General features: G+C 37.9%; 110 protein-coding genes, 1 tRNA gene, 1 other RNA gene and 3 other annotated features (1 of these 115 only partly in view). Of the genes, 102 read left to right on the top strand and 10 right to left on the bottom strand.

The features are described from left to right. Positions 1–254: 254 nt before the first annotated feature. Positions 255–692, bottom strand: a complete 438-nt coding sequence (locus IQI_RS10270) for a YslB family protein (RefSeq protein WP_064092546.1) — start codon at positions 690–692, stop codon at positions 255–257. Between the two features lie 351 nt (positions 693–1,043). On the opposite strand from IQI_RS10270, the gene IQI_RS10265 reads away from it, so the two are divergent. From IQI_RS10265 to IQI_RS10165, 21 genes are all read left to right on the top strand, one after another. Beyond that, complete coding sequence (locus IQI_RS10265; protein WP_064092545.1) at positions 1,044–1,652, top strand: succinate dehydrogenase cytochrome b558 subunit; 609 nt, start codon at positions 1,044–1,046, stop codon at positions 1,650–1,652. A gap of 72 nt (positions 1,653–1,724) precedes the next feature. Continuing rightward, a complete protein-coding gene (gene sdhA / locus IQI_RS10260) occupies positions 1,725–3,488 on the top strand; it encodes a succinate dehydrogenase flavoprotein subunit (protein ID WP_064092544.1) in 1,764 nt (587 codons plus the stop codon). Beyond that, complete coding sequence (gene sdhB, locus IQI_RS10255) at positions 3,488–4,255, top strand: succinate dehydrogenase iron-sulfur subunit (protein ID WP_064092757.1); 768 nt, start codon at positions 3,488–3,490, stop codon at positions 4,253–4,255. The genes sdhA and sdhB overlap by 1 nt, the downstream gene beginning before the upstream one ends. Positions 4,256–4,515: 260 nt before the next feature. Beyond that, positions 4,516–4,980 carry an acyl-CoA thioesterase gene (locus tag IQI_RS10250; protein ID WP_064092543.1) on the top strand — a complete coding sequence of 155 codons (465 nt, stop codon included), beginning with the start codon at positions 4,516–4,518 and terminating at the stop codon, positions 4,978–4,980. Between the two features lie 149 nt (positions 4,981–5,129). Then, entirely contained in the window at positions 5,130–5,354 is a 225-nt protein-coding gene (locus IQI_RS10245; protein WP_064092542.1) for a helix-turn-helix domain-containing protein, read from the top strand. Positions 5,355–5,623: 269 nt separating this feature from the next. Beyond that, on the top strand, positions 5,624–6,076 hold the full coding sequence (locus tag IQI_RS10240; RefSeq protein ID WP_064092541.1) for a MarR family winged helix-turn-helix transcriptional regulator: 453 nt from the start codon (positions 5,624–5,626) through the stop codon (positions 6,074–6,076). Positions 6,077–6,091: 15 nt separating this feature from the next. Beyond that, on the top strand, positions 6,092–6,886 hold the full coding sequence (racE, locus tag IQI_RS10235; protein ID WP_064092540.1) for a glutamate racemase: 795 nt from the start codon (positions 6,092–6,094) through the stop codon (positions 6,884–6,886). 131 nt (positions 6,887–7,017) lie between these two features. After that, complete coding sequence (locus IQI_RS10230; RefSeq protein ID WP_064092539.1) at positions 7,018–8,094, top strand: GerMN domain-containing protein; 1,077 nt, start codon at positions 7,018–7,020, stop codon at positions 8,092–8,094. Positions 8,095–8,223: 129 nt separating this feature from the next. Further along, positions 8,224–8,964, top strand: a complete 741-nt coding sequence (gene rph, locus IQI_RS10225) for a ribonuclease PH (RefSeq protein ID WP_064092538.1) — start codon at positions 8,224–8,226, stop codon at positions 8,962–8,964. 10 nt (positions 8,965–8,974) lie between these two features. After that, complete coding sequence (locus IQI_RS10220; protein ID WP_064092537.1) at positions 8,975–9,568, top strand: XTP/dITP diphosphatase; 594 nt, start codon at positions 8,975–8,977, stop codon at positions 9,566–9,568. An 11-nt stretch (positions 9,569–9,579) separates the two neighbouring features. Further along, complete coding sequence (locus IQI_RS10215; RefSeq protein ID WP_064092536.1) at positions 9,580–10,089, top strand: metallophosphoesterase; 510 nt, start codon at positions 9,580–9,582, stop codon at positions 10,087–10,089. A gap of 165 nt (positions 10,090–10,254) precedes the next feature. Continuing rightward, positions 10,255–10,331 (top strand) — tRNA-Arg (locus tag IQI_RS10210). Positions 10,332–10,437: 106 nt separating this feature from the next. After that, positions 10,438–11,442 carry a tetratricopeptide repeat protein gene (locus IQI_RS10205; protein WP_064092535.1) on the top strand — a complete coding sequence of 335 codons (1,005 nt, stop codon included), beginning with the start codon at positions 10,438–10,440 and terminating at the stop codon, positions 11,440–11,442. 160 nt (positions 11,443–11,602) lie between these two features. After that, complete coding sequence (gene tig, locus IQI_RS10200) at positions 11,603–12,889, top strand: trigger factor (protein WP_064092534.1); 1,287 nt, start codon at positions 11,603–11,605, stop codon at positions 12,887–12,889. A 449-nt stretch (positions 12,890–13,338) separates the two neighbouring features. Beyond that, positions 13,339–14,613, top strand: a complete 1,275-nt coding sequence (clpX, locus tag IQI_RS10195) for an ATP-dependent protease ATP-binding subunit ClpX (RefSeq protein WP_064092533.1) — start codon at positions 13,339–13,341, stop codon at positions 14,611–14,613. 658 nt (positions 14,614–15,271) lie between these two features. Next, complete coding sequence (gene lonB / locus IQI_RS10190; protein ID WP_064092532.1) at positions 15,272–16,930, top strand: ATP-dependent protease LonB; 1,659 nt, start codon at positions 15,272–15,274, stop codon at positions 16,928–16,930. 158 nt (positions 16,931–17,088) lie between these two features. Further along, positions 17,089–19,413 (top strand): endopeptidase La, encoded by a 2,325-nt coding sequence (gene lon / locus IQI_RS10185; RefSeq protein WP_064092531.1) that lies wholly within the window; start codon positions 17,089–17,091, stop codon positions 19,411–19,413. Then, positions 19,410–19,994, top strand: coding sequence for a ribosome biogenesis GTP-binding protein YihA/YsxC (yihA, locus tag IQI_RS10180; protein WP_064092530.1), 585 nt, complete (start codon positions 19,410–19,412; stop codon positions 19,992–19,994). The genes lon and yihA overlap by 4 nt, the downstream gene beginning before the upstream one ends. Positions 19,995–20,269: 275 nt before the next feature. Then, positions 20,270–21,052 carry a transporter substrate-binding domain-containing protein gene (locus IQI_RS10175; RefSeq protein WP_156509874.1) on the top strand — a complete coding sequence of 261 codons (783 nt, stop codon included), beginning with the start codon at positions 20,270–20,272 and terminating at the stop codon, positions 21,050–21,052. Between the two features lie 107 nt (positions 21,053–21,159). Beyond that, a complete protein-coding gene (locus tag IQI_RS10170) occupies positions 21,160–21,807 on the top strand; it encodes an amino acid ABC transporter permease (protein ID WP_268874486.1) in 648 nt (215 codons plus the stop codon). 74 nt (positions 21,808–21,881) lie between these two features. Beyond that, positions 21,882–22,604 (top strand): amino acid ABC transporter ATP-binding protein, encoded by a 723-nt coding sequence (locus IQI_RS10165; RefSeq protein WP_197489742.1) that lies wholly within the window; start codon positions 21,882–21,884, stop codon positions 22,602–22,604. A gap of 46 nt (positions 22,605–22,650) precedes the next feature. Here the strand turns inward: IQI_RS10165 and IQI_RS10160 are convergent, their stop codons facing one another. Beyond that, positions 22,651–23,136 (bottom strand): LiaI-LiaF-like domain-containing protein, encoded by a 486-nt coding sequence (locus IQI_RS10160; RefSeq protein WP_064092527.1) that lies wholly within the window; start codon positions 23,134–23,136, stop codon positions 22,651–22,653. A gap of 374 nt (positions 23,137–23,510) precedes the next feature. Here IQI_RS10160 and hemA point away from each other — a divergent pair, with 374 nt between their 5' ends. The 8 genes from hemA to ysxE all read left to right on the top strand — a co-directional run bounded on the left by hemA (position 23,511) and on the right by ysxE (position 32,774). Next, the gene (gene hemA, locus IQI_RS10155; RefSeq protein ID WP_064092755.1) at positions 23,511–24,863 is read left to right on the top strand and encodes a glutamyl-tRNA reductase; all 1,353 of its coding nucleotides are present in this window, start codon (positions 23,511–23,513) and stop codon (positions 24,861–24,863) included. 15 nt (positions 24,864–24,878) lie between these two features. Continuing rightward, a complete protein-coding gene (ccsA, locus tag IQI_RS10150; RefSeq protein WP_064092526.1) occupies positions 24,879–25,712 on the top strand; it encodes a cytochrome c biogenesis protein in 834 nt (277 codons plus the stop codon). Positions 25,713–25,729: 17 nt separating this feature from the next. Continuing rightward, positions 25,730–26,662, top strand: coding sequence for a hydroxymethylbilane synthase (gene hemC / locus IQI_RS10145; RefSeq protein WP_064092525.1), 933 nt, complete (start codon positions 25,730–25,732; stop codon positions 26,660–26,662). Continuing rightward, positions 26,662–27,465 (top strand): uroporphyrinogen-III synthase, encoded by an 804-nt coding sequence (locus tag IQI_RS10140; protein ID WP_064092524.1) that lies wholly within the window; start codon positions 26,662–26,664, stop codon positions 27,463–27,465. The genes hemC and IQI_RS10140 overlap by 1 nt, the downstream gene beginning before the upstream one ends. A gap of 32 nt (positions 27,466–27,497) precedes the next feature. Further along, a complete protein-coding gene (gene hemB, locus IQI_RS10135) occupies positions 27,498–28,472 on the top strand; it encodes a porphobilinogen synthase (RefSeq protein WP_064092523.1) in 975 nt (324 codons plus the stop codon). A gap of 39 nt (positions 28,473–28,511) precedes the next feature. Then, positions 28,512–29,807: a glutamate-1-semialdehyde 2,1-aminomutase gene (gene hemL / locus IQI_RS10130; RefSeq protein ID WP_064092522.1), complete on the top strand. Its 1,296-nt coding sequence runs from the start codon at positions 28,512–28,514 to the stop codon at positions 29,805–29,807. A 515-nt stretch (positions 29,808–30,322) separates the two neighbouring features. Next, the gene (gene spoVID, locus IQI_RS10125; protein ID WP_064092521.1) at positions 30,323–31,507 is read left to right on the top strand and encodes a stage VI sporulation protein D; all 1,185 of its coding nucleotides are present in this window, start codon (positions 30,323–30,325) and stop codon (positions 31,505–31,507) included. 235 nt (positions 31,508–31,742) lie between these two features. Continuing rightward, positions 31,743–32,774 (top strand): spore coat protein YsxE, encoded by a 1,032-nt coding sequence (ysxE, locus tag IQI_RS10120; RefSeq protein ID WP_064092520.1) that lies wholly within the window; start codon positions 31,743–31,745, stop codon positions 32,772–32,774. Between the two features lie 52 nt (positions 32,775–32,826). Here the strand turns inward: ysxE and IQI_RS20295 are convergent, their stop codons facing one another. Then, positions 32,827–33,015, bottom strand: a complete 189-nt coding sequence (locus tag IQI_RS20295) for a hypothetical protein (RefSeq protein ID WP_082892661.1) — start codon at positions 33,013–33,015, stop codon at positions 32,827–32,829. 173 nt (positions 33,016–33,188) lie between these two features. Then, positions 33,189–33,418 (top strand) — a binding site (T-box leader). 79 nt (positions 33,419–33,497) lie between these two features. Between IQI_RS20295 and IQI_RS10115 the strand changes: the two genes are divergently transcribed. From IQI_RS10115 to pheA, 32 genes are all read left to right on the top strand, one after another. Next, positions 33,498–36,149 (top strand): valine--tRNA ligase, encoded by a 2,652-nt coding sequence (locus IQI_RS10115; protein WP_064092519.1) that lies wholly within the window; start codon positions 33,498–33,500, stop codon positions 36,147–36,149. Between the two features lie 273 nt (positions 36,150–36,422). Next, complete coding sequence (locus tag IQI_RS10110) at positions 36,423–37,739, top strand: bifunctional folylpolyglutamate synthase/dihydrofolate synthase (RefSeq protein WP_064092518.1); 1,317 nt, start codon at positions 36,423–36,425, stop codon at positions 37,737–37,739. A 98-nt stretch (positions 37,740–37,837) separates the two neighbouring features. Next, positions 37,838–39,550: a sensor domain-containing diguanylate cyclase gene (locus IQI_RS10105; protein ID WP_082892660.1), complete on the top strand. Its 1,713-nt coding sequence runs from the start codon at positions 37,838–37,840 to the stop codon at positions 39,548–39,550. 202 nt (positions 39,551–39,752) lie between these two features. Then, a complete protein-coding gene (locus IQI_RS10100; protein ID WP_064092517.1) occupies positions 39,753–40,370 on the top strand; it encodes a hypothetical protein in 618 nt (205 codons plus the stop codon). Between the two features lie 32 nt (positions 40,371–40,402). After that, positions 40,403–41,779: a VanW family protein gene (locus tag IQI_RS10095; RefSeq protein WP_064092516.1), complete on the top strand. Its 1,377-nt coding sequence runs from the start codon at positions 40,403–40,405 to the stop codon at positions 41,777–41,779. 29 nt (positions 41,780–41,808) lie between these two features. Next, positions 41,809–43,467: a GspE/PulE family protein gene (locus tag IQI_RS10090; RefSeq protein WP_064092515.1), complete on the top strand. Its 1,659-nt coding sequence runs from the start codon at positions 41,809–41,811 to the stop codon at positions 43,465–43,467. Between the two features lie 14 nt (positions 43,468–43,481). Further along, positions 43,482–44,519, top strand: a complete 1,038-nt coding sequence (locus IQI_RS10085; protein ID WP_064092514.1) for a type IV pilus twitching motility protein PilT — start codon at positions 43,482–43,484, stop codon at positions 44,517–44,519. Between the two features lie 2 nt (positions 44,520–44,521). Further along, the gene (locus IQI_RS10080; RefSeq protein ID WP_064092513.1) at positions 44,522–45,733 is read left to right on the top strand and encodes a type II secretion system F family protein; all 1,212 of its coding nucleotides are present in this window, start codon (positions 44,522–44,524) and stop codon (positions 45,731–45,733) included. Between the two features lie 115 nt (positions 45,734–45,848). Further along, a complete protein-coding gene (locus IQI_RS10075) occupies positions 45,849–46,274 on the top strand; it encodes a type II secretion system protein (protein ID WP_064092512.1) in 426 nt (141 codons plus the stop codon). A gap of 1 nt (position 46,275) precedes the next feature. Further along, positions 46,276–47,025, top strand: a complete 750-nt coding sequence (locus IQI_RS10070) for a prepilin peptidase (RefSeq protein ID WP_064092511.1) — start codon at positions 46,276–46,278, stop codon at positions 47,023–47,025. Positions 47,026–47,043: 18 nt separating this feature from the next. Then, positions 47,044–48,015 carry a type IV pilus biogenesis protein PilM gene (gene pilM / locus IQI_RS10065; RefSeq protein WP_064092510.1) on the top strand — a complete coding sequence of 324 codons (972 nt, stop codon included), beginning with the start codon at positions 47,044–47,046 and terminating at the stop codon, positions 48,013–48,015. Then, complete coding sequence (locus tag IQI_RS10060; protein WP_064092509.1) at positions 48,002–48,622, top strand: hypothetical protein; 621 nt, start codon at positions 48,002–48,004, stop codon at positions 48,620–48,622. The genes pilM and IQI_RS10060 overlap by 14 nt, the downstream gene beginning before the upstream one ends. After that, entirely contained in the window at positions 48,619–49,356 is a 738-nt protein-coding gene (locus tag IQI_RS10055; protein WP_064092508.1) for a hypothetical protein, read from the top strand. The genes IQI_RS10060 and IQI_RS10055 overlap by 4 nt, the downstream gene beginning before the upstream one ends. 122 nt (positions 49,357–49,478) lie before the next feature. Further along, positions 49,479–50,456 carry a hypothetical protein gene (locus tag IQI_RS10050; RefSeq protein ID WP_064092507.1) on the top strand — a complete coding sequence of 326 codons (978 nt, stop codon included), beginning with the start codon at positions 49,479–49,481 and terminating at the stop codon, positions 50,454–50,456. 187 nt (positions 50,457–50,643) lie between these two features. Beyond that, complete coding sequence (locus IQI_RS10045; protein WP_064092506.1) at positions 50,644–51,210, top strand: Maf family protein; 567 nt, start codon at positions 50,644–50,646, stop codon at positions 51,208–51,210. A 33-nt stretch (positions 51,211–51,243) separates the two neighbouring features. Further along, positions 51,244–51,954 (top strand): RadC family protein, encoded by a 711-nt coding sequence (gene radC, locus IQI_RS10040; protein WP_328585737.1) that lies wholly within the window; start codon positions 51,244–51,246, stop codon positions 51,952–51,954. Between the two features lie 247 nt (positions 51,955–52,201). Beyond that, positions 52,202–53,209 carry a rod shape-determining protein gene (locus IQI_RS10035; protein WP_064092505.1) on the top strand — a complete coding sequence of 336 codons (1,008 nt, stop codon included), beginning with the start codon at positions 52,202–52,204 and terminating at the stop codon, positions 53,207–53,209. Between the two features lie 176 nt (positions 53,210–53,385). Beyond that, entirely contained in the window at positions 53,386–54,267 is an 882-nt protein-coding gene (gene mreC, locus IQI_RS10030) for a rod shape-determining protein MreC (protein WP_064092504.1), read from the top strand. Further along, positions 54,264–54,785, top strand: coding sequence for a rod shape-determining protein MreD (gene mreD, locus IQI_RS10025; RefSeq protein WP_082892659.1), 522 nt, complete (start codon positions 54,264–54,266; stop codon positions 54,783–54,785). The genes mreC and mreD overlap by 4 nt, the downstream gene beginning before the upstream one ends. 79 nt (positions 54,786–54,864) lie before the next feature. Next, entirely contained in the window at positions 54,865–55,545 is a 681-nt protein-coding gene (gene minC, locus IQI_RS10020; RefSeq protein ID WP_064092503.1) for a septum site-determining protein MinC, read from the top strand. Position 55,546: 1 nt separating this feature from the next. Next, on the top strand, positions 55,547–56,350 hold the full coding sequence (gene minD / locus IQI_RS10015; RefSeq protein ID WP_064092502.1) for a septum site-determining protein MinD: 804 nt from the start codon (positions 55,547–55,549) through the stop codon (positions 56,348–56,350). Positions 56,351–56,573: 223 nt separating this feature from the next. Continuing rightward, entirely contained in the window at positions 56,574–57,353 is a 780-nt protein-coding gene (locus tag IQI_RS10010; RefSeq protein ID WP_064092501.1) for a M23 family metallopeptidase, read from the top strand. Then, on the top strand, positions 57,346–58,212 hold the full coding sequence (locus IQI_RS10005; RefSeq protein ID WP_064092500.1) for a M50 family metallopeptidase: 867 nt from the start codon (positions 57,346–57,348) through the stop codon (positions 58,210–58,212). Before IQI_RS10010 ends, IQI_RS10005 begins: the two co-directional genes overlap by 8 nt. Positions 58,213–58,329: 117 nt before the next feature. Further along, positions 58,330–59,775: an Rne/Rng family ribonuclease gene (locus IQI_RS10000; RefSeq protein WP_197489735.1), complete on the top strand. Its 1,446-nt coding sequence runs from the start codon at positions 58,330–58,332 to the stop codon at positions 59,773–59,775. Positions 59,776–59,842: 67 nt separating this feature from the next. Continuing rightward, positions 59,843–59,921 (top strand) — a sequence feature (ribosomal protein L21 leader region). A 12-nt stretch (positions 59,922–59,933) separates the two neighbouring features. Continuing rightward, complete coding sequence (rplU, locus tag IQI_RS09995) at positions 59,934–60,242, top strand: 50S ribosomal protein L21 (protein WP_064092499.1); 309 nt, start codon at positions 59,934–59,936, stop codon at positions 60,240–60,242. A gap of 12 nt (positions 60,243–60,254) precedes the next feature. Then, complete coding sequence (locus IQI_RS09990; protein WP_064092498.1) at positions 60,255–60,590, top strand: ribosomal-processing cysteine protease Prp; 336 nt, start codon at positions 60,255–60,257, stop codon at positions 60,588–60,590. Positions 60,591–60,603: 13 nt separating this feature from the next. Continuing rightward, positions 60,604–60,894, top strand: coding sequence for a 50S ribosomal protein L27 (gene rpmA, locus IQI_RS09985; RefSeq protein ID WP_044339518.1), 291 nt, complete (start codon positions 60,604–60,606; stop codon positions 60,892–60,894). A gap of 206 nt (positions 60,895–61,100) precedes the next feature. After that, positions 61,101–61,208 (top strand): Spo0B domain-containing protein, encoded by a 108-nt coding sequence (locus IQI_RS20290; RefSeq protein ID WP_082892657.1) that lies wholly within the window; start codon positions 61,101–61,103, stop codon positions 61,206–61,208. Positions 61,209–61,229: 21 nt separating this feature from the next. Continuing rightward, on the top strand, positions 61,230–61,634 hold the full coding sequence (locus IQI_RS09980; RefSeq protein WP_082892656.1) for a Spo0B C-terminal domain-containing protein: 405 nt from the start codon (positions 61,230–61,232) through the stop codon (positions 61,632–61,634). A gap of 61 nt (positions 61,635–61,695) precedes the next feature. Then, positions 61,696–62,982 (top strand): GTPase ObgE, encoded by a 1,287-nt coding sequence (gene obgE / locus IQI_RS09975; protein WP_064092497.1) that lies wholly within the window; start codon positions 61,696–61,698, stop codon positions 62,980–62,982. 27 nt (positions 62,983–63,009) lie between these two features. Continuing rightward, the gene (locus IQI_RS09970) at positions 63,010–63,465 is read left to right on the top strand and encodes an ACT domain-containing protein (protein ID WP_064092496.1); all 456 of its coding nucleotides are present in this window, start codon (positions 63,010–63,012) and stop codon (positions 63,463–63,465) included. A 391-nt stretch (positions 63,466–63,856) separates the two neighbouring features. Beyond that, positions 63,857–64,708, top strand: a complete 852-nt coding sequence (gene pheA / locus IQI_RS09965) for a prephenate dehydratase (protein WP_064092495.1) — start codon at positions 63,857–63,859, stop codon at positions 64,706–64,708. A gap of 44 nt (positions 64,709–64,752) precedes the next feature. Here pheA and IQI_RS09960 read toward each other — a convergent pair whose 3' ends face one another. Then, positions 64,753–65,295, bottom strand: a complete 543-nt coding sequence (locus tag IQI_RS09960) for a transcription repressor NadR (RefSeq protein WP_064092494.1) — start codon at positions 65,293–65,295, stop codon at positions 64,753–64,755. A gap of 53 nt (positions 65,296–65,348) precedes the next feature. Continuing rightward, entirely contained in the window at positions 65,349–66,488 is a 1,140-nt protein-coding gene (locus tag IQI_RS09955; RefSeq protein ID WP_064092493.1) for an IscS subfamily cysteine desulfurase, read from the bottom strand. 123 nt (positions 66,489–66,611) lie between these two features. On the opposite strand from IQI_RS09955, the gene nadB reads away from it, so the two are divergent. The 13 genes from nadB to yajC all read left to right on the top strand — a co-directional run bounded on the left by nadB (position 66,612) and on the right by yajC (position 79,431). Continuing rightward, entirely contained in the window at positions 66,612–68,198 is a 1,587-nt protein-coding gene (gene nadB / locus IQI_RS09950; protein ID WP_064092492.1) for an L-aspartate oxidase, read from the top strand. Continuing rightward, positions 68,167–69,000 (top strand): carboxylating nicotinate-nucleotide diphosphorylase, encoded by an 834-nt coding sequence (gene nadC, locus IQI_RS09945; RefSeq protein WP_064092491.1) that lies wholly within the window; start codon positions 68,167–68,169, stop codon positions 68,998–69,000. The genes nadB and nadC overlap by 32 nt, the downstream gene beginning before the upstream one ends. A gap of 21 nt (positions 69,001–69,021) precedes the next feature. Next, positions 69,022–70,128 carry a quinolinate synthase NadA gene (gene nadA, locus IQI_RS09940; protein ID WP_064092490.1) on the top strand — a complete coding sequence of 369 codons (1,107 nt, stop codon included), beginning with the start codon at positions 69,022–69,024 and terminating at the stop codon, positions 70,126–70,128. Between the two features lie 493 nt (positions 70,129–70,621). Then, positions 70,622–72,148, top strand: coding sequence for a SafA/ExsA family spore coat assembly protein (gene safA, locus IQI_RS09935; protein WP_064092489.1), 1,527 nt, complete (start codon positions 70,622–70,624; stop codon positions 72,146–72,148). Position 72,149: 1 nt separating this feature from the next. Then, positions 72,150–73,124: a phosphotransferase gene (locus IQI_RS09930; RefSeq protein ID WP_064092488.1), complete on the top strand. Its 975-nt coding sequence runs from the start codon at positions 72,150–72,152 to the stop codon at positions 73,122–73,124. Positions 73,125–73,225: 101 nt separating this feature from the next. After that, the gene (locus IQI_RS09925) at positions 73,226–73,963 is read left to right on the top strand and encodes a YhcN/YlaJ family sporulation lipoprotein (protein WP_064092487.1); all 738 of its coding nucleotides are present in this window, start codon (positions 73,226–73,228) and stop codon (positions 73,961–73,963) included. Positions 73,964–74,177: 214 nt separating this feature from the next. Next, positions 74,178–74,726 carry an intercompartmental signaling factor BofC gene (locus tag IQI_RS09920; protein ID WP_231893407.1) on the top strand — a complete coding sequence of 183 codons (549 nt, stop codon included), beginning with the start codon at positions 74,178–74,180 and terminating at the stop codon, positions 74,724–74,726. A gap of 286 nt (positions 74,727–75,012) precedes the next feature. Then, positions 75,013–75,624, top strand: coding sequence for a Holliday junction branch migration protein RuvA (gene ruvA / locus IQI_RS09915; RefSeq protein WP_064092749.1), 612 nt, complete (start codon positions 75,013–75,015; stop codon positions 75,622–75,624). A gap of 28 nt (positions 75,625–75,652) precedes the next feature. Continuing rightward, complete coding sequence (gene ruvB / locus IQI_RS09910) at positions 75,653–76,654, top strand: Holliday junction branch migration DNA helicase RuvB (protein ID WP_064092486.1); 1,002 nt, start codon at positions 75,653–75,655, stop codon at positions 76,652–76,654. Beyond that, positions 76,651–76,857 (top strand): DUF2905 domain-containing protein, encoded by a 207-nt coding sequence (locus tag IQI_RS09905; protein ID WP_064092485.1) that lies wholly within the window; start codon positions 76,651–76,653, stop codon positions 76,855–76,857. The genes ruvB and IQI_RS09905 overlap by 4 nt, the downstream gene beginning before the upstream one ends. Positions 76,858–76,894: 37 nt before the next feature. Continuing rightward, positions 76,895–77,920: a tRNA preQ1(34) S-adenosylmethionine ribosyltransferase-isomerase QueA gene (gene queA, locus IQI_RS09900; RefSeq protein ID WP_064092484.1), complete on the top strand. Its 1,026-nt coding sequence runs from the start codon at positions 76,895–76,897 to the stop codon at positions 77,918–77,920. A 37-nt stretch (positions 77,921–77,957) separates the two neighbouring features. Then, positions 77,958–79,118, top strand: a complete 1,161-nt coding sequence (gene tgt / locus IQI_RS09895) for a tRNA guanosine(34) transglycosylase Tgt (RefSeq protein ID WP_197489734.1) — start codon at positions 77,958–77,960, stop codon at positions 79,116–79,118. Between the two features lie 40 nt (positions 79,119–79,158). Next, on the top strand, positions 79,159–79,431 hold the full coding sequence (gene yajC, locus IQI_RS09890) for a preprotein translocase subunit YajC (RefSeq protein ID WP_064092482.1): 273 nt from the start codon (positions 79,159–79,161) through the stop codon (positions 79,429–79,431). A 200-nt stretch (positions 79,432–79,631) separates the two neighbouring features. Here yajC and IQI_RS09885 read toward each other — a convergent pair whose 3' ends face one another. Next, entirely contained in the window at positions 79,632–80,075 is a 444-nt protein-coding gene (locus tag IQI_RS09885; protein WP_082892672.1) for a TIGR04086 family membrane protein, read from the bottom strand. Positions 80,076–80,164: 89 nt separating this feature from the next. Between IQI_RS09885 and IQI_RS09880 the strand changes: the two genes are divergently transcribed. Next, a complete protein-coding gene (locus IQI_RS09880; protein WP_064092481.1) occupies positions 80,165–81,460 on the top strand; it encodes an ArsB/NhaD family transporter in 1,296 nt (431 codons plus the stop codon). Positions 81,461–81,530: 70 nt separating this feature from the next. Continuing rightward, a complete protein-coding gene (locus IQI_RS09875; protein ID WP_064092480.1) occupies positions 81,531–82,187 on the top strand; it encodes a DUF421 domain-containing protein in 657 nt (218 codons plus the stop codon). Positions 82,188–82,344: 157 nt separating this feature from the next. Here the strand turns inward: IQI_RS09875 and spoVB are convergent, their stop codons facing one another. Next, complete coding sequence (gene spoVB / locus IQI_RS09870; RefSeq protein ID WP_064092479.1) at positions 82,345–83,892, bottom strand: stage V sporulation protein B; 1,548 nt, start codon at positions 83,890–83,892, stop codon at positions 82,345–82,347. A 134-nt stretch (positions 83,893–84,026) separates the two neighbouring features. Here spoVB and IQI_RS09865 point away from each other — a divergent pair, with 134 nt between their 5' ends. From IQI_RS09865 to dtd, 8 genes are all read left to right on the top strand, one after another. Beyond that, a complete protein-coding gene (locus IQI_RS09865) occupies positions 84,027–84,347 on the top strand; it encodes a post-transcriptional regulator (RefSeq protein WP_064092478.1) in 321 nt (106 codons plus the stop codon). 109 nt (positions 84,348–84,456) lie between these two features. After that, on the top strand, positions 84,457–86,724 hold the full coding sequence (gene secDF / locus IQI_RS09860) for a protein translocase subunit SecDF (RefSeq protein WP_064092477.1): 2,268 nt from the start codon (positions 84,457–84,459) through the stop codon (positions 86,722–86,724). 144 nt (positions 86,725–86,868) lie between these two features. After that, complete coding sequence (locus tag IQI_RS09855; RefSeq protein ID WP_197489739.1) at positions 86,869–87,750, top strand: cation diffusion facilitator family transporter; 882 nt, start codon at positions 86,869–86,871, stop codon at positions 87,748–87,750. Positions 87,751–87,760: 10 nt separating this feature from the next. Continuing rightward, a complete protein-coding gene (locus tag IQI_RS09850; protein WP_408007288.1) occupies positions 87,761–88,105 on the top strand; it encodes a LapA family protein in 345 nt (114 codons plus the stop codon). 287 nt (positions 88,106–88,392) lie between these two features. Continuing rightward, the gene (gene recJ / locus IQI_RS09845; protein WP_064092474.1) at positions 88,393–90,756 is read left to right on the top strand and encodes a single-stranded-DNA-specific exonuclease RecJ; all 2,364 of its coding nucleotides are present in this window, start codon (positions 88,393–88,395) and stop codon (positions 90,754–90,756) included. Then, positions 90,747–91,259 (top strand): adenine phosphoribosyltransferase, encoded by a 513-nt coding sequence (locus tag IQI_RS09840; RefSeq protein WP_064092473.1) that lies wholly within the window; start codon positions 90,747–90,749, stop codon positions 91,257–91,259. Before recJ ends, IQI_RS09840 begins: the two co-directional genes overlap by 10 nt. A gap of 269 nt (positions 91,260–91,528) precedes the next feature. Further along, positions 91,529–93,718 (top strand): RelA/SpoT family protein, encoded by a 2,190-nt coding sequence (locus IQI_RS09835; RefSeq protein WP_064092472.1) that lies wholly within the window; start codon positions 91,529–91,531, stop codon positions 93,716–93,718. A 13-nt stretch (positions 93,719–93,731) separates the two neighbouring features. Next, positions 93,732–94,172: a D-aminoacyl-tRNA deacylase gene (gene dtd, locus IQI_RS09830; RefSeq protein WP_064092471.1), complete on the top strand. Its 441-nt coding sequence runs from the start codon at positions 93,732–93,734 to the stop codon at positions 94,170–94,172. A 37-nt stretch (positions 94,173–94,209) separates the two neighbouring features. Here the strand turns inward: dtd and IQI_RS09825 are convergent, their stop codons facing one another. Next, the gene (locus IQI_RS09825) at positions 94,210–95,964 is read right to left on the bottom strand and encodes an SH3 domain-containing protein (protein ID WP_064092470.1); all 1,755 of its coding nucleotides are present in this window, start codon (positions 95,962–95,964) and stop codon (positions 94,210–94,212) included. Positions 95,965–96,181: 217 nt separating this feature from the next. On the opposite strand from IQI_RS09825, the gene IQI_RS09820 reads away from it, so the two are divergent. The 10 genes from IQI_RS09820 (at position 96,182) to IQI_RS09775 (ending at position 105,003) form a co-directional block, all read left to right on the top strand. Next, positions 96,182–96,358: a hypothetical protein gene (locus tag IQI_RS09820; protein ID WP_064092469.1), complete on the top strand. Its 177-nt coding sequence runs from the start codon at positions 96,182–96,184 to the stop codon at positions 96,356–96,358. A 70-nt stretch (positions 96,359–96,428) separates the two neighbouring features. Then, positions 96,429–96,659 (top strand) — a binding site (T-box leader). 67 nt (positions 96,660–96,726) lie between these two features. Beyond that, positions 96,727–98,001, top strand: coding sequence for a histidine--tRNA ligase (gene hisS / locus IQI_RS09815; RefSeq protein WP_064092468.1), 1,275 nt, complete (start codon positions 96,727–96,729; stop codon positions 97,999–98,001). Positions 98,002–98,045: 44 nt separating this feature from the next. Beyond that, positions 98,046–99,812, top strand: a complete 1,767-nt coding sequence (gene aspS, locus IQI_RS09810; RefSeq protein WP_064092467.1) for an aspartate--tRNA ligase — start codon at positions 98,046–98,048, stop codon at positions 99,810–99,812. A 71-nt stretch (positions 99,813–99,883) separates the two neighbouring features. Further along, a non-coding RNA gene (ssrS, locus tag IQI_RS09805) (6S RNA) lies at positions 99,884–100,071 on the top strand. Positions 100,072–100,319: 248 nt separating this feature from the next. Next, positions 100,320–101,084, top strand: a complete 765-nt coding sequence (locus tag IQI_RS09800) for a tRNA threonylcarbamoyladenosine dehydratase (protein ID WP_064092466.1) — start codon at positions 100,320–100,322, stop codon at positions 101,082–101,084. Between the two features lie 178 nt (positions 101,085–101,262). Beyond that, positions 101,263–102,042 (top strand): hypothetical protein, encoded by a 780-nt coding sequence (locus IQI_RS09795; protein WP_064092465.1) that lies wholly within the window; start codon positions 101,263–101,265, stop codon positions 102,040–102,042. 3 nt (positions 102,043–102,045) lie between these two features. Next, positions 102,046–102,429 carry a GntR family transcriptional regulator gene (locus IQI_RS09790; RefSeq protein ID WP_064092464.1) on the top strand — a complete coding sequence of 128 codons (384 nt, stop codon included), beginning with the start codon at positions 102,046–102,048 and terminating at the stop codon, positions 102,427–102,429. Beyond that, positions 102,423–103,115 carry an ABC transporter ATP-binding protein gene (locus tag IQI_RS09785; RefSeq protein ID WP_064092463.1) on the top strand — a complete coding sequence of 231 codons (693 nt, stop codon included), beginning with the start codon at positions 102,423–102,425 and terminating at the stop codon, positions 103,113–103,115. The genes IQI_RS09790 and IQI_RS09785 overlap by 7 nt, the downstream gene beginning before the upstream one ends. Positions 103,116–103,133: 18 nt before the next feature. After that, positions 103,134–104,060, top strand: a complete 927-nt coding sequence (locus IQI_RS09780; protein ID WP_064092462.1) for an ABC transporter ATP-binding protein — start codon at positions 103,134–103,136, stop codon at positions 104,058–104,060. Beyond that, a complete protein-coding gene (locus IQI_RS09775) occupies positions 104,053–105,003 on the top strand; it encodes an ABC transporter permease (RefSeq protein WP_064092461.1) in 951 nt (316 codons plus the stop codon). Before IQI_RS09780 ends, IQI_RS09775 begins: the two co-directional genes overlap by 8 nt. Before the next feature lie 182 nt (positions 105,004–105,185). Here IQI_RS09775 and IQI_RS09770 read toward each other — a convergent pair whose 3' ends face one another. Next, positions 105,186–105,905: a protein-glutamine gamma-glutamyltransferase gene (locus tag IQI_RS09770; protein ID WP_156509871.1), complete on the bottom strand. Its 720-nt coding sequence runs from the start codon at positions 105,903–105,905 to the stop codon at positions 105,186–105,188. A 509-nt stretch (positions 105,906–106,414) separates the two neighbouring features. Next, positions 106,415–107,689 carry a replication-associated recombination protein A gene (locus IQI_RS09765; RefSeq protein WP_064092460.1) on the bottom strand — a complete coding sequence of 425 codons (1,275 nt, stop codon included), beginning with the start codon at positions 107,687–107,689 and terminating at the stop codon, positions 106,415–106,417. Between the two features lie 242 nt (positions 107,690–107,931). Here IQI_RS09765 and cymR point away from each other — a divergent pair, with 242 nt between their 5' ends. From cymR to IQI_RS09730, 8 genes are all read left to right on the top strand, one after another. Beyond that, entirely contained in the window at positions 107,932–108,351 is a 420-nt protein-coding gene (cymR, locus tag IQI_RS09760; RefSeq protein ID WP_044339554.1) for a cysteine metabolism transcriptional regulator CymR, read from the top strand. A 13-nt stretch (positions 108,352–108,364) separates the two neighbouring features. Beyond that, a complete protein-coding gene (locus IQI_RS09755; protein WP_064092459.1) occupies positions 108,365–109,507 on the top strand; it encodes a cysteine desulfurase family protein in 1,143 nt (380 codons plus the stop codon). A gap of 41 nt (positions 109,508–109,548) precedes the next feature. Then, positions 109,549–110,664, top strand: a complete 1,116-nt coding sequence (gene mnmA, locus IQI_RS09750) for a tRNA 2-thiouridine(34) synthase MnmA (protein ID WP_064092458.1) — start codon at positions 109,549–109,551, stop codon at positions 110,662–110,664. Between the two features lie 167 nt (positions 110,665–110,831). Next, positions 110,832–111,503 (top strand): tetratricopeptide repeat protein, encoded by a 672-nt coding sequence (locus tag IQI_RS09745; protein ID WP_064092457.1) that lies wholly within the window; start codon positions 110,832–110,834, stop codon positions 111,501–111,503. Positions 111,504–111,520: 17 nt separating this feature from the next. Then, the gene (gene recD2, locus IQI_RS09740; protein ID WP_064092456.1) at positions 111,521–113,911 is read left to right on the top strand and encodes an SF1B family DNA helicase RecD2; all 2,391 of its coding nucleotides are present in this window, start codon (positions 111,521–111,523) and stop codon (positions 113,909–113,911) included. 227 nt (positions 113,912–114,138) lie between these two features. After that, a complete protein-coding gene (locus IQI_RS09735) occupies positions 114,139–114,327 on the top strand; it encodes a hypothetical protein (protein ID WP_064092455.1) in 189 nt (62 codons plus the stop codon). Between the two features lie 15 nt (positions 114,328–114,342). Then, complete coding sequence (locus IQI_RS20285) at positions 114,343–114,474, top strand: YrzQ family protein (protein WP_082892655.1); 132 nt, start codon at positions 114,343–114,345, stop codon at positions 114,472–114,474. Between the two features lie 109 nt (positions 114,475–114,583). Continuing rightward, positions 114,584–115,343: the 5' portion of an AI-2E family transporter gene (locus IQI_RS09730; RefSeq protein ID WP_064092454.1), read on the top strand. 347 nt of this gene lie beyond the right edge of the window; 760 of the gene's 1,107 nt are visible here — the first part of the coding sequence; the start codon lies at positions 114,584–114,586; the stop codon falls past the right edge of the window.

Below are 115,343 nucleotides of genomic sequence, written 5' to 3'. Positions count from 1 at the left end.
AGTTGATTCACTACATAAATCACAAGACTACAATATATATTTCAGATGCGAAAACGTGTACGAATTTAGATGCGAAAACACACTTAAAAGTAAAAGATATGCCGTAATAGCAATAAAAATAGCATACGAATAATGGTGCGAATTCGTATGCTAAAGACAATGGATTTTACGTTTTGTACCTCTAAAGTAAACTACTTAGTATCTTTACGGTCAACCCTTTTGTTTGGAGTATATTTTATATGATAGGAGCTGGTTTATTCGATTCTGTCTTTATCATCCCATCGGGTGAGGATTCTAACTGATTTACTCCGTTTATGTATTTCATCTGTTGCTTCGGTTACACACTTTTTTTGAAATTGAATTTGCTCAGCAAGAAAGCCGGCTTCGAGTTTGAACGTAACATCTGACTTTAAGGATAAACGTCTTTCTACTAAGGGTCCGTTCATTTCGAATGTCATTTCATTTTTCTTTTGTTCTATTACGTTTAAAGTTCCCCAACCTGCTTCATTGAAAAACGATATGAGTTCTTCTGTTGTTTGAAGGGGGAATCTTCTAGAAAGCTGTTTTCCTCCCCAGTATAAAATATCGGGTGAATGCTTTCCTAAAATGTCTGGTATTAACATATCCCTTAAAAGCTCATATCCGAAAATTGGAACGGACTCCTGATGTATTTCTTCCTTTTTCTGTTCCAAGTAAATCCCCTCTTTCTATAAAACTATTATATACATGACTCATAAAATTATCATCCCAATACATTAAAAAAATGCACATGGGATATTTTGGTGGGATAATTTATTTACACTATTTATTTGAATTTTCCAACAAATAAAGCGAGGAATCACTCGTTTTACTTGTTATCTATTTATTAAAAATATTTTTTCAGTATTGTCGAATTTATGTATACGTTTTCTTGACGCTTCCACTCCTTGAGAGTAAAATGAACATGTCACATTATTGTTACAATATAAAGTATGTATCGTCGTCTAGTGAAAATAAAAGCATTAGAAAACGAATTCATATTTTATGATTAAGGGGGGTAAATCATGGCTGGAAATCGAGAATTTAATTATCGTAGGCTTCATTCATTACTAGGTGTTATTCCAGTTGGATTATTTTTAACGCAACATTTAGTCGTGAATCATTTTGCCACAGGTGGGGAAGAATCATTTAATCAAGCGGCGCATTTTATGGAGAGTTTACCTTTCCGTTATTTCCTTGAAATTTTCATTATCTTCCTTCCATTGTACTTCCATGCAATCTATGGAATTTACATTGCTTTCACTTCAAAGAACAATGCTACTAAATTTGGCTATTTCCGTAACTGGATGTTCTTACTTCAACGTGTAACTGGAGTCATTACGTTTCTTTTCGTTACATGGCATATTTGGGAAACGAGAGTAGCAGCGGCATTTGGAGCTGAAGTGAATTTTCAAATGATGGAAAACATTTTAGCTAATCCATTGATGTTAACATTCTATGTTCTAGGTGTACTTTCAACGATTTTCCACTTTGCAAATGGCCTTTGGTCTTTCTGTGTAAGCTGGGGAATTACAGTTTCACCTCGTTCTCAATTAATTGCTACATACGTTACGATTGGAATTTTTGTTGCGTTATCTTTTGTTGGTATGCGCGCCATTTTCGCTTTCGTATAAGCACAATCAATATACAAGTCTAATAGATAAGAAATAGTATGGGAACTTTGGTAGGAAAAGGAGTGAGTCACGATGAGTAAGGGCAAAATCATCGTAGTCGGTGGTGGATTAGCCGGCTTGATGGCCACAATTAAAGCAGCAGAAGTAGGAGCGGAAGTAGATTTATTTTCATTAGTACCTGTTAAACGTTCTCACTCTGTATGTGCTCAAGGTGGTATTAACGGAGCCGTTAATACAAAAGGAGAAGGAGATTCTCCTTGGGAACATTTTGACGACACAGTGTATGGTGGAGATTTCTTAGCAAATCAACCACCGGTAAAAGCAATGACAGAAGCAGCACCGGGAATCATTCACTTATTAGATCGTATGGGAGTTATGTTTAATCGTACTCCTGAAGGATTGCTTGACTTCCGTCGATTTGGTGGAACACAACATCACCGTACAGCCTTTGCAGGGGCGACCACGGGTCAACAATTATTATACGCTTTAGACGAGCAAGTGCGTCGTCATGAAGTTGCAGGATTAGTAAATAAATTTGAAGGATGGGAATTCCTCGGAGTCGTCATTGATGACGAGGGAGTAGCGAGGGGAATCGTTGCACAAAACCTTCAAACTATGGAGATTAAATCCTTCGCCGCAGATGCAGTCATTATGGCTACAGGTGGACCTGGAATTATCTTTGGTAAATCCACTAACTCTGTAATCAATACTGGATCAGCAGCATCTATCGTTTATCAACAAGGGGCTTATTATTCCAATGGTGAATTTATTCAAATTCATCCAACGGCCATTCCAGGAGATGACAAGCTTCGTCTCATGAGTGAGTCAGCTCGTGGTGAGGGTGGACGTGTTTGGACTTACAAAGATGGTAAGCCTTGGTACTTCCTTGAAGAAAAGTATCCTGCATATGGAAATCTTGTACCTCGTGATATCGCGACACGTGAGATTTTCGATGTATGTGTAAATCAGAAACTGGGTATAAACGGTGAAAACATGGTATACCTAGATTTATCTCATAAAGATTCTAAGGAGCTTGACATTAAGCTTGGTGGAATTATTGAGATTTATGAAAAATTCATGGGTGATGACCCTCGTAAGGTTCCAATGAAAATCTTCCCTGCAGTTCACTATTCAATGGGTGGATTATGGGTTGATTATGATCAAATGACCAATATACCAGGTCTATTTGCGGCTGGTGAGTGTGATTACTCTCAACATGGTGGAAACCGTTTAGGAGCTAACTCATTACTTTCTGCAATCTATGGTGGTATGGTTGCAGGACCAAATGCAATCAAATACATCAACGGATTAGAAAAAACAGTTGAATCTGTTCCTTCTTCTTTATTTGACCGCTATGTGAAGCAGGAAGAAGAAAAATGGAACAATATTATGTCTATGAATGGTACGGAAAATGCGTATGTCATTCATAAAGAGCTTGGGGAATGGATGACTGACAATGTAACGGTTGTTCGCCATAATGACAAGCTTAAGCAAACGGATGAAAAAATTCTTGAGTTGATGGAGCGTTATCAAAACATCAACATTCATGATACAGCTAAATGGAGTAACCAAGGGGCAATGTTTACACGTCAGCTTTGGAACATGCTTCAGCTAGCTCGTGTTATTACTATTGGGGCACTTAATCGTAATGAAAGCCGTGGAGCTCATTACAAGCCTGATTTCCCAAAACGTAATGACGAAGAATTCTTGAAAACAACAATGGCAAAATACAATAGTGCTACAAATACACCTGAATTCCATTATGAAGAAGTTGACACTTCGTTGATTCCACCACGTGAGCGTGACTATTCTAAGAGCAAAGGGGGAAATAAATGATGAGTGAAAACAAAAGAGTGCGTTTTATTATTACTCGTCAAGACAGTCCTGAAACAGCCCCTTTCCAAGAAGAGTTTGAGCTAGATTACCGTCCGAATATGAATGTTATTTCCGCTCTTATGGAAATTCGTCGTAATCCAGTGAATGCTAAAGGGGAAGAAACAACACCTATCAATTGGGACATGAACTGTTTAGAAGAAGTTTGTGGAGCATGTTCTATGGTCATCAACGGTAAGCCGAGACAATCTTGTACAGCTTTAGTTGATCAATTAGAGCAACCAATTCGTTTAGAGCCTATGAAAACATTCCCGGTAGTCCGTGATTTACAAGTGGACCGTAGCCGTATGTTTGACAGCTTAAAGAAAGTGAAAGCATGGATTCCGATCGATGGAACCTATGATCTTGGTCCAGGACCACGTATGCCTGAGAAGAAACGTCAGTGGGCGTATGAACTTTCAAAATGTATGACATGCGGTGTATGTTTAGAAGCGTGTCCAAATGTAAACAGTAATTCAGATTTCATTGGGCCAGCACCACTATCACAAGTTCGTCTCTTTAATGCACATCCAACGGGTGCTATGAACCAAGATGAGCGTTTAGAGTCAATTATGGGAGACGGTGGACTTGCCAACTGTGGTAATTCTCAAAACTGTGTGCAATCTTGTCCTAAAGGAATTCCTTTGACAACTTCTATTGCAGCATTAAACCGTGAAACGACCTTCCAAATGTTTAAAAATTTCTTTGGAAGCGACCATATGGTAGATTAATAATTCCTTCATTTCTAAAAAGCACTTTCTTATATAAGAAAGTGCTTTTTTTGATGTTTATAAAGGCTGTCTTCTTGTAGGTTTGAGCATTTACTAATGCTCGATTAATTATTCCTTTCCTTATCCATCAGGCATACATAGTAAAAAGTTATCGCTTTTTTCTGTCTAATGGTTCCTAAATCCAACTAAAACGTATATAATTATCAAAAAAAGAATGAATCTTCATTCATTTATTACTTTTATTAAAAGGAGGAGCCAAATTGAAACATATTACATACATTAAAGATATAGCTACATGGAAAAAAGAATTTTCTTTTTCCCTTCCAATTAAAGTTCGATTTTCAGAAACGGATATGTTTGGTCATTTAAACAATACAATTCCATTCACATATTTTGAGGAAGCAAGAATTGAATTCTTTAAAAGTAAAGGCTTTATGCAGAATTGGGTAAGGGCAGATCATGAAACCATTCCAGTTGTAGCAGATTTACAGTGTGATTTTGTTAAACAAGTATTTTTTGATCAAAAACTGAAAGTCTATGTTAAGGCAAATAGTGTTGGAAATTCATCTGTGGATTTACATTATATGGGGATGGATGAAAAAGAAGAGATATGCTTTGTAGGTAGAGGGACTATGGTTCAAATTTCAAAGAAGAATGGAAAAGGTGTTTCGTGGACGGAAGAGATGAGATCTAAGCTCGATTGTCGTTCAATTGTCTCTAGCTAAACATGGGTGTGCCATAAATATTGCCTATTTTTAAATTTACCTCCTCCTCTATGTCACTCTAAACCTTACCTTCACATATTATATTCTGACGACCAACAATACCCATCCCCGCGGTTTAAAGCTGGCGAAGGCAAGGAGGGTTACCATAATTGAAGGACAATGATTATACACACAAACCGTTGCTCACCAAAAGAGAAAAAGAAGTATTCGAACTGTTAGTTCAAGACAAAACAACTAAAGAAATTGCTAGTGATTTATTTATTAGTGAAAAAACAGTTCGAAATCACATTTCCAACGCCATGCAAAAGCTTGGAGTGAAGGGGCGATCTCAAGCTGTAGTAGAGCTTCTTCGCATGGGGGAACTCAAGCTTTAAATGTAAGGGACTGATTCTTATTCACACAAACTTTAACTGGTTTCATTCCTCTGATGCCTTTTAGTGTTTGGATGAGAGTCAGTCTCTTTTAGTGAAAAGGGTTATTTACTATCTTGAATTTTTAGTGAAAAAAGGTGAAAATGCTAGTAGGACAAAGTGTGATAGAATGGTATTGCCATGAATGTATTAGAAATGGAAGATAATAGCGAGGTAATTTACGCTATCTTTGATAAAAATAAGTTTCTGTGATTTGAAAAAGGAGAGTAAACATGACGCATTCTAAAACCCCATCTACTAGTGATATACAAGTAGTTGCAGATATTGAAAAAGACTTACGATACATATCCTCAATAATTAAACAAAAGGGTCGAGAAATCCTCAGTCAATATACGATTACCCCCCCTCAATTCATTGCACTTCAGTGGTTATTTGAATATGGAGATATGACAATTGGAGATTTGTCGAATAAAATGTATCTTGCCTGCAGCACCACGACTGATTTGGTGGATAGAATGGAGAAGCATCAGTTAGTTGAACGTGTGAAAGACGAAAACGATCGCCGTGTAGTACGTATCCATATGCTTAAAGAAGGCGAAAGAATCATTGAAGAAGTAATCAATAAAAGACAAGATTATTTACAAAGTGTATTGAAAGACTTCTCAGAGACTGAAGTGTTATTATTGAAAGATAATTTAGCAAAACTTCACCAAGAAATGAAATAAGAATGAGGGAATATTGTGATTCAACCAATTGGCATCATTGATTCAGGAGTTGGGGGCTTAACGGTCGCAAAAGAAGTAATGAGACAATTACCGAAAGAAACGATTTATTACTTAGGAGACACGGCTCGTTGTCCTTATGGTCCTCGAACAGCTGAAGAAGTGAAGAAATTCACATGGGAAATGACGGAGTATCTATTACAATATGATATAAAAATGCTGATTATTGCTTGCAACACTGCTACTGCTGTTGTGTTAGATGAAATACAAACCCATTTGGATCTCCCTGTTATAGGAGTTATTCATCCAGGAGCAAGGGCGGCAATTAAGCATACAGTGAACAAAAAGATTGGTGTTTTAGGAACTGTTGGAACGATTAATAGCGGTGCCTATGTGGAAGCTCTTCATTCTCTACATGGAAGCCTCGAGGTTTCGTCTCTGTCGTGTCCTAAATTTGTCCCTTTAGTAGAAAGTGGCGAGTACAATAGCAGCATGGCAGATTCTATCGTAAAAGAAACCCTGACTCCAATAAAGAATCTTGATTTGGATACATTGATATTAGGTTGTACCCACTATCCACTTTTACAAGGGAAAATTCAAGCATTTATGGGGTCAGAGGTAAGCGTAATTAGCTCTGGTGATGAGACTGCACGAGAGGTTAGTACAATTTTAGATTATTATAATCTACTATATAGAGGAATTCAGCTACCTTCTCATCGTTTTTTTACAACGGGCTCTTCTTACATGTTTTCAGAAATTGCATCTGATTGGTTAGCCATTGGAGATGTCCAAGCAGAAACCATTCGATTATAGACTTTGGTCTATGTCGGATGGTTTTTTTGTGGAAAGAGGAAGGTTTGTCAATTTTTTCTCAAAGTTTCGGTCTATTTTTTTAAAAGGCTCGTATACATATAGTACAAACTGTCTTTTAGGAGGTTACCGGAATGGCAAAGAAAGCGAAAGTGTCAATTGCTGTAACAGTATTAGCATCTTCAGTATATCTTTCAGGTTGCGGGTTACTTAGTTTTGGTGATAAAGAAAAGATTGATCCTCCTCAAGATGTCTCTTACTTAAAAGAAGGGGAAAAAGTTGATACAGCTAAAGAGGGGAACGAAGGGGATGACACAGTAAGCAACCAGGAAGACGCTGCACTTACGGTGATGACAGAGCTTTACTTAATTGATAAAAATGGATATGTCGTATCACAATCGTTACCTCTTCCAAATAATGAAAGTGTAGCGAAACAGGCGCTTGAATATCTTGTTGTAAACGGCCCGGTTGAAAATGTATTACCGAATGGATTTAGAGCTGTCCTGCCTCCAGATACTCAAGTGACAGTGGATATTAAAGATGGTACGGCAGTAGCTGATTTTTCACCGGAATTTAATCATTATCAACCAGAGGATGAACAAAAAATTCTCCAATCTATTACTTGGACGTTAACCCAGTTTGATTCTGTTGAAAAAGTGGAGATACAAGTAAACGGATATCCTTTGAATGAAATGCCTGTTAATGGGACACCAATAGATGAAGAGGGCTTAACAAGAAAAGTAGGGATTAACATTGACACTTCGGGAGTAGTTGATCCAACGAGTACGAAACCTTTAACGGTTTACTATGTGTCACAAACCGATGATAAAACCTATTATGTGCCTGTTACAAAGCGAGTCAGCTCAAACTCTGTTGATGAAGTGAAAGCAGTTGTTCAAGAATTAATTGATGGACCAGGCTACTCTTCTTCACTAGTAAGTGACTTTACGGGTGCCGAGCTATTAGACGATCCTGAACTTAAAGATGGAACGGTTACATTAAATTTTAATGAAGCAGTTTATGGAAGTTTGGAAGAAAAAATGGTATCGGAACATATGTTAAATTCACTTGTCCTATCTTTAACTGAACAAAAGGGAATCAAAGGGGTGTCCATCCTTGTGAATGGGGAAGCAACAATTGTTTCTAAAGATGGTGAAACAATTACGGAGCCGGTAACAAGACCAGAAAAAGTGAACTCAATTAGTTTTTAAATATCAATTTTTTGATATACTATTATAGAATCAATGAAGAGAGGTTGGCATACTGCCGCCTCTTATCTTTTTGATAGGAATCTTTTACATAACAAAATGAAGTGCTTCACTATTATAGGAGGGAAAAGCATGAGAACAGATGGAAGACAAGTAAATCAATTACGATCAGTAGACATACAAACAGAATATGTAAAGCATCCAGAAGGATCTGTTTTAATTACGGTTGGAGATACAAAAGTTATTTGTAATGCAAGTATTGAAGAACGAGTTCCTCCATTTATGAGAAATAGTGGAAAAGGGTGGATCACAGCAGAATATTCTATGCTGCCAAGAGCAACAGATACGAGAAATATCCGTGAATCATCTAAAGGGAAAGTATCAGGAAGAACGATGGAAATTCAACGTTTAATTGGACGAGCTTTGAGAGCGGTTGTTGATTTGGACGCTCTTGGTGAACGAACCATTTGGATTGATTGTGATGTCATCCAAGCTGATGGTGGAACGCGTACGGCTTCCATTACGGGAGCGTTCATTGCCATGAGTATTGCCGTTGCTAAACTACAGGATAATAAAAAGATTTCGTCATTTCCCTTAAAGAGCTTCCTGGCAGCTACAAGTGTTGGAATTGTGGAAGATCACGGAGCGGTTCTCGATTTGAATTATATTGAAGATAGTAGTGCGCAGGTTGATATGAATATCATCATGACTGGTGAAGGTGAATTTGTAGAACTTCAAGGTACTGGAGAAGAAGCTACATTTACCATCGATCAGCTACATGAAATGTTAAAGCTTGGTCAAGATGGAATTCAAGAGTTATTTCAAATACAGAAGGAAGCATTAGGAGAAATAGCAGAAAGAATAAAGGGATGAGGTTAGATTGATGAAAAAAGTAATCATTGCCACGAAAAATAAGGGGAAAGCAAAAGAATTTCAGCAAATGTTTGCTCCATATGGATATGAGGTACAAACATTACTAGACCTGCCTCAAATTGAGGATGTAGAAGAAACAGGTGTAACATTTGAAGAAAATGCCATTCTTAAAGCAGAAACCGTAGCTCAGGAATTAAGAGCTTTAGTTATTGCCGATGATTCGGGTTTATCCATTGATGCTTTAGATGGTCGTCCTGGGGTTTACTCAGCTCGTTATGCAGGGGAAGACAAGAGTGACGAAAGGAATATGGTAAAAGTATTAGATGAATTAGAATCGGTTAAAGATGCTGACCGTACAGCTAGGTTTCACTGTGTATTGGCAATTGCCGGACCTGGAATCAAAACAGAAACCGTAACAGGTACTTGTGAAGGACGCATTTTAAACGAAAAAAGAGGAGACAATGGATTTGGATATGATCCAATCTTTTTTGTTCCTTCCCTTAACAAGACAATGGCGCAATTAACTCCCGAAGAAAAAAGCAGTATTAGTCACCGTGGGAATGCCCTAAAACAATTAAGGGAAAGAATCTCAGACTTTATTTAAGGGTGAGGATAATGAAACTATTAATCGTTAGTGACAGTCATGGCTCAACAGAAGAAATTGAGGAGCTTTCCAACAGGTACTATTCTGAAGTAGATGCAATGATCCATTGTGGTGATTCAGAGCTTAATGCTGATGATGAAGCGATCTCCTCCTATCTATCAGTCCGTGGTAACTGTGATATGGATACACGATTCCCTGAAAATCTAGTTGAGAATGTTAAAGGGAATCCGATTCTCGTCACTCATGGACATCTTTATGGAATAAAAATGTCTTTAATGAAGTTACGTTACAAGGCTGAAGAAGTAGGAGCTAAGTTTGTTTTCTTTGGTCACTCTCACACTTTAGGGGCTGAAATGAGTAATGGTACTCTATTTTTAAATCCTGGAAGTATACGATTACCTCGTGGAAGACAGGAGCGAACGTATGCAATGGTGGAAGTTATGGAAAACAAGATAACCGTTACATTTTTGACACATGAGCATGAAGTGATGGATGATTTGACACAAGTGTTTACTATTTAACATGAATGAAAAGGGCTCATGAATGAGCCCTTTTCATTTTGTTAGTGATTCCATTGTAAGTTAAGTGTTTTTCATATGAATATAGTTTTAAAAAAAGTTCTAAAACCTGTTGACATCTTAATGCTATGTGAATATAATAAGTATTGTCCTTAAAAAACAAATCAAGTCCCAGTAGCTCAGCAGGATAGAGCAACGGCCTTCTAAGCCGTCGGTCGGGAGTTCGAATCTCTCCTGGGACGCCATTAACCTACATACTTTAAGCTTACCTTCCAAAGGTAAGCTTTTTTTGTTATATAAGAAATAAAATGCTAAACTATTATCAACTAAAAAGTATAGGCAGGTACGTATATGACGAAGGAAAACCAAAACAGTAATGGAAAAATCGTTTATTTTCCTGGATTAAAGGACAGGCTTTTGGAAAAGGGTGTTCAAGCATTAGAAAAAGGAGATATCCATGTATCTTCTGAGCTCCTGACACAAGCTTATGAATTAGATCCAGAAAACCCTGACATTAATACAGCCCTAGTCTTATCCCTCTATGAAGGTAAAGAGTATGAGCAAGCAAAAACTATTTGTAAAGAAATGCTCCTTGAAGGAATTGGTGATTATTTTGAAGTTGTTGATATGTATATAATGATTCTGATTCAACTTCATCAACATACTGAGGTAGTCGAGACGATTCATGCATTATTTGACGAAAAGGAAGTTCCTTTCGAAAAAGAAGATCATTTCAAAAAATTACTTCACTTCAGTGAAAAAGTATTAAACGGAAAAGAGCCGTTGCCTTCATCAAAAGAAATCGTGCAACAGACTTCTATATTAAAAGGTAAAAGTCTTGAAGAGCAAACTATACTTGTTGCAGAACTTGTTCACCGGAACATTCGACCGTTTTTATTGGAATTAGAATTGATTTTAAAGGATTCTGACGCACATCCGTTCCTGCAAACGATGATATTAAATGTATTCAGAGAACATGGGATTGAAAAAGAAGTGGTGGTTTCAAAGTTAAAGAAACAGGAAGTTGTTCGTCCTTCAACACTTCAGGATATGTTTGAATCAGAAATTTTCACAGAAACAGTAAGTGAAATAGAGGACTTACTACAGCAGAGAAATCCTACATTGCTTCAGCACGTTTTAGAACTATATAAGCGTCATTCGTTTCTCATGTATCCATTTCCTTTACAAGGAAAGCAAGAAGATTTGGCTATTGTGTATGGGTTTTATACTGCAAGTATGTTTTCAGATACCGTTCTTGAAGATGAATTAAGGGAACATATCGAGGGAAATCCTGATTGTGAGCCGATTCTTCATAAATTAAAGGAGCTAGAGGAAATTTCCTCTCCTACTATTTAAGTGCTCTCTGTTGAAAGAAAGCCGCTGTATGTTATAATATAATGGTTGCAATGTAAAAGTTTTTTATATATTTACGATGATAGTGCTAGATTTCATACGGGACTATCTACTACTATGCGTAAAAAAAATCGATCAAATATAGATTGTTGGAGGGAATAGTATGTCAGCAAAATGGGAAAAGCAAGAAGGAAATCAAGGAGTTCTTACAATTGAAGTAGAAGCTGCAAAAGTAAACGAAGGTTTAGACGCTGCTTTTAAAAAGGTTGTAAAACAAGTAAATGTACCAGGATTCCGTAAAGGGAAAATGCCTCGTGGAATGTTTGAAAAACGTTTTGGTGTTGAATCATTATACCAAGATGCTTTAGACTTCATTTTGCCAGAAGCTTATGCTAAAGCGATTGAAGAAACAGGAATCGATCCTATCGATCGTCCAGAAATCGATGTTGAGCAAATGGAGCAAGGAAAAGATTTAATCTTCACTGCTAAAGTACAAGTGAAACCAGAAGTTAAACTTGGTGAGTACAAAGGCTTAGAAGTTGAAAAAGTAGAAACAGAAGTAACTGCTGAAGATGTTCAAGCAGAACTTACAGCACTTCAAGAAAAACAAGCTGAGCTTGTAGTGAAAGAAGAAGGCAAAGCTGAAGAAGGCGATACAGTAACAATGGATTTCGAAGGATTCGTTGACGGTGAAGCATTCGAAGGCGGCCAAGCAGAGAACTACTCTCTTGAACTTGGTTCTGGTCAATTCATTCCAGGTTTTGAAGAGCAACTAGTTGGTGTTGAAACGGGCGAAGAGAAAGAAGTAGAAGTATCTTTCCCAGAAGAATACCATGCAGCTGAGCTTGCTGGTAAACCAGCAACGTTTAAAGTGAAAATTCACGAAATCAAAACTAAAGAACTTCCAGCTTTAGATGACGAATTTGCAAAAGATGCTGATGAAGAAGTAGAAACATTAGCAGCACTTAAAGAAAAAATCGAAAATCGTCTTAAAGAGTCTAAAAAGACTGAAGCAGAAACAGCAGTTCGTGAAACACTAGTAGAAAAAGCATCTGAAAATGCAGAAGTTGAAATTCCTGAAGTAATGGTTAACAGCGAAGTTGATCGTATGATGCAAGAATTTGAACAACGTCTTCAAATGCAAGGTATGAACTTAGAGCTTTACTTCCAATTCTCTGGTCAAACAGAAGAAGATCTTCGTGGTCAAATGAAAGAAGATGCTGGAAAACGCGTTCGTACGAACCTAACATTAGAAGCTATTTCTATTGCTGAAAATCTTGAAGTAACAGATGAAGAAGCTGAAGAAGAAGTAAGCAAAATGGCTGAACAATACAATATGTCTGTAGACAACATCAAACAAGCATTAGGTGGACTTGATACTCTTAAAGCGGACCTTAAAGTTCGTAAAGCAGTAGAATTCCTTGTTGAAAACAGCAAAACTGTAGCATAATTAAAATAGAAACAAGGCGCGATTTATTTCGTGCCTTGTTTTTAAAAAATTCAAATGAAAATTCATCTTACTTTATAAAAAGTAAATAGGTCTATATCGTAGACTCTACATTTAGTGAATATAGTTTCGTTTTATAAGAAGAATAAGAACCATCTTTTTTGGATAAACCTTAGTAAACAGGGTTTGTTTTTTATATTATTCAATACATAAGTTTCCTTACATCTACTTACGTAAAATGGATACCATAAAAATAGTAGCGAATTAAAATATTTGCTAAAAAACGTGTTACATAATAAGATAATTCTTATAGAATCGTATCAATTTCATTGCCAACATATATTATGATAAAATGCAGTACATAACTTGATGGTAAGTATATTGTAAGGAAACGTTCGTTTTTAGGAAATAGTACACAATTTAATGAAGTTTTAACTAAGGGGTGAAAATCATTGTTTAAATTTAATGATGAAAAAGGACAGTTAAAGTGTTCTTTTTGTGGTAAAACACAAGATCAAGTACGTAAATTAGTCGCAGGTCCAGGTGTATATATATGTGATGAATGTATTGAGCTATGTACTGAGATTGTAGAAGAAGAGCTGGGTACAGAAGAAGAAGTTGAATTTAAGGATGTACCGAAACCTCGTGAAATCAGAGAGATTTTGGATGAGTATGTCATTGGCCAAGACCAGGCAAAAAAATCCCTGGCTGTGGCTGTTTATAACCACTACAAACGTATCAACTCCAGTAGCAAAGTAGATGACGTTGAACTATCTAAAAGTAATATCGCTATGATCGGACCAACTGGTAGTGGTAAAACATTACTTGCACAAACTTTAGCACGTATACTAAACGTTCCATTTGCTATTGCAGATGCTACTTCTTTAACAGAGGCAGGATACGTTGGTGAAGATGTGGAAAACATTTTACTAAAATTAATTCAAGCTGCTGATTACGATGTAGAAAAAGCAGAAAAAGGAATCATTTACATCGATGAAATCGATAAGGTAGCAAGAAAATCTGAGAATCCTTCTATTACTAGAGATGTTTCTGGTGAAGGTGTTCAGCAAGCGCTTCTAAAAATTCTTGAAGGTACAGTAGCAAGTGTTCCTCCTCAAGGTGGACGTAAGCACCCTCATCAAGAATTTATTCAAATCGATACATCAAATGTTCTATTCATCTGTGGTGGTGCCTTTGATGGTATTGAACAAATTATTAAGCGTCGTTTAGGACAAAAAGTAATCGGGTTTGGATCTGATCCAAAAAAAGCCGATGTGAAGGAAGAAAAATCTCTACTTACTAAAGTAGTTCCAGAAGATTTATTAAGATTTGGTTTAATTCCTGAATTCATCGGTCGTTTACCTGTTATTTCTAGTCTTGAACCACTTGATGAAGAAGCATTAGTAGAAATTCTAACGAAACCTAAAAATGCACTAGTAAAGCAATATCAAAAAATGCTTGAACTAGACGACGTAGAATTAGAATTTACAGATGATGCATTAATCGAAATTTCGAAGAAAGCAATTGAGCGTAAAACAGGAGCTCGTGGTCTTCGATCAATTATCGAAACGATGATGCTTGATGTAATGTTTGACCTGCCTTCTCGTGATGACATTAAAAAATGTATCATCACAAAAGAGACAATTCTGAATGATGCCGCACCTCATTTAATGTTAGAGGATGGCACAATCATTGATCCGAATGAAGAAACAAAAACGTCTGCATAATTAATGCCAAAAATCCTAGAATGAATTTTCATTCTAGGATTTTTTTATTAGGTTTTTTCAATGTCAAACAGTGTGTGCAAGATGGTGAGAGGAACCGCTTCGCTTGCAGCCAGCGTACGGTCGTTTTTCCTCAGAAGTCTAGCAGTTCCCCTCACCATATACAAGGAATTACGTGACAGAGCTTAAAAGTCGAAAAAATCTTTTAGTATACAGATTTTCTAAGATAGAAACTTAAATCGACCACTTTTTTCTTTTGGAAAACTGCTTTTAAATGTTTATTGTATTTAATAAAAAACTCATGCTTCGAAAGTTGGTTGGAGCGGAAGGTACTCGACTCCTGCGGGAATAGCGGTACAGGTGAGACCCCACAGGCGAAGCTGAGGAAGCTAACCGCCCGCCCCGCGGAAAGCGAGTATCCTGCAGCGGAAATCAACTATTATTTTCTTCGATAAAATAGCAACAAACCCTAAGAAACAAACCTTACGGTAAAGTTTTAAATGATGACAAGTTCTATCAATTATGACTTAACCAATGTACTCTTTTTACGCATATTGCCTCTGATCAAGGTACCTTCCGCTTTTCGAATTTCCTTGTTTATTCCCACATGGTGAGGGAGATACTAACCGTTAACAACATGTATCTACTTGGAGGGAGAAGAATGAGCTTTACTAGTATCGCTTTATTTATTCAGTTATTCTTCGGGATCATCATTGGGTTGTATTTTTGGAACTTATTAAAAAACCAACGAACGCAAAAAGTATCCATTGACCGTGAATCAAAAAAGGAAATGGAAGAGCTAAGAAAGATGAGATCCATATCCTTAACGGAACCTCTGGCTGAAAAGGTTCGACCATCTAGTTTTGATGATATCATTGGTCAAGAGGATGGAATTAAATCACTAAAGGCGGCTTTGTGTAGCCCCAATCCACAACACGTTATTATTTACGGTCCACCAGGTGTAGGGAAAACAGCAGCAGCTCGGCTGGTTTTAGAAGAAGCCAAAAAAATGATGAAATCCCCTTTTCGTCAGTCAGCCGTATTTGTTGAGCTGGATGCTACAACCGCCCGATTTGATGAAAGAGGAATTGCCGACCCGTTGATTGGATCAGTACATGACCCTATTTATCAAGGGGCAGGTGCAATGGGACAGGCTGGGATTCCACAGCCAAAGCAAGGAGCTGTTACAAACGCTCATGGCGGAGTTTTGTTTATTGATGAAATTGGTGAATTACATCCTATTCAAATGAATAAACTGTTAAAGGTCCTGGAAGATCGAAGAGTCTTTTTGGAAAGTGCTTATTATAATGAAGAAAATCATCAAATCCCCAATCATATACATGATATTTTCAAAAATGGCCTTCCGGCAGATTTCCGCCTAATTGGGGCAACTACACGTACTCCAAACGAAATTCCACCAGCTATTCGATCAAGATGCATGGAAGTTTTCTTTAGAGAGCTAGAACAGGATGAAGTGAAACAGGTGGCAGCTAGAGCGGCAGATAAGGTGAATATGCAACTGAGTGAAAAGGGTCTTGAAATCCTTTCAACATACTCACGAAATGGTCGAGAAGCAGTAAATATGGTACAAATCGCCGCTGGAGTAGCCATAACAGAAAATCGTAATGAAATCCTGGACCATGAATTAGAGTGGATCATACAATCAAGCCAACTGAGTCCGAGGTATCAAAAGAAAATTAATGAAAAAGCTTCTATTGGTCTTGTAAATGGATTAGCCGTAGTCGGTCCTAATACAGGTTCCCTATTAGAAATTGAAGTGACAGTGATTCCGGCTTCTGAAAAGGGCTTAATTAATGTAACAGGTATTGTGGAAGAAGAAAGCATTGGAGATCGAAGTAAATCCATTAGAAGAAAGAGTATGGCTAAAGGATCAATCGAAAATGTCATAACCGTTCTTCGTTCTATGGGCGTTCCGGCAGATCAATACGATATTCATGTGAATTTTCCAGGAGGTATTCCTGTTGACGGTCCTTCTGCCGGTATTGCTATGGCCCTTGGGATATACTCAGCCATCTATCGAATTCCCATAAAACACAATCTTGCTTTAACAGGAGAAATCAGTATACATGGAATGGTAAAACCGGTAGGAGGAGTTTATCCTAAAGTGAAAGCGGCAAAAATAGCCGGTGCAACCGTAGCGATCATTCCATATGAGAACCAGCAAGGGATTTTAAAGACTATTGAAGGCATAGATGTAATACCGGTGGAAACGTTTAAGGATGTATTAGACTTAGCTTTACTTAAAGAGCCAATAGCTCAAAAAGACACAATATTAACCGAAAATAAGAAAAGTGTTTAGTATATGACCGGTTCGGGTCTATCCGAATCGGTTTGCTTTTGAAGCAGAGGAGACACACAAGTGTAAGCTAAAGTTGTATATACCTATTTAATAGACACTACCTAGTAAATAAGTTAGAATTGTACAAAGGCTTAGAGCAAATTTTGGAGGTGTTAGATGTGGCAAAAAAGAATAAATTAACGGTTCCCCTCCTTCCATTAAGAGGCTTGCTTGTTTATCCAACTATGGTCTTACATTTAGATGTTGGACGTGAGCGCTCCGTGCAAGCTTTAGAAAAAGCCATGATGGATGATCATTTAATTTTCTTAACTACTCAAAAAGATATGAATATAGATGAGCCGACACAAGAAGATTTTTATGAAATGGGAACATTGACAAAGGTAAAGCAAATGCTGAAATTACCAAATGGCACTATAAGAGTTCTTGTAGAAGGCTTGAATCGAGCTTCCATTTCTTCATTTACAGATGAAGACGAATACTATGAGGTAGAGGTTGAAGACTTTAAAGATTCTGAGAAAAAAGAATCAGAAACAGATGCTCTTATGAGAACCTTATTAAATTATTTCGAGCAATACATAAAATTATCAAAAAAAGTATCTGCAGAAACATATTCTACTGTTTCTGATATAGATGAACCAGGGAGACTAGCCGATATTGTGGCTTCACACCTTCCGTTGAAAATGAAGGAAAAGCAGGCGGTACTAGAAACTCTAGACATTAAAAAGCGCCTTCAAATGGTGATTGAAACCATTAACAATGAAAAAGAAGTATTAAGCTTAGAAAAGAAAATTGGTCAGCGAGTAAAGCGTTCCATGGAAAGAACTCAGAAAGAGTACTACCTAAGAGAACAAATGAAAGCCATTCAAAAAGAGCTTGGAGATAAAGAAGGAAAAACGGGTGAGGTTGAAGATTTAACATCTAAAATCGAACAAGCCAATATGCCTGAAGAAGTAGAACTGACAGCGTTAAAGGAATTAGCCCGTTATGAAAAGGTTCCTTCAAGTTCTGCTGAAAGCTCTGTGATTCGTAATTATATAGAGTGGCTTGTATCTTTACCTTGGTCAACCGAAACTGAAGATCAATTAGATATCAAACGTTCTGAAATGATTTTAAATCGTGATCACTATGGACTTGAAAAAGTAAAAGAAAGAGTTTTAGAGTATCTTGCTGTTCAACAATTAACAAAGTCTCTTAAAGGACCTATCCTTTGTCTTGCTGGACCGCCAGGAGTAGGGAAAACAAGCTTGGCTCGTTCCGTAGCTGAATCCTTAGGACGAAACTTCGTTCGGGTATCATTAGGTGGAGTTCGAGATGAATCAGAGGTTAGAGGACATCGCCGTACGTATGTAGGGGCCATGCCGGGAAGAATCATTCGTGGAATGAAGAAGGCAGGAACCATTAACCCAGTTTTCTTATTGGATGAAATAGACAAGATGTCAAGTGATTTCAGAGGAGACCCTTCTTCTGCAATGCTTGAAGTACTGGACCCTGAACAAAATTCTACTTTTAGTGATCACTATATTGAAGAAACCTATGATTTATCGAAAGTGATGTTTATTGCAACGGCCAATGACTTGTCTACGATTCCTGGACCATTAAGAGATCGGATGGAAATCATTACGATTGCCGGATACACTGAACTAGAAAAAGTGAACATTGCAAAACAACACTTATTGCCTAAACAGATAGAGGAACACGGATTAACGAAATCCAAGCTTCAAGTAAGAGACGAAGCGATTATTGACATCGTACGTTATTATTCACGTGAAGCCGGAGTTCGTAGCTTGGAACGTCAGTTAGCGGCTCTTTGTAGGAAAACAGCAAAAATTATCGTTTCTGGCGATAAAAAACGTGTAATAGTCACCAGCTCTAACATAGATGAATTTTTAGGGAAAAAACGATTCCGATACGGTCAAGCAGAAACGGAAAATCAAATCGGGGTTGCCACTGGTCTTGCTTATACAACGGTTGGTGGGGATACTCTGCAAATAGAGGTTTCATTAGCTCCTGGTTCTGGTAAGCTTGTATTAACGGGTAAACTAGGAGACGTTATGAAGGAATCAGCTCAAACTGCTTTTAGTTATGTTCGTTCAAAAGCAAAGGACCTTGGTATAGATGAAGGGTTTTATGAGAAACAAGACATTCATATCCACGTACCTGAAGGGGCTGTTCCTAAGGATGGACCATCAGCGGGTATAACGATTACGACGGCTATTGTTTCAGCATTAACAGGGAAATATGTTAGTCGTGAGGTAGGAATGACTGGGGAAATGACACTTCGAGGGAGAGTACTTCCAATAGGTGGAGTAAAAGAAAAAACATTAAGTGCTCATCGTGCTGGAATTAAAACCATTATTCTTCCAAAGGATAATGAAAAGGATATTGATGATATTCCTGAAAGTGTAAGGGAAGATTTAACTTTCATCCTTGCTTCCCATATTGATGAAGTCTTAGAGAAAGCATTAGTAGGTGAAAAGAAGTGAAAGTAAATCAAGTTGAATTAGTTATAAGTGCAGTGAGGCCTGAGCAATATCCCGAGGATCATCTTCCGGAGTTTGCCTTAGCTGGCCGATCAAATGTAGGGAAATCATCTTTTATCAATAAGATGATTGGTCGTAAGAGCATGGCAAGGATTTCGTCTAAGCCTGGTAAAACCCAAACCTTGAATTTTTATAAAATAGAAGAAACGTTATATTATGTGGATGTACCTGGTTATGGATTTGCGAAAGTCTCAAAGACTGAACGAGAGGCATGGGGGAAAATGATTGAAACATACATCACATCCCGTGAACAATTAAAAGCTGTATTGTTAATTGTTGATCTTCGTCATCCACCTTCAAAAGACGACGTGATGATGTATGATTTTCTAAAGCATTATGGGTTGTCCTGTATTGTCATTGCTACGAAAGCAGATAAAATTCCAAAAGGGAAATGGGAAAAACATTTGAAAGCAACAAGAGAAACGTTGAATATGGATAGCGACGATCATCTTATAAAATTTTCATCTGAAACCGGACTTGGAAAAGATAAAGCATGGGATGCCATTAAATCATATTATAAATAACAAATGGACGCTCTAATCGTATTAAACGATTGGAGCGTTTTTAGTTTGTGAAAATGGAAAACAGGGCTTATAGAACTATGCTATCTATGGATATTGGAGGAAATGGAAGGATGTAGAGGCATGTCTATCTAAATGGAAGCTCAATGAGCTTCAGTAACAAAAATGGGAAATTACATCCAATTATCGAGAGATATGAATTTTGAGAATTTTCTCTATTGTTGATACAATTGTGAAAGATTAAAGATATTACAAGCTATACAAGGGGGACATTGATCGTGAAAAAGTGGTTAGGTATAAGTATACTCGTTCTTTCCGTACTGCTTCTTGCAGCATGTGGAGACAAAGCAACAACGGAAAGTGGCGCTAAATTAGTAGATGAAGGTAAATTTGTATATGCAGCTTCAGGAGAGTTTAAACCTTTTAGTGTGACGAACAATGATGGAACCATGTCAGGCTTTGATATTGAGGTTGCGGAAGCAGTAGCGAAAGAATTAGGACTTGAACCGGAACAAAAAAAGTTTAAATTTGCCGGAATTGTAGAAGGAGTAAAATCCGGTCGTTTTGATGCCGCTGTTGCGAGTCATACGATTACGGAGGATCGTTTGAAAGAAGTGAAATTCTCTACACCTTACTATTATTCTGGTCCACAAATTTTTGTTCGCCCAGATAGTAAAGTAGAAACATTAGATGATCTTAATGGTATGGAAATTGCTGTATCAAAAGGATCTACTTACGCTGAAACAGCTCAAGGAGTAACGGATAACATTCAGCAATATGACAGTGATGTTGTCGCTCTTGAAGCTCTGAATAACGGGAAACATGACGCCGTAATTACTGATTTTATAACAGGTAAGGAAGCAATCGCGTCAGGATTAAATCTTGAAGCACGTGAACTCATTGGACGAAGTGAACAAGCCATTGCTGTTAGTAAAGAGAATGAAGCTTTACTAGAGGAAATTAATAACGCTTTGGAAAAATTAAGAGAAGACGGAACATTAAAGAAAATCAGTGAAAAATATTTTAATACAGATATTACAAGCGACCCGGAAAAAGAGTAATGGCAGCATGAGACAAAGCGAATGTGCTTCGAATGCGCATTCGCTTTTTTTCATCAAACCTTGATTAAGTCAGTAAGACTTGTAAGTAGTTGATTGGAGGGAAGTACGTGCATTTTCTTGAAACTTTTGTTGGAACATATGATGTATTTCTAAAAGGGATGTTATTAACATTCCAATTAACCTTTGTATCTATTTTAATTGCCATTGTCATTGGTCTATTCTTTGCCTTTCTTAAAATTTCAAGAATAAAGCCGTTAGAAATCCTGGCAGATTTATATATTTTTGTTGTTCGTGGTACACCATTGATTGTTCAAATCTTTATCTTTTATTTCGGATTAACTGCCCTAAATATTTCCGATTTCTGGTCAGTAGTATTAGGGCTTGCCTTTCACAATGGAGCCTATATCGCTGAGATTTTTCGTGGGGCCATTCAATCCATCGACCGTGGTCAAATGGAAGCAGGTCGTTCTCTAGGAATGTCCCAAGGTCTTTCAATGAGAAGAATTATCTTGCCACAGGCATTTAGAAGAGCACTTCCACCACTTGGAAATCAATTTATTATCGCCCTAAAGGATTCATCACTTGCTTCCTTTATCGGCATGTTTGAATTGTTCAGTGTCGCTACTACATTAGGCTCAAATAACTTTGATTATATGACGTATTTACTTGTGGTTGCGATTTACTACTTAGTACTTGTTCTTGTCTTTTCTACCATTGTCAATATTATTGAAAAACGTATGTCTGTTAGTGACTAACCGAGGAAGACAGGCACATACAGTTGTTATGAAAGCTACTTTCGTTACGGGAGGGATCGTGCTTGAGTCAAGAAATGATTAAAGTAGAAAAACTAAATAAATCCTTTGGTGATCTGCATGTCCTGAAGGATATCGATGTTAGTGTAAAAGAAAGTGATGTTGTTTGTTTAATTGGAGCAAGTGGATCAGGTAAAAGTACTTTGCTTCGTTGCTTGAACTTTTTAGAATTGAAGGATGATGGAAAGGTTATTTTTGAGGGGGAAGAAATAAACCAGGACACTCATGACCTCAATAAAATTCGTCAAAAAGTAGGCATGGTGTTTCAGCACTTCTATCTATTCCCTCATAAGACTGTATTAGAAAATGTGATGGAAGCACCTATTTACGTAAAAGGTGTCTCTAAGAAAGATGCGAAAAAAGACGCCCAGTCTTTATTAAAAAAAGTCGGGCTTGCTGAAAAAGAAAATGTCTATCCTTCTAAGTTGTCAGGAGGTCAAAAGCAGCGTGTCGCGATTGCGCGTGCGCTGGCTATGAAGCCTGACATTATGTTATTTGATGAACCTACTTCAGCCCTTGACCCTGAATTAGTAGGAGAGGTGTTAGCTACCATGAAGGAGCTTGCTGAAGAGGGAATGACAATGATTGTCGTAACCCATGAAATGGGGTTTGCCCGTGAAGTAGCGGATTGGGTTGTGTACATGCACGACGGGAAAGTTGTGGAGGTAGGACCTCCTAAAGAAATGTTCACAAATCCAAAAGAACAGCGTACAAAAGAATTTTTGGATTCTGTTTTATAACTCTAACGCAAAAAAGCACCTCATAAATTGAGGTGCTTTTTACTGCTTATTTTTTCTTAATAAAGAGCAAGTAAATACCGATTACAATAATCACGATTGGCCAGATTTCCCAAGGAGAACCTACACTGCCTTCGAGTAGTCCAAACCATCGAATCACTTTGTCATAGAAAAGTAGAATGATAGATAGAGTTAAAAAGAGAATGGCTTGAAATAATCCTGTTCGTGTCTTTTGGTAACGTAAGAGGAAACCTAACGAAATGATTAATATAAATGTGCCTATGTGATCCGGCCAAATGGCAAGCTTGTTGACTACATGGAAGTGAAGCCCGAAACCGACTAATATGGTTCCTGGTAATATAGCCTCGTAGTCTCTCCCGCCGTAACCTTGACCTAAAAATGCTACTCCAACAATGATGAGTAAAGTCGGCCAGGTGAAGAACTCTTGGAACAGGACGATATTTGCTTGCTGCAAATAAAAATAAATGCCAAATCCTATCAAAATGATTCCAGGGAAAATTCTTTGCTGTTTCATTTTCATCCTCCGCATCTTTTTTTTCTCGAGGTGTTATTTTTCCTGTTTTTAGGGGAAATGATAGAAAAGTAAATGAGTTGTTTGTTTACTACTATTCGACGCTTTTCTCTTCAACCCTTCTCTTAACTTGATTCTTCCCTTATGATTTGTTACCCTACTTAAGTAGGCTATGTCGAAATAAAGTGATGGTTATAGTGTTGAAAGTGCTTTCAGAGAATAGGTTTAATGGAAACCTATCTTTGATGAAATGTTTCTTTCACGTTTAATGTAACATAAAATAGGTTTCAATTTCTGTTCACATTTACAAGCTTTCAGTTGTAATGGACATGTTATAATAGTAGTAATGATATTATGTTGGGGGTGTAATGCACAGCATGTATACGATAGTCGTTGGTTTAAATTTTAAAACGGCCCCTGTTGAGATTCGTGAAAGATTGTCATTCAATGAAACTGATCTTCCCTTTGCCATGAAGGCATTAAAGGATAAGAAAAGCATTTTAGAAAATGTGATTGTCTCTACTTGTAATCGCACAGAGGTTTATGCAGTAGTAGATCAGCTTCACACAGGTCGTTATTATATTAAAGATTTTTTATCTCAATGGTTTGATATAGATAAAGAGGAGTTCACACCTTATTTGTTCATTTATGAACAAGAAGGAGCCGTTGAACACCTTTTTAAAGTTGCGTGTGGATTGAATTCTATGGTGTTAGGGGAAACCCAAATTCTTGGTCAAATTAAAAACAGCTTTTTAACCTCTCAGGAAGCCGGAGCAACAGGAACGGTATTTAACCATCTTTTTAAGCAGGCTGTGACTGTGGCTAAAAAAGGACATTCAGAAACAGAGATAGGTTCAAATGCTGTCTCTGTCAGCTATGCAGCTGTTGAATTAGCTAAGAAAGTATTTGGTAGCTTAGACCATAAACATGTTCTGATTCTTGGTGCTGGAAAAATGGGAGAGTTGGCCATTCAAAACTTACATGGAAGCGGTGCTACGAAAGTAACCGTTATTAATCGAACGTTTGAAAAGGCCCAAAGCTTAGCTGAACGATTCAGCGGAAAAGCGAAAACCCTCCAAGAGCTACAGTGTGCTTTGGTGGAAGCAGATATCCTCATTAGCTCTACTGGAGCAAAGGATTTTGTCATTTCTAAAGAAACGATGTCTCATGTGGAAGAAATGAGAAAAGGCCGTCCCCTGTTCATGGTAGATATTGCAGTTCCTAGAGATTTAGATCCTTCAATTGGAGATTTAGAAAGTGTCTTCCTATATGACATTGATGATCTGGAAGGAATTGTCCAAGCGAATCTAGCAGAGCGCAAACGGGCAGCGGAGCAAATTGAATTAATGATAGAGGCTGAAATTGTTTCCTTTAAAGAATGGTTGAATATGCTTGGCGTTGTTCCAGTGATATCTGCTTTAAGACAGAAAGCTCTATCTATTCAAGCTGACACAATGGAGAGCATTGAACGAAAGATGCCAAACTTAACAGATCGTGAACGTAAGGTGTTAAGTAAGCATACAAAGAGTATTATTAATCAATTGTTGAAAGATCCTATTTTACAAGCAAAAGAATTTGCAGCTCTTCCAGATGCGGAGGATAAATTGGATTTATTTATTAATATTTTTAACATTGAACAACAAGTGTTAGAGCAGAAACAAGTGAAAGCAGCCAACGAAAAGACTGAGAGCTCAACCAGCTTTACACCACAACCTTCTTTTCAAGCATAAGTGAGGTTATTGTCGATGTTTGAACAAACGATGACTAGGCTGCATGAACTTATGATTGTTCTGTATGCTATTAGTATTTTGTTTTACTTTATAGATTTCTTGAACAAAAACCGGAAGGCGAACCTGTTTGCCTTCTGGTTACTTGCGATTGTTTGGATTCTTCAAACAATCTTTTTGTTTCTTTACATGATGAATACTGGTAGATTTCCAGTCCTCACTATTTTCGAGGGGCTTTATTTTTATGCATGGGTATTAATTACGCTGTCACTCGTCATCAACCGTTTACTGAGGGTTGATTTCACCGTGTTCTTTACGAATATACTCGGCTTTATCATTATGGCCATACATACCTTTGCCCCTGTTCAAGTAGAATCTCAAGCAATGGCAGAACAACTCGTTTCAGAGCTATTGCTCATTCATATTACAATGGCTATCCTATCATATGGAGCTTTTTCTTTATCTTTTGTATTTTCACTTTTATATCTCCTGCAATTTAAGCTGTTAAAGGAGAAAAAATGGGGGCAAAGGTTATGGAGAATCAGTGATTTGTCTAAGCTTGAGAAGATTACCTATATTTTAAACTCTATTGGAGTGGCTATGCTTCTACTTAGTTTAATATTAGGTTTACAATGGGCGTTTATTAAGTTACCGAATTTCATTTGGTATGACCCGAAAATTATAGGATCATTCGTTCTATTAATTTTATATAGTACTTTTTTATATCTTCGTTTGAAAAAGAATGTATTTGGTAAATCACTAGCATTATTGAATTCTGCAGCCTTTTTAATAATATTGATTAACTTTTTCTTAGGAAGTCGCTTGTCATCATTTCATTTTTGGTATTCATAAGTCTTCAGGAGGTTATTATGAGAAAAATTATCGTAGGATCTAGACGAAGTAAATTAGCACTTACACAAACAAATTGGGTGATCAATCAGTTAAAGGCTATTGATTCTTCTTTCGAATTTGAAGTGAAGGAGATCGTCACCAAAGGTGACCAAATATTAGATGTTACCCTTTCCAAAGTTGGAGGAAAAGGCTTATTTGTTAAAGAAATTGAACAAGCTATGCTGGATAAAGAAATTGATATGGCTGTTCATAGCATGAAGGATATGCCGGCTGTTTTGCCAGAAGGTCTAACAATTGGCTGTATTCCTGAGAGAGAAGATCATCGTGATGCCTTCATTAGTAAAAACCATGTGGCGCTGAAGGATCTACCATCAGGTGCGATAATTGGGACAAGCAGCTTACGTCGAGGAGCTCAAATACTTGCTGTACGACCGGACCTGGAAATTAAGTGGATAAGAGGGAATATTGATACACGGTTATCTAAGCTTCAAAATGAAGATTACGATGCTATTATTTTAGCGGCTGCCGGTTTATCTCGAATGGGATGGACGAGTGATGTAGTAACGGAATTTTTAGATCCCGATCTTTGTTTACCTGCAGTTGGTCAAGGAGCGTTGTCCATCGAGTGTAGAGAAGATGATCGTGAGCTACTTGAACTTCTTGGAGAGTTTGCATGCGACGAAACAACGAAAACGGTTACGGCTGAAAGAGCTTTCCTTCATAAAATGGAAGGTGGTTGTCAGGTTCCTATCGCCGGTTACGCTGAGCTTAAAGATAATGGTGACATCGCCTTAATGGGACTTGTCGCTTCTCCTGACGGTAAGGATATTTATAAAGAATACGAAGTTGGCCAAGACCCTTATGAAGTAGGAGTAATAGTTGCTGAAAGAATGACAGAGCAAGGTGCTAAAGTATTAATCGATCAAGTAAAAGAAGAGCTTGATCAATAATGATGAGTGAGCAGCCTTTAGAAAATGTAAAGGTACTGATTACTCGTGGCAGTGAGGGAGCAAGAGAAATGAGTTCCCTTGTTGAAAGCTATGGGGGGGTTCCAGTTGTGGTACCGCTCCTTCGTTTTCAATCATATATGGATTCACATGAATCAACTATATTATCATCACTACATAATTTTGAATGGATTATCTTCACTAGCAAAAATGGAGTGAAATATTTCCTTGAAGCATTAGAGAGAATACAGCTGGATGTGGATTCTTTTACAAGTAAATTTGCCGCAGTTGGAAGCAAAACAAAACAGTACTGCGAACAACATAGAATTCCCGTCTCATTCGTCCCTGATCACTTTACAGCAAATGATTTTGCAGCTCAATTTATCTCAAAAGTAAAACCTTCGGGAGAGATATTAATCCCTAAAGGCAATTTGGCAAGAGATATTATTTCTGCGGAGTTATCAATGTCGGGTGTTCAATGTACTGAATGGATCGTGTATGAAACGGTTCTACCGAAAGATAGTATGAAAGAATTAAAGAGGATTGTAGAAGAAAATCTAGTAGACGTTCTAACGTTTACGAGCTCATCAACGGTTCATCACTTTATGGAAATAATCCATCATTACTCCTTACAGGAAAAGATTAAAGATACTCCTATCGGTTGTATTGGTCCAATTACGAAAAGTACCATTGAAGAGTACGGATTACATGTAAAAATATGCCCCAACATTTATACTGTAAATGAAATGGTCAAAGACATCATAACGTATATGTCACTTTACAAGCATGCTCAATTAGATGAATAATCAATCTTAATCTATCATTGGAGGTTTTATCATTGAAAGATTTATCATTTTCTCGTCATCGTCGTTTGCGCCAGTCAGAGAACATGCGCTCATTAGTTAGAGAAACACACCTAAGAAAAGAAGACCTAATCTATCCTTTATTTGTGGTAGAAGGAGAAAATATCAAAAATGTTGTACCTTCTATGCCTGGGGTATTCCATATTTCCCTTGATAATCTGAAAGCCGAAATGGATGAAATTGTTTCATTAGGCATTAAATCCATTATTCTATTTGGGGTACCTGCTGAAAAGGATGAGTATGGAAAACAAGCTTATCATGAGCATGGTATTGTTCAAGAAGCTACACGATTTGTTAAAGAGCACTATCCTGAAATGGTTGTAATTGCAGACACATGTCTTTGTCAGTATACTAGTCACGGTCATTGTGGAATTGTAAAAGAAGGAAAAATTCTTAATGATCCAACCCTTGATCTATTGGCTAAAACAGCTGTAAGCCAAGCAGAAGCAGGTGCGGATATTATTGCACCGTCTAATATGATGGATGGATTTGTTGCAGCCATTCGCCATGGATTAGATGAAGCAGGCTACACAGATGTGCCAATCATGAGTTACGCAGTAAAATATTCTTCAAGCTTCTATGGACCTTTCCGTGATGCAGCCCACTCTACACCACAATTTGGTGATAGAAGAACCTATCAAATGGATCCGGCAAATCGTCTAGAGGCATTAAGAGAAGCGAAGTCAGATATGGAAGAAGGAGCCGATTTCCTAATAGTAAAACCAGCTCTTTCTTATTTAGATATTATGAGAGAAGTAAAAGACCGTTTTAATGCTCCCGTCGTTGCTTATAATGTTAGTGGAGAATACAGCATGATCAAAGCAGCTGCTCAAAATGGATGGGTGAATGAACAGGAAATTGTCATGGAAAAGCTTACGAGCATGAAACGGGCAGGTGCAGACCTTATCATTACGTATTATGCGAAAGACGTTGCCGATTGGTTATCTTAGTACGATCATTGTGAAACGATAAAAAAGGAGGAAATCAGATTGCGTTCATTTGAAAAATCCAAAGAAGCTTTTATTGAAGCAAAGAAACTGATGCCAGGTGGAGTTAATAGTCCAGTTCGTGCGTTTAAATCAGTGAAAATGGACCCTATTTTTATGGAAAGAGGAAAAGGGTCAAAGATTTATGATATTGATGGGAACGAGTATATTGATTATGTCCTTTCCTGGGGGCCACTAATTCTTGGTCATAGCAATGATCGAGTAGTCGAGTCCATAAAGAAAGTAGCTGAAAGCGGGACAAGCTTTGGTGCTCCCACTGAAATTGAAAATAAATTAGCTCAATTGGTTATTGAGAGAGTTCCAAGTATTGAAATTGTTCGTATGGTTTCATCGGGAACGGAAGCGACCATGAGTGCCTTACGCCTTGCTCGTGGATACACAGGTCGTAACAAAATCATCAAGTTTGAAGGCTGTTATCACGGACATGGTGATTCGTTATTAATTAAAGCAGGTTCAGGAGTCGCCACTCTTGGATTACCTGATAGCCCTGGTGTTCCTGAAGGTGTTGCTAAAAATACAATTACTGTTCCTTACAATGACTTAGATAGCATGGCTGTTGCCTTTGAGCAATATGGAGATGATATTGCGGGTGTCATTGTAGAACCAGTTGCAGGAAACATGGGTGTTGTGCCACCTCAACCCGGATTCTTAGAAGGGTTACGTGAAATAACTGAAAAACATGGTTCCCTGTTAATTTTTGATGAAGTTATGACCGGATTCCGTGTTGGCTATGGTTGTGCTCAAGGGTATTATAACGTAACACCTGATTTAACCTGTTTAGGCAAAGTTATTGGTGGAGGTCTGCCGGTAGGTGCTTATGGTGGTAAAGCTGAAATTATGGAAAGAATCGCCCCTAGTGGCCCTATCTACCAAGCAGGTACCCTTTCAGGAAATCCATTAGCTATGACAGCAGGTTATGAAACGTTAAGTCAATTAACTCCTGAAACATATGAAGAGTTTGCACGTAAAGCTGACCTTCTGGAAAATGGTTTAAAAGAAGCAGCAGAAAAATACAATATTCCTCACACGATCAATCGTGCAGGATCTATGATTGGTATTTTCTTTACAAATGAAGATGTCGTAAACTATGAAGGCGCAAAATCATCAGATCTTGATTTGTTTGCCGATTATTACCGTGAAATGGCTCATGAAGGTGTATTCCTTCCCCCTTCTCAATTTGAAGGATTATTCTTATCCACAGCTCATACAGATGAAGATATAGAAAAAACCCTTCAAGCTGCTGAAAAAGCGTTTGAGAAAATGAGTACTAAAGAATAGAAAATGACTGGTCCTTTTATAAAGGGCCAGTTTTTTATTGGTTCTTTTTTAATAGATGTTTTCGTAACCTTTGTTGCAATTGAAAAAAAGACTAGTGATGAATTTAATTTAAATTGTAGAAAGACAGCTTCTTTCAATTGCTATTTGTCACAATGAAGCTCTGTCACATAAATTCTTTTGATGGTGAGGGGAACTGCGTAGACTCCTGCGGGAAAACGGCCGTGCCGAGACCCCCGAAGCAGAGATGAGGGGGCTCGACCGTTCGTCTGCGGAAAGCGGAGTAGTTCCCCTCACCACCAGCACACACTGATTGACAGAAAAGAGCCTTTTTAAAAAAATTGTTGCTTTAGTTTTTTGAAGTGAATCTTTGCAAAATCATGGAGAATACCTATAAAAAATCCTAATATCTTTCATAACTTTTCTGATTCCTATCATAATCCTTCTTTTCTACTCATAAAGTGATAATGACATTGTCATATATTTCTTTGGTTTGGAACTTGAAAGGAGGAATTTCTTTGTCACAAGAACAACAATCGTGTTTGCGATTTTCTTTGGAGGAATCAATTTGGTTTAAAAAAGGACAGGAAGTTGAAGAATTACTATCTATCTCCTTAGATCCTCATATAACAATACAAGAGCAGGAGCAGTATGTTCTAATCAGAGGTAGCTTAGATTTGTCAGGTGAATACTTACCAACTTCTCCAAGAGATGAAGATGAAGAGGACTTTGAGGCAAGTGGTAAATTTGTTCAAACGGTGGAAAAGAGAGAAAAAGGGGAGTATGAGTTTGTTCATTGTTTTCCAGTGGATGTAACAATCCCCAAAAATCGTATCGCTAATTTAAGCGAAATTGATGTATACGTAGAGTCATTTGATTACGTAGTTCCTGAGAATGCTTGTATAAAACTGAATGCAGATTTAACCATAACAGGTATATACGGGGAACAGCAGACGCAACTCCCAGTAGAGGCTGAGTATAGTGGAGAAGAAATTTACGAGCCCCTTCATCGTTCTGTCAGTCCGGTATTGGAAGCAGCAGAAGAGGATGTTGAGACTGAGGACGAAAATGAAGAAGTATATGAATATGAAGAATATGAGGAAGAAGATAGAGATGAAATAGAAGAAAATCCTCAAGCAGAAAATGACGAGTATGAGGCATTTTCCTTACAAGGTAGAACACAGTCAACTAGTCAGGATGAGGAGATACCAGTTGAGATTCAATATGATTTACTCGGTCATTCACAACTTGAAGATAATCAATATAGGAAAGAAAATGTATTCCAATTGCCTGAGCATGAATTAAGTGAATCATCTGAAGAACAAGAACAAACACCTTCTTCCTATTCGCCACCACCTAAGGTTCAAGAAGTAGAAATGGAAGAAGAATCTTCTTCTAGTATGGAGGAAGAGGTGGAAGAGGAAAGCTCAGAAGAACAAACTGAAAAGAAAAAGAAGGTAAAAGGGAAAAAGAAAAACGAAGCCATATCATTGACAGATTTCTTTGCCAGAAAAGAAGAGGAAAGAGCAGCGAAACTAAGAGTGTGTATTGTGCAGGAAGGGGAAACGCTTGATGCTATTGCAGATAAGTATGATCTGACCATTCCACAAATATTAAGAGTAAATCATCTGGAAGCGAATCAGGATGTTTATGGAGGGCAGGTTCTCTATATACCTAATGATGAACCAATATTAAAAGGTTGAATAAAAAAAGTCGTTCCTATCTTTTGAAATGAATTGAAAAGGGTACGAATGAGAAGATACGTTAGGGGACTGACACCAATAGTATGTTGGGGCCAGTCCGTTCTCTTTTTATAAGCTCTGTACCCGTTTCCAATTGGAATTAATTGGAGACAAGGGGATTTCCTCGGTTCTCTTACAATTCACAGAGCTTTTTTATAAAGGACGTGATACCACAATTCCTTAGAAGGTGAGAAAAATGGCACTAACGATTGAAGACCTAAGACCAGTTTTACAGCCGTATGGGGTGGAGCCGTATTTTGTTGAAAATATTCATAAAGTGGTAAAAGTGTACTCAAACAAAGGTACATTAGCAGTGAAACATATCCCTACACAGCATGGAGTGGATTTTGTCCGCCACGTGCAGGTGTTATTTCAAAAGGGATATAATCGCATAGTCCCTATCTATCCAACATTAGATGGACGGTACGCGGTATGGAATAATGAAGAGTTATTTTACGTAATGCCTTGGTTAATGAATGAAGAAAAGGAAGATCGGTTTGAAAAGCACCAGAAACTATTCCGAGAGCTTGCTCGGCTACACACCATTTCGTCACAGGAAGTAAAAATTAATAAAGAAGATCGAGAGTCTCATTACGAACAATTAACTTCACGGTGGGAAAAAGAACAGCAGTTCCTAGAAGAATATGTTGAAAGCTGTGAGAAGACAACCTACATGTCCCCTTTTCAACTTCATTTTTGCATGTATTATAAAGACACATCTCAAGCCCTTAAATTCTCTAGGAAAATGATAGATGAATGGTATGAAAGCACAAAAGATTTAGAAAAGGTAAGGACAGTTATCACTCATGGGAAGGTCTCAATAGAGCATTTTTTGTTTGATGATAGAGGTTTAGGCTATTTTCATAATTTTGAGGAATCAAAAATTGCTTCTCCATTTCATGATCTGCTCCCGTTCTTATCAAGAACCTTGAAAACCTATCCAAAGTATTACGAGGAATGTGTAGAATGGCTAACTACCTACTTTCAGCACTTTACCGTACGCAATGAAGAGCGCTTACTGTTTATGAGTTATTTAGCTTATCCAAGCTCAGTTATTGCCATTGTAGAGAAGTATTTTCACACTCCTAAAGGAAAGAGAAATGAACGCAAATCGTTAAAAAAGCTTCAACGCCATTACTGGCTTCTGAAGAACACAGAATATATCGTAATGCGACTAGATGAGATAGAAAAACAAAAGAAGGAACAACAACAGGAAGCAGAGTCATGATGACTAAAAATAAAGAGGACTGACGATGCACGTAGTCCACATTCGTCAGTCCTTAAATCCAATCAAAATAAATCGCAAGGGCTAAACCGATAAAAAGAGTCAGAAGTAGAACGTCAAAGGTAGTTGGCAATAAAATGGTTCGAATACCTTGAAAAACAGAAAATGGAATAATAAATTGTTTACATATTAATCGTGCATTCCGTAACCATGGGGGAAGGGTATAGGGGTTGTATTTTTTCATTCTAATTTCCTCACTTTTCTAGGTGGATTCACTACTATATCTTATGAAAATTAGGCTAAATTGTGCCTATACTATAAAATCCGAATAGATTACGAATATTTTTTTAAAAAAATGCCGATAATGATTGACGAAAGTTGATCTTTTCCGATACTATAATGAATAAATAAATAAAATAAAAAGCAATGAACAGGAAGAGTACGTTGACCCTTACTTTAAGAGAGGAAAATCGTTTGCTGAGAGATTTTCTAAGTATAGACAATGGAAGGTCGCCTGAAGAGCTGTTTCTATGAAGAGTAGTAGTAGAAGCCGGTTAAAAGCCGTTATGGTTGTCGAGAGTTCAGGAGCAGGTGTATTTCTCCTGAGAAAAAAGGTGGTACCGCGAATAGAATCCTTCGTCCTTTTCATAGGACGGGGGATTTTTTGTTTTTTTTTAAACCAGTACCAATTGAATGAAACATACAAAACATATAGGAGGAAATGATATGGAAACCCAAGATCAGCAAATTTCAATGCCAACAAAATATGATCCAAATACCATTGAACAGGGAAGATACAAATGGTGGTTAGAAGGGAAATACTTTGAAGCGAAATCCGATAAAGAGAAGGAACCTTATACAATCGTGATTCCTCCTCCAAACGTTACGGGGAAACTTCATTTAGGTCATGCTTGGGACACTACCTTACAGGATATCCTGACAAGAATGAAGCGTATGCAAGGTTATGATGTTCTATGGCTACCAGGAATGGACCATGCTGGAATTGCGACACAAGCAAAGGTAGATGAAAAACTTCGCAATCAAGGCATTTCACGTTATGACCTTGGTCGTGAAAAGTTCGTGGAAGAAACATGGAAATGGAAAGAGGAATATGCAGAACATATTCGTCAGCAATGGTCTAAGGTTGGATTAGGTTTAGATTACAGCCGCGAACGTTTCACTTTAGACGAAGGTTTATCTGACGCTGTTCAAAAGGTATTTATTGATCTTTATAATAAAGGTTTAATCTACCGCGGAGAATACATTATCAACTGGGACCCTGCGACAAAAACAGCATTATCTGATATTGAGGTAATTCATCAGGACGTACAAGGGGCATTTTATCATATGAGATATCCTTTGGCAGATGGAAGTGGCCACATTGAAATCGCTACAACGCGTCCTGAAACAATGCTTGGGGATACTGCAGTTGCTGTTCACCCTGAAGATGATCGGTACAAACATTTAATTGGTAAAAAAGTTACGTTACCTATCGTTGGGCGAGAGATTCCGATTGTAGGGGATGACTACGTTGACATGGAATTTGGTTCTGGAGCTGTAAAGATCACACCTGCCCACGACCCAAATGACTTTGAAATTGGTAACCGCCACAATTTAGAACGAGTTCTTGTTATGAACGAAGACGGTACAATGAATGAAAAAGCAGGAAAATATAATGGAATGGACCGCTTTGACTGTCGTAAACAAATCGTAAAAGATCTTCAAGAGTCAGGCGTTCTGTTCAAGATTGAAGAGCATATGCATTCGGTTGGACATTCAGAGAGAAGTGGGGCTGTAGTAGAACCGTATCTTTCTACTCAATGGTTCGTTAAAATGGATCCATTAGCAGAAGAAGCGGTAAAACTTCAACAGGATGAAAATAAAGTTAATTTTGTACCTGAACGTTTTGAAACATCGTACTTACGTTGGATGGAAAATACTCGTGATTGGTGTATTTCCCGTCAGCTTTGGTGGGGACATCGTATACCTGCCTGGTACCATAAAGAAACTGGAGAAATATACGTAAATCAACAAGCACCAGAAGATATTGAAAACTGGACACAAGAAGAGGATGTACTTGATACTTGGTTTAGTTCAGCTCTATGGCCGTTCTCAACAATGGGCTGGCCTGATGTGAATGCTGAAGATTTAAAACGTTACTACCCGACTAATACACTAGTTACAGGCTATGACATCATTGGTTTCTGGGTTTCTCGTATGATTTTCCAAGGGATAGAATTTACAGGTGAAAAGCCATTCAAAGATGTTCTTATTCATGGACTGGTTCGAGATGCTGATGGACGTAAAATGAGTAAGTCCTTAGGTAACGGCGTTGATCCTATGGAAGTAATCGAAAAATACGGTGCTGATTCTCTCCGTTACTTCTTATCTACGGGTAGTTCACCTGGGCAGGATTTACGATTCTCCTTTGAGAAAGTAGAATCTGTATGGAATTTTGCTAATAAAATTTGGAATGCCTCTCGCTTTGCTCTTATGAACATGGATGGGATGACTTATGATGAGATTGATTTATCTGGTGAAAAATCAGTTGCTGATAAATGGATTTTGACTCGATTAAATGAAACAATCGAAACGGTTACTCGATTAGCCGATCGTTACGAATTCGGTGAAGTAGGTCGTGCTTTATACAACTTCATTTGGGATGATTTCTGTGATTGGTATATCGAAATGGCAAAATTACCTCTATACGGTGAGGATGAGGCAGCTAAGAAAACAACTCGATCCATTTTAGCTTACGTACTCGACAACACCATGAGACTTTTACATCCATTTATGCCGTTTATTACCGAGGAAATATGGCAGAACTTGCCGCATCAAGGCGAATCCATTACAGTTGCGTCGTGGCCAAGTGTGAATGAAGACCTAAGTGATCAAGCTGCAGCTGAGGAAATGAAGCTACTTGTTGACATCATTCGTGCTGTGCGTAATGTTCGTGCAGAAGTAAATACTCCAATGAGTAAACAAATCAAGTTAATGCTAAAAGCGAAAGATGAAAAGATTTTATCTATACTTGAAAAAAATCAAGGCTATATTGAGCGTTTCTGTAACCCGGAAAAACTTGAAATGGGTATTGATTTAAAAACCCCAGAAAAAGCCATGACGGCGGTTGTAACTGGAGTTGATTTATTCCTACCACTTGCAGGATTAATCAATATCGAAGAAGAAATTGCTCGTTTAGAAAAAGAACTGGAGAAATGGACGAAGGAAGTTTCCCGTGTTCAAGGTAAGCTAAACAATGAAAAATTTGTAAGCAAAGCCCCTCAGAAAGTTGTAGATGAGGAAAAAGCCAAGGAAAAAGATTATTTAGAAAAACAAGCTACTGTTAAAGAGAGAATACAGGAATTAAAAACTGTTTAACACTAGAATGAGTGAATGAAGAGGGCATTTGAATAGAGGTCTAATAGTTAAGAAATGAAGGCATTAATGATACGTTCTCAACACGCAATGAAATCCATTTCTTCTATTAGTCCTCATATTCCAGCCCTTTTTCTATTTATCACCATTAGTGTTAAGGGATCGGGTCTATCCAGGGCAATTATCGATTACTAGAGCCAGCTGTTTTTAGAATGAACAATTTGGTATAAACAATATGTTCTCATTTTTTGAGTGTAATGGAGGAAGGTGACAAGTATGTTAACGTATGAGGGGGCAGTTGAGTGGATCCATTCAAGACTAAGGCTTGGGATAAAGCCAGGCCTACAACGGATGGAACACTTACTAAAAGAGCTGGGACAACCACATAAAACCCTAAAAACGATTCATATAGGCGGTACAAATGGAAAGGGATCGACCGTTACGTACATAAGAAATGTTTTAGAAGAATGTGGCTATACAGTAGGAACGTTTACTTCCCCATATTTTGAAGTCTTTAACGAAAGAATCAGTACCAACGGTCAGCCAATATCAGATGAAAAACTGACTTTACTTGTAGAAAGAATTAAGCCTATTGCAGAAAAAATGGAAAGCTCTGAATGGGGAGCTCCATCTGAATTTGAAATCATCACAGCAATGAGCTTCGTTTATTTTGCTGAAATAGATAAGGTGGACTTTGTACTCTATGAGGTAGGGTTAGGGGGAAGACTTGATTCTACGAATATCATAACCCCTTTATTATCAATCATTACAAGCATTGGCATGGATCATATGTCATTTCTAGGGAATACCTTAGCTGAAATTGCTTCTGAAAAAGCAGGAATCATTAAAGAGAGAGTGCCGGTAGTATCAGGTGTCCTCCAAAAGGGAGCATGTGCCGTCATTAAACAGAAAGCAGAGGAAATGGAAAGCGAAGTTTATCAATTAGGAGAAGCTTTTTTTGCTGATCGTCAATCTCTTCTAAAAACGGGCGAACATTTCTTTTATGAGTCTTCCTCTCAAGCAACAACGTTTGAAATTTCTATGATAGGAACTCATCAAATTTATAACGCCGCAGTAGCTATTAAAGCACTTGAAATACTTCAAGAGATAGGACAAATAAACTGCAGTCAAAAAGAAATAAAAGCAGGATTGATGAGAGCGTATTGGCCTGGGAGAATGGAAAAGGTGTCAGAAAATCCTGAAGTTTACATGGATGGTGCACATAATCCTGAAGGTGTAAAAGCGCTAGTTCAAACCTTGAAAGAACGTTTTCAACATAAGAAAATAACTGTGTTATTTTCAGCTCTAAAAGATAAGCAATTAAAGCCCATGATTGAAGAACTAGAAGAAGCAGTGGACTGTATTGGATTTACTTCATTTCAATTTCCTAGAGTCGCTTCTTCAGAAGAACTTTATCATTTATCCACTCACAAGAAAAAGATAAACATTCTTGAATGGGAGAGTTTTATAGAAGATAAGCTGTTATTAATGGATGAAAATGAAGTGTTATTTATTACGGGATCTCTTTACTTTCTTTCGGAGGTAAAACCTGTCCTTATGAAAAAATTAGAAAATTCTAGAAAAAACAAGTGACTTTAATCGACAGATTTGATAAAATATTCTTAAACTTGTGACTATTTGACTAGTTCTAAATTTCTAGTTGGAAAGATTAACGAATATGGAGGATAGATATGCAGTTGTCAGTGAAGAAAAAGTTAATTATCTTGTTTACATGGCTCGCCATCGTCCCTACTGGCTTATATTATGCTTATCAATACTATCCTCCAGAAAATTTGGACGGAAATGGATTGGAACTTATAACATTAGTCCTTTTCGCAACGTTTATTCCACTTATGCCAATTGTTATTAATGGAACGACTATTTTCTTTATTCAATGGGTTACCCTTGTTGGTTTCTTAAAATATGGTTTGTTTGTTGAAATCATTCTTATGCAATTTTCCATGATTCCATTATTAATACGCGTACGAATTAGATCCAACGACTGGCATAGGATTCCTTTAAACTCGGGAATGTTTTTTGTTGTTTCCTTTCTAAGTGGTTTGATCTATTTTCAACTGGGTGGAGAAGTGGGGATGAGAGACATTTCCAGTCTTCTCCCTCCTGTTATTAGCTATGAAGTTATGGCGATTATGATTAATACGATGATTCTTTTCTTCTATCAACGTTATTTTGCAAAGCTGGATGTACGATTTAATAGTAAAGATTTTCAATGGGACTTTCTTTCCAATATGATTATGCTGCCTCTTTCGCTTTCTCTCTATTATTTAACCTTTGAATTAGGTGCTTTTGCTTCACTGTTGATTGGAGTACCCTTTGTCAGCTTATCCATTATATTGAAAATGTACAATTCTTCCGAAAAAATCAATGAATACCTTCAAAAAGCCGGTGAAATTGGGCATCAGTTAACAGAAAGCCTCAAGGTTAAAGAAGTCTTGGACATTTTTATTGAAAAAATCATTGAAACCCTGCCTGTTGAATATGCCTATATACTTGATTGTCACGACGAGGAGTTAGTTCTTTTAAGAAGAGTAGAAAATGGTGAAAAGAAACCAAATGACCTCAAGCCATTAAGAAAAAATGAAGGAATTAGTGGTGCCGTTTGGATGTCTGGTCAGTCTGTTCTTTATAGCTCCCGCTCAGAGTGGTCTCATGTGGCCAAGGGCTATATGCCTGAAGGAGTCGAAAGTGTATTATGTGTTCCCATTGTGAGAAGTCAGAAGGTAAGAGGAATACTTCTTTTAGCTTCTTCAAAAAAACGGGCATATGAAAAGTTCCAATTAATGATTGTAGACATTTTATGCTCTTATTTTGGAATAGCGATTGAAAATGCAAGACATCATGAAACGACGAAAAAGAATAGTGAAAGATGTGCCCTTACGAACCTATATAATTATCGTTATTTTGAAGATTTACTCACTCTTGAGTTTAATCACCTCGATGTTGGGCAAAGAAAGTATTTATCTCTTATCATGCTGGATTTAGATCACTTTAAAGTGATTAACGATAACTATGGTCACCAAAGTGGAAATGAAATTTTAATAGAGTTAGCCGACCGTCTATGCATGCTAATAGGTAAAAAGGGTACCGTTGCAAGGTATGGCGGGGAAGAGTTTGTTATACTACTACCTGATGTAGAGCGTGATGAAGCTGTACGATTAGCTGAGCTTGTTAGGTCAACCATTGCTAATCGTCCTTTTACCCTACATGATAGTTTAGATGATTCAAATAAACAATTGATGGTTAGAATTACAGCCAGCATAGGCGTTGCAACAGCACCAGAAGATGCTGATGATACGTTAGCATTAATCCGTCATGCCGATAGAGCTTTATATACTGGAGCCAAACAAGCTGGAAGAAATCGAGTGGCTCAATATGTGAAATAAAACACCTTCTTTGAAGGTGTTTTATTCATATATGGCAAAGAATTTTTAAAACTTGTTAGGTCCAGTATGCTCACCATTCAGAATATTTTACTAGATTAACAATTTACAATCTTTCATTTTTAGTACTGATGTACTAGAATGGAAGTAGTCGAATCTTGTAATTTATACTCGAAATGGACATCTTATTGTTGGGAGGTATGAAATGAAGATTATTGTGTTTGCCCTTATAGGATTTATTCTTTTATTGCCTCCGCTTGCCCTTATCCCTATTAAATTATCATATAAAAATAAATTAATCATTTCTTCTATATCCCTACTAATTCTTATGATCAATGGTCTAGTTAGTATCGTTATTCCTCTTTTTCAATCCATCTTAATGACCTGCATACTTATCGTCCTAATGATTTACATACTGGAAACAAGGTTTGGTTCGAAATTTGCTCAAAAGGACACTTACATATTTAACAAACAAGGACAATCCGCCCATAATCAAATTGCTAGTTCAGCCGAAGAAGAGGAGAAACCGGAAGAGTACATAGAAGAGTTGTTTGTATCTGGAGAAAGTCATTCCTCTCAAGATTTAGAAACTCCCCAAGAAGAAGGTTATATTGTCCCCATTCAAGAGGAGTCTCTTGATGTATTACAAAAAATAAAAACAACTCCAGAACCACACATCATAGACTTGCAAGAGTGGACAGAAGATGAAGCTGATATCATCGAACCAATCATGGAAAAGAACATAAAAGAGAAAGAATCATCAGCCATTTCTTTAGAAGAGGAAGAAGAGTATCGTCGTTTATTTTCTGACGAGAAAAACTGAAGTGAATAAGAATTTTGAAGGAGGCATCGAAAATGAGTAAGACACCCATATCAAAGGTTACCTTTTTCTTTATTCTTTGCAGTGTTTATTTAGTTAGTTTTGCTCATATAGGTGCATTTTCATATGACCAATTCTTTTCAAAGAATGAACGTTTCTCAGAAGGCGCAAAAATTGCAGGAGTAAGTGTTGCAAATGCCAGTAAAGAAGATGCAGTGGAAAAATTAGAAGAAGAAATTAAGAAATGGAAGGTCAATCAAAAACTGACCTTTTCATACCTTAATCAAACATTTCCCGTAGCCTCCCGTTTATTTTCCTTTGATGTTTCAGCCTCAATCGAGAAAGAGGGCGAAACTCTTCTTTTAAACGTGAAGGTAGATGAAGGAGAACTGAGTGAGTTCCTTTCTGAAAGTGGGGTAGATACCTCATTAATAAATATGGAAGCACTGTCCGAAGTTTTAAAAGATAAGGCATCAGAGTTAATAACCGAAGAAGAGTTCATTAAGGTAAATCAATACTTAATCACCTCTGATTCCATTTTGACAGTTGCACAAGCGGAAGTGAACTCTCTGACGACTACACCTGGCATAACAAATTTCATAGCAGTATTTCCTGAGATTCAAATTAAAGGAAACTCTGATTTCTCATTAATACAGTGGATGGATCAAAATGGTTTTACAGGGGCAACTGATAGTGACTTGAGTATCATTGCTTCATCAATCTACAAGACCATTCTTCAAACTAATTTCCTAGTAATCGAGCGAAATTACAGCAGAGAACTTCCTGAAGGGATAGAACTTGGCTTCGAAGCAAACATCAATCGGAATTCTAAAAGAGATTTTGCTTTTAAAAACCCCAATGATACTACATATTCTATTCATTTAGATTTGCTTCAATCGAAGCTTTCAACCTCCTTAAATGGATTGGAATTACCATATGAAATTGAAATTGAATTGAGAAACGAGCAAACTTTTTCACCACGAATCATTAAACAATACAGTCCTTATTTGAATTCAGGTGAGGTTAAGGTAGTAGAAGTAGGGAATGAAGGCGTGTTAGTTGAGGTTTGGAAAAGGAAGGTGACTTCAAAGGGAAATCTATTGGAGGAAACAAAGGTGTCAGAGGACTTCTATCCACCTCGTCATAAAGAAGAGATTCATAGAATGAAAGATTATGTTATTAATACCTCTAACGATTCAGGTGCACCAACGACGGATGGAAATGGTGTTCCCACCTATTCCATTCCGAATGAAGACCCTTTAGATCCTGATGAGGATCAAAATGAATCGGTTCCCACACAATGGTCACAACCAAACGATAATAATCAGTCGAATGATCAAACGTCCCAACAACCAGATTCCAGTGATAATTTACACCCTTTGGATGTAAAACCAGAAGAAAATATGAAGTAAGGTCAATATATAAAGGGAGGTGGGATAGGATGGCCCAAGTGCGAAAACGTTTAGGGGATTTATTAGTAGATTCCGGTTTACTTTCAGAGGAAAATCTGCAAACGGCTCTAAAAGAAAAGAGCAAAGATCAGAAGCTTGGAGACGTTATCTTACAAAAGGGGTATATAACGGAACAGCAATTGATTGAAGTATTGGAGTTTCAATTAGGAATTCCTCACGTAAGTTTATTCCGCTACCCGTTTGATTCAAAATTGTTTCAATTAATCCCCAAAAAAACAGCTAAGCGAAACTTAATCATTCCTTTGAAAAAGGAAGGGGACAAGCTTTTTGTGGCCATGGCGGATCCAATGGATTTTTATACGATTGAAGATCTTCGTTTATCCACAGGTTTTTATATAGAAACGGCTATTGCGACAAAAGATGATATTCTACGCTCTATAAATAAGTATTATGAGATGGATGATAGCTTTGATGACCTTAAAGGTATTGAAAATGACCAGCCTGAGAAAGAAGCAGAAATAGTACCTGATCAAGAATCTCCAGTAGCAAAACTTGTTAATCAGATTATATCTAATGCCATGACACAAAAAGCAAGTGATATTCACATTGACCCTCAAGAGACGAAGGTTCTCATTCGATACCGGATAGATGGAATTCTTAGAACGGAAAAAGCATTGCCAAAACATATACAAAGCAAGCTAACGGCTCGAATGAAAATTATGTCCCAACTGGATATTACTGAATATCGAGTTCCCCAAGATGGAAGAATTAAAACCAATATTGATTTTAGACCGATTGATATTCGAGTATCTACGCTTCCAACAGTTTATGGAGAGAAAATGGTTCTCCGGATTCTAGATTTAAGCTCTTCGCTGAATGACCTGGGACAATTAGGTTTTAATTCCCTGAACCTTAAACGTTTCCAAGACTTGATTGAAAGACCAACAGGAATTGTATTAATTACTGGACCAACTGGTTCTGGAAAAACTTCCACTTTATACGCTGGATTAAATAAATTAAATAGTGAAGAAGTGAATATTATTACAGTTGAAGATCCTGTTGAATATCAAATAGAAGGGATAAATCAAATTCAAGTAAGCCCTAATGTAGGACTTACATTTGCGAAAGGTTTACGCTCCATTTTGAGACAAGATCCCAATATTATAATGGTTGGGGAAATTCGGGATAAAGAAACCGTCGAAGTGGCGATTCGAGCTTCATTGACAGGGCATTTAGTTCTGAGTACCATTCATACAAATGATTCAATAGGAACTATAACTCGACTTATCGATATGGGAGTCGAACCATTTTTAGTAGCAACATCAGTAAGTGGAATTGTTTCTCAGCGGTTAGTGCGTAAAGTATGTAGAGACTGTTCCAAAGAAGAAAAGCCTACATCAAGTGAAGTGGATATTTTCAAACGTAGAGGATTGACCATAGAAAAAGTAACACGTGGACAAGGTTGTTCTTCGTGCCATATGACAGGATATAAAGGAAGAATGGCCATTCATGAAGTCCTGGTGGTCAACGAGAAAATGAAGAGAATAATTATGAATAATGAGCCTCTATCCAATTTAAAAGAAGCAGCGGTGGAGAGCAAAACTATTTTTCTTTTAGACGATGGTTTGTTTAAAGTGAAACAAGGTCAGACTACAACAGAAGAAATTCTTCGAGTAGCTATTGAGTAGAGAAGGTGATTAGATTGACTGAACGAATTGATAATCTATTGCGAGCAGCATTTGAATTGAACGCGTCTGATATTCATTTAACCATTGGGTCTGCTCCTATTTTTCGTATACATGGTGAACTAAAACGCTATGGAAAAGAAGTCTTAAAGCCTGAGGATACAGAAACCATGGCAAAGGGCATTATTCCAGAGAGTTTATGGGATGATTTTCGAGATAGAGGGGAGCTGGACTTTTCATATGGAATTTCTGGTCTTTCTCGATTTAGAGTGAATGCATATTTTCAAAGGTCATGTATTTCTATTGCTCTTCGTGTCGTACCAACAAAAATTCCAACGATTGAAGAGCTCATGCTTCCTCCCGCTTTAATGAAAATGACTGAAAAACAGCAAGGGTTAATTCTGGTTACAGGGCCTACTGGAAGCGGTAAATCTACTACCTTGGCTTCGATGATTCAATATATGAATCAATCTATGCGAAAGCATATTATCACATTAGAAGATCCTATTGAGTATTTACATAAACATGGTTCCTCTATTATTGATCAACGTGAAGTTGGCTTTGATACGAAGTCCTTTGCTGATGGTTTGCGCAGTGCATTAAGGCAGGACCCAGACGTAATTTTGGTTGGGGAAATGAGGGATTTAGAAACGATTCATACTGCTATTACTGCAGCCGAAACAGGACATTTAGTCTTAGGTACTTTACACACATCCAGTGCTGTTTCAACCATCGAGAGAATCATTGATGTATTCCCGCCAGAGCAACAGGCTCAAATTCGTGTCCAGCTTGCATCTGTACTACAAGGAATCGTTGCTCAAAGACTTTTGCCAACTGTTGATAAGAAGGGGAGACTGGCAGTAACGGAAATTCTTTTAAATAACTCAGCCGTAGCAAATCTCATACGCTCTGAAAAAATTCATCAAATTCCAAGCGTTATGCAAACCTCTAAATCTCAAGGCATGGAGCTCTTTCATTCAAATGTAAATAGACTGCTTCAAGCTGGCATCATTACTAGAGAAGTTGCACAACCATTTTTACAGGAGAACGAGTAGAGATGGCCCGGTTTACATACGAGGGTAGAGATAAAAGTGGAAAAAAAAGAGGGAGAATCACAGCCCCTTCCAAAAAAGAAGCCATGCTTCTTTTAAAGAAACAAGGTGTTAGAGTCACCATTATGGAAGAATTACCTGAGACCTTTTTGACAAAGGAAATCATATTAGGGAACTCAGTAAAGCTTCAGCATTTGGTTATTTTTTTACGACAGTATTCAACCTTATTAAAAGCAGGGGTCACTGTAGTAGATGCTACAAGAATATTAAAAACTCAAACTGAAAGTAAAGCCCTTTCTAAAATATTAGGTGATGTTGAGCTGGAATTGAAAGAAGGGAACCCGCTATCGGATGCGTTTGCTAAGCATAAAAAAGTATTCGAACCACTGTTTATTAATATGTTAAAAGCAGGAGAGGCTACTGGAAGCTTGGATGAAACGTTAGAACGTTTAGGGGATCACTATGAAAAGCAGCATAGAACCCGTCAAAAGGTATTGGCAGCTCTCTCATATCCTGCGGTAGTAGGTGTGGTTGCGATAGGAGTAGTGATCTTTCTTTTAGTGGCTGTTGTACCAACATTTGTCGACATGTTTGAAGATTTCGGTGGAGAATTGCCGCTGATTACCCGGTTTGTACTCGGTGCAAGTGAGGCCGTTCAAAGTTTATGGTATATCATTTTATTACTCTTCTTACTTTGTCCTTTAGGAATCATGATGGCTAGAAAAAATAATAAAGCCAAATACTACTTGGATTTTATGGTTTTGCGAATTCCTATTTTCGGAAGTCTGATTCAAAAAGCAGTCATTGCACGGTTAACTCGAACGTTGAGTTCATTATTTTCAAGTTCGGTTCCTATCCTACAGTCTTTAGGTATCGTTGAAAGAGTAGTGGATAATTCTGTTATTTCATTGGTTCTCAAAGAATCAAGAGAGTCCCTTGAAAAAGGGGGGAGCATTACAGACCCTATGAAAAATCACTGGGCTTTTCCACCACTCGTATCACATATGATTTCCATTGGAGAGGAAACGGGAGCACTTGATAGTATGTTATCCAAGGTAGCAGACTTCTATGAGAATGAAGTAGAGAGTGCTACGGATCAGCTCAAAGCGTTAATAGAACCATTAATGATTGTCCTTTTAGCCGGAATAGTAGGAACCATTGTAACAGCAATTATGATTCCTATGTTTGAAATTTTTAACAACGTTCAAAATTTCTAGCAATTCTGATAATATTTTACACATTTAGACTTAAATTCCACAATAAGTATTGTATAATAAAAATAGAATAAAAGAGTACTAAAGTACTATACGACGATTTTAGGAGGAATATGGAATGGTAATGAAACTCAGAAAAATGTTGAAAAATGAAAGAGGTTTGACACTTGTTGAGCTATTAGCAGTTATTGTCATTTTGGGGATTATTGCGGCGATTGCGGTACCTAGTATTGGTGGGATAATTGATAAAACTAAAGAAGATGCGAAAGTGGCTGAAGCCATTCAGATTATCAATGCTGCAAAGTTAGCACATGCTTCAGACTCTGAAATTACTCAATGGAAACATGATGCAGATAATAGTGTTACTCCTGCTTACGGTGGTTTAAAAGAATATTTATCTAATGTAGATGATGTTGATTATATAGTTAAATATAGTAATGGAATTTATACTATATCAGGACATGATTCTGCAAAAGTTGTGAACGCAAGCTACAAGAATAAAAAGGCGGTACCTGAATCTGAATTATTAGAAGTCGCAAAATAACATGGTGCTTTTCATCATCACCACCTACGCACTCCTCCTAGGCTCCTTCTACAACGTTGTTGGATTGCGAGTTCCGTTAAAGAAATCCATTGTTAAACCAAGGTCAAGCTGCCCGTATTGTCGCCATCAGTTGACGGCATTCGAATTGCTGCCAGTGTTCTCTTATGTCATTCAAAAGGGGAAATGTCGCCGGTGTCAAGGGCGCATTTCTCCTTTATATCCTTTTATGGAAGCTTTAAATGCAAGCCTTTTTGCCCTTGCCTATGTGCAGATTGGACTGGAATGGGAGCTTCTGGTTGCTTGGACCCTTATCTCCATGTTTATCATTATTACGGTTTCGGATTTAAAGTATATGGTGATTCCGGATAAGGTTCTCCTATTTTTTACTGGATTATTTGTATTGGAACGAATCTTCCTACCCTTATCCCCCTGGTGGGATAGTTTGGTTGGAGCAGGAGTAGGTTTCATTTTACTACTCACTATAGCTGTCGTAAGTAAGGGAGGCATGGGAGGAGGAGACATTAAACTCTATGGTGTCATTGGGTTGGCCGTTGGTTTAAAGGTCACCCTCTTATCCTTTATGTTAGCTACCTTTTTTGGAGCTATCATTGGACTTCTTGCTTTAGCATGTAAAGTGATTGAAAAAGGAAAGCCTATTCCCTTTGGTCCATTCATTGCTGCAGGAACCGTCGTTGCTTTTCTGTATGGTGAAGCTATTATGTCTATTTATCTTTCAATTTTTCAAATGTAAGAAGAAAGGGTTTGTGTTATGGGTATTCTCCAGTTTCTCTCTAGTAGCCAAAAAACGGCAAATCTCGTTTTTACTGATCAGTCTATCCGCTTTCTAGAGTTGAAGCAAACTTCGCCTCTAGTCGTTCAAACTATTGGAGAACGTTCTCTTCCATATGGTGTTATTAAAGGTGGAAGGATTATTGATGAACAAACGCTTCAATACATCTTAGAAGAGTGTGTGGAGGATTGGAAAATCAAAAGGAAGTCTGTCCGATTTGTGGTTCCGGACCCCTTTGTCGTATTACGAAAAGTAACGATTCCCCTGGATCTTCAAGAGGATGAAATAGAAGGGTATTTATTTTTAGAAATTGGAACAAGTATTCATTTGCCTTTTGAGGATCCTGTTTTTGATTATGCTCTTTTAGGTGAAACAGATCATAAAAGGGAAGTCCTGTTAATTTCCTCTTACCAGGAAGTTGTAGACAGCTATAAAGATGTATTGGTGTCTGTGAAGCTAAAACCTGTCGTTGCAGATATTTCACTTCTTGCTCTTTACCGGTTAGGAGTGGAACAACAGCTGGTGAATTCAAATGAGCATACGATGTTCCTCCATTTCGATGAACACCTATTAACCATTTCGATTTTTCACAATAACGAACCGATTTTTACAAGACCTCTTGTTTTAGAGGAGGAAAACGAGAAAGTATTAAATGAGGGACCTCTCAGTTGGCGAAATTATGAAGATGCTTTTAATGAAATAGAAAAAGTGATGAATTTTTACCGATTTTCATTAAATCAAGGTGAAAATGCCGTTGATAGGGCTCTTATAAGTGGAGATCATCCAAACCTTAAGGAAATGAGAGAACATTTGAATGAGAGGCTGAATGTTAAGGTGGACTTTCTTCATTTAAATGGAATTTACACTACCAATGATGAGGAAGTATCGAGACGTTTTGCAACAGTATTAGGTCTGGGGTTAAAAGAGGTGCAATACAATGAATCTCATTGACATTAACTTACTTTCAGAAAAAAAGAAGAGAACTCCTCTTTTTCTATATAGTGCTGGCATCCTTCTTTTACTCTTTTTCATTACGCTCCTCTTTCTTATGATTTCCTTACATAGTATACGAAATGAAACAGAAAGAACCCAAGTGAGTCTATCCCAAACGAAACAATTAGTCCAACTGCAACAAGAAAAAATAATAGATTCACAATCTTCCAATGGAATCAGAGATTTACAAGAAACCGTTAAAAGAATGGAAACATACCCTATTGAAACGATTCCTCTCCTTAACGAGCTCATTTCTCTTCTCCCTCAAAGAGGGTTTATTCAAACCTTTGAATACAGAGATAGACAGGTGATCAACTTTACGGTTCAATTTGATGCCAGTCGAGAAGCAGCCTATTACTTAGAGAGAATGAAAGGGATGAATTGGATAACAGAAGCCGAAATTCAAGAAATCACAACAGAGGAAATCATAAGTGAGGAAGCCGCGCTTGAAGAAGCGATTCTCCCGAGATATGTTGTACAGTATGAGTTAACTCTTAACTCGATAAAGCTTCAGGAGTTAAAGGAAGAATCATCCTTGTCCTTAGAAGAGGAGGGTGAAGAATGAACTTTCATTTATCAAAAAGAGAATGGACTCTATTTATTGGTTTGATCCTTATTTGTGTTATGAGTTTGTCTCTTCTATATTTCTTTGTTTATTCTCCTCAAAATACTAGGCTTCAGCGTATTCAAAATGAACTACAAACAGAAAAAGCAATTTTACAAGCAATGGAAGCAAAAACGAATGTTGAAAGCAGAGCCTTTACTGACTTAAGTTTGCAAAAGAAAATTCCGGTTGAACCATTGACAGAGCAATTGCTTCTTGACTTTGAAATGGCTGAGGTTGTTTCGGAAAGTTTTATTCAGAGTATGAGCTTTGAAAAAAATGATTTCTCACAGACTCTTTCAGAAATAGAAGGAGGAAACGAAGAGGATGGTACCGCGAGCACTGATGTGGGCAATTCTTTGATAAAGAGATTGCAGATCACTATGACGGTGGAGTCGCCGACTTACTTTGAGATGGAAAGGTTTTTAACAGAAGTCGAGAATCTTGAGCGGATTGTTGAAGTGAATCAACTCATATTTACAGGCACAGAGGAATTTAACGAGGGAGTTGTAGAGGGAAGTGACCAATCTATTATTTATCAGATTGTGGCTTCAGCCTTTTATCTGCCAACTTTAACTGAGTTAAAGGAGAGTTTGCCGTCGATTGATAGCCCTCCTCCCTCATTGAAAAAAAATCCGTTTAATCAGTTTACTGATCCTGCAGGTGAAGAGATACAAAACGATACTGAGGATTGATGAATGCTCTTGCATGCAAAAAATTTGACGAAAACCTATTAGGACAAGACGACAAAAGTCTTGTTCTTTTTTTTATGGGATGTGATAGCATGGAAAAAACTAGATGAAGGAGGGTGGCGATAGTGGAAAAGAATAATGGAAAAGAAAAGAATATTTCCTTGAAGATTAATGGGAAGAAAACAGACTTTGAAGAGGATCTTCTTGTCTATGATTGGAGACTGGGGAAGTCGGAAACAGCAGCAAGTGATGAAAAAATGGAAGAGGACGGGTTTAATTGGATGCTTCCTGATCAAGAACCCCAGCCTCCAAAGGAATACAAAAAAATAAACTACGTGACAGGTAGTAAAAAGAATCGAAAGAAATTCAGAAACCCTTTTCATAATTCTGTGAATTTATTAATGTCCATTATAGGTGCAATTGTGGTAGGGGCCGTTCTTGGGTTTGGAACCTTAAAGGTAATCAATACAACGGACAACCCTTCCGTTCCGGCAGCAGCATTAAAGGACAATACGGTGGAAGAGGCACCGGGTGGGAACACAGAGATGTCTTCGGTGAAAGTAGGAGAGTTTCATGCACCGGTAATCCAGGGAGGGGTATACTCCAAGGAAGAAACATTAATTGCTATGCAAGATAGTATCTCAGTAAAAGGAGTTAATGGTGCCAGTATCGAAAAAGATGGTCAATGGTTCCTACTTCTCGGTGTATCAGGAGATGTGGCCACTGCTAAATTGGTTGGAGAAGGGATGACAAAACAAGGGGTGGAGGTTTATGCGAAAGATTTTGTCATAGGCGAAAAAGAAATTAATGCCTCTCTTGAAGAAAAGTCATTCCTGGAAATGGGAAATACTTTGTTTGGAATCCTTGCTCAAGAAAGCAGCAATGGACTATTAATGGGGAAAACAAATCAATCCGTAATGGATTCGATTTCTTCTACATTAAAGGAACTGGAGTCCACTAAAGTTGAACAAGAAATCCTTGTAAAAATGAAGGAAACACTTGTAAATGCAGGGAATTTGACGATGAAAATAAAATCCCCTGAAGATGCCAGAAAAGCCCAGAATGAATTACTACGATACATTGAACTTTATGGCAGCTTATAATCTCGACAAATATTGACTATTTTCTAGGAAATAATTATTCGAAATAAAGGGAACTCTATAAAAGGTTGAGCTGGTTAGGGCATAATCTTTTGATTTGAGGCTCCCTTTTTTCACTTGTTTACAAGGATTGAATTTGGTACGATAAGCTTGTATCTCCTAATCTATACACCGAAAGGAATGGTATGGTGTGTCCAACCTCATACTCGCTTCACAATCTCCTCGAAGAAAACAACTTCTTCAACAAATTCAACTTTCTTTTTCCGTTAAAAGTAGTTCAGTAGAAGAAACTTTTTCTCCACAATTACAACCTCATGAAGTTGTAATGGAACTTGCACAAAAGAAAGCGAAACAAATTTCATTAGAACACCCTAATCACTATGTCATTGGCTCTGATACGGTTGTGACAAAAGATGAACATATTCTTGGAAAGCCACGTTCAAAAGAAGAAGCAAAAGAGATGTTGACCATGTTGTCTGGCAAGACACATTCTGTCTACACAGGTGTTGCCATTTTAAGAGGCGAAACAGAAGATGTATTTTACGAAAAAACAGACGTTACGTTTTGGGAGTTAACATCTAAGGAGATAGAAGATTACATCGCTTCAGAAGAACCCTTTGATAAAGCTGGCTCTTACGGAATTCAGGGCTTAGGAGCAAAGTTTGTAAAAGAAATAAAAGGTGATTATTTCTCCGTTGTGGGCTTACCGATTTCAAGAGTATATCGAGCCTTGCATAAAATGGGCTACCTTCATTAAGAATAACTCCTTTCGTAGCATAAGGAGGATACTATGGTAAAAATGATGTCGAAACATCAGGAAAACAGGCTGATGATTCGAGATTTCCCTCAGGATGAAAGACCAAGAGAGCGTCTTATTCAAAGTGGGGCATCGAGTCTTTCAAATCAAGAGTTATTAGCGATCTTAATTAGAACGGGCACAAAATCGGAATCTGTTCTTCAGCTCTCCAATCGACTTTTAAATTCTTTTGATGGACTAAACCTATTAAAGGATGCTTCCCTCGAGGAAATTACGAAAACCAAGGGGATTGGATTAGCAAAAGCAGTTCAAATTATGGCAGCAGTGGAATTTGGACGAAGAATTAGTAACCTGGCCTTTGATGACAGATATAGCATTCGCTCCCCTGAAGATGGAGCGAAATATGTCATGAACGATATGAGGTTTCTTGCCCAAGAACACTTCGTATGTCTTTACCTCAACACTAAAAATCAAGTTCTCCATAAGCAAACCATCTTTATTGGAAGCCTCAATGCCTCTATCGTTCATCCAAGAGAAGTGTTTAAAGAAGCGTTTCGGCGATCGGCAGCATCAATTATTTGTATCCATAATCATCCTTCAGGTGATCCAACCCCTAGCAGAGAAGATATTGAAGTAACAAAACGGTTAGTTGAATGTGGTCGGATTATTGGTATAGATATTCTTGATCACCTTATCATAGGGGAAAAGAAATTTATCAGTTTAAAGGAAAAAGGGTATTTATGACACTATGATTTTTACGATTGTTACGATATAATTAACCTTATGATTTTTGCAAACAATATGGTGATTCTATATTGCGTAGCTTAGGTAGAAAAGGGAGTCATTCTAATCAGGAATGAGTCTTTTCGTTATGTCATGAAACCATCAATTATTGTGAACAAAATTACGAGGATGAAGAGTTTTTGGACAACTCTCCTGTTTAGTCACATATAAAACCAGCCAATTTGTATCAGAAAGGGAGATACCATTAATGTTTGGAACGAAAGATTTAGGGATTGATTTAGGAACAGCAAATACATTGGTCTACGTAAAAGGAAAAGGAATTATTGTTCGAGAACCTTCCGTAGTAGCACTTCAAACAGATAATAAACAGATTGTAGCGGTAGGAAACGATGCGAAAAATATGATCGGGAGAACTCCAGGGAACGTTGTAGCCCTTCGTCCAATGAAGGATGGAGTCATTGCCGATTACGAAACAACAGCTACCATGATGAAGTATTACATAAAACAGGCAACTCGTAGTACAGGGGCATTCTCCAGAAAACCTTATGTCATGATTTGTGTCCCTTCAGGTATTACAGGTGTTGAAGAAAGAGCTGTTATAGATGCAACAAGGCAAGCCGGGGCTAGAGATGCTTATACAATCGAAGAGCCATTTGCAGCAGCCATTGGAGCGAATTTACCAGTTTGGGAACCAACAGGAAGTATGGTTGTGGATATTGGTGGAGGAACAACAGAAGTAGCGATTATTTCTTTAGGTGGAATTGTGACAAGTCAATCCATTCGAGTAGCTGGAGATGAAATGGATGATGCGATTATTAATTATATACGTAAAACGTATAACCTTATGATCGGGGATCGTACAGCAGAAACCATTAAAATGGAGGTTGGATCTGCCGGAGATTCAGAAGGCATTCAATCGATGGAAATTCGTGGACGTGATTTATTAACCGGTCTACCAAAAACCATCGAAGTAACAGCAACCGAAATTGCTACTGCTCTACGTGACACAGTATATACCATTGTAGATGCTGTAAAGAGCACTCTTGAAAAGACACCACCGGAACTGGCGGCAGATATTATGGATCGTGGAATTGTCTTAACTGGCGGAGGGGCACTGCTTCGAAACCTTGATAAGGTAATCAGTGATGAAACAAAAATGCCGGTTCTTATCGCAGAAGAACCACTGGATTGTGTAGCGATTGGAACAGGTAAAGCTTTAGATCATATCCATTTATTTAAGAATCGCAGTAAATAGAATCATATAGAATTTTAAGGGGACTGTTCCATGAGGTGTACTCATTTTTAAGAGTACCCTTAAGGTCGGCCCCATCTTTTTTAAAACAATTTCTGAATAACATGTTGAATAATATCAATATTTATCGTTATTTGATATAGTATTGTATAGAATTAGAAAAGGTTGAGGTGTACAGCATGCCACAATTCTTCCTTAATAAGCGTTTGATTATTCTGCTCGTAAGTGTCATCGTGCTTGTTGCATTAATTGGTTTTTCCCTACGTGAACGTGACAGTATCACCTGGCCAGAGCAGTTTGTCAAAGATATGGTAGGATTCGGACAATCATTGGTTTCAAAGCCTGTTAATTATGTAAGTGGAGTTGTTGATAATGTTCAAGATCTTCAAAATACATATACAGAAAATGAAAAATTAAAAACTCGATTAGATGAGCTTGTAAAGCTTGAAACAAAGGTTAGAGACCTTAAACAAGATAATAGTGAATTACGAGGAATACTTGAGAAAAAGGAAGATTTGAGAAGCTATAATACGATTCAAGGGACAGTCATTGCACGAAATCCAGATCGTTGGCAAGAGCTTCTGACCATTGATAAAGGAGAGGTTAATGGCATTAAGTCTGATATGGCTGTTATATCCTCTGCTGGATTAATTGGTAAAGTGAAAAGTGTAAATGAATTTTCTTCCACAATTGAATTAATTTCTACTAATAATACAAAAAATCGTATTTCTACTGTCATCCAAAGTAAGCAGGATATAAACGGTTGGATTGAAGGATACGATACAGATAAAAAGGAAATTTTAGTTAAGCGTATCCCAAATGATATGAAGGTGGAAAAAGGCTCGAAAGTTATCACTTCTGGTTTAGGTGGAGTATTCCCTAAAGGTCTAGTCATCGGAGAAGTTAATGAAGTGAAGCCGGATCAATATGGCTTAACTCAAACAGCATATGTTAAACCAGCAGCTGATTTCTATCATTTAGAGCATGTCATGGTAGTTGAGCGTGAACTGAAGGGTGTTAAAACGGATGAAGAAAGTGATAAAGAGGGGGAAGAGCAATGATAAACAGGCTCCTCCTTCCTTTATTGACTTTACTTTTCTTTTATAGTGAAAGTCTGTTTGTTCATCTTTTTCCAGGTGAAGAATACTTTGATCATCGAATCATTGTTCCTCATTTTCTCATCATTTTTTTGTTTTTTATTTGTGCCTATTTTCAGTATCGGACTGCGTTAGTATACGCATTTATTTTTGGATTTCTTTTTGATATCTATTACACTGAAATCAATGGAATTTACTTAGTATTCTTTCCGTTTGTTGTGTTTCTCACCCATCAAATGATTAAGGTGCTGCATAATAACCTATTTGTTCTTGGATTGATTACGATTGTAAATGTATCAGTGTTAGAGCTACTGGTGTATGAAATTAACTTGATTATACAGAGAACTGATTTGATGTTTATGGAATTTGTCGATTGGCGCTTGTGGCCTACATTGGTATTAAACGTTATTTTCTATATCGTGGTGTCATTTCCAATCAGAAATTTCCTTCTTCGTAGACAAAAAGAGTGGTTAGAAGAATAATTTGTGATTTTTTCCATTAAAAGAGGAAATGACATTCCATATGTCGAATTTATAGACGACTGAGGTGAAAAATTGCGCCATGAATAAAAAAGCCAATGTAATGATAAAAGGAACAAAGGATGGACTTACTCTTCATCTAAATGATCAATGTTCTTTTGCAGATTTAAAAAAAGAGTTAGATGATAAGCTTTCTGCCCATTCTCGTAAAACAGAAGGGACACCACTTTTAACCGTCAACATTCAAACTGGTAATCGATACTTAACAGATCATCAGGTGGAGGAGTTAAAAGAAATCGTTCGACAAAAGCGTAATTTAGTAGTAAATGAAGTTCGAAGTAACGTAATGACAAAAAATGAAGCAGAGACATTAATAAATGAAAGAAATATAGAAACCCTCACAGGGGTTGTTCGTTCAGGGCAAGTTGTAGAAGTTACTGGTGATATTCTGATAGTAGGGGATGTTAATCCAGGTGGAAGAGTTCTAGCAGGAGGAAATATTTACATATTAGGTTCCTTGAAAGGAATCGCTCATGCAGGGCATTCTGGGAACAGAGAAGCCGTTGTTGTTGCTTCAAAGATGACTCCCTCTCAGCTACGTATTGCAAGCTGCTTAAATCGTGCACCTGACCGGGTAGACGATGTGGACGAGCACCAAATGGAATGTGCATATGTTGATGATGAAGATCAAATTGTCGTCGATCGATTACAAGTATTAAAACATCTTAGACCAAATATTACTAGTCTTAAAGGAGGAAGCTAATGTGGGTGAAGCCATAGTTGTTACTTCAGGTAAAGGTGGAGTAGGTAAGACGACTACATCTGCCAATGTTGGTACAGCATTAGCTCTACAAGGGAAAAAAGTTTGTTTAATTGACACGGATATAGGTCTTCGAAACCTAGATGTTGTCATGGGATTAGAAAACAGAATCATTTACGACTTAGTAGATGTAGTAGAGGGACGCTGTAAAGTTCATCAGGCTCTAGTGAAAGACAAACGCTTTGAAGAGAAATTATTCCTATTGCCTGCCGCTCAAACAAGTGATAAATCAGCTGTTCAGCCAGAACAAATGAAAAAGCTGGTACTGGATTTAAAGCAAGACTATGATTATATTATTATTGATTGTCCTGCTGGAATTGAGCAAGGGTATAAGAATGCAGTTGCAGGGGCTGACCGGGCAATTGTTGTAACTACCCCGGAAATTTCAGCTGTCCGTGATGCTGATCGAATTATTGGATTACTAGAAAAAGAAGATATCGAACCTCCAAAACTAGTCATTAATCGAATTCGTAATCATATGATGAAAAATGGGGAAATGCTTGACGTAGATGAGATTACCACTCATCTTTCCATTGACTTACTTGGAATTGTTGCTGATGATGAAAACGTCATTAAATCATCCAATAAAGGAGAGCCAATTGCTCTGGATTCCACAAGTAAAGCATCTATTTCTTATCGAAACATTGCCAGAAGGATTCTTGGAGAATCTGTACCATTGCAATCTCTTGAAGATGAAAAATCGGGAGTATTTACGAAAATTAAAAAGCTATTCGGTGTCAAAGCATAAATAATGAACGACGGCCTGGTTAGGTGCAAATGTGCATCCAGCCAGGCCTTTTTTTGTTGTCTTTATGAATATTTCTCTCGGACAAGTCATACATTGTAGCAAATCCTCTTTGTAATGAAAGAAGTGTGGAAAAAGGACAATGGCTCTCGAATTCCAACAAAATGAATGCGTGTAGCTAATCAAAGGAATGAAGACAATACCTTAATAAAAAGGAATGATGTGAATGGGGAATCGAGCGGATGAAATAAGAAAACGGATAGCCAAAAGGAAAAATATGAGTAACATGAACTCTCAACGTGGAAATACCTCAACTCCCTATTTTCTTCCTAGTGATGAAGAGCGCTATGGAGCGGAACGCTATTCAAGCTTTGAGGGAGGTCCTCCACCTGAAGGGATTCACCCATTATTTAAGAAAGAAACGTTTATTCTAAAGATTTTAGGAGCAGGCATAATGGTATTAGTGACAGCCATAATGTTTAAAAGTCCTTCTCCAGTTTTTAATGATGCAAAAATAGTAGTGCAAAAAACAATGGATACGGAATTTCAATTCGCTGCTATTTCCTCCTGGTATGAAGATCAATTCGGAAAGCCTTTAGCTTTGTTACCTTCAACAAAAACAGAAGAACCATCACCATCCAATACAGAGTATGCACAGCCTGTATCAGGAAAAGTAGTCGAGAACTTTAAGACAAACGGACAAGGGATCATGCTTCAAACTCGATTTGGGGAAGAAGTGTCCGCCATGAAAGGGGGATTAATTATCTTTGCTGGAAAAAAAGAAGAGCTCGGAAATACTGTTGTTATTCAACATAAGGATCAGTCTGAATCCTGGTACGGTCATCTTGATTCCATCGAAGTAAATCAATATGAATATGTAGAAAAAGGATTACCTGTCGGAACCGTATCCACGAGTAGTGAGAATGATGTTTCAGGTGAATTTTATTTTGCCATTAAAATGGGTGATAACTTTATTGACCCAATACAGGTGATATCATTTGACTAATCTCATTTCTTTAGCAAAGAAATTTTATATTCATCCCCTTCTATGGCTTGTTATTGGCATTGCTATACTGACAGCCCACTTCCTTGAATTGATCTTACTACTTGTTATTATAACAGTGCACGAGATGGGTCATGGGATGATGGCGCAGAGTTTTTCATGGAGAGTAAAACGTATTGCTCTTTTACCCTTTGGTGGAGTAGCAGAGATGGATGAGCACGGTAACCGTTCTTTAAAGGAAGAGTTCTTGGTCATCGCAGCTGGTCCATTTCAACATGTGTGGCTGGTACTAGGTGGTTGGATACTTTTTCAATTAACCATCCTTGAAGGAGATGTATTCTTTCTTTTTCTTCACTTGAATCTGATGGTTTTTCTGTTTAATCTTTTGCCTATTTGGCCACTGGATGGTGGAAAATTTTTATCTTTACTGTTTGCTTTAAAATTCAATTACTTAAAGGCTTATGAATATACCTTGCTTTTTTCGTTTGTAACTTTAATCCTTCTTCATTTTCTTGTGTTTCTCACAGCGCCCTTACATCTGAACCTTTGGATTGTTGCTTCGTTTCTGTATTTTTCCCTCTATACAGATTGGAAGCAGCGGCGTTATACCTTTATCAAATTTTTGTTAGAACGATATTATGGAAAGAGTCATCAGTTTGTTCAGCTAAAACCCCTTCCTATTCAAGGGGAGGATTCTATTTTGCAAGTCGTGGAGCGATTTCAGCGCGGAGTTAAGCATCCCCTTGTTGTATGGGAAAAAGGTTTGGAAGTAGGCAAATTAGATGAAAACGAATTATTACATGCGTTTTTTGTAGAAAAGAAGACTACAGCGAAAACAAAGGAACTTCTCTACCTTTATTGACGAAAAGGGCTGGACTGTTTAAAGTGAAGATATGAAAATGAGGAAAAGGGTTTGACTGTAAAGGTCAATCCTTTTTTCTATGGTAGAAAAATGAAGGTGTGGAAAAGAGGGTCCTCATTGGAAGAAATTTTCGTTAGTGCAAAAGGAAGAGAAAAACGGTGGCTCCTCCGTACGAATGGGGAAACCACTGGCTTATATACATATCAGCCTCAGGATGATTCTTTAACAGGTAATATTTATTGGGGAAAGGTCGTAAAGGTGCAAAGTGGCCTTGGAGCAGCCTTTGTGGATATAGGTCATATAAAAAATGGATTTTTACATGAAAAAGATTTCCCTCAAAATGTCGAGGCCTATCATTCAGGATCCATAAGCATACCGATTGGCAAATGTGTTCATGAAGGGCAAAAAATAATGGTTCAAGTCGTTAAAGATGCCATTGGAACAAAGGGCCCCCGGTTATCTGCTGTGATTGAGTTTAGGGGTGAACATCTGGTTTATATGCCTCTGGGGCATTATGTTGCCGTTTCTAAAAAGATTGATGAAGATATTAGGAAGGTTCTTAGAGGTTTAGGGCATGAGTGGAAGGAATCTAAAGAGGGGCTGGTCATTCGAACCAATGCAGCCTCTGTTAATAGAGATGTTTTATTCGAAGAACTGAACGCATTAAGAAATTTATATGAAGGGTTACAACGGTTGAGTAATCGACTGAAGCCACCTGCGCTTTTATCTGAAGAACAAACATTCTATGAAGAGCTTCTTGATCACTTAAAAAAAGGTGAGGGTGGGAGAGTGTATGTAGACCACCAAAGTACACTTCAGCACCTTGAAGAAATGGTGGGGAAATTGACGAAGGATCATTGGAATTTCCACCTCTATCAAGGGAATGAAAATATTTTTCATCATTATGAGGTTTCTGCTGTATGGGAAAATGTTATGAAAAAAGTAGTTTGGCTGGATAAAGGAGCATTTTTAGTCATTGAATCCACGGAAGCCATGACCGTTGTAGATGTCAATTCAGGTAAATTCACAGGGAAAAATGATGTAGAGCAAACGATATTACAAACGAATATTCTGGCAGCAAAGGAAATGGCGAAACAGCTAACTCTTCGTAACTTAAGCGGAATCATTATGATTGATTTCATTGATATGAAAAAAGAAGCTCACAGAATAGAAGTCATCAATGCTCTTAGCGATGCATTAGTCGAAGATCGCCAACGAACTTCTATCCTGGGATTTACAGCTCTTGGCATTCTTGAACTTACCCGAAAGAGAACACGCCTGCCGTTAACTACTTATTTGACCCAGCCTTGTACAACCTGTAATGGTTCTGGAAGAGTGGTAAGTGCAGAAAGTAAGGCTTTTCAATTAGAAAGAGATCTTTGGGAGTTAGAGGGAGTAGATGCATCTCAAGTTGTCATTGATGGAACTAAAGACGTGTTGCAGATATTTGCAGGAGAACAGTCTCAACATTTAAAGAAGCTAGAGAAAATCCTACATAAACAAATCACCCTGCATGAAGAAAATCATCCACATCCATATTATAAAATAAGAAAGATTGAATGATTTTCAGGAATTAGATTGACATTTTCTCTAATTATATGATAGGATTCTAATGTTATTGATTGTAGCACCCGTGCTACAACCGCTCATTACAGGTAGAAAAGTGTGGAGCATTCCAACACCTGTCATTGGCGAGTCTGAGTTTATAAGGAGGTGCGATTATGTACGCAATTATCGAAACAGGTGGTAAGCAAATCCGTGTAGAAGCTGGTCAAGAAATCTACATCGAAAAGCTAAACGCTGGAGAAGGCGATACGGTAACATTTGACAAAGTTCTATTCGTTGGTGGCGACGATGTGAAAGTAGGAAGTCCATTAGTTGGAGGAGCTACTGTAACAGCGAAAGTTGAAAAGCAAGGCCGCGCGAAAAAGCTTGTAGTATTCAAGTACAAGCCTAAAAAGAACTACCGTCGTAAGCAAGGTCACCGTCAACCTTACACTAAAGTTGTCATTGACAAAATCAACGCGTAAGGCGTGATTTAATTGATTAACGTTTACGTTCAAAGGGCCTCCAATGAAAGAATTGATTCTTTCTCGATGGACGGTCATGCCGATTTTGCCGAACATGGGCAAGACATTGTTTGTGCAGGAGCTTCTGCTGTTTCATTTGGTAGTATTAATGCCATTATGGCCTTAACAGAGGTAGAGCCAATCATTGAGCAATCAAGTGATGGTGGATTTCTACGCTGTATCATCCCAGATGATATACCTCAGGAAGCAGACAGCAAGGTTCAGCTGCTTTTAAATAGTATGGTGATAAGCCTGCAAACAATTGAAAGAGACTATAGTGACTTTATTAAAATAACCTTCAAAAAGTAGGAGGTGGAACAAAATGTTAAGATTAGACCTTCAGTTTTTTGCGTCTAAAAAAGGAGTAGGTTCGACTAAGAATGGTCGTGACTCTATCTCAAAGCGTCTTGGTGCTAAGCGTGCAGACGGTCAAATGGTTACTGGTGGATCAATTCTTTACCGTCAACGCGGTACAAAAATTTATCCAGGACTAAACGTCGGCCGTGGTGGCGACGATACACTTTTCGCTAAGACCGACGGTGTTGTTCGTTTCGAACGCATGGGTCGTGACAAGAAAAAAGTGAGCGTATACCCAGTTGCGAATGAAGCTTAATCGCATATCTTTAACGAAAACTCTAACCGACTTTCGGTTAGAGTTTTATTTTTTGTCATAACAAAAATAGAGATATGTTACGAATTTCCAGTAAAATATGAAGGATTTTTCCCTTTTATCGTAATGAGTTTTACAGAAACGATATACGCAGAAGACTCATTTTTGATATACTTACAAATAAGCAATTAAAGTATAGGAGTTAAACTATGAGGGAAAATTGGGGTGTAGTCGAGGCACTTAGACATGCTCGTCACGACTGGATGAATGATCTTCAGTTAATAAAAGGGAACTTGGACTTAAATCGTTTAGATTGAGCGAAAAAGGTTATAGAAGAAATGGTTCTTGTGGCTCAAAATGAATCAAAATTATCGAACTTAAAGCTTCCATTATTTGCAGAGTGGGTTTTAACATATAATTGGTCCAGACGTTTGATTAAATTGGAGTTTGAAGTTCTTCAATTCGAGTCTTCCCATTCTCTAGATGATCAAATGTTGTTAAATTGGAGCAAGACTTTTCTTGATATTCTTGAAATCAATGTAATGAACAATGTAGAAAATCAGCTTTCGTTAATAATTAATGTATCGGACGAACAATCCCGTTTTATATTTGATTTCACTGGTATACTAAAGAATAAAAGAGAAGTGGAAGAGTGGCTTGAAGATCAAAAAATGAATGGGCAAAATATAGAAATAGAACAACTAGACGAAGAAGTTCTTGTTATCCACGTAATTGTCGATTAACCGTGTAAAGTTGCTCACTACTTAATCAACAAGTAAGCATGGACAAGTTAGGAGTGAAAGTATGTTTATAGATCAGGTCAAGGTTTATACAAAGGGCGGTGACGGCGGAAACGGTATGGTTGCCTTCCGTCGAGAAAAATATGTACCTAAAGGTGGTCCTGCCGGTGGAGATGGCGGGAATGGCGCTGACGTAATATTTGAAGTGGACGAAGGGTTAAGAACCTTAATGGATTTCCGATATCAACGCCACTTTAAAGCTCCCCGCGGGGAACATGGAATGAGTAAAAATCAGCATGGTCGTAATGCTGAAGATATGGTCGTAAAGGTTCCACCTGGAACGGTTGTAAAGGATGATGATACAGGTGAAACCATTGCCGATCTAGTCGAACACGGTCAACGTGCGGTTATTACAAAAGGTGGACGAGGTGGACGAGGAAATACTCGTTTCGCGACTCCTGCCAATCCTGCTCCTGAACTTTCAGAAAAAGGTGAACCGGCTCAGGAACGTTACATCATCATGGAGCTAAAGCTTCTTGCAGATGTAGGATTAGTAGGTTTTCCCAGCGTAGGGAAGTCTACTCTACTCTCCGTCGTTTCAGCGGCTAAGCCTAAAATCGCTTCATATCATTTCACTACAATTGTTCCAAATTTAGGAATGGTTGAAACAGGAGATGGAAGAAGCTTTGTCATGGCAGATTTACCTGGATTAATTGAAGGTGCTCATGAAGGTGTTGGGCTAGGTCATCAATTCTTACGCCATATTGAGAGAACGCGTGTCATTGTACATGTTATTGATATGAGTGGAATGGAAGGAAGAGATCCTTACGAGGATTATCTAACCATCAATGAAGAGCTCAAACAATATAATCTGCGTTTAACTGAACGTCCTCAAATTATTGTAGCCAATAAAATGGATATGCCTGGAGCAGAAGAGAATTTAGAGGCTTTCAAAGAAAAACTAACGGAAGATTATCCTGTATTCCCTATCTCAGCTGTGACTCGACAAGGGTTAAGCGAGTTGCTTTATGCAGTAGCGGATAAAGTAGAAACGACTTCTGAATTCCCTATTCATGAAGAAGAAGAAACTGGTATCCATCGCGTGATGTATAAGCATGAAGAAGAAGAAAAAGAATACGAAATTACACGTGACCCAGATGGTACGTTTGTTGTGGGTGGAGCGAAGATAGAACGATTATTCAAGATGACAGACTTCACTCGTGAAGACTCAACAAGACGTTTCGCGAGACAGCTTCGTTCTTATGGAGTTGATGAAGCACTTCGTGAGCGTGGAGCTAAAAATGGCGACACAATACGCTTATTAAAATATGAATTTGAATTCGTGGATTGATCATAGTCGTATTGGAGGATTAGTCGTTTGAAGAAAAAATTTCAAGAAGGTAAATTTTATTTAGTACGAGAAGACGTATTACCTGAAGCTATGAAAAAGACCCTAGATGCAAAAGAATTGATTGAAAGAGGAAAAGCTGACTCTGTATGGGAGGCGGTACACAAGGTCGATTTAAGTCGAAGTGCCTTCTACAAATATCGTGATACAGTCTTTCCCTTTCATACTGTTGTAAAAGAAAGAATCATTACTCTTTTCTTTCATTTAGAAGATCGTTCAGGGACTTTGTCACATCTATTAAGTGAAGCTGCTAATCATGGATGTAATATTCTAACGATTCACCAAACGATTCCATTACAAGGAAGAGCAAACGTGACATTATCACTAAATGTAACGGATCTTACAATAGGTTTAGAAGAATTATTGTCTAAACTAAGACGATTAGAATTCGTTGAGAAAGTAGAGGTGTTAGGCTCAGGAGCCTAACACTTCTTTTTTGTTTTATTCGCAAAGATTGCTGTTGTCACTGGCTTTGTGAATTAGTAAGTGTTAGATAGATCGGGAAATGGAGAGGGACTTTGATCAGGGCTTCAAGTATAAGGCGCATTTTGCCTTTTTAGCAGAATTGACTTATACCCTCGAGTCCCTAAGCCCCATAGCCCCATAGCCCCATAGCTAGACAGTGAGACCACGCAGGGCAAAACCAGAGGATGCTCATCTCACGCCCCGCGGAAACGAGCATCCTGAAGCGGAAATCAACAACTTTCTCACCTCAAATAACAACATTCTTTATAAAACAGATTTAAAATAAATTTGTGTACAGGTATTATGCATTCATGATAGAATATTCTTTAAATTTCTTGAAAGGAAGAGTAGAGTGAAAATTGCTTATTTAGGACCCGAGGCTTCCTTTACAGATTTAGCTGTTAAGAAGGCATTTCCTCATCATCAATCTGTTCCATATGTTACGATACCCGATTGTATAGAAGCTGTGATTGAGAATGAAGTGGATTATGCAGTCGTCCCTTTAGAAAATGCATTAGAAGGGTCTGTACATATTACCGTTGATTATTTATTTCATGAAGTCAATTTATCGATTGTTGCTGAATTAACATCAGCTATCCAACAACATATGATGGTACACCCTGAGTGGAGTAAAGGGGGATCTTCCATTGAAAAAATTCTTTCTCATTCCCATGCACTAGCTCAGTGTCATAAGTTTTTACACGGGAAGTATCGAGGGGTTTCTTTAGAACAAACGACTTCTACAGCAGCAGCAGCCAAGTATGTCAGTGAAAATCCTGAAAAAAAATTAGCTGCCATAGGAAATGAATTGTCAGCAGCAAAATATGGGCTAACGATAGTAGAAGAAAATATCCATGACTTTGCCTATAATCATACTCGCTTTATCGTATTGCACAAAAATGGTGGGCAGGTCTCTCTATCTCATAAAAAAAACACTGAGAAAACGACTCTTATGGTCACCCTTCCAAAGGATCGTTCAGGAGCACTTCATCAAGTTTTATCAACTTTTGCATGGAGACAACTAAACTTAAGTAAAATAGAATCCAGACCTTTAAAGACGGGGCTTGGTGAATACTTTTTCTTAATAGATGTTGCTCATGGAATGGATGAAATATTATTGCCTGGGGCTATTAATGAAATGGAAGCCTTAGGGTGTAAAGTAAAGATGGTAGGAACTTATCCGTCCTTTCTCTTAGATGAATAAATAAAAACCAGAACCCAAGAGAGTTGGATTCTGGTTTTTATTCTTTATTGATAAGATTCAATAAGGAATCCTGCTTTTTTTAGTGCTTGTTCAGCGGTCATCAAGGTCTTTTCATCCTGAGCCATAATGGTGTGAAGGTGGATACCATCTGTTAGTTCGGATAAAAATGAAGCCTTTGTATCTTTGATTTTCTTCATGAATTGCTCGACTTCTTTACGATTAGAAACCATGATGGACGCAGTCAAATCACCATAGACTCCATGTTCAATCTTTACATCCTTGACGGTGACTCCATAATCTACAAGTAATAATAACTCTTCTTCAGATTTTTCAGGAGCATGCTGACACGCTATGACACGTTCGATTAATGTATCTTGATGAGTATTTGGCATATATAAATACCCTTGACTCGTAGCGATGATGGGTTCACCCTTTGCTTTAAGTAAGGTAATATCACTAACAATCACTTGACGACTTACATTTGTCAGCCTAGCCAGATCTCCTCCAGTAATAGGAGCCTTCTCAGTGATCAGCTTGTCGAGAATTAATTGTCTTCTTTCTTCCCCAAGTATCTTTTTTCCTGTCAAAAAAATCTCCTCCGTACCGAAATGATATAGCAAATCATACCACAACTCTATCTTTAAGTTAAGGAAGATAGTGTATTCGTGTGGATGGTAGACAATGTAATGACAAGGTCTTCCACTTGTTTTTCTGTTGTTTCTTTTCCAAAAGAAATACGAATAAATTCTTTGCTTTCACGACTGCTCACGCCCATGCTGGTTAGGGTCCTGGACAAGCCCTGCTTCCCCACCTGACATGCACTTCCAGTTGAAATACTGAATCCACTTCGATTGCATTCAAGCATGAGCCATTGTCCTTCCAATCCATGTATGCTTAGACCGATGAGGTGAGGAAGCTGAGCATCTTCGGGAGCTTCGTAACAGGTATATTTTCCAGGCAAGTGCTCATCTAAACAACTGAAAAAGTGTTGGCGAAGACCTTTGTAATGATCAAAGGTATGAGCATTGAACTTGCTTGCTGCTGTTACAAAGCCTGCAATTCCTGGAACATTAACGGTGCCCCCTCTATATCCTCCTTCATGGGTTTGTTCAGGGAGATAAGGATAAACATCCAAGGAAGGATTGATGTAGACTGCTCCAACCCCTTTTGGTCCATAAATTTTATGAGAGGATACCGTAAAGCTATCTACAATAGAGGTCACATCTTCCAAGGGAAGCTTACCGAAGGATTGGACCATATCACTGTGTAAAAGAATGCAGGAACCATCAAGTAATGCTTTTATTTGCTTTAAAGGTTGAATACTTCCAATTTCACCGTTGATATGCCCGATGGAAACAATCGTCGTTTCATTTGTAATCGCTTCTTTCAGTTTGGGGACATCAACTAACCCCTGTGAGGTGAGAGGGATTCTCGTAATGGTAAACCCAAGCTTCTCTAAAAAAAGAGCTGAGGAGTGGAGTGAAGAGTGTTCACCACTACTGAGTATGATATGCTTTCCTTTATCTTGTCTACTCAACCCTAAGGTTAACAGGGCCAAATGATTTCCTTCCGTTCCTCCTGATGTAAAATAAATTCCTTTAGAAGGAACATGGAGAATGTCCGCAAGTGTTTCTCTACATCTTTGAAGCAGCCCCTCTGATTTTCCGCCAATTTCGTGAAGACTGCTTGGGTTCCCCCAGAATTCCTTGCTGACCTTTGTAAAAACTTCTAAACTATCATGATCAATAGGCGTAGTAGCAGCATAATCAAAATAACTCATCCCATTACCTTCCTTCAAAAGAAAATTCTGAAAACATCTCATAAGTAAAAAACTCTTGTCATTAGTTTAAATATGTGTAAATATATGTGTCAAGACACCTGTAAATAAACAGGAGGATTTTTTATGAAAAAACCCAATATTTTAATTATAGGAAGTGGCATTGCAGCGTTACAGCTTGCAAGACAGATTCAAGATCAATTTTATGTGAGGATTATCACAAAGAATAAAATAACGAGTAGCAATTCCTATTTAGCTCAAGGAGGAATTGCAGCACCCATCGGAAAAAATGATCGTATTGAAGACCATTATCTCGATACATTAGCAGCAGGACGGTATCATCAAGCTGAAGACCTTGTGAATCGATTAATTAACGATGGAAAGAGAGTCATTGAAGCATTAGTTAAAGAAGGCGCTCCTTTTGATAAAGATGGTGATGGAAATCTCTCCCTCGGCATGGAAGGTGCACATAGTGCTAATCGGATTTTGCATAGTGGAGGAGACCAAACAGGAAAATTTTTAGTGAATTATTTATTAGGGACCCTTACAAATGAAGTTGATTTTATAGAAGAAGAAATGGTATGTGAACTAATGAAAGACAATAAAGGAACATGTTGCGGAGTGAAAACAAAGAATGAAGAAGGAACAATAAGAACGTATTATGCTTCCCATGTTGTCCTTGCTACGGAAGGGATTGGCGGACTTTATTCTTCTACTTCCAATCATCCTTCTGTGTCGGGGGATGGTATGGCACTTGCCTTTCTCGCTGGTGCAAAGCTGGCTGATATGGAATTCATACAATTCCATCCTACTCTTCTTTGGATGAACGGAAAAACTCACGGTCTCATATCAGAAGCTGTTCGTGGGGAAGGGGCTACACTTATAAATGACAGGGGAGAAAGGATTATGGAAAACGTTGATCCTTTACTTGAGTTAGCCCCCCGTCATATTGTGGCTGAAAGAATCTATCAACAGCGATTAGCTGGTAGAGAAGTATTTTTAGATATTAGTAAGATAAAAAACTTCCAAGTAAAATTCCCTTCCATTAGTACTCTTTTCTCAGAGCAAAAGATTTCGATTGAAAAAGGAAAAATCCCTGTATCACCAGGGTGTCATTTTATGATGGGTGGTATATTAACCGACGACGTAGGAAGAACCAATGTACCTGGACTGTATGCAATCGGAGAGGTAGCATGCAGCGGAGTTCACGGAGCTAATCGCCTGGCGAGTAACTCTCTATTAGAGGGCTTAGTGTATGGTGTGCGCCTAGGAAACTATTTAATTGAACAAGGTGAGAATTGTTCAAATCACCATCTAATGCATGTAGAACAAAAGAATCGAAAACCCATAACGCATATGGGTTTTCAACCTCATGAATTAAAGGAACGTATGATGAAAAGTGTAGGAATCATTCGATTCGAGGATGAATTAAATACTCACTTGAATTGGCTAAAAAGCCATCCCTTCACTTTGAATGAAAATATAGATTCTGCTTCACCAGAACAGATTAAAATCTATTTCATGTGGATCGTTAGCATGCTCATTACTCAATCAGCTCTTTTACGAACTGAAAGCAGGGGTGGACATATTCGATCTGATTTTCCTGAAGAGAATAATGAAATATGGTTAAAAAGAAAAATAATTCTTCAGAAACAAGAAAACCAATTGAGGGTGAAATTTCATGAACAAAATGAAACTAAAGTCTATGCTTGAACAATTTTATAACGAAGACCTTGGAGACGGAGATCTTTCTTCAGAGGTTCTCTTTTCTTCAAAAGACAAAGGTATTTTTTATTTGATGGTAAAAGAGAAAGGGATATTTTGTGGGAAAGATGTGATTGAAATAGCCTTCCCTTTACTTAACCAATCCGTTGAGGTTGAAGTATTAGTAGAGGATGGAGAAAAAGTAGAAGAAGGACAATTACTTGCAAAAGTAGTCGGACCCGTTCGAGATCTTTTGCAAGCTGAAAGGGTTGTATTAAATCTTATTCAACGGATGAGCGGGATTGCGACAGAAACAAATAAAGCCGTATCAGAAGTGTCAGAAACAGGAGTGAGGATTTGTGATACAAGGAAAACGACTCCTGGCTTAAGGATGCTTGAAAAATATGCAGTAAGGACTGGTGGGGGATACAATCACAGAAATGGTTTATATGATGCTGTGATGTTAAAAGATAATCATATTTCCTTTGCAGGCTCCATCCTAAATGCTGTCCATCAGGTGAAGGGCTCCGTTGGACATACGGTAAAAGTGGAAGTTGAAATAGAATCAAAGAAACAATTAGAAGATGCTATTGAAAGTGGAGCAGATATCATTATGTTCGATAATTGTTCTCCTGGAGATATAAATGAGTGGATTAAGTTAGTGCCACCCCATATCGTAACAGAGGCATCAGGAGGGATTACAAAGGAAAGCCTTCTTGATTATGCCAATACGGGTGTTCAATACATTTCTTTAGGCTATTTAACACATTCAGTTAAAGCTCTCGATATAAGCGCAAGAGTACTAATGTAGGTTTGAAAGGGGTAAGAAAGAATGGGGTTACTTGAAGAATTAACAAAGGATACGGGAATGATACCGGAATCCATTACATCTCTATCAGTGGTTGAAATGGAAAATAGAGTAAAAGAAATAAAGAATCAATTAGGGAAAAAACTTTTTATTCCTGGACATCATTATCAAAAAGATGAAGTTATTCAATTCGCAGATGCCGTTGGAGATTCCCTCCAACTTGCACAAATTTCTGCTCAGAACAAAGAGGCCGAACACATTGTATTTTGCGGAGTTCACTTTATGGCGGAGACTGCTGATATCTTAACCGATGATAATCAAGTCGTCATTTTACCTGATATGAGAGCAGGATGCTCCATGGCGGACATGGCCGATATTTATCAAACAGAAAATGCATGGGATAAGTTAATGGAGTTGTTTGGAGATAGTATCATTCCTCTAACGTATGTCAATTCAACTGCAGCCATTAAAAGCTTTGTAGGAAAAAATGGTGGAGCGACGGTCACGTCTTCCAACGCACATAAAATGGTGAAATGGGCACTTGGAGAGAAAGAAAGAATATTATTCTTACCGGATCAACATTTAGGGAGAAATACCGCAGCGGATCTTGGTATTCCTTTAAATGAAATGGCCATATGGGACCCAATAAGAAATGAGCTTGTCTTTGATGGGGATATCCAAAAGATAAAAGTCATTCTTTGGAAGGGCCACTGTTCAGTTCACGAAAATTTCACCGTAGAAAATGTAAAACAAGTAAGAAACGAACATCCTGATATGAAGATCATCGTCCATCCAGAATGTCGTCGTGAAGTGGTGGAGAAATCTGATTTGAACGGAAGCACCAAATTCATCATTGAAACCATCGAAAATGCTCCGAGTGGTTCATCGTGGGCAATCGGAACAGAAATGAATCTGGTGAAAAGACTTATCCAGCAGCATCCTGATAAGAAAATCATTTCATTGAATCCATATATGTGTCCGTGTTTAACCATGAATCGTATCGACCTGCCTCACTTACTGTGGTCATTAGAAAATATCGTTAACGGAAAAGTGGAAAATATTATTAAAGTGAATGACGAAGTCTCAACCAATGCTATTTTCGCATTAGAACGGATGTTAGAACGAGTGTAGATGAACTTCGATTCATGATAAGCATAGCTTCTCATGAATCGAAGTTATTTTTTGTTGAAAAAAGTCCGGTTTCACACATTTTAAGCAGTTTTTAGAGGGAGTTTTTATAGAATAGAGAATGCGAGATGTAAATATCCATTGAAAAGAGGAGATTTTGACTACAAATCGGTCTGTGTAAACGTTTATTTTCAATTTTCTTGAATTTATTTTTAACTTTTCGAAGTTTATTTTCAACTTTCGCGATTATATTTTCAACTTAATAAATCATCGCAAATTTATGATCAACTACATTATTTTATCATCAACAATCACCGTTTATTTTCACTTTTCCAATTTACTCAATTCCTAAGAAACAAAATAGCTTGTCTCCTCCCTGCCGCTTTTCTTTTCGGTATATTTTATTTAACCTTTTCATAAGTTTTTATGTAGATGATTAGCAATTTGCCTATCTTGTCATAGGATATATAGACTTATGCCTGAGGAGGGAAAAATAGTGAAAATCCATATTGTTCAAAAAGGGGACACTCTTTGGAAAATCGCCAAAAAATATGGTGTGAATTTCGAAGAGTTAAAACAGATGAATGCCCAGCTTTCAAACCCTGATATGATCATGCCGGGTATGAAAATTAAAGTACCAACAACGGGAGGATCCGTAAAAAAAGAGACACAAATCAATTATGGATCAAAGGAGATGCCAAAGAAAGAGATGCCAAAAGCAGAGCATCCTTTTAAAGAGCAAAAGCCCGTTACCATGCCAGTGGCTGAAAAGCCGAAGCAAGAAAAGCCGAAAGAAGTCCAAAAACCATTTACTCCCAAAATGCCGCAGCCAGTTGTACCAGAAATCGATATTAATAATTACTACATGATGAACATGGCGAATATGCAAGTTCAACAGCCTAAACAACAAATGAAGCCAAAGCCTAAACCACAACCACAAATGCCGCCTAAACCTACTAATGTTCTCCCAAAAGCAAAAGAACAAAAGAAAGAAAAACCAAAACAAGATGTTGTTAAAGGTGTTCAAGATGAGGAAGAAAGCTTACAAATGCCAACACAACCACAAGGAGGATACAATCAGCCTATGTATTTAAACCCAAATAACTGCGTACCTGTTTCACCAGTAATGCCAGGACCAGGCTATGGAGCTCCATATGGAGGCGGAATGCAACCAGGAGGCTACGGAATGCCAATGGGTCAAGGAATGCCAATGGGGCCTCAAGGCCAAGTTCAAGGAGCATCTACAATGCCAGGAATGCAACAAATGCCTATGATGCCACAGATGGGGTATGAGGAAGAGTCTTCATCCGTAATGCCATATATGCCTCAAATGCAAGGGCAAATGCCAATGCAAATGCCAATGCAACAACCAATGGGGCAACCGACAGGAGTCATGGGTGTCTCAGATGAAAACGATTATCCTTCGGTGCAAATGCCAGGACAAATGCCAGGACAAATGCCAGGACAAATGCCGGGACAAATGCCATTCAACCAATACTGTTACCCTGTGTCCCCGGTTATGCCAGGTCCAGGATTTGGAGGTGGGATGCCTGGTGGATATGGAATGGGTCCACAAGGTCAAGTCCAAGGTGCAATGACTGAAGAGTCACCTTCATCCTTTATGCCGGGGTATCAAATGCCAATGGGGCAGCCGTCAGGAGTCATGGGAGCACAGATGCCAATGGGGCAACAACCGACAGGAGTCATGGGTGCACAAATGCCTATGGGTCAGCCTTCAGGAGTAATGGGTGCGAGTGATCAAGGAGATTGTGGATGTGGGGGACCACAAGGATACGGTCCGATGATGCAACATCATATGATGCCACAACAAATGCCTCAAGGAATGCAGCAACCTTATGGCTACGGAGGACCAGGAATGATGGGCCAAGGAATGCCAATGGGACCTCAAGGTTATGGAATGCAGATGGGTCAAGGAATGCCGATGGGACCACAAGGTCAAGGCATGTATGGACCAAGAGCATTTTCAATGCCGAACATCCATGATGATGACTTTGAGGGATAATATGCAGGAACGAGGGGACGATTATTCATATCGTCTCCTTTCTTTTTTAATAAACAGATTACATGATCCCACTGCCACACTGAAAATGTTAAAAGAAGGAAAATGGGTGTTAAAAAGCAACGGGAAGAAGTGGTTTGTAAAAAGGTATACAAGTCAACTCCGCTTTATGCAACAAGAAAGACTTACTCAATCGTTATTACATGATAACTTCCTGCATGTTCTGCCACTTCACCCTATTCATCAAAGAGAACTTCTACTTTTTGAAGGATCTCCCATAGGAATTACCACCTGGTTAGATACCTCAGATCCCATTAGTTATGAAAACTCTAAAGATCGAGAAGATGCTTTGCATGTTCTAAAAAAATTTCATTTCATAACTAGTAAAATAAAAGGGAAGTGGATAGAGGAAATCCCTTCTCATCATTGGATGAAAAAATGGAAAAAACGACTTCAACAGTTTGAATTTAATATTCCCTACCTTCAAGCATTCATTCAGCCATATTACTTATATTCGTATCTAGAGTGGGGAAGGTGGTCCTTAAAGGAATTAAAATCAATTGAAAGCAATCATAGTACGGAGTGTATAACCCATGGAGATGTTGCTCACCATAATTTTTTAAGAGGAAAAAATGGAAGGGTGTATATTATTGATTTTGATTTAATGTCCCGTTCCTCACCCTTAACGGATGATTTGCAATATTGTAACCGGATATTGCCTTATCTTGATTGGTCCTTAAGTGATATAAAAAAAATCGAGGCATTTCGTCCATATCAAGACAACCTCTTATTTTTCTTAGGATTAATGTATCCAACGGATATCTTTAGGGAATGGAATCGATTTATGCGTGAAGATGAATTGTATAAACAGCGAGTATTTCCGTATTTAGTAAATTTAACCCTACATCAATTTCCTCAACGAATGCAGTTTATTCAAGAATTGCACCAGCAAGTAAAACGGATTCATAGCCAATTGTAGGAGATGTCTCCAACTATTGAATGAATGAATAATATACCTCTTTCACAACCTAATGGTGAGCAGAATTTCTGCTCAATCGTGGGTTTAAGGAGGAATCACCATTGAATAACCGATTATTCATGGTCCCATTAACAGCCATCATGACTCTAGGACTTGCGGCGTGTAACACTGGAGAAGAAAAAGCTCAAGATCGTTACAGCAATACCTACGAGCCACTAGGGTATTACTCCAACGAAGGCCACGGTGGAGATAAGAGGGATGAGAGGGACGGACCTCTAACCGAAATGTATGATCATTCCGTAGGTAAGGAAGGTCGAGATATTCGCCAGAAGAAACGTGAATTCTTACAAGTGAGGGATGAAGATGGAAACCCTCAAAACCCTTCAAGTCCACTGGCTAAAAACGATAAAAGCTTTTTAGAACAAGATCCACGTGCAAGTCACGGGGACGCCAATTATCATGGTCACTTAGATGATAACACTCGTAAAGCTAAAAGATCCTACTATACAGCGTATGAAGGTGATTTAGCGGAAAAAATAGGTGATGTGACCGGGAATGTCAAGAACGTAAGTGACGTACGTGCTGTTGCATACGGTACAGATGTACTCATTGCTGTTGAGCTTGAAGATCATAGTAAGCTGGAGGAAACAAAGAAAAGAATTGAGAAGGCTGTGAAACCTTATTTGCACGGGAGAACGGTATCCGTCGTTGCAGATGAAGGAACGTTTAGTCGTGTAAGAAATATAGACAATGACTTACGTGATGGTGGTCCAAGAGAAGGAATTAATGCAGACATTCACGATATGTTTAAATCCATTAAGTATCGTTTAGGTCAATAACATCATGATAATGGAAAAGCGCCGAAATGGCGCTTTTCTTTTTTGGGAAAGTATATTTCCTTTCCTCTACATCAAGCATTTGCTTATTATTTTCTTACTACAATCTTATTCCGAAGGTCCGTCCCTCAAAATTTTCGATTTGATTGGATATTCTTTACAGGTTTTGGTCAGACTATTGGATAGAGGTTACATAAATTTATTTGAGGTGATCACGATGACGATGAAGATTCGAGTCGTGTTTATGGTGATGTTATTATTAGGTGCTTTTTATTTCACTTTTTTTTATAGTGATGAAAAGCAGGCGGCGGATCGAGACGCTTTGGCAACAGAGGAGAACAATCTTGTTGAGGAAACAGCTGCCCATACTGTCAGGGTAAAGCTGGAAAGGGTCTACTTGGACGGCGAAGTTAGTGAAGAGGTTGTTCAGGAAACCATTTGGAGTATGGAGGATTTTTGGGCTGCGTATGATGAATGGCAACTGATCGACATGACAGAAGAAGAAATTATTTTCCAAAAAAGGGTCGATGATATTTCACCATTGTTAAAGGCTAATGGATATTTTGGCATTTCTGAAAATGGGGTTCTCTCCATTTTTAATGGAAAACCGGGACAGGCTGAAATCATTCAGTCCTTTTTTCAGATTGATGTAGAGAGGCTGGAAAGTAAACGACATGATGATTTAGTAAAAGGAATCCCGATCAAGTCTAAACAAGAATATGAAGAGGTGCTGGAAAGCTTCAAACCATTTTCTGTGCCAAAATAAAGAGTATGTTTTCACTAAAGGCAAAACAAGTAAACGTAAATATGAATAGTAAGAAACAACTAGTGAGAACATGATCCTAGTTGTTTTTTTGTTTCCTCCTAATTTCTATTCACAAAGGAAAAAAAATTGATAAAATAAGAACAGGTGTTTCGTTCAAAGTGTCCCTTTCCCATCTCTATAAATAGTGATATGATACAATGGGTTTAGGTGACTCTATGAAATGTTTAACCATTATTTTAAGAGGTTAACAGGGGCGCACCTTAATGGAAAACAGGGAGAGAAATCAATGTATGAATATATAAAAGGGACAATTAGTCAAGTTAGTCCTGAATATGTAGTAGTAGAGAATAACGGTATTGGTTATCAACTGTATACTGCCAATCCATTCGTTTATTCCAAATATCATAATCAAGAGATTCAAATTTTTACATATCAGCATGTGCGAGAAGATATCATTGCCCTTTATGGCTTTTTATCATTAGAAGAGAAACTTCTGTTTATGAAACTATTAAATGTATCGGGAATTGGTCCTAAAGGGGCATTGGCTATTTTAGCATCAGGGGCTCCTCAGCAGGTCATTACAGCCATTGAAGAAGAAAATGAAAGCTTCTTAACCAAATTTCCAGGTGTAGGGAAGAAGACCGCTAGACAAATGATTTTAGATTTGAAAGGGAAATTACAGGATGTCGTGCCTGATTACTTTCCAAGCCTATTCAATCATAACGATGAAACAGAAGCCCTTAGTGACAAGGATGAAGCATTTGATGAAGCCATTCTTGCCCTTAAAGCACTTGGTTACTCAGACCGTGAGATTAAAAAGATTACTCCTAAATTAAAAGGAGAAGGTCATTCAGCGGACGAAATTATTCGGAAAGCGTTGCAGCTCCTGTTGAAATAATCGTATTCAAAGAAAGGAGGAGGTCTAAATGGAAGAAAGAATTGTATCAGGTGAATCAGAAATTAATGAAGACTCTTTTGAATATTCCCTGCGTCCACAGACGATAAAACAATATATTGGGCAAGATAAAGTAAAGAATAATTTAGAGGTCTTTATTGAAGCAGCTAAAATGAGAGAAGAGACTTTAGATCATGTTCTTCTATATGGTCCACCAGGATTGGGGAAAACCACATTAGCAGCAGTTATTGCAAATGAAATGGGAGTTAACCTTCGTACTACATCCGGACCGGCTATCGAAAGGCCAGGTGATTTAGCCGCTGTTTTAACAGCTTTAGAGCCTGGTGATGTTTTATTTATTGATGAAATTCACCGTTTACCAAGGGCAATTGAAGAAGTTCTTTATCCTGCAATGGAAGACTTTTGCTTAGATATTGTGATAGGGAATGGTCCCAGTGCTCGATCTGTTCGTTTAGACCTTCCACCTTTCACCCTTGTAGGAGCAACAACCCGAGCAGGTGCCTTATCAGCTCCATTACGCGACCGGTTTGGTGTTTTATGCCGTTTGGAATATTATAGTGAAGAGCAGTTAAATGAAATTGTTCAGCGTACCGCCGTTATTTTAGGTACAGGAATTGAAGAAACGGCTTCAGAAGAGCTTGCTAGAAGATCAAGAGGGACACCTCGAATAGCTAACCGTTTATTACGTCGAGTAAGAGATTTTGCTCAAGTAAAAGGAAACGGTGATATTACGACTGGTCTCTCAAGGGAAGCATTCGATCTTCTTCAAGTAGATAAACTGGGTCTTGACCATATTGATCACAAGCTCCTAAAAGCGATAATCGAACGTTTTAGAGGTGGACCGGTTGGACTTGATACGATTGCAGCAAGCATAGGGGAGGAATCCCATACGATTGAGGACGTATATGAACCATATCTTCTTCAAATCGGATTTCTTCAACGAACTCCGAGAGGAAGAATTGTGACCCATCTCGTATATGAACATTTTCAGTTGGAGGTGCCAACGAAGTGACAGGAATCCCTAAGCTCTTAATGATCGTTGGTGGTGTTATTTTGGTTGTTGGATTTCTCATGCAATTCATTAAGATTGGAAAGCTCCCTGGAGATATCGTAATAAAAAAAGAAAACACAACATTTTATTTTCCACTTATGACTTCTATTTTGTTAAGTGTTATACTTTCCGTTGTCTTTTATATTATAGGACGATTTAAATAGAATGTATTTGTGAGATTAAAAAGCTAGGTGACCAACTTTGAAAGTAGAAGATTTTGATTTTCATTTACCAGAAGAACTGATTGCACAAACTCCACTTGAGAATCGTTCTGAAAGTAAACTGATGGTGTTGAATAAAGAAAATGGATCCATTGACCATCTTCGGTTTAAAAATATTGTGGACTACCTCGATGAAGGAGACTGCCTTGTATTAAACGATACACGAGTATTACCTGCTCGTTTATTTGGACAAAAGGAAGAGACAGGGGCAAATATCGAGGTCCTTTTATTAAAACAAGAGGATGGAGATCAATGGGAAACCCTTGTTAAACCTGCCAAAAGAGTTCGTCTTGGTACAGAAATTATCTTTGGTGACGGAAAGCTAAAAGCAATTTGTACAGGTTTAAAAGACCATGGGGGAAGAATCCTGGAATTTCATTATGAAGGTATTTTCTATGAAGTTCTTGATGAGCTTGGAGAGATGCCGTTACCTCCATATATTCGCGAACGTTTAGATGAGCAAGACCGCTATCAGACGGTTTTCGCAAGAGAAAGAGGTTCTGCTGCTGCACCAACTGCTGGCCTTCATTTTACCGAAGAATTATTAGAGGAATTGAAGGCGAGAGGCGTACATATTGCATTTATAACTCTTCATGTGGGACTTGGAACCTTTAGGCCCGTTTCTGTTGATACGATTGAAGAACATGATATGCACGCTGAGTTCTATCAAGTTTCTGAAGGAACGGCACGTCTTCTAAATGATGTAAAAGAACGAGGCGGCCGAATCATTACTGTAGGAACAACCTCAACCCGAACGCTTGAAACGATTGCATCGAAGCATGGAAACTATGTAGAGGAAAACGGTTGGACAAATATCTTTATTTATCCAGGATACGAATTCAAAGGTATTGATGGGTTAATCACAAACTTTCATCTTCCTAAATCGACACTGATTATGCTAGTCAGTGCATTTGCCAGTCGTAAACATGTATTAAATGCGTATGAAACAGCTGTACAAGAAAAGTATCGTTTCTTTAGTTTCGGAGATGCCATGCTGATTATGTAAATAAGTATCACAACAATCTATGGAATAACAACCAAGTATGTGGAAGGAGATTCACACGTTGACTGCAATCAAATATGAATTGATTAAAACTTGTAAACAGACCGGAGCGAGGTTAGGGCGTGTTCATACACCACACGGTTCATTTGAAACACCTGCTTTTATGCCAGTTGGGACTATGGCAACGGTTAAAACCATGTCTCCAGAGGATTTAAAATCCATGGATGCAGGCATTATCTTAAGTAATACGTACCATTTATGGTTACGTCCAGGGCATGAAATTATTAGAGAGGCAGGCGGCCTTCATAAATTTATGAACTGGGATCGCCCCATTCTAACAGACTCAGGAGGATTCCAGGTCTTCAGTTTAAGTAAGCTCCGTCAAATTGAAGAAGAAGGAGTTCACTTCCGTCATCATTTAAATGGTGACAAGCTATTCTTAAGTCCTGAGAAAGCAATGGATATTCAAAATGCGTTAGGCTCTGATATTATGATGGCCTTTGATGAATGCCCACCATATCCAGCAGAATACGACTACATGAAAAGTTCCGTTGAACGTACTTCAAGATGGGCAGAACGCTGTTTAGCGTCTCATCAACGACCTCAGGACCAAGGTCTCTTTGGTATCGTTCAAGGTGGAGAGTACGAAGAACTTCGTAAGCAAAGCGCTCGAGATCTAGTCTCTTTAGATTTCCCTGGATATGCTGTTGGAGGACTTTCCGTTGGGGAGCCTAAAGACGTCATGAACCGCGTTCTTGATTTCACAACACCTCATTTACCGTCGGATAAGCCTCGTTATTTAATGGGGGTTGGTTCACCAGATTCACTTATTGATGGATCTATTCGAGGCATTGATATGTTTGATTGTGTTTTACCTACACGAATTGCCCGTAATGGTACCCTCATGACAAGTGAAGGACGTCTCGTAGTGAAAAACGCTAAATTCGCCCGTGATTTTAGACCGATTGATGAAAATTGTGATTGCTACACGTGTAAAAATTATAGTCGTGCATACATTCGTCATCTGATAAAATGTGATGAAACCTTTGGAATACGTCTTACGACTTATCATAATCTTCATTTTCTGTTAAAATTAATGGAGCAAGTCAGACAAGCGATTCGTGAAGATCGTCTAGGTGACTTTAGAGAAGAATTTTTTGAACAGTATGGGTTTAACCGTCCAGACGCGAAAAACTTCTAAAGCAAAGCTATAAATATTAATTTGAAAGGAGGGGAAAAGAATGGGAGGAAGTTTAGGAACAATTTTACCATTGATTCTAATGTTCGTGCTTTTTTATTTTTTACTTATTCGTCCACAGCAAAAACGTCAAAAAGCCATTTCTAAAATGCAAAATGAACTTGCTAAGGGTGATAAGGTTATCACAATCGGCGGATTACACGGAATCATTGATGCGATTGAAGAAGGTAAAGTAGTCATCCTATGTGGTGACGGTAGTCGTCTTACATATGATCGTAACGCAATTAGAGAAGTGATTAGTGCTGAGGTTGTGTAAGAGAAATGAAAAGGTTGCTCCGAGTGTATGACACTTATGGAGCAACCTTTTTATTTTTCTCTATTCTTTTCGATACATAAGAGCAAAGGTTGAATAAAGAACAAGTATTTTTAGTTTAAAAAATTGATTGGAAGGTGCCAGGTAAGTGAGCATCATGGAATGGGAATCCACTCTACTAGTGAATAACGAATGAATTAAACCTATTCTCTTGCTCCACCACTCATATTCACTCCAAGTATTCCACCCATCATTGCCGTAAGAATATAGCAAGAGTGATAGACAAGTTGTTCCATAGAAAATAAGCTATTATGTCCTAAGTATTGAAATAAGAAAACGATAAGGGTATAAATCAGACCGGTTGCCCCTCCTACAATCCAACCTTTTGCCTTTCCTTTCCCACCTGACATAAATCCACCAATAAACAACGATAGGAAGGAAATAATCGTGACAAATAAGGATATTGAGCTTTCAGTAAGCTCAGTAAATCGAAGCAACAAAGAAAATACTAAACTCGCCCCAATGGCTATAACAAAAATGGTTAATGTCCCGTAAAGTACGGCACCTCCGATTTTTTTCGCTTCGATGACGGTTCGCTCCCTTCTAATAATACGAATATTTTTTAATGCATGTATTAGTACAAGCATATTCAGAGCTTTCCGAAAAAAGACTAGAAATTTTTTGTGGTCAAGCCTCATAGACTAGTATGAAACTTCCTAACTAAAGGAGCTTGACTATGTCACCGATAATGATACTCATCGTGTTTATCGTCGTTTATTTATTGTTAATAACTGAAAAATGGAATCGAGTATTAGCTGCCATGGCCGGAGGGGCAGCAATGCTTGTCATTGGGGCTTTTCCTATAGAAAAGGCTTTATTTACGTATATAGATTGGAAAACGATTACCTTATTGTTCTCCATGATGTTAATCGTGACGGTGACGAGCAAAACAGGCTTCTTTGAATATATCGCCATTCGACTGGCTCAGTGGGTAAATGGGAACGGACTATCCCTTTTAATCATATTTTCATTGTTAGCTTCTATCGGTTCTGCCTTTTTAGCGAATGTAACGATTGCCATGTTATTAGTACCGATCCTTTTTAAACTGACGAAGCTTCTGGATTTACCTCCCATTCCATTCTTAATCATGACTATATTAGCATGTAATATCGGTGGGACTGCTACGTTGATCGGTGACCCTCCAAATATGATGATCGGGCAAGCTGTGAAGCATTTTACGTTTAATGCCTTTATTGAAAATCTATTACCGGTTGTAATTATTATTTATTTTGTTACCTTGCTCCTTATGTGTTTTCTTTATAAAGATGTATTGTACGTTAAAGAGGATAGAAAGCTATTGTTAAAGGGGATTATTGCGAAGGACTACCTGGGAAAAAACAAGGGGTTGGTTCAATCACTGTTCGTACTGGGTTTAGTACTAGTAGGGTTTTCTTTGTATCCCATGTTCCACCTCGATGTTACCACTGTTTCACTTGCAGGGGCTGTTCTGTTAATGCTGCTCCTTGAAAAAGTGTACCCCCCTGAAATGATATTAAAAGAGGTAGAGTGGGGGACTTTATTTTTCTTCATGGGGTTGTTTCTCCTGGTAGGCGGAATAGAAGAAGCGGGGTTTATTGATGAAATAGCTCGGGAAATTTTGCGTATGACAGAAGGAGATATGAAAAAGACTGCCTTTGTCATTTTATGGGGTACAGGACTTTTATCTGCCGTAGTTGACAATATCCCATTCGTTGCGGCCATGATACCAGTTATTCAGGAATTTGGAGAATTCGGGATGGTGAATATGGATCCATTATGGTGGTCACTCGCTTTAGGTGCCTGTTTAGGGGGGAACGGAACCCTATTAGGCTCCTCCTCTAATTTAGTCATTGCAGGACTTGCATCAAAGGAAAATGTACATATTAAGTTTTATCAATATTTGTTCATCGGGGTACCGATTACACTCATTTCCTTAGCTGTTTCTACTGTTTATGTCTATTTTAAATACATTCAACCTTTTTTAGGTGGTTAATTATTCCTCCTATGAAAAACACTCTGCTGAGCATAATAAAAGATGAAATGCTTTCTTAGGGGTGGAAGTAGTGGAAGAATATATAATCATCATCATTCGAACACTTTTTCTTTATTTTTTAATCATATTAATTTTTAGAATCATGGGGAAGAGGGAAATCGGTGAACTAAGTATATTGGATTTGGTCGTATTTATTATGATAGCAGAGATGGCTGTAATGGCTATTGAACAGCCTAAGGACCCTATCATTCACACCGTTCTTCCCATGGGGGTCATTCTAGCTGTTCAACTCCTATTTGCTTGGTTTTCATTACGCTCTAAATCCTTTCGAGAGCTCATAGATGGGAAGCCTTCAGTAATTATTCATAACGGCAAAATTGACGATGTCGCTATGAAGAAACAACGATACAATTATGATGATTTATTACTTCAATTAAGAGAAAAAGATATATTCAATATGGCAGATGTTGAGTTTGCCATTTTGGAGCCATCTGGAAAGTTATCTGTATTAAAAAAAGATCGATCGAAAAAATCAACTCAATCCTTGACCCTGCCACTTGTTTTAGATGGACAAATCCAAACCACTCATCTGGATATGATTGGAAAAACTGCTTTTTGGTTAAGGAAGGAGCTAAGGGAAAGAGGCTACAAGAATATAAAAGAAATAGCCTTTTGCAGCTTTCAAAACGGAAAATTTTATGTGGATTTAATTGACTCAGAACAGTGAACTTTTGTCGATTTGAATGAGGAAATCGTTAGCTCGCAAATAAAATTGGAATTTCACTCGATATACTCAAAATATCGCAAATATATTCAAGATTTCGCAAATATCCATTCGCAAAATGAAAAACGCCTCATTCAATATGAGGCGTTTTACTAATTTTCTACACAATGAATTTACGGATAAATGGAATTCTTGCTAAATCGCTTTTAACGATTAGTTTTAACATGATGGAAAGGCATATATACATTAGAGACGTAGAAACTACTCCAAATAATAACCGGAATAGTAACCCTTCGTGAAGCACCATATGAATGTAGGAATAGTGTCCCCAAGCCCCTGAAATGCCAATTACAATAACAATCTTAAGGTAGTCTCTTACATATATCGTTAAGGGAATGTATTTTATAATCGTCACAAAATGGAGCATCGTCACTAACATGAATCCTGTTACAATTCCTAAAGCAGCTCCGTTAATTCCGAAAGAAGGCTGTGAGGCTAGTACAAAAATGACGCCTGTTTTAATCACGGCCCCAATCAAACTGTTAATCATGGCAGCTCTTGCTAAATTAAGTGCTTGAAGCACTGCCTGCAATGGACCCTGGTAATAATAAAATAAGAAAAAAGGAGCCATAATCATAATAAAGGTAGCCCCATTTTCATTTCCGTACAATATTTGCATTAAGGGCTTAGCATAAATGTAAAGAATAACAACCGATATTCCACCTGTAATTAAACAAAAACGTAAGGCTTGTTGCAATCGGTGTTCAATGAGTGAAAAGTTCTTTTGAGAGTTCGCTTCACTTATAGCAGGAACCAGGGATTGAGATAGTGACAAGGTGACAAAGGATGGGAGAAATAATAAAGGAAGAGCATACCCTGTAAGGGACCCATACTGCTTAGTAGCCATGGTTGCTGCAACTCCTGCAAGAGCTAAGCTATGAGCAACAACAATCGGTTCGAAAAACCATGCAATGGAACCAATCATTCTACTACCCGTTGTTGGCAGGGCTACGCTCATGAGTTCATTAAACGTTTCTTTTCCATTCTTCATTGACGAAAAGAAGTGCTTTCTCATCTTGAATTTTTTCTTTATTTTAAAGCTTGTAAATAAGTAAAGGAGTGAAGCCAGCTCTCCCAGTACGGAGGCTACCATGGCAGCAGCTGCAGCATACTCAATGCCGTATGGAAGGAACGTTTTGGTTAATACGGCAATTAATGTGATACGAACGATTTGCTCAATGACTTGTGAGTAGGCAGAAGGCTTCATGTTTTGTCTTCCTTGAAAATAGCCTCTAATGACAGACGAAATGGCTACAATGGGAATGATGGGTGCAATCGCTACCAAGGGATAGTATATTCGTTCGTCCGTAAATAACGTCTCTGTAAGATACGGGGCGAGGAGGATGAGAGCTGGTGTAAAAATAATAGAAAGTCCTAAAGTAGTTGCTAGTGAAACAACTAAGATCTTCTTTACTTTTCGAATGTCACCTTTGATTTCTGCTTCTGCAACATTTTTCGAGATGGCGACGGGAAGTCCTAATTGGGTGATGGTAATCACAAGTACTAGGGTAGGAAATGCCATCATGAACAGTCCTACACCCTCTTCTCCGATAAAGCGGGCGACGACTATCCGATTAACAAACCCTAATATTCTTGTTATAAAGGCTGCAATCATTAAGATCATAGTCCCTTTAAGAAATTTTGACATAATATTCCCTGCCTTCTCAAAATTGGTATTATCGTATACAATGATGTATATGCAATAAGGTGGACAAAGCATGACAAGTTGTGAACAATTCTGGCTAAGTGAAACCCATTTAGTCAAATAGGCGGTGACGGGGAATGACGAACAATCAACATCCTTATGATCGTTTTTATGCATCTTTGGAACCAGCGCTTCATAGCAAAGTGGAAGAATTTGAAGTTCTGGGTTATGGGAAGGCGAATGTAGAACGTCTTTGGACTTATTTAACGAAGAAAAAATGGAAAAAGCCTGAAGTAGATATAAAGCTTTTTCAATTGGTAAGCGATGTATTAACAGTGAAGCCTGGGGAATATATGAGCTTTGAAACTGTAGAGGCTTACCGATCTCCAAACTGGTTTGCAGATATAAATGAAGATGAGTTAAACGAACTTCTTCACCCTAAAAAGAACGGAAAATAACTGGAAAAGAAATTGACACCTTTTTCTTTCTCGTAGATAATGAGAATGTTGATTTAAAGAGTAAAACAGCATAGTGTGGTTGAATAATGGCAAGGAGGATTTATACATAATGGTAAAGCGCGGCAGAATCATTGCCTTCTTTATACTTGTGGTTTTATTAGCGGGTACAATGGGAGGAACAACAAAGAGTATTGTGGACAATATCAAATTAGGGTTAGACCTCCAAGGTGGCTTTGAAGTTTTATATGAAGTACAGCCTTTAAAAAAAGGTCAAGAGATTACCAAAGAAACAGTAGCTAACACAGCTGATGCTTTGGATAAGCGAATTAACGTATTAGGGGTAAGTGAACCGAATATTCAGATTGAAGATGGAAACCGTATTCGTGTTCAATTAGCAGGCGTTGAGGATCAAAACGAGGCAAGGGAAATCCTCTCCACTCAAGCAAATCTATCTTTCCGTGACGTAAATGATAAACTGCGTCTAGATGGTTCGGATCTTGTATCAGGTTCAGCGAAGCAAACTTTTGATAGTACTAGCAACAACCCAATTGTTTCGTTAAAACTAAAAGACCACACAAAATTTTATCAATTAACAAAAGAAATTTTGGCTATGGCTCCAGAAAATAAACTGGTTATTTGGTTAGATTTTGAAGAAGGAAAAGATTCTTATAAAGAGGAAGTCGGAAAAGCGAATCCTAAATTTCTTTCTGACCCGAGTGTGAGAGAGCCTATAAATTCAGATAGTGTTATCATCGAAGGAGATTTTACAGTTGAACGTGCTCAAAACTTAGCATCACTATTAAATGCAGGAGCACTTCCAGTAAAATTAGATGAAATTTATTCCACATCAGTTGGAGCGAAATTTGGTCAGCAAGCCCTTGATAAAACAGTATTTGCTGGTATGATCGGCATTGCCATCGTATTCTTATTCATGATTGCTTATTATCGTTTTCCGGGTCTTATTGCAACCATTACACTTTCATTTTATATTTACTTAATTCTATTGATATTCGATCTCATGAATGGTGTATTAACTCTTCCTGGTATCGCAGCCCTTATTCTTGGGGTTGGTATGGCAGTTGATGCGAATATCATTACCTATGAAAGAATCAAAGAAGAAATGCGGGTAGGAAAGCCGATTCGCTCTGCTTTCCAATCAGGTAACAAATCTTCATTCTTAACCATTTTAGATGCCAACGTAACTACAATTTTGGCTGCTACTGTGTTATTTATTTTTGGAACAAGCTCTGTAAAAGGGTTCGCGACGATGTTAATTGTCAGTATCCTGACAAGCTTTATAACAGCTGTATGGGGCTCACGTCTTTTACTTGGATTATGGGTGAACAGTCGCTTCTTTAATAAAAAGCCAGGCTGGTTTGGTGTGAATAAGAATGAGATAAAAGATTTGGCGGAAAATTATGATACATTGGATTTGCCGACTAAATTTGATCGCTTTGACTTTGCGAAGCAACGAAAGAAATTCTTTGCTCTATCAGGCATTCTAATTACCACTGGAATCATCATTCTAGCCATTTTTAAGCTGAATTTAGGAATAGATTTTGTTAGTGGATCTCGAATGGAAATCTTAGCTGATGAAAGCTTAAAAACAGAAGAAATTCAAAAAGAGCTAGACGATATTAATTTGTCCTCTGATGATGTCGTCATATCCGGTAATGACGAAAACATTGCTGTCGTTCGATATACTGAAGACTTAGGACAGAAAGAAATTGCCACTTTAAAAGATCACTTTAAGGATCTTTATGGTGCAGAACCAAGTGTTAGCACTGTTTCTCCGGTGATAGGGAAGGAATTAGCTAAAAATGCTATGCTTGCTGTGGCCATCGCTTCCATCGGAATTATCATTTATGTTACATTCCGATTCGAGTGGAGAATGGCGATTGCATCGATTCTTGCGTTACTGCATGATGCGTTCTTTATCATTGCATTCTTTAGTTTAACAAGGCTTGAGGTTGATATTACCTTTATAGCAGCTGTCCTTACCATCGTAGGGTATTCCATTAATGATACGATTGTAACCTTTGACCGCCTGAGGGAAAATCTTCACAAAAAACGTCGCCTTAAGACGGATCAAGACATTGAAGATGTAGTCAATCAAAGTATTCGCCAAACAATGGGCCGTTCTGTAAATACTGTATTAACCGTTGTTTTCACAGTTCTTGCCCTCATGATCTTTGGCAGTGAATCCATACGTAACTTCTCGATTGCTTTATTAGTTGGACTGATTTCAGGTACGTATTCTTCCGTCTTCATTGCTTCTCAAGTGTGGCTGGTTATGAAGAAGAAAGAATTAAAGAAAAAAGGTACAATTAAGACTGTTAAAGAGAAAAAGACATGGTCTGATGAACCGCAGGTTTAAGGAATAATTGGTAGGTTCAGGGAGGGTTTTCCCTGAACCTATTTTTTTGTTTTTTTAAAATGGTAGGTTACAATAAATAGGAATGGAAAGGAGGCTACCCGGGTGAAACCAGAAGATCGATTTAAAAAAGCTGAATTTGCCGCAATGGTTGGGGTTATTGGGAATATTGTCTTAGCAATCATAAAGTGGGGAGCGGGAATATTAGGTAATAGTAGGGCATTAATTGCCGATGCTGTCCATTCTGCTTCAGATGTAGCAGGTTCGTTGGCTGTTTTTATCGGTTTGCGTGCTGCAAAACAGCCCCCTGACCGAGATCATCCGTATGGCCATGGTAAAGCGGAATCCATTGCAGCGATTATCGTTGCAGTTTTGTTATTTTTAGTCGGTGTTGAAATTGGAAAATCTTCAATAGAATCCTTTTTCCACCCTTTATCCCCTCCAACGGCCATTGCTATTTATGCTGTCATTTTTTCGATCATTGTCAAAGAAGCAATGTTTCGATACAAATATCGTTTGGGTAAAAGAATTAATAGTGATGCCCTCATTGTGAATGCTTATGAACACCGGTCAGATGTTTTTTCTTCCATAGCTGCCCTCATTGGTGTCTCTGCCTCTATCATAGGGGGAAAATATGATGTTGGCTGGCTTATTTATGCAGATCCAGTTGCAGGAATCTTCGTCGCTTTACTTGTACTCAGGATGGCTTGGAAGCTTGGTGCTGAGTCAATACATAATACACTGGATCACGTTATGCATGAGGAAGACATTTTACCATTTCGGAAGGTTGTTGAATCTGTTCCAGAGGTGAAAGCCATAAATGAGTTGCACGCCAGGGAGCATGGACACTATGTCATCATTGATTTGAAAATCAGCGTTGATCCGTATATGACCGTAGAAGATGGACATCGAGTTGGAAAAATCGTCAAAGAAAAGCTACTGGAAGAATCAAATGTGAATGATGTATTTATTCATATTAATCCGTACAACTCTACTAATGAAGAGGATGAGGGAATAGACTTATCCTAAGGGAGGGAAAATGATGAAATTTCAATGGACTTTACTGCTAGGAATCTTCTTTGCCCTAATAGTATCCGTTTTTGCAGTGATCAATGTTGATCCTGTTACCGTAAACTATTTCTTTGGAACAGCTGATTGGCCTCTTATACTTGTTATTTTAGGATCTGTTTTTATGGGAGGAGTCATCATTGGCTCCGTAGGATTGTTTCGCTTATTTGTAGTACAAAGAAAAGTAAAAGCTTTGGAGAAAGAAAATCTTCAACTAAAGGAACAAGCTCATATTGCCTTACAGGAAAAGAATAAAGTTAAAGATGAACCGTTAAAGAAGAGAGCAACAGACTCTGTTGGGGAAACGGGAGAATAATAATAGCAAGGGACACTTTCTAAGTGTCTCTTGTTTTTTTTTGCTCTTTTTAGAAAGTAGTAGTTGATTATTATTATTATTTCAGGATGCTCTCTCTTTTCGGCACACACTGGTTGCCAGAGCTTTGACAGATCATGTATTTCAAAATAAAAAACTTTGCGGAAACAGCCTGAAAAATAACAACTGGGTTTACGAATAGTAAATTTCCTCCCTAGCCAGTCCTATTCGATTAAGATTGAAACAGTCTCTTCCTTTTTGTATAATGAGTAAGGCTGAGGGGTGAACGTATGTTAAACTCAAAAACGCGTTGGAAGATGACAGAATCAGACCAACAAAAAATCAATGAATTAGTAAATGAATTACAAATACCTTCGCTTGTGGCGAAGTTATTAATAAACCGAGACTTAGAAAATGTTGAAGAAGCTCGGAATTTTTTATTTGATACAGGCGAATCATTTCACGATCCATTTCTATTTGAAGATATGAAGAAAGCGACAGAACGAATTCATAAAGCAATTGAGAACGGAGAAAGAATTCTTGTTTATGGAGACTATGACGCTGATGGAGTAAGTAGTACATCCGTCATGATGACGGTGTTAAAGGATTTAGGGGCTGATGTTGAGTTCTATATTCCGAACCGCTTTAGTGAGGGATATGGACCGAATGAGAATGCTTTCCGTTGGGCTAAGGATGAAGAGTTCAGTTTAATTATAACAGTGGATACAGGTATTTCGGCTGTGAATGAGGCTATTCTTGCGAAAGAATTAGGGATTGATTTAATCATTACAGATCACCATGAACCAGGACCGACCTTACCACCTGCCTTTGCAATGATTCACCCAAAAGTTGGTACAAGTTACCCTTTTGAGGATTTAGCAGGAGTTGGTGTAGCTTTTAAATTTGCACACGCCCTTTACGGGAAATTGCCTACACATTTAATAGATTTGGCAGCTATTGGTACGATTGCCGATTTAGTCCCTTTAAAGGGAGAGAATCGTATACTAGCAAAACGAGGCCTTTCTGAGCTTCGGGTGACAAACCGGTTAGGTATAAAAGCTTTATGTAAAATAGGGAATACCCATCAACAGGAAATGACGGAGGAATCCATTGGATTCATGATTGCTCCTCGTTTAAACGCAGTTGGCCGATTAGGTGATGCGGATCCGGCAGTAGATTTATTACTAACGGAAGACCCAGAAGAGGCAAAGGCTTTAGCTGAAGAAATTGATCGTTTAAACAAAGAAAGGCAAGCCATTGTAAGTGAAATGACGGATGAAGCCATCAACATGGTAGAAAATCAATTTCCATTAGAGGATCATTCTGTCTTAGTTATCGGGAAAGAAGGCTGGAATTCTGGAGTGGTTGGAATTGTGGCTTCCAGGCTGGTTGATAAATATTACCGCCCAACCATAGTCTTAAGCTTTGATTCTGAAAAGGGAACAGCAAAAGGATCCGCTCGAAGTATTGTAGGTTTTGATTTGTTTAAAAATTTATCTACCTGCCGAGACATTCTTCCCCATTTCGGAGGACACCCAATGGCAGCGGGAATGACACTTAAACTTAATGATGTAGAAGAGTTTCGAGAGAGGCTGAATGAACTTGCTCTTTCTGAACTAACTGAAGAAGACTTTATTCCAGTTACTTTACTGGATGCTTCCGTGCACCTAGAAGAGGTCTCCGTTGAAACGATTGAAAAGCTTCAGCTGTTGGCACCTTTTGGAATGAAAAATCCAAAACCAAAGTGGATGATTGAGAATGTTTCCGTTGAACATTACAAAAAAATCGGATCATCTCAAAATCACTTAAAGGTCGTACTCGAGGGGAATGGAAGTCAATTAGACGGTGTTGGCTTTGGATTAGGGGAGCTGGCTGATCATATTACTCCATTTTCAAATGCCTCAGTGATCGGCGAGCTATCAATCAATGAGTGGAATAACCGTAAAAAGGCGCAGATTTTTTTACAAGATATAAAAATAGAACAATGGCAATTATTTGATGTTCGTGGAATTAAGCAAGTTCACAAATGGGAAGAACTTATTCCACATGAAAAGAAAAAATTAGTATGCTTTAATGCTTCTACCCTAGAGAAAATCAATCTAACTAGTAAGAGTGATGTTCTTCTACTAGAAAATGATGAGTCCCTAGAAGGAGTTAGCATAGATCAGGCAAGTCTTGTCCTTCTAGATTTACCTGTATCGAAATCGTTGTTAGAGAATCTACTTAAAAAAGGTCGTCCTCACAGAATTTATGCTCATTTCTTCCAAGACGAAGATCATTTTTTTAGTACAATGCCTACCAGAGATCATTTTAAATGGTATTTTGGATTTTTAACAAAGCGAGGATCATTTGATTTAAATAAGCATGGAGATGACCTTGCGAAGTACAAGGGATGGTCTAAGGAAACAATCGATTTCATGTCGCAGGTGTTTTTTGATTTGAAGTTTGTTACAATAGTGAATGGATTTATTTCTCTTAATCCTACAAAAACCAAGAAAGACTTATCTGAATCTACTACGTATAAGAAGAAGCAGCAACAATACGAGCTTGAAAACGAATTGCTTTACTCTTCTTATCATGAATTAAAGACTTGGTTTGATGAAAGGATAAAAGAGTCCGTTATATTTGAGGAGGAAGCAGAAGCATGGACTTAAAACAGTATGTTACAATCGTAGAAAATTGGCCTAAAGAAGGTATTAAATTTAAAGACATCACAACATTAATGGATAATGGTGATGCTTATAGATATGCTACAGACCAAATTGTAGAATATGCAAAAGAAAAACAAATCGACCTTGTTGTTGGACCAGAAGCAAGAGGATTTATTATTGGATGCCCGGTAGCCTATGTCCTAGGTGTTGGATTTGCACCAGTTCGTAAGCCTGGAAAATTACCTCGTGAAACGATTCAAAAAGAATACGGTTTAGAATATGGAAAAGACTCACTTACGATTCATAAAGATGCCATTAAGCCTGGTCAAAGAGTTTTAATTACCGATGACCTCCTTGCAACAGGTGGAACGATTGAAGCAACAATCAAGCTTGTAGAAGAATTAGGTGGAATTGTAGCTGGTACGGCTTTCTTAATTGAACTGACGTACTTAGACGGACGTGACAAGCTTGACGGGTATGATATCCTAACATTAATGCAATATTAATAGTAAAATGGTTTACAATTGTTCATAGAAGTATATACTTTGTGATATAATCAATAAATAAGGGACTGACATCTAGTATAAGAGTGTCAGCCCTTATTTTTATTTTGAAACAAAACCTTTAAAGAATCGACAAAATTCGACGAAAATTGAGGGTTTCTGAGAATTTTCTCCTAAACCCTTTACATAATACAATTTTTTTTTGATAATAGTAACAATCATTACTATCGTACATTAGTGAAATAAATTAAATTATAAAGGTGATTTTGATCATGTCTAAAGATCAAGTACTAACCCCTGAACAGGTTATAGATAAAACAAGAGAATATTTAAACGATGAAAATGTGGAATTGGTGCAGAAAGCCTATGAGTATGCAAGAGACGCTCATAGTGAACAGTATCGTAAATCTGGTGAACCCTACATCATTCATCCTATTCAAGTTGCAGGCATTTTAGCTGACTTAGAGATGGACCCAGCCACTGTAGCAGCAGGGTTTCTTCATGATGTGGTGGAAGACACAGGTATTTCTCTTGGGGAAATTGCAGAGGCATTCAATGCAGAAGTAGCAATGCTCGTAGATGGGGTCACAAAGCTTGGTAAGATTAAGTACAAGTCCCATGAAGAACAACAAGCAGAAAATCACCGAAAAATGTTTGTGGCAATGGCTCAGGATATACGTGTCATTTTAATTAAATTAGCAGACCGACTGCATAATATGAGAACTTTGAAGCATTTGCCCCAAGAAAAGCAGAGAAGGATTTCAAATGAAACCCTTGAAATTTTTGCTCCATTAGCCCATCGATTAGGTATTTCTAAAATCAAATGGGAATTAGAAGACACGTCTTTACGTTATTTAAATCCCCAGCAATATTACCGTATCGTAAACTTAATGAAGAAAAAACGTGCGGAACGAGAAGAATACCTTGATGATGTCGTGACAGAGGTTAAAGATAAATTAGGAGACGTCAAGATTAAATCAGATATTTCAGGACGACCTAAGCATATTTATAGTATTTATCGTAAAATGGCTCTTCAAAATAAGCAGTTTAACGAAATATATGACTTGTTGGCCGTGCGTGTAGTCGTGGATAGCATTAAAGATTGCTATGCGGTTTTAGGAATTGTTCATACTTGCTGGAAGCCAATGCCTGGACGCTTCAAGGATTATATTGCTATGCCTAAACCAAATATGTATCAATCTCTTCATACAACCGTAATAGGTCCTAAAGGAGATCCTTTAGAAGTTCAGATTAGAACGTTGGAAATGCATCAAATTGCTGAATATGGTGTAGCGGCACACTGGGCATACAAAGAAGGAAAAGCAGATCATGAAAACGTATCCTTCGAGAAAAAGCTTTCCTGGTTTAGAGAAATATTGGAATTTCAAAATGAGTCGGCAAATGCTGAAGAATTTATGGAATCTTTAAAGATCGATCTGTTTTCAGATATGGTATTTGTATTTACACCAAAAGGGGATGTTATTGAATTACCTTCTGGCTCTGTACCAATCGATTTTTCCTATCGCATTCATTCAGAGATTGGAAACAAAACCATCGGTGCGAAAGTGAATGGGAAAATGGTGACACTGGATTATAAGTTGAAAACAGGAGATATTATTGAGATTTTAACTTCTAAGCATTCATATGGCCCAAGTCAAGACTGGTTAAAGCTTGCTCAAACATCTCAAGCCAAAAATAAAATCAAACAATTTTTCAAGAAACAAAGAAGAGAAGAAAATATTGAAAAGGGTCGGGAGTTAGTAGAGAAAGAAATCAAAAACCTTGATTTTGATGTAAAAGAAATTTTAACTGCTGAAAACATTAAGCGTGTTTCAGAGAAGTTTAATTTCTCTAACGAAGAAGATATGTATGCGGCTGTTGGTTATAATGGGATCACTGCAGCACAAATTGCAAACCGACTTACTGAAAAAGATCGACGCAAGCGTGAACAGGAAGATATTTTTGAAGAAACGATAAAAGAATTAAATGCTCAACCAGTTAAACGAAAAAAGGATGCTGGAGTCCAAGTAGAAGGTATTGATAATCTTCTGATTCGTTTATCCCGTTGCTGTAGTCCAGTTCCGGGAGATGAGATAGTCGGCTTTATTACAAAGGGACGAGGCGTTTCAGTTCACCGAGCTGATTGTACAAATGTGAAAGCCGACGAAGTAGAACAACGCTTAATCCCTGTTTCCTGGGAAAGTGATGGAAACAATCGAAAAGAATACAATGTGGATATTGAGATATCAGGGTATGATCGCAGAGGCTTGTTAAATGAAGTACTTCAGGCTGTAAATGAAACGAAAACAAATATATCAGCAGTAAGTGGAAGGTCAGATCGAAATAAAGTAGCTACGATTAATATGTCCATTTCGATTCATAACATCTCCCATTTACACAAAGTTGTAGAGAGAATCAAACAAATTTCTGATATATATGCAGTAAGACGTATTTTGAACTAAAGGAGATTTCTTTATGAAGGTTGTTTTACAAAGAAGTAAAGAAGCCTCCGTCACTGTTGATGGAGAAATAAAAGGTCATATAGAATCTGGACTCGTGTTGCTTGTTGGTATAACACATGATGATACGGAAGAAGAAGCAAACTATGTAGCAGACAAGATTGTGAATTTACGCATTTTTGAAGATGCCGATGGAAAGATGAATCATTCTCTATTAGATGTAAAGGGTGAGATTCTTTCGGTCTCTCAATTTACACTCTATGGTGATTGTAAAAAAGGCAGGAGACCCAACTTTATGAATGCAGCTAAGCCTGATCAAGCTAAGTCTATTTACGATTATTTTAATAATCTATTGATCGAAAAAGGAATTAAAGTAGAAACGGGAGTTTTTGGAGCCATGATGGATGTAAGCTTAACCAATGATGGCCCAGTGACTCTAATAGTTGAGAGTAAATAATAAAGAGCTGACCCATTTGCAAGTGGGTCAGCTCTTTTTAGTTAGAAAAATAATTACTTAATCCCTGATAAATAGCTGTTGCAGCCAAATCTTGAAAATAAAGAGAGTTAACATTGGCTTCTTCTGTTGGGTTACTAAGGAAGCCTAACTCCAATAATACTGCTTTCTGCTTATTTTCCCGAATAACATGATAATTCCCGACTTTCACTCCACGATCCCTTGTAGGTAATCGGTTAGCTAAGCTTTCATTCACATCAACGGCAAGGTCCCTTTGGTAGTTTTGATAATAATAGGTTGTATGACCCGCTACGGAGGAGTCGTATATACTGTCATAATGGAGACTGACAAATGCGTCTGCATTATAGTAATGGGATAAAGATACTCTTGAATTCAGAGAAACATATTCGTCATTTTTCCTTGTCAAAATGACTGTAGCACCCGCACTTTTCAGTTTGTCGGCTATAAGTTCACCTGTTCTCATCGTAAGAATCTTTTCTAAAGTACCCCTTGCCCCAGTAGTACCGCCATCTCTACCGCCGTGGCCAGGGTCAATGACAATGACCTTATTCCTGATTCCACTTTTTGAAGTGGGAGAAGGGTTTGTGGTTGAACCGGTGTTCGATTGAATAGATACTATCCACCCAGCAACAAAAGCAAGGCTTCCGTTCTCTAGTTTGATTTCATACCAATCTCCACTTTTACCCATAACCTGAAACGTTTCCCCGCTATTCGCCCGTTTTACAACCCTTGATTGCACATTAGACTCGCTTCGAATATTTGTTCCGTTGTAAAGAATGGTCACTCTTTCATTTGAATGTGATTGAGATGAGTTTTCCTGAGGGGGTGCTTCAACTGTTTTTTGAACAAACCATCCCGCTACCCATCCGGAATTCCCATTAGAAAATGAAATTTGATACCAATTATTCTCTTCTTTGAGTATGGTATATTTTTCACCTTTTGACACCTTACCTACGACATTTCCATTCAATGATGCTTTGTCTCGAACATTTAAAGAGTAAACGGTTATCGTCCCTACTAAGCTTTGTTGAACAGAAGCAGAAGACTCACTTCCAGAACTCGAACTGCTGTCTTCGACGTATTTATCGCTAATCCAAGCCTTTTTGGTTCCAAATTTTATTTCATACCATCCGGAAATACTTCCTGTCAGGTCTACTCGAGTTCCCTTGTGAACGACTCCTAATACAGTACTACTAAGTGAAGGGGATTCCCTGACATTAAGTGAACTGACAGTTATGATTCCTTGCTTGCTCTCCGTGTTCTTAACAGGAGCAGAGGGAGAGTTGGAAAGTGTTTGACTGACATAATCTTGATGAACCCATCCTTTTATATTTCCCGCTTCAATAGATAACCAGCTGCCCTTTTGATTCGTAATGGTAACCTTATCTCCCTTATATAGAACAGATACGATTCCGTCAGAAGTACTGGGACCTTGCCTAACTCTCAATCCATTTGCTGAAACAGTTCCTGATTTTTCAGAAGATTGAGGGGAAGCCGAGGATACTCTTGTAACAAGCCAGTTTGCAACCCAGCCATCCACACTGCCTGTTTGGATCTTATACCACTCATTTTTCGAGTCAACAACGTTGAACTGTTCTCCACTATGTACTTTTGTTACGACCGGGTAACTCAACCCTGGACCCTTTCGAACATTAAGTGTTGAAACACTAATGGTTACCTTGCCTGATTCAGCATGTGCCAAATCCACCATGTTTGGTAGAGATGGAAGGATTAAGAACAAAGTCAGTATGGTAGCAATTAGTTTCTTAATCATTTTCACCCCCTTTTTTATCGCCTTATGTAATATCGGATCTTTTTACTGTTATTAAAGAAAATTGTCCAAAAATCGTCAATTAACTCAATTCAATCTTTAGGTTATTTAAGAACCATATGTTTTTAATACGATAAAAAAAAATAAATTCCTCTATTACGAAAAAAAAATAGGTAATTGGAAATGATAGAGTTAAGCAGTCTTTGAAAGGGATGGTTTGATGAGATCTAGTGAAAAGGGATTTATGAGTACAAAGGGTGATAATCAGTTATTCGGCATCGATTTTCACAACTTTTTAGAACGTGAGAAGGACGCTTTGAACGTAGAGCTTGCCTCAGAATTTGGTTTATCATTAAGGGAAGTAAAGCTGTTAAAAAAGAAAATGGAGAGATCGTAATGAAATTTTTCTCCAACCTCTTGACATGGACTTGTGGCATACGTATCATTAGATAAACAAAATAACTTTAATAAAACCGTTGATCGAGCATAGTAGCTAAACCTTACTGGTAAAGAGAGGAAATGCCTTGGCTGAAAGCATTTCTACTTTGTAACTTAGTGAATGAACACTCGGGGAGGTTTCGCTCTGAAAGAGATATTCTAGTAGGAGATGAACGTACCAGGCGTTAACTGGCTAAGTGGAGGTCTTTATAGACTTCAATTAGGGTGGCACCACGGGAATAATAGCTCTCGTCCCTTGTTTTACAAGGGATTGAGGGCTTTTTTTATTTACATAAAAATACGGTAAAGTGTAAAGGAGGAATCATCTTGACGATTCAAATACCAAGAGGTACACAGGATATCTTACCAGGTGAGGTAGAGAAATGGCAGTATGTAGAGGAAGTGGCAAAAGATCTTTGTCATGCCTATCAATATAAAGAAATTCGCACTCCTATATTCGAAGCGAGTGAATTGTTTACTCGAGGTGTAGGAGATACAACTGATATTGTACAAAAGGAAATGTATATGTTTGAGGATAGAGGTGGAAGGAGCTTAGCTCTTCGACCAGAAGGAACAGCATCTGTTGTTCGATCCTTTGTAGGCAATAAAATGTTCGGAACCCCGAGCCAACCCACAAAACTTTTTTATACAGGACCAATGTTTCGATATGAAAGACCGCAAGCAGGACGTTATCGTCAATTCGTTCAGTTTGGGGTAGAGGCACTCGGAAGCGAAGATCCTGCCATTGATGCAGAAGTCATTTCTTTAGCAATGGGTATTTATCAGAAATTAGGCTTAAATCAACTAAAGTTAGTGATCAACAGCCTTGGGGACGCAGGAAGTCGAAATGCTCACAGAGAGGCTCTTATCAATCACTTTAAACCAAGAATTGATGAGTTTTGTGGAGATTGTCAAAATCGGTTAGAGAAAAACCCATTGAGAATCCTTGATTGTAAAAAAGATCGAGATCATGAATTAATGTCGACAGCTCCATCTATTCTAGACTATTTAAATGATGAATCTAAGGCTTATTTTGAAAAGGTTCAAGCCTATTTATCAGCCATGAATGTAAAATTCGAAGTGGACCCGACCTTGGTCCGTGGCCTGGATTATTATAATCACACAGCTTTTGAAATCATGAGTGATGCTGAAGGATTTGGTGCTATTACAACCCTTTGTGGTGGAGGGCGTTACAATGGATTAGTAGAAATGATTGGTGGTCCACAAACACCTGGAATCGGCTTTGCATTTAGCATTGAAAGACTTCTTTCAGCTCTTGAAGCAGAAAAGGTAGAACTTCCAATTGAACAAGGGGTAGATTGCTTTATTGTTTCACTTGGTGATGAGGCCAAAGATTATGCTGTAAAGCTTCTTCACAATCTGAGAGTAGAAGGTATATCTTCTGAAAAAGATTATTTAGATCGAAAGGTTAAAGGGCAATTTAAAGCAGCTGACCGATATGAAGCGAAGTATGTGGCCGTTATTGGAGAAAATGAGTTGAAGGAAAATAAAATCAACCTAAAAGATATGGCTACGGGGGAACAAGAAGAAATAAGTCTTGATTCATTCGTTTCAAATGTAAAAGATAAATTAGGTAAATAAAACAGTATTTATACAGTGGTGCATTTGACAAGGAGGAGAACATGATGGCAAAAAGGACAGCTTATTGCGGAGAAATTACAGAATCATTAATCGGTGAGAAAGTGACAATCAAAGGTTGGGTACAAAAAAGAAGAGATTTAGGTGGCTTAATATTCATCGATCTTCGTGACAGAGAAGGTATCGTTCAGGTTGTCTTCAATCCAGATTTATCAAAGGAAGCTCTCGGCCTTGCTGAGAAAATTCGAAACGAGTACGTGTTAAGTGTAACCGGAACCGTTGTAGTAAGGGGAGAAGGTACAGTTAATGCTAACTTAAAGACTGGTAAAGTGGAGATTCAAGCAGATCACGTACAAATTATCAATGAATCCAAAACTCCTCCATTTATGACTGACGATCAAATGGGAGTTTCAGAGGATATTCGTTTAAAGTATCGTTACATCGACCTTCGTCGTCAAGCAATGCAAGAAACATTAAAGATGCGTCATAACGTAACAACTTCTTTCCGTACTTTCTTAAATGAAAATGGTTTTCTAGATATAGAAACCCCGATTCTAACGAAGAGTACTCCTGAAGGGGCTCGTGACTACTTAGTGCCTAGTCGAGTTCACCCAAGTGAATTTTATGCATTGCCACAGTCGCCACAAATTTTTAAGCAATTGTTAATGGTTTCTGGGTTTGATCGATACTATCAAATTGCACGCTGCTTCCGTGATGAAGATCTTCGAGCAGATCGTCAACCAGAATTCACTCAAATTGATATGGAAATGAGCTTTATGGAAAAAGAGGAAATCATGTCTCTAGTGGAGGATATGATGAAAAAGCTTATGGTTGATGCGAAAGGGGTAAGTGTTCAAACGCCTTTCCCAACTATGACCTATGACGATGCAATGAATCGCTTTGGTTCAGATAAACCTGATACGCGCTTTGGAATGGAGCTTATTGATGTTTCTGAAATCGTGAAGGATTCAGGCTTTAAAGTATTTTCAGGAGCTGTCCAAAGTGGAGGACAGGTGAAATTAATCAACGTTAAAGGTGGAGCTTCTCAATATTCTCGTAAGGACATTGATGCCTTAACAGAATTCGTAGCTGTTTACGGAGCAAAAGGACTCGCTTGGCTTAAAGTAGAAGAGGAAGGTTTGAAGGGTCCCATTGCTAAATTTGTAACGGAAGAGGATGCCTCTCAAATTTCAACAACTGCTGATGCCGAAGCAGGAGATCTATTATTATTTGTAGCTGATAAAACATCAGTGGTAGCAGATGCATTAGGTGCGCTACGTCTTAAATTAGGAAAAGAATTAAAGCTAATTGACGAAAGCAAATTCAATTTCCTTTGGGTAACAGATTGGCCATTACTTGAATATGATGAAGGTGAAAATCGCTATTATGCAGCTCACCATCCGTTTACCATGCCAGTAAGAGAAGACCTTGAACTTTTTGAAACTGCTCCTGAAAAGGTTCGTGCTGAAGCCTATGATCTGGTTCTGAATGGTTATGAACTTGGAGGAGGATCTCTTCGTATCTATGAGCGCGATATTCAAGAAAAAATGTTCAATGTATTAGGGTTTTCGAAGGAAGAAGCTGAAGCACAATTTGGTTTCTTATTAGAAGCATTCGAATATGGTACTCCTCCACATGGTGGAATCGCACTGGGATTAGACCGTGTCGTAATGCTATTGGCAGGACGTACAAATCTTCGTGATACCATTGCATTCCCTAAAACAGCCAGTGCAAGTTGTTTACTTACAGAAGCGCCTGGTGGGGTAAGTGAAGGACAATTAAAAGAATTATCATTGTCACTTGATGTAGAATAATGTAAAAATATTCCGTAGGGCCCTTCGTTGAAATTCACAGGTCCTTATGGTATTATTTAAACAATAACAAACGAGTCCTGATGTGTACGACGTTTTACCTAACAGTTTTGACCGAACACTTATACCTTCGGGAGCTTGACGTTTCTGGTTTGCGTTCATGCCTCACGCTGAGGACTAACAAAGACTGGAACAGAGCACCCACCTGCCGAGAGCGGGTTCAAAACGAAGGAAATGTAGCGACGGCACAATTGGGACTCGACTAAGTGATTTACATGATGTATCCTTAAATTAATAGGAAGTCAGGCTTTTAAAAGCCTGGCTTTTTTGTGTTTTTGAAGGGATTAGGCTATCCCTCTACAATTATCCCCTCATAAATAATTAGACTAAACCTCAATTGAATGGGGTAAACGATAAACAGGACAGGATTTCATGTTGATTTTCCCACTGTAATCCTTTATTCTAATTCAGTATAAACCTAGTTGAATACTTATAATGGAGTTGATTATTTTGCTACACCAGTTTTCACGAAATGAACTAGCGATCGGAAAAGAAGGACTTCAAACCCTTAAAAATAGTACTGTAGCCGTTTTAGGTATTGGGGGAGTAGGCTCCTTTGCCGCTGAAGCTTTGGCTCGATCAGGTGTAGGCCGTCTTGTATTAGTGGATAAAGATGATGTGGATATTACCAATGTAAATCGTCAAGTCCATGCATTGCTCTCAACTGTTGGTCAACCAAAAGTTGATTTAATGAGAGATCGTATTAAGGATATTAATCCTGAATGTGAAGTCATTGCACTTAAGATGTTCTATACAGAAGAAACCTATGAAGAATTTTTTAATCAAGGCTTAGATTACGTCATTGATGCGTCTGATACCATTTCATATAAGATTCATTTGATGAAAGAATGCTTAAAACGAGAAATTCCACTAATCGCCAGCATGGGAGCAGCGAACAAAAATGATCCAACCCGCTTCCAAATTGCCGATATTAGTAAAACACACACTGACCCCATCGCAAAGGTGATTCGGACTCGTCTGAAAAAAGAAGGAATTAAAAAAGGTGTAACAGTCGTGTTCTCTGATGAAAGCCCAATCGTGATACGAGAAGAGATTCGAAAAGAAGTAGGAAAGGATGATGCGAAAATTAGAAAAGCGCAGCTTCCTCCGTCTTCAAATGCCTTTGTTCCATCAGTAGCAGGATTGATTGCAGCAAGTCACGTTATTAACGAGCTTTTAAAGGATATAGAAATTAAAAGAGTGAAGGATAAATAAATATGTAATTCACAGACTGACTCACCATCTGGTGAGTCAGTCTTTTTAATGGGATTACCTTTTCACTCCAGATTTTAACAATAAACCTCCTATTTTTTGTTAAAATTTCATTGACGAAATAAAATGTAATAGTGTACTATTTAACTAGAACACTAAAACACGTATAAGGAGTGAGTGTATGAATGCTTTCAAAGGCCTTCTTTGGAAGGACTATCAAACGTCGAAAATTTGGTTTGTAGGGTGGTTGGCCATTATTTTTCTAATTTATGTAATTGGAATAGTAATTGGTAACGTTGTGAACAATCCCAGTGTTGTCATTTTCTTTCTCATAATGATAGGCGTATTTCACATTGCCGTCCTTCCAACGATTGTTGTCTCAATGCTTAAATTAGAAGGAAATACACAATTATGGTTGCATACCCCACAAAATGGATTTACTCTAATCATTTCTAAAATAATGATAGCTTTCCTTTACTCAACACTTTCCTTATTCGTTGTGGATGGATTAGGAATGATCAGTTTGGCACTTTTCCCTGAAAATGGACTCTTTTCATATTGGCCATTTAAAGAGGGAGTTTCCTTTAATTTAGTTGTTACTACAGTAGCCCTTTACTTTTCTGTTTGGACCATCTTCTTTTGGACGCTTTATCATGCGTTAAATAAATATCCTTTAATAAAAAATATTAGATGGATGGTGATTATTGGATTTATCATTGTTTATCAAAGTATTATTTCATTTTTTATGAGTTTAAAATGGGTGCAAAAACTTTTCTTTGAACGCTTTACAATCAATGTGAATTCAGGTTTGTTTTTTACAATAGGGCCAGGAGAAGCGGAATTTGGAATGAATGCAGAAATTATTCCAATGCCCATGCTTCCTTTTATTTTTGAAGGCTTTGTCATGATCACCCTATTTATTATTTCGTGCTGGTTATTAGATCGTAAGGTTGAGGTGTAATAAATGACAGATGAATATTCAGCTTCCAAGCCCATATACCTACAAATTGCTGATCGAATTATTCGAGAAATTGTAAGGAAGGAACTAACTCCAGGAGGGAAATTACCTTCAGTAAGAGAGATGGCGGTTCAATCAGGAGTAAACCCAAATACCATTCAACGTACTTATAGCGAGTTAGAAAGGATGGGCGTTGTGGAAACAAAGAGAGGGCAGGGTACCTTTGTAACGGAAAAAGAAGATATTCTTATAGAACTGAATGCAAAAATACAACGAGAAGTAGTTGAAGACTTTATTCAAAACATGAAGGAACTTGGGTTAACTAAGAAAGAAATGATATCAAGTATAGAGAAGTATCATAGTGAACGAGAGGAGACAAAAAAATGGTGATACATTTTGAAAATGTTACAAAGAAGTACGGAAATGAAAAAGCTCTAAGTAACACTAGTTTCCTCTTTGAAAAAGGAAAAATTTATGGTTTGCTCGGTCCTAATGGTAGTGGGAAATCTACGACGCTAAAAATGATTGCAGGACTGGTACTACCTAACTCAGGAAATGTAACCATGAACAATGAAAGGATAACAAGAAAAATTGCCAGTAAGGTTTCTTACCTCACGGAGTTGGATATGTTTTATGAAGCATTTACTGTGGAAGGAATGATCCGCTTCTATGCTTCTCAGTTTATAGATTTTGACAGGGAGAGAGCGAAGGAACTAATTGCCTTTATGAAGCTTGATACTAGTAAGAAAATTAAGCATTTATCCAAAGGGAATCGCGGACGACTTAAGCTGGTGCTTGCTCTTTCGCGAAATACAGAAGTACTTCTATTGGATGAACCATTTTCCGGATTAGACCCTATGGTGAGGGATTCCATCGTAAGGGGCCTACTTTCTTATATTGATTTTGGAAATCAGACCGTAATTATTGCTACACATGAAATTGATGAAATTGAAGCTATTCTTGATGAGGCTTATATCATTCACGATGGGGAAATCAAGGGTCATTGCCGGGTGGAGGAGCTTAGAGAAGAAGAGGGATTATCTGTTTTGCAATGGTTAAAGAAAACAGCAATATAAAAAGGGGGAAAGCAAAGGATGAAACCAGTTGTTCAATTAGAGAATGTGTCAAAAACAATTAAAGGAAAGACGATTATTGATTCACTTTCATTTGATGTGTATGAAGGAGAAGTATTTGGTTTTTTAGGACCTAATGGTGCGGGGAAAACGACAACCATTCGTATGATTGTTGGCTTAATGAGTATTTCAAAAGGTGATGTGGTCATTGCTGGGAAAAGCATAAAGAAAGATTTTGCTGGTGCAATAAAAGAAGTCGGGGCGATTGTTGAAAATCCAGAGCTTTATAAATTTATGACAGGTCATCAAAATCTGAAGCACTTTGCTAGAATGCATAAAGGAGTTTCAGATGATCGAATAAAAGAAGTGGTTGAACTAGTTGGATTAACGGATCGAATTCATGACAAAGTTAAAACATATTCACTTGGAATGAGACAGCGATTAGGCTTAGCTCAATGCTTACTTCATAAGCCGAAGCTATTAATATTAGATGAACCAACCAATGGATTAGATCCTGCCGGAATTCGAGAAATCAGAGCGTATATCCGCAAACTGGCTAGAGAAGAAGGGATGTCTGTCATTGTTTCCAGCCATCTCTTATCTGAAATGGAAATGATGTGTGATCGAATTGGCATTATTCAAAAAGGGAGGCTTATAGACGTTCAAACTGTTCATGACTTTGTTCAAGGGTCTGAGCAGGTTTATCAGTTTGAGGTGGATAATGCAGTCCTTGTACATGAAGTATTCAATAAGTTTGACCCTACTTTGAAGTTTGATATTAAGGATTCACAAGTTCAAGTAGGATTAACGAAAGAGCAGGTTCCTCATATCATTAGGTTGTTAGTAGAAAATGGAGTGGAAATGTTCAGTGTCATGCCGATTGCAAAATCGTTAGAAGACCGATTCTTAGAAATTACGAATGATAAAGGAGAGTTCTTGCATGCTTAGTCTCATAAGAAATGAATGGGGAAAGATTTTTAAGCGGGTCGGCACATATGTCATGCTTGGAATATTAATCTTAGTAATTGGCATTACAGGGGCAGCCATTAAATACAATGACACGAAATCAGAAGCTGCTTCCAATTGGAAGCAAGAGCTTTCTGCACAAGTTGAAGGGGATAAACAAGCTCTATCCCAAAGCTCAGATACGAATCGAATAAATAAAGGAATGATAGAACAAAACATAGCCATTAATGAATACCGGATCGATAATAATATTGAACCGAACTGGAATACAACGGTTTGGACGTTTGTTGAGACCAATGGTTTTACCGTAACCCTGGTGGGGATGTTTGCGATTATTGTTGCAGCGAGCATTGTGGCTGGTGAGTTCTCATGGGGAACGATTAAATTACTTCTAATCCGCCCAATATCCAGAACGAAAATCTTAGTGTCTAAGTATATTACCGTTCTTTTATATGGTACTACGATGCTAGCTATATTATTTGTAGTATCCCTTCTGTTAGGACTGATCCTATTCGGTGGTGCAGACCAATCGATTCATTTAGCTTACGTAGATGGTAAAGTAGAGGAGCAAAACATAGTGGGTTATTTGATTAAAACCTACTTATTAAAAACAATTGATGTGGCAATGGTAGCGACAATGGCCTTTATGATTTCCACCGTATTTAGAAGCAGTTCTTTAGCCATAGGTATATCTCTTTTCTTATTATTTATGGGTGCCAATGTAACACAGCTTCTAGCAATTAAATTTGATTGGGCAAAATATAGTCTGTTTGCAAATACAGACTTAACACAATACACAGGCTTTACTCCAAAGATGGTAGAAGGCATGACCATGGGATTTTCCATCACAATGCTCATCATTTATTTTATTATCTTTCAATTACTTGCCTTCATCGTCTTTAACAAGAGAGACGTTGCTGCCTAGGGATTGGTTTATTTCCAAGTGTCGATTAGCGTCGGAAAATCGGTAGCTCGCAAATAAATTGTGAATTTCGCTTGATATAGTGAAAATATCGCAAATATATTCAGAATTTCGCTTGATATAGTGAAAATATCGCAAATATCTATTCCAAACAAAATGACGGGCACTTTAAAGTGCCCGTCATTTTATGTGTATAAATAAAAATCGGAAAAAACGAGTCTAGTCACTTGTTCCAAAAGGTAGGCGTCCTTCTTGGCATCCTCTTTACGAAGGGAGTTTAGAGCTTCTACCATCTCATTATGAGTAACGATTCCGATTCCATGACCGAAATACTGACCTTCTTCCAGGTAAACTGAATTTTCCCCCATCCAAATGGGATCTTCAAAATCGGGATTGTAGAAGTAATAAACATCTCCAGGGATGTAGTCCAGTCCTTCATAGGTAACCATACTAAGATCTGAATCAAAATGGTGGCCCCAAACAAGGAGTTGTGAGAAAAGTTCATTAAAATAATGAGTATTTATAGTATCAAGGATAGATTTGTAGTATATGAGGACGATAGAAGTGACACACTCAAAACTATATGCAGAGCTGTTCGTGAAGATATCTTCAATGGCTTCAGAAGGACGTTTTCCCTTATTAAGTAAGTATCCATTATTTTGTTTTGTCCAGAAAGTTGGATTAAAGTAGGAGTGTTCAAAGGAGGAAAACTTAGCATCACTATCATTTAGTAATCGGCTATTGGTTATGATTTTTTCTCGTAACCTTATTTCATAATAAAGCTCATCAAGGTTTCGATATTGATACTCAGTAGGACTATTCTCTAAAGCATTCAGAATCTTTTTTTCATTAGATGTTAGCTTTGTTGCATTTTTACTAAATGAACCATCGGAAATCGAAATCAATTCACTCACCTCCTGCATCTTATTTAATAGGTTAAACATTGTAATTTTATAAAAAGAAATCTGACAAAGTCTCTGACATCCAGCATGTGTAAGGTGGAGATGGAGATTGTTTTATATATGGTGAATTTTTCAATATAATTTAAAATAATGAACAGGGAGGAGAAATTAGATTATGAAAAAGAAAAAATTTGGAACCATACCATTAATGGAGCATCTTTGGTACCTGAAATGATTATTTTTCCGTTTAAAACAATTGGGAAATTATTGAGGTTTATTATAAATTTATGGAACTAGGATGCTTTCCTGTGGATGTTGGATAGGAGCGCTTATGAGGTCTCAGTACGAACGCCATTTGGAAAACGAGCATTCTGTAGCGGAATCAACTATGACTATCTTTTTTATTACTATATGTTGAAGATTTCAGAAATGGTATAAACACAATTGAAAAAGTGTTTTGCTCATCCTATTTACCAAGTTAAATGAACATAGTAAATGAATGAGCAAAACACTCACTTCATCTGTTTATTAATTTTCTCATACACTTGGGCAATGGCTTGTTCAAACTTCCCGGTAGATTTAGGAGTATAATACTGGGCATTCTTTAAGCGAACTGGTAAATACGTTTGTGGTACCCATCCTGATTCGTAATCATGAGGATATTTGTATTGAATACCCCTACCTAATTCTTTTGCTCCTTGATAATGAGCATCCTTTAGATGATCAGGAACCTCCCCACTTTTTCCTTTACGAATATCATCAAGTGCTTGATCAATGGCAGAAATGGCTGAGTTTGATTTAGGTGAAAGGCAAAGCTCTATAATCGCATTGGCTAAAGGGATCCTGGCTTCCGGGAATCCAATTTTCTCAGCTGTCTCTACAGCGGCTAATGTTCTAGGTCCAGCTTGAGGGTTGGCGAGGCCGATATCTTCATACGCAATCACCAATATTCTCCTGGCAATACTAGGAAGGTCCGAAGCTTCAACGAGTCTTCCTAAATAGTGAAGAGAAGCGTTGACATCACTTCCACGAATGGACTTTTGAAACGCACTTAACACATCATAATGGGCATCCCCATCTTTATCGTGGGAGAAGCTCTTCTTCTGTAAACATTCCTCTGCAATACTTACATCAATAGAGATGATGCCTTCTTCATTGGGAGAGGTTGATAACACAGCAAGCTCTAAAGCATTTAATGAACTTCTCACATCTCCAAAGCTGCTGCCTGCAAAATGTTCAATGGCTTCTTCTGTAACATGCAGAGAATATTCTCCGAGTCCACGTTCTTCATCATGAATTGCCCGATGTAATGCGATTTTCATTTCCTCAATGCTTAATGGCTTCAATTCGAAAATCTGACATCTACTTCTAATGGCAGGGTTAATGGCATGATATGGGTTACTTGTTGTAGCACCGATAAGGGTAATCATCCCATTCTCTAAATACGGCAGAAGGAAATCTTGTTTTCCTTTGTCTAATCGGTGTACTTCATCTAAAAGAAGAATCACTTTCCCAGACATTTTAGCCTCTTCAGCAACAATTTGGATATCTTTTTTGTTGTTTGTAACAGCATTTAATGTTTTGAATCTGTATTTTGTACTGCCGGCAATGGCACTTGCGATGGACGTTTTACCAATTCCAGGTGGTCCGTATAAAATCATAGAGGAAAGCTGTTTCGCTTTCACCATCCGGTCAATGATTTTTCCATCTCCTACTAAATGCTGTTGACCAATGATTTCTTCAATTGTTCGCGGTCTCATTTTAAAGGCAAGTGGTTTTATAGACATTGAATATCTCTCCAAACTGACGTTCTACTTACGTTTACTTTATCATAGGCACATCATTTAAGGAAATGTTGAGTCTGAATAAGACTAGGCGAAAAAGAGTCTAACCCTTTCACAGTGCATGGTTGGTTATGCTATAATGACAAAAGTCAATAATAAATAGAGGAATACTCGTAGATTAATGAACATTTAAAAAATTCGAGAAAAGATAATAGCTTAACTTACAAATATAAGAGGTGCTAGAAATGAAGATATCTACTAAGGGTCGATACGGTTTAACGATTATGATTGAATTAGCAAAGCGTCATGGTGAAGGGCCAACTTCTTTAAAGACAATTGCTCAACAGCACGAGCTTTCAGAGCATTACCTTGAACAATTGGTGGCACCTTTACGCAACGGCGGTTTAGTAAGAAGTATTCGAGGAGCTTATGGTGGTTATGTTCTAGGACATGAGCCTTCAGAAATAACAGCAGGGGATATCATTCGTATATTAGAAGGCCCTATAAGTCCTGTGGAAGGAATAGAGGACGAAGAGCCAGCAAAACGAGAGCTGTGGATTCGTATTCGTGACGCGGTAAAAGAAGTGCTTGATAATACAACAATAGAAGACCTGGCTAGTCATTCAGATGATGGGGAATCAGACGCTTATATGTTTTATATTTAGGAGGAAATTAGGAATGGAAAGAGTATACTTGGATCATGCTGCAACGTCTCCTATGAATCCTGAGGTAATTGAAGAAATGACCTCCGTAATGAAAGAGACCTTTGGTAATCCCTCGAGTATTCATTCATTCGGTCGTGAATCTCGACATATTGTTGATCATGCTCGAACGAAAATTGCACAAAGCATACATGCAGACTACAATGATATTATTTTTACAAGCGGTGGAACCGAAGCGGATAATTTAGCCATCATAGGGCTTGCAGAAGGAAATAAAGCTAAGGGTAAACATATCATTACATCTCAGGCTGAGCACCATGCTGTGCTTCACGCGTGTAAATATTTAGAATCTCAAGGCTTTGAAGTCACATACTTACCGGTAGATGAAACTGGACGCGTTTCAGTAAATGATGTAGAAAAGGCACTTCGAGAGGATACAATCTTAGTTACTATCATGTATGGAAACAATGAAGTGGGAACCATTCAGCCCATTCAGGAGATTGGTCAATTATTGAAACATCACACAGCATATTTTCATACGGATGCTGTTCAAGCATTTGGATTAATGAAGATAAATGTGAATGAGTTGGATGTAGACCTGTTATCTGTTTCAGGTCATAAAATTAATGGACCTAAAGGAATTGGGTTTCTCTATGTTCGTAAAAACGTTGAACTTCAACCGGGGATTTATGGTGGAGAGCAAGAAAGAAAAAGGCGTGCTGGAACAGAAAATGTAGCTGCCATTGCGGGATTGGGAAAAGCAGTTGAACTCGCTCAGGAATCTATGGAAGAGAAGAATTCTTCCTACAATGAGTTCAAACAAATTCTAAGAGAAAACTTAAGGGATTCTGGTATTCTTTTTGAAGAGAACGGTTCTCTTGAGTACGGCTTACCTCATGTGCTAAACTTAAGCTTTCCTGGCACTGATGTGGAGTCCTTGCTAGTGAATTTAGATATGTCAGGTATTGCTGTTTCAAGCGGTTCTGCTTGTACAGCTGGATCAATAGAGCCATCACATGTGTTAGTTGCCATGTATGGAAAACAGTCAGTGAAAATCAGAAATTCCATTCGTTTTAGCTTTGGTCAAGGGAATACAAAAGAACAAATTGTACAAACTGCTGAAGAAGTAGGGAAAATCGTCAAAAGATTAACTTCATAAGCCGGTTGTACGTAAAAGGAAAGAAGAAGGAGGTGGCGTAAGTGAAAAAAGAACCAAAAGATACGAGAGTAGTCGTCGGAATGTCTGGTGGAGTAGATTCATCTGTAGCAGCCTTGTTATTAAAAGAGCAAGGCTATGATGTCATCGGAATTTTCATGAAAAACTGGGATGATACAGATGAGAATGGTGTTTGTACTGCAACAGAAGATTATAACGATGTTATTCGAGTATGTAATCAAATTGGGATTCCTTATTACGCTGTGAATTTTGAAAAACAATATTGGGATAAAGTATTTACTTACTTCCTGGATGAATATAAGGCTGGGCGTACTCCAAACCCTGATGTTATGTGTAACAAAGAAATAAAATTTAAAGCATTTCTTGATCATGCACTAAAACTAGGAGCTGATTACTTAGCAACTGGACACTATGCACAAGTAGATTATCGCGACGGCGAATATAAAATGCTTCGAGGCATTGATAACAATAAGGATCAAACCTATTTCTTAAATCAATTAGGACAGGATCAACTTGAAAAAGTAATGTTTCCACTTGGTGGTATCGATAAGAAAGAAGTAAGAGAAATAGCTAAAAAAGCTGGTTTGGCAACAGCAACGAAAAAAGATAGTACAGGTATTTGCTTTATTGGAGAACGAAATTTCAAGGATTTCTTAAGCAACTATTTACCTGCTCAACCAGGAAATATGGAAACCCTTGATGGGAAAGTGATGGGAAAACATGATGGATTAATGTACTATACCATTGGTCAACGTCATGGTCTTGGAATAGGTGGAGCAGGTGAACCATGGTTTGCCATTGGAAAGGACCTTAAACGAAATGTTCTTTTTGTGGGACAAAGTTTTGAGCATCCCGCTCTTTATTCTGATTCTATTCTCGCAACAGATGTTCACTGGACATCAACGAAAGAGAAGACCTCTGAGTTTTCCTGCACGGCCAAATTCCGTTATCGTCAAGACGATAATGGAGTAACCGTTGTTCCTTTAGAAAATGGTCAAGTGAAAGTGATTTTTGACGAACCTATTAGAGCCGTCACCCCTGGTCAAGCTGTTGTATTTTACAATGGAGATGAGTGCCTGGGTGGAGGTACTATTGATACAATATACAAAAATGACGAAAAACTAACCTATGTAGGCTGATGAAACGGGCTGTGAAGAAGAGACATAAAACCTCCCTTCTCACAGTCCTTTTTTGATGATCCTCTCTTCTTATTTTTAGAATGCGTTATGATATACTAAGTACGAAAAGTTTGAAAGATTATATTGAATATATACATAAAAAATATAACATTATAGAGGTGTTTAAAATGGATAAAAATTTAAAAGGTATTGAGTTATTACAAGAAGGCAAAGTGGAGGAAGCAGTTAAGCTATTCACTGAAGCTATTGAAGAAAAGCCGAAAGATCCGGTAGGGTATATTAACTTCGGGAATGTGCTGATGTCCGTTGGGGACAATGAAAAGGCAAAGAAATTTTTTGATCGTGCCATTACGGTGGATGAAAATGCCGCAGCAGCCTATTATTCGTTAGGGAATGTCTATTTTAATGAAAACAACTTTGATGAAGCAAAGAATCAATTTGAAAAAGCGGTTTCTAAAGGAATGGAAAATCCAGATGTCTATTTCATGCTAGGAGTAAGTCTTTTTCAATTGGAGCAACCAAAGCTTGCACTCCCTTATCTTCAAAGAAGCGTTGAATTAAATCCCGAAGATGTTGAGGCTCGTTTCCAATTAGGTCTTTGTTTAGCAAAGGTAGAAGCGTATGAAGAAGCCATCAAATACTTGTCAGAAGTAGTGGAAGCAGATCCTGCCCATGCAGATGCATATTATAACTTAGGAGTTGCTTATGCAGGGTATAAGGATGATGCAGATACTGCTCTTGCTTATTTTAATAAAGCTGTGGAAGTCCAGCCTGATCACATGCTAGCCGGTTACGGGATTAAGATGATTGAAAAGCTTAAAAATGAAAAGAGTGAATAGTTAGGGGGTTCACTGATTTGAGCCAGCAAGACTCTTTAAAGCTATTTGGAGATGAAGAAATATATATTAAGGGTAGACTTCTAGTGACGATTTTTCATAACGAAGAAAATCTTTATACGGTTGTCCGAATTCGAGTAGACGAAACAAACGATTCGTATGAAGACAAAGAAGCAGTTGTGACGGGGCACTTTCCTAAGATTCATGAAGAAGAATCGTATGTGTTTTATGGTCGATTTCAGGATCACCCTAAATTTGGCATGCAGTTTCATGCTAAGCATTTTAAAAAGGAAATCCCACAAACAACTCAAGGAGTCGTTCATTACTTATCAAGCGACTTATTTAAAGGGATTGGAAGAAAAACCGCTGAGAAAATTGTTGAGCATATTGGTGAAAATGCCATCACCAAAATACTAGAAAATCCAAATCTTTTAGACGAAATACCTAAGCTTCCTGGGGATAAGGCTAAAAATATATATGATACACTGACGGAACATCAAGGCTTAGAACGAGTCATGATTGTCTTAAATGATTTAGGGTTTGGACCGCAAATTTCTATGAAAGTTTACCAAGCTTATAAAGAACAAACCCTCGAAATTATTCAAAACAATCCATATAAATTGGTTGAAGATATTGATGGAATAGGGTTTACTCGAGCTGATGAATTGGGATCTAAAATTGGGATTACCGGTAGCCATCCAGATAGAATTAAGGCAGGCTGTTTGTATATATTAGAGCAAACCTGTGTAAAACAAGGGCATGTATATCTGGAGGCAGAAGATTTAATTGTTTCAGTAAAAGAATTATTAGAGAAAAGTCAGCCCACTCAGATTGATTTCACGGAAATTTCCAGTCAGTTAGTAACTCTGGAGGAAGAAAGTAAGGTTATTGGAGAGGGAAGTAAAGTGTATGTTCCTTCACTTTACTTCTCAGAAAAAGGAATTGTGACGAACATTGAGAGGATTTTATCTCAAACCGAATATAAAGATCAGTTTCCTCAATCAGAGTTTCTCCTTTCACTGGGAGCATTAGAAGAAAGGTTAGGAGTGCATTATGCACCTTCACAGAAAGAAGCCATTGAAACGGCCTTAATGTCCCCGATGCTCTTATTGACTGGGGGTCCTGGTACTGGGAAAACCACGGTTATCAAAGGAATTGTTGAACTTTTTGCAGATTTACATGGTTGCTCTCTCGACCCAAAGGAGTATAAAGATGAACCATTTCCTGTGTTACTAACAGCTCCCACAGGAAGAGCAGCAAAACGAATGACTGAATCAACAGGACTACCTGCTATGACCATTCACCGTCTCTTGGGCTGGAATGGCCAGGAAGGCTTTCAAAGTGACGAAGAAAGGTCCATTGAAGGAAAATTATTAATCGTGGATGAAGTTTCCATGGTTGATACGTGGCTGGCTCATCAATTATTAAAAGCTTTGCCTGAACATATCCAAGTCATCTTTGTTGGGGATGAAGATCAGTTACCTTCAGTGGGACCAGGGCAGGTATTGAAAGACTTATTAAGGTCTGAGGTTGTACCTACAGTCAGACTGACGGATATATATAGGCAGGAGGAAGGCTCCTCCATTATTGAATTAGCCCATAGCATGAAAAAGGGTCTGGTTCCAGCGGACTTAACGAAGCAGCAAAAGGATCGATCTTTTTTTCCTTGTCGAACGAATCAAATATCTGAAGTTGTAGAGAAGATCGTAGTAAATGCAAAGAAAAAGGGGTATACACCTAAAGATATTCAAGTTCTAGCCCCTATGTATCGTGGTCCGGCTGGTATTGATAAGCTAAATGAATTGCTTCAAGAAATCTTTAATAGGAATGATGGTACACGTAAAGAAATTGGGTTTGGAGACATAAAATATCGAATTGGTGACAAGGTTCTTCAACTTGTAAATCAACCTGAAAACAATGTCTTTAACGGTGATATTGGTGAAGTCGTTTCAATTTTTTATGCGAAAGAAAATACAGAGAAACAAGATATGGTCATTGTGTCCTATGAGGGGACTGAGGTGACGTATACACGTCAAGATCTTAATCAAATCACCCATGCCTATTGCTGCTCTATTCATAAATCACAAGGCAGTGAATTCCCGATTGTAATATTACCTGTTGTAAAAAGTTATTATCGAATGTTGAGACGAAATCTTCTCTACACAGCAATTACGAGAAGTAAACAATTTCTCATTCTCTGTGGAGAGCTGGATGCCTTTAAATTAGGTGTTGAGAGAGAGGAAGATTTTCTCAGAAAGACAACTCTAAGTGAAAAATTGGGAAATGTCATTGATTCGGAAATGGAGAGAGTGGAAACTCATGAAACAAACCTTCCCATTGAGGAAATCCTCATGAATGAAGACCCAATGATTGGAATGGAAGGTATAACTCCTTATGAATTCATGAAATAACAATGCATAGTACGTTCTATCCTAAAGATCAATGGATTCTTTGGAAAAGGTTACTCCTTATGAAATCAAGAAAATAACCCACACTATATAAGAACGATGAAATTCAAATAATCATTTCATTGTTCGGTGCTTCTTTTCTCTTAAGACAAGTATAATATTTACTCTGTTTGGACAGGATGGTAAGGAATAATCACCAATTGTTAATGGTGTAATTGAGGTGATCCTTACTGATGAAATGCCCAAATTGCCAGAGTAAAGATATAGGGAAAATAGGCATCAACCAATATTATTGTTGGGGTTGCTTTATTGAACTTTCTCTTACTAAAGGAGTCATTCATACTCATCAGGTAGAAGAGGATGGATCGTTAAGTTCTTTAGATGACTTGTTTGATGAGGAAGAGCGCCGATTAAGCTAGAAAGAGGTGTCTTTCTTGAACAGAACATTTGCATCGATAGTTGGTTTTGGAGCGGGAATTGCAGCATCTATCTATTCTCAAAGATCGAATATGATGAATCAAAGACAGATGAAAAGAATACGAAAGCAAATGAAGAAACTTTTTTAACGAAAAAGAAAGGCTGACTCGAATTTCGAGTCAGCCTTTCTTTTATTCATTATCAAGATGAATAATAATATCCCCTCTCATCAAACAATATAAAAGAGAGGAGGATGACATGGTGGAAACTCGACAGTATGCAAAATGGCTATACAGACTTTCAATTGCACTGGTAATCGCCATTTTTATTTATTTACTTTTTTTATTGAAACCTGTGTGGCATCCCGTCTTAGAAGTAATGTTTCTCTCATTAGTGCCTTTTCTAATTGGGGGATTTATCGCGTACTTATTGCATCCATTAGTCGAGAAGCTTCATGAGGCAGGGATTCATAGGGCAGTAGCCATCCTCCTAATATATATTCTTTTCTTTGGAGGCTTAGGGTACGCTGTTTATAAAGGAACACCTATTATCCTTCATCAACTAAAGGATCTATCTGAAAATGCTCCTCAGTTTACCTCTCAATATCAAAGGTGGCTCCAATATGTCCAAAGTCAAACCTCCACCTGGCCAGATGGTATTCAATCCCAATTAGAGGAGAGAATAGATGGTATGGAGGCATGGTTAACTGGTTTAGTAGCCCTGGTACTTGCAGCTGTGATGAAATTTATGAATAGTCTTCTAATCGTTGCCATTGTACCCTTTGTATCCTTTTATTTGTTAAAAGATATTCAAAAGGTGAAAAAATTCTTTTGGGGAGTAACTCCATCAAAATGGAGGAAAAGTGCTCTTCTCTTTTCAAGAGACGTCGATGAATCATTAGGAGGATATATTAGGGGACAGCTTCTGGTTTGTATTATTATTGGTAGCGTTTCAGCAATAACATTATGGTTTTTAGATATGAAATATCCACTAATTTTGGGTCTTATCATTGGAGTGA

The organism is Rossellomorea aquimaris TF-12 (assembly GCF_001648555.1).
In the GTDB taxonomy this organism is placed as follows: domain Bacteria; phylum Bacillota; class Bacilli; order Bacillales; family Bacillaceae_B; genus Rossellomorea; species Rossellomorea aquimaris.
This window is presented reverse-complemented; position numbering and strand designations above follow the sequence as displayed.

Excerpts from the sequence above, each read along its gene's own strand:
- pilM (WP_064092510.1), top strand. The coding sequence starts at position 47,044 with ATGGGTATTCTCCAGTTTCTCTCTAGTAGCCAAAAAACGGCAAATCTC.
- ysxE (WP_064092520.1), top strand. The coding sequence starts at position 31,743 with ATGGCACTAACGATTGAAGACCTAAGACCAGTTTTACAGCCGTATGGG.
- recJ (WP_064092474.1), top strand. The coding sequence starts at position 88,393 with ATGTTAAACTCAAAAACGCGTTGGAAGATGACAGAATCAGACCAACAA.
- IQI_RS09835 (WP_064092472.1), top strand. The coding sequence starts at position 91,529 with ATGTCTAAAGATCAAGTACTAACCCCTGAACAGGTTATAGATAAAACA.
- secDF (WP_064092477.1), top strand. The coding sequence starts at position 84,457 with ATGGTAAAGCGCGGCAGAATCATTGCCTTCTTTATACTTGTGGTTTTA.
- hemC (WP_064092525.1), top strand. The coding sequence starts at position 25,730 with ATGAGAAAAATTATCGTAGGATCTAGACGAAGTAAATTAGCACTTACA.
- IQI_RS10090 (WP_064092515.1), top strand. The coding sequence starts at position 41,809 with ATGGCCCAAGTGCGAAAACGTTTAGGGGATTTATTAGTAGATTCCGGT.
- lonB (WP_064092532.1), top strand. The coding sequence starts at position 15,272 with ATGAGCTTTACTAGTATCGCTTTATTTATTCAGTTATTCTTCGGGATC.
- IQI_RS10110 (WP_064092518.1), top strand. The coding sequence starts at position 36,423 with ATGTTAACGTATGAGGGGGCAGTTGAGTGGATCCATTCAAGACTAAGG.
- IQI_RS09765 (WP_064092460.1), bottom strand. The coding sequence starts at position 107,689 with ATGTCTATAAAACCACTTGCCTTTAAAATGAGACCGCGAACAATTGAA.
- IQI_RS09885 (WP_082892672.1), bottom strand. The coding sequence starts at position 80,075 with ATGCTTGTACTAATACATGCATTAAAAAATATTCGTATTATTAGAAGG.
- IQI_RS10080 (WP_064092513.1), top strand. The coding sequence starts at position 44,522 with ATGGCCCGGTTTACATACGAGGGTAGAGATAAAAGTGGAAAAAAAAGA.
- hemA (WP_064092755.1), top strand. The coding sequence starts at position 23,511 with ATGTATACGATAGTCGTTGGTTTAAATTTTAAAACGGCCCCTGTTGAG.
- IQI_RS09955 (WP_064092493.1), bottom strand. The coding sequence starts at position 66,488 with ATGAGTTATTTTGATTATGCTGCTACTACGCCTATTGATCATGATAGT.
- IQI_RS10060 (WP_064092509.1), top strand. The coding sequence starts at position 48,002 with ATGAATCTCATTGACATTAACTTACTTTCAGAAAAAAAGAAGAGAACT.
- rph (WP_064092538.1), top strand. The coding sequence starts at position 8,224 with ATGAGAACAGATGGAAGACAAGTAAATCAATTACGATCAGTAGACATA.
- IQI_RS10205 (WP_064092535.1), top strand. The coding sequence starts at position 10,438 with ATGACGAAGGAAAACCAAAACAGTAATGGAAAAATCGTTTATTTTCCT.
- IQI_RS09755 (WP_064092459.1), top strand. The coding sequence starts at position 108,365 with ATGGAAAGAGTATACTTGGATCATGCTGCAACGTCTCCTATGAATCCT.
- dtd (WP_064092471.1), top strand. The coding sequence starts at position 93,732 with ATGAAGGTTGTTTTACAAAGAAGTAAAGAAGCCTCCGTCACTGTTGAT.
- IQI_RS10105 (WP_082892660.1), top strand. The coding sequence starts at position 37,838 with ATGCAGTTGTCAGTGAAGAAAAAGTTAATTATCTTGTTTACATGGCTC.
- IQI_RS10140 (WP_064092524.1), top strand. The coding sequence starts at position 26,662 with ATGATGAGTGAGCAGCCTTTAGAAAATGTAAAGGTACTGATTACTCGT.
- IQI_RS10115 (WP_064092519.1), top strand. The coding sequence starts at position 33,498 with ATGGAAACCCAAGATCAGCAAATTTCAATGCCAACAAAATATGATCCA.
- IQI_RS10010 (WP_064092501.1), top strand. The coding sequence starts at position 56,574 with ATGGGGAATCGAGCGGATGAAATAAGAAAACGGATAGCCAAAAGGAAA.
- IQI_RS20295 (WP_082892661.1), bottom strand. The coding sequence starts at position 33,015 with ATGAAAAAATACAACCCCTATACCCTTCCCCCATGGTTACGGAATGCA.
- IQI_RS10075 (WP_064092512.1), top strand. The coding sequence starts at position 45,849 with ATGGTAATGAAACTCAGAAAAATGTTGAAAAATGAAAGAGGTTTGACA.
- tig (WP_064092534.1), top strand. The coding sequence starts at position 11,603 with ATGTCAGCAAAATGGGAAAAGCAAGAAGGAAATCAAGGAGTTCTTACA.
- IQI_RS10035 (WP_064092505.1), top strand. The coding sequence starts at position 52,202 with ATGTTTGGAACGAAAGATTTAGGGATTGATTTAGGAACAGCAAATACA.
- nadC (WP_064092491.1), top strand. The coding sequence starts at position 68,167 with ATGAACAAAATGAAACTAAAGTCTATGCTTGAACAATTTTATAACGAA.
- mreC (WP_064092504.1), top strand. The coding sequence starts at position 53,386 with ATGCCACAATTCTTCCTTAATAAGCGTTTGATTATTCTGCTCGTAAGT.
- IQI_RS09865 (WP_064092478.1), top strand. The coding sequence starts at position 84,027 with ATGACGAACAATCAACATCCTTATGATCGTTTTTATGCATCTTTGGAA.
- rpmA (WP_044339518.1), top strand. The coding sequence starts at position 60,604 with ATGTTAAGATTAGACCTTCAGTTTTTTGCGTCTAAAAAAGGAGTAGGT.
- sdhB (WP_064092757.1), top strand. The coding sequence starts at position 3,488 with ATGAGTGAAAACAAAAGAGTGCGTTTTATTATTACTCGTCAAGACAGT.
- IQI_RS09745 (WP_064092457.1), top strand. The coding sequence starts at position 110,832 with ATGGATAAAAATTTAAAAGGTATTGAGTTATTACAAGAAGGCAAAGTG.
- IQI_RS09850 (WP_408007288.1), top strand. The coding sequence starts at position 87,761 with ATGATGAAATTTCAATGGACTTTACTGCTAGGAATCTTCTTTGCCCTA.
- mreD (WP_082892659.1), top strand. The coding sequence starts at position 54,264 with ATGATAAACAGGCTCCTCCTTCCTTTATTGACTTTACTTTTCTTTTAT.
- yajC (WP_064092482.1), top strand. The coding sequence starts at position 79,159 with ATGGGAGGAAGTTTAGGAACAATTTTACCATTGATTCTAATGTTCGTG.
- IQI_RS09795 (WP_064092465.1), top strand. The coding sequence starts at position 101,263 with ATGAATGCTTTCAAAGGCCTTCTTTGGAAGGACTATCAAACGTCGAAA.
- IQI_RS09825 (WP_064092470.1), bottom strand. The coding sequence starts at position 95,964 with ATGATTAAGAAACTAATTGCTACCATACTGACTTTGTTCTTAATCCTT.
- obgE (WP_064092497.1), top strand. The coding sequence starts at position 61,696 with ATGTTTATAGATCAGGTCAAGGTTTATACAAAGGGCGGTGACGGCGGA.
- IQI_RS10070 (WP_064092511.1), top strand. The coding sequence starts at position 46,276 with ATGGTGCTTTTCATCATCACCACCTACGCACTCCTCCTAGGCTCCTTC.
- IQI_RS10220 (WP_064092537.1), top strand. The coding sequence starts at position 8,975 with ATGAAAAAAGTAATCATTGCCACGAAAAATAAGGGGAAAGCAAAAGAA.
- IQI_RS09930 (WP_064092488.1), top strand. The coding sequence starts at position 72,150 with ATGCAGGAACGAGGGGACGATTATTCATATCGTCTCCTTTCTTTTTTA.
- IQI_RS10265 (WP_064092545.1), top strand. The coding sequence starts at position 1,044 with ATGGCTGGAAATCGAGAATTTAATTATCGTAGGCTTCATTCATTACTA.
- IQI_RS10095 (WP_064092516.1), top strand. The coding sequence starts at position 40,403 with ATGAGTAAGACACCCATATCAAAGGTTACCTTTTTCTTTATTCTTTGC.
- IQI_RS10240 (WP_064092541.1), top strand. The coding sequence starts at position 5,624 with ATGACGCATTCTAAAACCCCATCTACTAGTGATATACAAGTAGTTGCA.
- tgt (WP_197489734.1), top strand. The coding sequence starts at position 77,958 with ATGTGGAAGGAGATTCACACGTTGACTGCAATCAAATATGAATTGATT.
- sdhA (WP_064092544.1), top strand. The coding sequence starts at position 1,725 with ATGAGTAAGGGCAAAATCATCGTAGTCGGTGGTGGATTAGCCGGCTTG.
- IQI_RS10230 (WP_064092539.1), top strand. The coding sequence starts at position 7,018 with ATGGCAAAGAAAGCGAAAGTGTCAATTGCTGTAACAGTATTAGCATCT.
- IQI_RS09855 (WP_197489739.1), top strand. The coding sequence starts at position 86,869 with ATGGTTGGGGTTATTGGGAATATTGTCTTAGCAATCATAAAGTGGGGA.
- IQI_RS10055 (WP_064092508.1), top strand. The coding sequence starts at position 48,619 with ATGAACTTTCATTTATCAAAAAGAGAATGGACTCTATTTATTGGTTTG.
- nadA (WP_064092490.1), top strand. The coding sequence starts at position 69,022 with ATGGGGTTACTTGAAGAATTAACAAAGGATACGGGAATGATACCGGAA.
- cymR (WP_044339554.1), top strand. The coding sequence starts at position 107,932 with ATGAAGATATCTACTAAGGGTCGATACGGTTTAACGATTATGATTGAA.
- IQI_RS10165 (WP_197489742.1), top strand. The coding sequence starts at position 21,882 with ATGATTAAAGTAGAAAAACTAAATAAATCCTTTGGTGATCTGCATGTC.
- IQI_RS09780 (WP_064092462.1), top strand. The coding sequence starts at position 103,134 with ATGAAACCAGTTGTTCAATTAGAGAATGTGTCAAAAACAATTAAAGGA.
- IQI_RS10215 (WP_064092536.1), top strand. The coding sequence starts at position 9,580 with ATGAAACTATTAATCGTTAGTGACAGTCATGGCTCAACAGAAGAAATT.
- IQI_RS09880 (WP_064092481.1), top strand. The coding sequence starts at position 80,165 with ATGTCACCGATAATGATACTCATCGTGTTTATCGTCGTTTATTTATTG.
- IQI_RS09775 (WP_064092461.1), top strand. The coding sequence starts at position 104,053 with ATGCTTAGTCTCATAAGAAATGAATGGGGAAAGATTTTTAAGCGGGTC.
- ruvB (WP_064092486.1), top strand. The coding sequence starts at position 75,653 with ATGGAAGAAAGAATTGTATCAGGTGAATCAGAAATTAATGAAGACTCT.
- IQI_RS09820 (WP_064092469.1), top strand. The coding sequence starts at position 96,182 with ATGAGATCTAGTGAAAAGGGATTTATGAGTACAAAGGGTGATAATCAG.
- rplU (WP_064092499.1), top strand. The coding sequence starts at position 59,934 with ATGTACGCAATTATCGAAACAGGTGGTAAGCAAATCCGTGTAGAAGCT.
- IQI_RS09785 (WP_064092463.1), top strand. The coding sequence starts at position 102,423 with ATGGTGATACATTTTGAAAATGTTACAAAGAAGTACGGAAATGAAAAA.
- IQI_RS09790 (WP_064092464.1), top strand. The coding sequence starts at position 102,046 with ATGACAGATGAATATTCAGCTTCCAAGCCCATATACCTACAAATTGCT.
- radC (WP_328585737.1), top strand. The coding sequence starts at position 51,244 with ATGGTAAAAATGATGTCGAAACATCAGGAAAACAGGCTGATGATTCGA.
- IQI_RS10160 (WP_064092527.1), bottom strand. The coding sequence starts at position 23,136 with ATGAAACAGCAAAGAATTTTCCCTGGAATCATTTTGATAGGATTTGGC.
- aspS (WP_064092467.1), top strand. The coding sequence starts at position 98,046 with ATGGCAAAAAGGACAGCTTATTGCGGAGAAATTACAGAATCATTAATC.
- spoVB (WP_064092479.1), bottom strand. The coding sequence starts at position 83,892 with ATGTCAAAATTTCTTAAAGGGACTATGATCTTAATGATTGCAGCCTTT.
- minC (WP_064092503.1), top strand. The coding sequence starts at position 54,865 with ATGAATAAAAAAGCCAATGTAATGATAAAAGGAACAAAGGATGGACTT.
- nadB (WP_064092492.1), top strand. The coding sequence starts at position 66,612 with ATGAAAAAACCCAATATTTTAATTATAGGAAGTGGCATTGCAGCGTTA.
- ccsA (WP_064092526.1), top strand. The coding sequence starts at position 24,879 with ATGTTTGAACAAACGATGACTAGGCTGCATGAACTTATGATTGTTCTG.
- IQI_RS09840 (WP_064092473.1), top strand. The coding sequence starts at position 90,747 with ATGGACTTAAAACAGTATGTTACAATCGTAGAAAATTGGCCTAAAGAA.
- ruvA (WP_064092749.1), top strand. The coding sequence starts at position 75,013 with ATGTATGAATATATAAAAGGGACAATTAGTCAAGTTAGTCCTGAATAT.
- IQI_RS10100 (WP_064092517.1), top strand. The coding sequence starts at position 39,753 with ATGAAGATTATTGTGTTTGCCCTTATAGGATTTATTCTTTTATTGCCT.
- IQI_RS09920 (WP_231893407.1), top strand. The coding sequence starts at position 74,178 with ATGACGATGAAGATTCGAGTCGTGTTTATGGTGATGTTATTATTAGGT.
- IQI_RS09980 (WP_082892656.1), top strand. The coding sequence starts at position 61,230 with ATGGTTCTTGTGGCTCAAAATGAATCAAAATTATCGAACTTAAAGCTT.
- IQI_RS20290 (WP_082892657.1), top strand. The coding sequence starts at position 61,101 with ATGAGGGAAAATTGGGGTGTAGTCGAGGCACTTAGACATGCTCGTCAC.